A 113,492-nucleotide genomic window follows, 5' to 3' on the forward strand; every position below is an offset into this window, starting at 1 on the left:
ACCGGCACCTGCACCACCTGCCACCGCCCCCTGCCCAGAACATCCACCACCGCCCAAAACCCGAGAGCCAGAGCAACCTAACGGAGTCCTACTAGCGCTGTGACTGGAAAGGTTCACCGGCTCGCGACGCCCGGCACGGCACCTCGCCGCGTTGTCGCATCACCCGAGTACATCCCGTACGCGGGCGATGCTCCGCCTTGCGAGGCTCCCCCACTGCCTGAACGGCGTGGGAGGTGCCCCCAGCACCGGACGCCGCGAGCTTTCCGGCAAACCTTCCCGGTCACAGCACTAGCCCGGCCGGGTCACCGGTCCCCTGCCCGGCCTCGACCAGCACCTGCCCCGCCGCCGTCCGGGTGTACAGCACCGACCGCCCCGCCCGCCACCGCTCCACCAGCCCGGCGTCCCGCAGCACCTTCAGATGCCGCCCCACCGAGCCCAGCCCCTGCCCGGTCACGGCTGTCAGCTGGGTGGTGCTCAGGGGCGAGCCGAGCAGGACCAGCACAGCCGCCCGGCCCGGCCCGAGCAACGCGCTCAGACCGGCCGGCACCGCCCGGTCGCCGTCCCCGGCGAGCACACCGGTGCACGGATAGACCACGGCGTACCGCTCCCGCTCCTCCCAGGCCACCCACCCCACCCGCTGCGGGGTCACCGGAACGAAGACCAGCTCGGCGCCCGAGATCTCGCGCGGCGGATACTCGTGCAGATTGATCTGGAACCGGTTGTCCCCCAGCCACCGCGTCCCGCCCGGCCGCAGCGAGTCCAGCACGCTCACCCAGCCGCCCCGGCTCACCTGCGCGGTCCGCGCCACCACGTCCGCCTCCAGCACCCGCCGACGCCGCTCCCAGTCCGGCCGTACGGTCACCTCCCACACCCACTCCAGCAGTGCGGCCGCCCGCTCGGGCAGGTCGTCCCGGTCCAGTACGGCGGGCAGCGGACCGGCGACGGAGAGGCGCAGATGGGCGCGGGCGTCCGAGGGGCGGGCGGCGCGCACGCGGGCGATCTCGTCGGCGAAGCCCTCCCCGTCGCGAGGCGTGGGGGTGAGGAAGTCGGCGATCCAGTCCCGGCCCAGCCCCGCCCGCACCAGCCGCGCCGTCACCGGGTCGGCTCCGAGCAGCGCCCGGTAGCCCGGCAGATGGGCGCGCAGCCAGGCCCGCTCACCGTCGTGCGTGCCCGCGCCCGCGTGCAGCAGCTTCAGGCCGGCGAAGGTCTCGGCGAGCGGCGAGACCACGAACCGGCTGCGGGCCAGCGTGTCCGCGTTGAGCTGCCACCACCCCACGAGCACCTCCCCGCACGACCTTTCGCGTGACGGCGAAACAATAACGGGGCACTTCCGGACCGGCCGAGACTCCGGGGCATGCCCAGCTACCGATCCCTTTTCCGCACCCCCGAGTTCACCCCGCTGTTCCTCGGCGCGGGCGCCCAGACCGCCGCCCAGACCGTGGGCGGACTCGCCCTCGGCACCCTCGTGTACCGGGCCACCGGCTCCCCGCTGCTGTCGGCGGTGAGCATGTTCGGCCCGTCCCTGGCCCAGGTGCTGGGTGCGACCTTCCTGCTCTCCGGCGCCGACCGCCTGCCCCCGCGCACGGCCCTGTCCGCGATCGCGCTGACCTTCGCGGCCGGTACGGCGGTCCAGGCGCTGCCCGGCCTGCCGACCGGCGCGCTCTTCACCGTCGTACTGCTGCTGGGCCTGGTCGCCGCGCTGGGCGGCGGGGTCCGCTGGGGCCTGCTGAACGAGATCCTCGCCAAGGATCGCTACCTGCCCGGGCGTTCGCTGTTCAACATGATGAACGGGCTGATGCAGATCACCGGCTATGCCACCGGCGGCGCCCTGCTGACCGCGCTCTCCCCGCGGACCTGCCTGCTCCTCTCGGCGGCCCTGTACCTGACCGCCGCGCTGGTCGTGCGCCTGGGCCTGACCGCGCGCCCGCCCCGGGCCGCCGGACGCCCCTCGCCGGCGGCGACCTGGCGCACCAACGCCCTGCTGTGGTCGGCCCGCCCGCGCCGCCTCACCTACCTGGGCCTGTGGCTGCCCAACGGCCTGGTCGTCGGCTGCGAGTCGCTCTACGTGTCCTACGCCCCCGGCGCGGCCGGCACCCTGTTCGCGTGCGGGGCGCTGGGAATGTTCGCCGGTGACGTGACGGTCGGCCGCCTGCTCCCACCGGCCGTACGCGCCCGGCTCGCCACGCCCCTGCTCCTTCTCCTGGCGACGCCGTACCTGCTGTTCTTCACCCATCCGCCGCTGCCCGTGGCGGCGGTGTGCGTGACTGTGGCCTCCGCCGGCTTCGGCGCGGGCCTGGTCCAGCAGGAACGGCTCATGGCCCTGACGCCGGACGAACTCGCCGGTCACGCCCTGGGCTTGGACTCGGCGGGCAGGCTGACCCTGCAGGGCGTGAGCGCGTCGCTGGCCGGAGCGGTGGCCCAACTCACCACTGCGGCCTGGGCGATGACGGCCATGGCGGCGGCCTCGGTGTCCGTGACCGTCTCCCTGGCTACGGCTGGTCGGCGTTCTCCCGCGGCTGCTGAGCCGGCACGCTCTTCGCGCTGAGGTCGGCACCGATGTGCTGTGCGGCCCGGTCGAAGTACCGCAGCAACTCGACCGGGAACGGCATCACGAGCGTGGAGTTCTTCTCGGCAGCGACCTCGACGACGGTCTGCAGGAGACGCAGCTGCATGGCCTCGGGCGTGTCGGACATGATCCGCGAGGCGTTGGCGAGCTGCTGAGCGGCCTGGAACTCACCGTCCGCGGTGATGACCCGGGCCCGCCGCTCCCGCTCGGCCTCGGCCTGCCGGGACATGGACCGCTTCAGCGACTCGGGGAGCTGTACGTCCTTGATCTCGACGCGGTCGATGTGGACGCCCCACCCGGCGGCGGGACTGTCGATCATCAGGGCCAGCCCCTCGTGCAGCCGCTCCCGGTCGCTCAGCAGATCGTCCAGGTCGCTCTTGCCGATGATCGAGCGCAGCGAGGACTGGGCGACCTGGCCGACGGCGAAGACGTAGTCCTGCACCTCGATGGCCGCCCGCAACGGGTCGGTCACCCGGAAGTAGACGACGGCGTCGACCTTCACCGACACGTTGTCCTTGGTGATGCCCTCCTGGGTGGGCACCGGCATGGTCACGATCTGCACGTTCACCTTGCGCATCCGGTCGGCGAACGGGATGAGGAAGGTGATCCCGGGCTGCCGGTGGGTCGGCAGGGCCTTGCCCCAGCGGAACACCACCCCGCGCTCCACCTGGTTGACGACCCGCATGCCGCTCTTCAGCACGAGCAGCAGCAGCGCGGCCACGACCACCACTGCGACGACGGTGCCTTCCATGGCACTCCATTCTCCGACGCGACTTCCGCCTGCCCGGACGTCCTGATCCGGACAAGGGGGAGGACACCACGGCAGGGCGCGACGGATGCGTTCGAAGCGTCAGGGAAGCGTAAAGAAACAGCATCCAGGGGAGAGAAAACCGGAAAGGCCCTCTCACGCGGCCAGGTTCAGTTGCCAGGAGACACCGAACCGGTCGTTGACCCAGCCGAACTTGGGGCTGAACCCATAGTTCCCCAGCGGCATGAGCTCCGTGCCCTGCTCCGCGAGGGCCGCGTAGAGGCGGTCGATCTCGGCCTCGTTCTCGCATTGCACGAAGAGCGAGATTGCGGGTGTGAAGGTGAAGTCGTGTGTCGCGGGGCTGTCGATGCACATGAATTGCTCGCCGGCGAGCGAGAACGTCGCGTGTTGCACGCTCCCCTCCTCGCCGGGACCGTCGGCGCCGTATCGGGTGATGCCGACGACCTCGGCGTCCTCGAAGAGCGAGACGTAGAAGGTCATCGCCTCCTCGGCGTTGCCCTCGAACATCAAGAACGTGGTGATCTTCTGTGACGTCACGATCTCCATGCCGCTTGCTCCTTCGGCGCTGTCAGCCAGTCGACGCGTGGCTACGGTAACGCCGAGACCCTCCGACTCCCGTGATCCACCGCCGCCCCCCTGTGGTGACCGTGCCGAGACCCGTGAGGCGGGAGGAGGGTCGGGGCCAGGCTGCGGCGGAGCGGCTGCCAGGGGATGCGGATGCCCGCGCCGACGCCCCAGCGGCACCGCTGATGCGGACACCCGGGGCCGAATCTAGACTGGCGAAGGCGTAGAAGATCCCGAATTAGGGAGATGTGCACCATGGCCAAGCGAGGGAACAAGCGGCGCGGCCGTAAGAAGAAGAAGGCCAATCACGGCAAGCGTCCCAACGCCTGAGGGCTTCGCCGATGACGGTCACGGACGGGGGCAGCCTCGTGGCTCGCGTCGCTTCAGTCATGGCGGGGGCCTCCGGCTGCGATCTCGCCGGAGCCCCGCTCGATCAGCCGGGTCGGCACCGTGACGGTCCGCGTGGGTGACTGGTCGCCGTCCAGTCTGCGGAAGAGCATCTCGGCGGCTGTCCGGCCCACCTGCTCGACGTCCTGGGCGATGACGGAGATCCCCGGGCTGAGGATGTCGGCCAGGGGGAAGTCGTCGAAGCCCACGTGGGCGACGGTGTCCTGCATCCCGAGGGCGCGCAGCGCTCGAACGGCCCCGATGGTGACCATGTTCTGGCTGGTGAACAGTGCCGTGGGCGGGTTCGGCAGCGCCAGGAGCTGCTCGGTGGCGGCGACGGCGGCCTCCTCGCTGGCCTCCGCGTGGCGGACGATCTCGTCGTCGAACGCGATGTGCGCGACTTCCAGGGCGTGCCGGTAGCCGTCGAAGCGCTGGGCGGCGGTGGGGATGGACGCCCGGTCGCCGAGGTAGGCGATGCGGCGGTGGCCGGCCTTCAGCAGGTGGTTGACGGCGGTGATGGCTCCCTGCCGGTTGTCGGAGACGACGGCGTCCGCGTCGAGCAGGCCGGCCTCGCGGTCGACGAAGACCATGCGGGTGCCGGAGCGTTGCTCGCTGATCAGGTAGCTCTGGTCGCGTCCCGCGGGGACGATCACGAGTCCGTCGACCCGGCGGTCGATGAGTTCCTGGGCCAGTTCCCGTTCGCGGGCCGGGTCCTCGTCCAGGCTGCCGACCAGCACCAGCACCCCGCGCTGCCGGGCCACGTTTTCGACGGTGCGGGTCAGGGCGGCCGAGAAGGGGTTGGCCGCGTCCTCGACGAGCATGCCGATGGTGGCGGTGCGGCCGTCACCGCGGCGCAGACTGCTGGCGGTGAGGTTGGGCCGGTAGCCCAGTTGGTCGGCGGCCTCGCGGACCCTGGCGGCGATCGCCGGATCGACGGTGGGGACGCCGTTGACGACGCGCGAGACCGTCTTGATGGCCACGCCGGCCAGCGCTGCCACCTCACGCATGGTGGGGCGGCTGCGGGTGGACCGGGGCGGCGGCTCGCCCTGAGTCATCGTTGTCTCCCAGCGTTTGCGCGTTACCTACTCGTTGCGGACGCATGTCTATCAGCGTCTTGACGCGCTCGTCCATACGGGCCCAGTATCCCGTCAAGTCAACGTTGTCTCACCGTCGGCCAAGGGACGGCTCCGAAAGGGATCAAGCCATGAACAGCTCCACCAGCCAGGCGTCGAGCCGCCGCAGTCGGCGTATCCGAGCGGCAGCGACAGGCATCTCCGTGTGCCTCGGCGCCACCCTCGCGGCCTGCGGTTCCTCCGACGCAGGCTCCTCCTCGTCCGCCTCCGGCGGCGGTGGGAAGGCCGGTGTCTCGCTGATCCTCAAGACGCTCACCAACCCGTACTTCGTCAGCATGGAGAAGGACGCCAAGACCCAGGCCGCCAAGGACAACGTGAGCCTCACCGTGGCCGCGGGCAACACCGACGGCGACACCCAGACCCAGATCACCGCCATCGACAACGCCATCTCGCGCGGCGACAAGGGCATCCTCATCACCACCAACGGCGACGCGGTGAACGCCGCGCTCAAGCGCGCCAAGCAGGCCGGCCTCTTCGTGATCGCCCTGGACACCGCGCCGAACCCGCCGAGCGTCGCGGACATCACGTACGCCACCGACAACGAGCAGGCGGGCAAGCTCGACGGCCAGTACGCGGCCGCCGCCCTGGACGGCAAGCCGGCGGTCATCGCCATGCTCGACCTGTTCAACAACCAGGTCGTCTCCGTCGACGTCAACCGCGACCACGGCTTCCTGGAGGGCATGGGCATCGGCCCCGGCAGCAAGACCGAGAACGGCAAGGAAGCCAAGAGCGGCAAGTACACCGGCGGCAAGGGCGGCAGCTACACCATCGTCTGCCACCAGCCCACCCAGGGCGCCATCGACGGCGGACGCACCGCGATGGAGAACTGCCTGTCCGCCAACCCGGACATCAACGTCGTTTACGCGATCAACGAGCCCGCGGGCGAGGGCGCCTACAACGCGCTGAAGGCGGCCGGTAAGGAGAAGAGCGTCGCGATCTACGCGATCGACGGCAGCTGCGCCGGCCTGAAGAACGTCACCAGCGGTGAGTTCGCCGCCGACGCCGTGCAGTACCCGGGCAGGATGGCCGCGCTCGGCGTCAGCTCCATCGCGAAGCTGGCCCGCGGCGGCAGCAAGCCCAGCGTGACCAACGGTAAGTCGTTCTACGACACCGGAACCGCGCTGGCCGCCGCCAAGTCCGTCGGGGGCCTGAAGGTCCAGTCCCCGTCGCAGGCCGCGTCCGCCTGCTGGGGCAGCTGACTCGGTGGGCCGGGTGCGACGCCGCGAGCCCGTTGCGGCACCGGCGTCGCACCCGCACCGCACGAGCCCGTAAGCCCGCAATGAAGGCCCGTACGAGGGCACGAGGGAAAGAAGCGGAAGGATCCCCTGTGACCACCCACGTGGACAGTCAAGCCACACCGGCACCGGCGGAGGAGTTCCTCAACCGGCCCGCCACGCCGGCCCAGCGCATCCACTCCGTACTGCACCGTCAGCCGGCGCTCAGCCCGGCCATCGTCCTGGTGCTCGCCGCAATCGTGTTCTCCCTGGTCAACGACCGCTTCTACGCGTTGCAGAACCTCTCGCTGATCGCCCAGCAGGTGGCCGTCATCGGCTCGCTCGCCGTCGGCCAGACCGTCATCATCCTCACGGCCGGCATCGACCTGTCCATCGGCGCGGTCATGGTGCTCGCCTCGCTGCTGATGTCGAAGCTCGTCGCCGACAACCACCTGCCGGGCGTGGTGGCCCTGCTCGCCGGGGCGGCCGTGGCCGTCGCCGCGCAGGCCGTCAACGGACTGCTGGTCACCAAGATCAAACTGCCGCCCTTCATCGTCACCCTCGGCACCCTCAGCGTCTTCACCGCGATCACGCTCATCTACGCCAAGGGCCAGACCATCTCGCTGCAGCCGGGCAACATCCTCATGTGGAGCGGCGAGACCGTCTCCCTGGGGCAGCTGAACCTGACCAACGGCGTCCTGCTCATGATCGCCCTGTACGCGGTGATCGGCTACGCGCTGCGCTACACGGCATGGGGCCGTCACCTGTACGCGGTCGGCGACGACCTCGAAGCCGCCCGCCTGGCCGGCATATCCGTCAACCGGGTTCTGCTGAGCGCCTATGTGGTCGGCGGTTTCGCCATCGCCGTGGGTGCCTGGATCCTGGTCGGCCGGGTCGGCGGCGGTGACCCCAACAGCGGCCTCAACGCCAACCTGCAGTCCATCACCGCCGTCGTCATCGGCGGCACCAGCCTGTTCGGCGGACGCGGCGTGGTGATCGGATCGCTGATCGGCGCGCTGATCGTCCAGGTCTTCGTCAACGGCCTCGCGCTGGCCGGCATCGACCCCAACTACCAAGTCCTCGCAGTCGGCGTCCTGGTGATCGCTGCTGTCTCCGTCGACCAGTGGATCCGGAGTGTGAAGTCGTGACGACCGCCACCGCCCCCGTTCTCGAAGCCAAGGGCCTGGTCAAGGTCTTCGGCAGGGTCGTCGGCCTGAACGACGTCGACCTCACCCTCCACCCCGGCGAGGTCCTCGCCGTCATCGGCGACAACGGCGCCGGCAAGTCCACCCTGATCAAATGCCTCTCCGGAGCCCTCGTCCCGGACCAGGGCAGCATCCTCGTCGATGGGAAGGAGGTGAACTTCAAGCGGCCGCAGGACGCCCGCGACGCCGGCATCGAGACCGTCTACCAGACCCTCGCCGTCGCCCCGGCACTGGACATCGCCAGCAACCTCTTCCTCGCCCGCGAGATCCGCCGCAAGGGCATCCTCGGCTCGGTGTTCCGCATGCTCGACACCGGTGAGATGAAGAAGCAGGCCGCCGACCACATCAAGCGGCTCGGCATCGGCACGCTGCAGAACATCAGCCAGGCGGTGGAGACGCTCTCCGGCGGCCAGCGGCAGTCCGTTGCCGTCGCCCGGACAGCGGCGTTCGGCGGCCGGGTGGTCATCCTCGACGAACCCACCGCCGCCCTCGGCGTCCGCGAGACCGGGCAGGTCCTCAAACTCGTCCGCGACCTGCGCGACCAGGGCCTCGGTGTCATCCTGATCAGCCACAACATGCCCAACGTCTTCGAGGTCGCCGACCGCATCCACATCCAGCGACTCGGCGCCCGCGCCGGGGTCATCACCCCGCAGTCGCACTCCATGGAGGACGCGGTCGCCATCATGACCGGGGCGAAGAAGCTCGTCCCGGAAGCGGGCTGAGTGGCGGGCGGGACGGCCGCCGAGTATCGGATCGCCGAAGGCGGCCTCGGCGGTGAACCCACGGTGACGGTTTCCGCGCCGGACGGTTCCGGGCGCGTCACCGTCGCCCTGCGCGGGGCGACGCTGCTGAGCTGGCAGGCCGGGCGCGGAGCGGACGGGCAGCCGAGGGAGTTGACGGACGGCTACCGCGGCGAGGCGGAGCTGCTGGCACAGGACGGCGTACGGGCCGGCCTGCTGGCCCCGTTCCCCAACCGGGTCGCCGACGGCCGCTACCGCTACGGCGGCCACGACCACGACCTGCTGCCCGGCCACCACTCCGACCGTCTGATCTACCACGGTTTCGCTCGGGAGGCGCCGTTCGAGCTGAGCAGCGCCGCCGTGACGGCCGACTCCGCGCGGCTGCTCCTGCGCAGCACGAGCATCAGACCGGGCAGGTACCCCGGTTACCCGTTCGCCGTGGACCTCGCGGTGGAGTACACCGTCAGCGATCGCGAGGTGGGCATCGAGCTCTGTGCGACGAACGTGGGCGACACCACCGCCCCCTATGCGGCGGGCTGGCACCCCTACTTCACCCTCTCCCGACCCATCGACGACCTGGTCCTGCACATCCCGGCCCACACCCTGATCCGCACCGACGCGTCCCTCGTCCCACTCCGTGGCGGGGACGCCCTCACCTGCCTCGACCGGTGCCCCGGCATGGACTTCCGCGTGCCGAGACGGCTGGGCGACGCCGTCATCGACGCCTGCTTCGCGGGCCTGTCCCCGGGCCCCGGCGGGCGGGCCGAGACGGTGCTGACCGACCCGGCGACCGGTGAGGGGCTGCGGGTGTGGCAGTACGGCGGGTACCTGCACGTCTTCACCGGCGACACCCTGGCACGCGACCGCCGGGCCTCCATCGCGCTGGAACCCGTCGAGGCCACGACCGACGCCTTCAACCGCCCCGGAACACGCCCCCGCCCTGGCCCTGGAATCCGGCCGACAGCGGGCATTCCGCTTCGGCGTCACGTACCTGCCCCCCACGCACTGAGCTCGCCGCCGAACCGGTGCGATGCGATGCGGCGCCCGTTTGCGGCTCGGCCGAGCGCGCGCGATGGCTTGCCTTGCGCGGACCGCCGGTTCTCGTCCTGATCGCCGGTCCCACCGGCACGAGCGGTCTGCCTCCGGTCAGCTCGCAGACCAGCCCTGGCGCCATCGCAGGCGGCTCCGGCGCCCAGTACTTCCTCGGCGACTTCGACGGCACGCACTTCACCGCCGACGACAGCGGCACGTACACCGCCCCGCGCGGCACCGTGCTGCAGGACTTCGAGTAGCGAGGCCCTGCCGGCCTGGTCGGCCGAGTCCACGGAGCAACTGCTGAGCGCACTGCGGGAGGCCCGCCCGGACCGCGGTTGCTGGACCGGGGGTGTCACGGGCCTGCTGCATTGGCATCACCGGCGTCACTGGGTCGGGGGACTGCGCCACCGGCTGCCGAGCCGGATGCCCCGGATAAGTGTGACTATCACTCAAAGGTGACGTGACGGCTCCAGACCGTCACCACGGCTGGCAGGAGGACCAATCGATGCACCTCACTCTCAAGCGCCTTCTCGGCGCTACCGCGGCGGTGGCCACAGGCGCCACGGCCCTGCTCGGCACCGGCGCCGGCCCGGCCGGCGCCGCCGACCGCGTGCACTGCGACCGCGCCGAACGGCCCATATGGAGCGAAGGGCCCAGCCGCAACATGACCGGCCACCGCTGCAGCCTGCCGACCGACGAGCACCGCTGGTACACCGTCGAGATCGACACCCTCGTACAGCCCCACCACAAGACGGACTACCTGAACGGAGAGGTCGACCGGACCGAGACCCTGCACCACAGAACCGTCAGGTGCCTGGGCTACACATCCGAGAACGGCACGGTGAACTGGTTCGGCTGCCCACCCCGCTGACACACCCGCCGAGGGCTCCCGTGCCGACGCCCCACAGACCGGCTTCGGCCTGGTCCCCGCCGGCCCGCGGCGGTCCGAAGGCGGCGGTCGGTTAGCCCGCCTGGCGGGATGCGACTGTGGCGGTCACCCATCCACGGGGTCTCCAGTGCTTCCATCGCGCCAGGAGGCATATGACATGGCTGACGACCGACAGCAGCACACCCGCTCCCCACTCACCGCGTCCCGGCGCCGCGTCCTGACAGCGGCCGCCCTTGCGCCCGTACTCACCGGTGTGCCGACCGGGGCCCGTGCCCTGTCCGCCGGACCGGAGGCCAGGACACGGGCCCTGGTCCAACCGGTGATGACCAAGCTGGCGGACTGGGCGGCCGTGGGCCAGGCTCTCGGCCGGCCCGGTGACATGAGGCGGTTCATGTACCACACCGCCTTCCCGCGCTGGGACCTCAGGGTCTTCTCCCACGGCATCCTGATCGACCCCGCGCTCGCCCTGGGCACGCACGTGTCCTTCGTCCGGTACGCCGACCACAGCACGCTCTTGATGGGCGACGCCGTGGTCAGCGAGCGCGAACTGCAGGGCTTCATCGACGTCTTGCAGGAGCACGGGATCATGCAGACCGCCATCCACAAGCACCTGCTTGCCCACAACCCGGATGTCTGGTGGGTTCATCTGCACGCCCACGGCCACGATCCCGTCACCGTCGCCCGCGGTCTGCGCGCCGCATTCGACCGCACCGGCACCCCGCCCGCCCGACCCGCCACCCCCTCGCCGCCGGTCAACCTGGACACCGCCTCGATCGACGCTGCCATGGGCGTCAAAGGCGCCGCCGACGGCAAGATCTACAAGTCCACCTATGTCCGCCGTGAGACCGTCGCCGACGGCCCTGTGATGCTGCCTCCGGGACTTGGCTCCACCACCTCCGTCAACTTCCAGCCGCTCGGTGGCGGAAGGGCCGCCATCAGCGGTGACCTGGTCATGATCGCGAACGAGGTCCAGCCCGCCCTCGTGGCCCTGCGACGCGGCGGCGTCGAACTCGTCGAGGTGCACCACCACAACCTCACCGACGAGCCACGACTGTTCTTCGTCCACTACTGGGCCGTCGGCGATGCCGTCAGGCTCGCCAAGGCCATTCGCCAGGCCGTGGACACCACCAACGTCGTACCCATGCCCGGAGGAGCCGGCCAGTGACCGCGGACCACGAGACAATCAACTGCCCCTTCGACTACAGCGAAGCCCTAGAGTTCGACCCTGCACTCGCGGACCTGATGCAACGCGATTCCCCCGCACGCATCCGGCTTCCCTACGGTGATGCGGACGCCTGGCTGATCACCGGCTTCGACTCCGTCAAGCAGGTGACCACCGACCAGCGGTTCAGCCGGGCGGGCATCATCGGCCACGACTACCCCCGGATGACGCCGGAGCCCATCGTCTCGCCCGAATCGATCAACGTGATGGACCCGCCGCTCAGCAGCCGCGTCCGGCACCTGGCCTCGCAGGCCTTCACCCAGCAGCAGGTCGACGGCATGCGGCAGCGGATCACCGAGCTCGCGGACCTCCTGCTGGACGACATGGAGAAGAAGGGACCGCCGGCGGATCTGGTCCAGCACCTCTCCAACACGCTTCCCCAGCACACCGTCCTGGACCTCCTCGGCATCGAACGGCAGGAATGGCCCCGGATCGAGGCGTCCTTGCACCAACTGCTCGTCGTCGGTGCGGGCACCAAGGAGGCCGCCGCCGGCGCCAAGGCCGATCTGACGGCCTACTTCGCCAAACTCGTCGAACAGCGCCGCCACTCACCCGGCCCGGACCTCATCAGCGCGATGGCCGCGGCGCGGGAAGGCGAGGAACAGCTCGATGACAGGGAACTGGCGGTCATGGCGCTGATGCTGGCGCTCAGCGGCCAGGACACGGCGACCTGCCAGATCAGCAACATCACATACCTGCTCCTGACACGTCCCGAGCTGATGAAGCATCTGAGGCACCAGCCCGAGAGCCTGACCGACGTCCTGCACGAACTGCTCCGCTGGATCCCGTTCCGCAAGGGGGTCGGGATCCCACGGGTGGCTCTAGAGGACGTGGAACTGGACGGTGCGAGGATCCGGGCAGGCGACTTCGTCCACGTGTCGTACCTGACAGCCAACCGAGACCGGGAGCGCTACCCGGACCCCCACGTCATCGACCTCGACCGCCCCAGCGTCCCGCATATGACCTTCGGCTGGGGCGGACACCGATGCATCGCGATGCCGTTGGCCATGGCGGAGCTCGAAGTGGCCATCGGGTGCCTCGTGGAGAGATTCCCCGACCTGCGGCTCGCGGTGCCACCGGAGGAGGTCCGCTGGGACACGGAGACGATCAGGCGCTTTCCGCTGGAGCTGCCGGTGGCTTGGTAGGAACGCCGGAATCGCGCCGGGCCTCGAGGGGTGGATGAGCCACAGGGGCCGACTGCTCAGGAGGAGGCGCCCCCATCGTGGGTGCCCGCCCGCGCTGATGCCAGAAGGCGGATGGCACAGGTCCCGGACCATGATCGGTCCGAGGCCTGTGCGCTGGTGCCCCCGGCAGGATTCGAACCTGCGACACCCGCTTGAGGAGGGAGGCTGGGGCGTCGGGCCAGTGCCCTGCCCCGCAGCCCCTCACCGCCACACCCGGGCTGTGAGCAACACTCTGCAAACTCACGCGGGGGTCTGGCTTCTTGCGTCGTTTGAAGATGCGCGCCTCGCACAGAAGGCCTTCACCCGGCCGCCGGACGGATTCTGTGGGCCGTCTGCGGGAAAGCGGCCCTCACCTGCTTGTGCCTGTGGTCCGGCTTCCTCACTGTGTTGAACAATCGCCTGGTCATGGCGCACGTACGCGTCTCGGCGGATGGAGGGGAACGACCGATGGCCGCAGCGGAACGCCCGAATCGCAGGGCCCTGCTCGCTGGTGGACTCGCCGTCTCCACGGCCGCGCTTGCGGGGTGCTCATCGACGAGTGCCACCCCATTGACGACCAGTGCTTCGCCGGAAGTGAATCCGACAACGCCCGCCGCAGCATTCGCAAGGCTGATGGATGGCAACAAGCGATGGGTGAGCGGAGACCTTCGACATCCCGATCGGGATCCGAGCCGTCGCCAGTTCGTAGCCCAGGCGCAGAAGCCGTTCGGGTCGATCCTCTCCTGCATCGACTCCCGGGTGCCGCCTGAACTTCTCTTCGACACCGGGCTGGGTGACCTGTACGTGATGCGCACCGGAGGAGAGGCAGTCGAGCCGGTGGTCACAGGTTCCGTGGAGTACGGGCCCATGACGAGTGGCACTCCGCTCATCGTGGTCCTCGGGCATCAGCGGTGCGGAGCCATCGAGGCGGCGTACAAGTCTCTGCATGGTGGCAAGCCGCTGCCGGGCAACCTCGACGCGATCGTCAAGGCTCTGCGCCCGGCGTACGAACAGGCAGTCAAGGAAGGCGGTGCCGACCCGGTCGAGACCATGGCCCGCGCGCAGGCCAAGCTGACCGCCGCCGACCTGCGCTCCAACCAGGACCTGGGCCCACTCGTAAGAAAGGGCAGCCTTGCCGTGGTCGGCGCCTACTACTCCCTCGACACCGGGAAGGTAGAAGTCCTGGATGGCTCGCCTTCCTGACCGGCCGACTGAGCCGGACGTGTATGTGCCAGGCCGTTGATGATCAGCCCGGTCGAGACGGGTTTGATCGCGCAGGCCTCCTTCTTCTCGTCCTGGGTCTTGCCGGGGATCTTGGTGACCTGCGTCGTCCCTGTTCAGGGGCAGTGGGTCCGTGCGACTGGCGGCCATGGTCGGTCGTCGTCGGCCACTGTTGCGCGGCCTCGGACGGCCCAGAGACGGCCCGGCATCGGCGCGCTCGGCTGACGCCGATGCCTTCGGCACGACCCGTGCTGGACCTCGGCCGACGACAGTCAGTCACGCTCGTCCCTGGGACAGGGGAAGGTGTCGGGAGGGGTGCCCCACTTCGCGGGGTTCTGCCGGTCGGGCAGGACTCCGCAGCTGAGCAGTGTGGCCGTGATTCCGCTCGGTTGGGCGATCTCGCGGATGAAGACCGCCTTGTCGGGCGGGTATTTGTTCTTGCCGTCCAGTTGCAGCACGCCCGAAGCGCCGGGGTACTGGGACACCCCATGGGCGGTGAGCCACAGGAAGGTCGTTGGGCTTGACTTCGTGGGTGGTCGGTAGCAGGTCCTCGATGACCTTGCTGACCACACCCACGGTGTCGAAGCCGCCGGCGGCGTCCGCATCCGCGCTGCGTCCGCCGAAGACAGTGGCGAAGTCCTGGGCGAACTGGGCATAGGGATCCCGGGAGTCCGGGGTGGGGGCGTTCGTCGTCTCGTAGAAGAGTGTCATGTACGGGTGGGCGCGCGCCGTCTGTCCGGGATGAAGCTGGAAGTCGATGGGGGAGCTCTCGGTGATCAGCGGGATGGTCGTGCCTTCCGGGGGCTGGCACTGACCGCCCGCACTCTGCATCGCGTTGAGGAGGCTGGGGAGCACACCGGATCGGGCGAGGTAGACGACGATCCCGTGCGTCGCGGCGACCTTGTTGCACACTTCGCTCGCGATGTCCTCCGGCGTGGTCGCCCCGGGCTTCTCGCTGTACTTGATCTCGTCGATACCGCCGTGTCGGCGGTAGGCGGAGACGAACAGGTTCTTGAGGTCCGTGCTGAACGCCGTGTCGGTCGGGTCGTACACCACCACGGCGTGCGGGGTGCCGCTGGTGAGTTCGCGGACCGCGGGAGAGTGGCGGATGAAGTCGGCGAGGACCGAGGCGACTCGCCCGTCGGGCGCCGAGATCTGGAAGTACCGCTGCGGCGAGTCGGGGCCGACCATGGTGCTGCCGGACACACCGTTCGCGATGACCGGGATGCCGGCCTGGTCGAGTTCCCGGACCGCGTTCAGCGACTCGGGACGGCTCTGGGTGATGCCGATGACCGCGGCGATGTGGTCCTGCCGCTGACGGCTGATGATCATCTGTGCGACGTCCGGGTCCGTCGGCGCCGCGGCGCTGTGTGCGCCGTACTGGAAGTACTGGCCGGTGTTGGCGATGAGCAGGCGGATCGGCATCTTGTTCTGGCGGACCTCGGTGTTGAGCCTGTGCTGCTGGGCGATGGCGCCGCGCAGGATCTGCAGGCCGATCGGCGGGTCGTCGTACACGCCCTTCTGCAGACTCAGGGGAGCGAGGAAGACCAGGGTGCGGTAACGCCCGTCCGGGATCTGGGCGTTCTCCTTCGCGACCTGGTGCTCCAGGTCCCGCAGCTCCCTTCCGCGGTCTCCCTGTACGCCCAGATCACATTGGCTGCCGTCGGTGACGCCCACGCGCTCACCGGTCTTGACAGTGACGCATGAGGGAGGTGCGGGGGGCGGAGTGGGCCAGAGGTAGTGCGGGGCCAGGAGGATGCCCGCGGTCGCCGCGGCCATGACGGGCAGAGCGGCCGGACGCAACCAGTCGAGTGGGTGGTCCCGGCGAGCCATGACGCCCCAATGGGTGTCGATCTTCGTCTTGGCCGTGCCCTCCGTGTCGTCCTCGGCCGGCAGCGTGACCAGGCGTACCGGCTCGTCACTGCCCTCGTTGAGGAACGTGAAGACCTTGTCGGCAATGCCATTGGGCCGGTCGGGGTCGGCGCCCAGCGGCGCAGCGTAGTCCGGAGGCGGACCCGCGCAGGCGGCCAGGACGAGCAGCGGCTTGGACGGATGGTCACCGGCGAGCTCCTCGAACGTGCCGAGGAACGCGCGGCCGGGGCCGTCCGCGTCGTCGATCTCGGGAATGAGGACGACGAAGGACCACCGGCGCCGTGCCCACAGATGACTCAGCCAGGTCCTTCTTCGGGTCGCTTTCCGCAGATCGGTGAGCAGCGCGCGCAAGAGGATACGTCGCACGCGCGGATCCTCCCTGTCCAGCTCGCCGTCCTGACAGAAGGCGAGCGCGGCGTCCAGGAAGCAGGTCGCGTTCGCTTCGTCCGCGACCCAGCGCAGGCCCCAGTGCCGCAGGTGGAACCGGTAACAGAGCTTGGGAAAGCCGACGACCAGGGCTGCCACGAGTCCCTGCAGCCAACCGGTCAGGAGATGCTGACCCAGGAAGTCCGCGAGGCGAGCACAGGCACGCAGCGTTTTCCGCCTTTTCAGCAACGCTGCATACAGGTCATCGAGGATCGGCTGCTGCTGGGCCTGGAAGTCGCCCGCGCCGCGTTCGGAGTCCAGTACGGCCCGGCAGGTGTGAAAGGCCGGCAACCGCAGTCTCCCCGACGGCATGGTGAGCTGGAACCGCAGTCCGACTCGGTCGATCGCGGCAAGGAAGCCTCCGCCCAGCTCCGCGTCGTCGACCACGGCGTGCGGTACCTGGAAGTGAGGGTTGCCCCGCCGTCGCGACAGCCGGTGCTCGTACTCCCGGACCATGAAGGCCGGTGCCCGGACATCGCCGCCATCCTGCCTGGTGAGGACCAAGGCAGGCATCTTCTCGGCCCGGGACCGCGTGGCCGCGAAGGTGTCGAGCTGACGTATGAGGCGGTCCGACCACCTGGGGTATCGCGGGGCCGAGTCCGCGGGCGTAGGAAAGTTGGACACGCAGTTCCTCCCTCGGGGAAGCAGGGTGGCCAACATGCCATGAAAGGCAGGTGTGAAAATGCGCTATATCTGCCACTGACGCCTAATGAGTGATTCGGAGCGTTTCCGAGGCGACGGATGGCAGAACCGCGAGGGGGAGGAACGAGCTTCTCGCCGCGGAAGCGAGAAGCGACAGGCGGGCGTTTCAGAGTGGCTGGGGTCGTAGGTCACCTCACCGCCGACGGCGCGGGCCAGGCGTCGTGCGAGCGGAAGCCCCAGGCCCGCGCCGTCGTGTCCGGGCCTCGTTCAGGGGGGTGCCGCAGATGGTGCGACGTCGTCGGTGGTACGCCGCCTCACCCGGACCACGGCCCGGGACCGCCACGTGCCGGGACATCCGCGCGGGTGAGCACCCCTGGCCGTGGTTGTGCCCCGAGCGGCCGGGTACTCGGGTGCACCCACCGTGAGGGGCGCCCCGGAGCCCAGGCCGTCACGGCTCGACGGCAGCGGGGCACCGGTCGTCCCACATCCATCCCTCCTGCGAGGCCTCCGATGAGCCGTCTCTTCTCGCCACTGACCCTCCGCGGCACGACGTTTCCGAACCGGGCCTGGGTGGCCCCCATGTGCCAGTACAGCTCGGTCGACGGCTATCCGCAGGACTGGCATCTGGTCCATCTCGGCTCCCTGGCACGCGGCGGGTCCGGCCTGGTCATGCAGGAGGCCACGGCAGTGGAACCCGAGGGCCGGATCACCCCTTCCGACGCCGGCATCTGGGATGACGGGCAGGCCGCCGCGTACAAGCGGATCACCGACTTCGTCCACGGGCAGGGGGCCATTGCCGGCATCCAGATCTCCCATGCCGGCCGTAAGGCGTCGACGGAACCGCCCTGGGAGGGCGACGGGTACGTCGAACCGGAGGCCGGAGGATGGCAGACGGGTGGCACCGTCACCGCTGCCGTTCGGCGACTGGCCGGCCCCACGGGAGCTCGGCGCGGACGACATCCGCGCTCTGGTCCGGGCCTTCGGCGAGGCCGCCGCGCGGGCGCTGTCCGCCGGCTTCGAGGTCCTGGAGATCCACGCCGCGCACGGCTATCTGCTGCACCAGTTCCTGTCACCGCTGTCCAACCACCGCGGCGACGAGTACGGAGGCGATCTCGACGGGCGCAGCCGTTTCCTCGTCCAGGTCACCGACGCCGTACGGGCGCACTGGCCGGAGGACCACCCGCTGTTCGTACGCTTCTCGGCCACGGACTGGGCCGACGGCGGCTGGACCCCGGAGGAGACGGTCGAGCTGTCGCGGCACCTGGTGGCCCACGGCGTCGATCTGGTGGACATCACCAGCGGCGGGCTCGTCCACAACGCCCGTATCGAAGTGGAGCCCGGCTACCAGGTGCCTTTCGCCCGAGCCGTCCGCGAGGGCGCGGCCCTGCCCGTCTCCGCGGTCGGCCTGATCACCGCACCGGAGCAGGCCGACCAGATCCTCGTGGACCGCTCGGCCGACGCGATCATGCTCGCGCGCGAACTGCTGCGCAACCCGACCTGGCCGCTCCGGGCGGCCTACGTGCTCGGTGACGACGTCCCGTGGCCGAAGCAGTACCAGCGGGGCCGCCTACGTCATCGCTGAGGCCGTCGTCGCCCGAGCACCCGGGAATTCGGCGAAAGGCAAAAAGGTTTCCTCCGATATGAGCGATTCATGCGGCAATGCCGCCTTTTCCGCACCCGAGAGCGAGTCGATGCGTGCGCTGCTCGCGGCCGACCGTGTCGGCACGCTGCGGCAGATATCCGCCCTGAGCCGTGAGTTCGAAGGGATCGTCGAGGCGAACGCACTGGTGGCCATTGACGACGAGCACGACCCGGAGGGGGCGAGCACGGCCTTCGAGCGGGCGCACGTCGCCGCCCTGCTGTCCCAGGCGCGCGAGCATCTGAACGATCTCGATCACGCCTTGGAGCGGTTGGAGAGAGGCGACTATGGGCGCTGCGAGCAATGCGGTGAGCCGATCCCGACGGAGCGCCTCGAAGTTCGCCCGGCGGCGAAAACCTGCGTGCGCTGCGCATCGGTAGCTCGTTGAAGCGTGCACGGTTGAGGACGCGACACGGGCGCGCGCTCTCCGGAGACCGTTCGCGGTCACGGTAAGCGGGTTGCAGGGCGACGTCGGTGGGTCTCAATGGGCGAGTCAAGACCAGTCTTCTTGCCCTCGGTCTTGCCGGGGATCTTGGTCAGCTGCGTTTTGGCTGCTCAGGAGCAGTTTGGTTCATGCGCCTGGTGGTCGTCGTTGGTCGTCATGGGCCGCTGTCGAGCAACTTCGGACGGCCCGGGGACGCCCCGCTCCGGGGTCTGAGTAGGCGGCCCGCCGGTCTCAAGAGGCACTGCGCTGTCCCGCGAGGCGGACCGAGTGCGGGTCTGCCGGTGGGAGGGCCTTCGTAGCGGCACGCACGGCATGCCGAGGTACCCGAGCGCGCCGAGGCACCCGCCTGGGACCGTGTGGTCCGACGAGTCCCAGTTGGCCGGACGGCAACGGTGGGGTTGCATCCAATAGGCTTTTATAACGATAGGGATACGCGCGTGAAGGAGTTGTGCAAGGTGAAAGCGTCGTGTGGATAGTCTTCTGGCGAGACGTCAGTTACATGCGTCTCAAGACGAGGCGTGAGTTATCGGCGGATTGAGGGGGGCCTCGTACCGCCGATACCGGGCAGGGGGCCCGACAGCCTCGGCAGCCAGTGGGGAGCTGGCCAGAAACTCAGGGGAATGGGGACAGTGAAACACTTAGTCGTGGCCGGACAGGGCTACGTCGGGCTTCCACTTGCGGTGGAGGCGGTCAGGTCGGGATACAACGTCGTGGGGTACGACGTCGACGAGCAGAAGATCGCCAGCCTGAAACGCGAAACCTCATACATAGCGGATATCAACTCCGAGACGATTTCGGAAATCCTCCGGACGAACCGCTACACCCCCTCCTCCCACGGCCGGGAGATGAGAGGGTTCGACATCGCAATCATCACGGTTCCGACTCCACTCCGAGATGGCGACCCAGACCTGTCCTGCATAGAGAACGTTGCCGAAACAGTCGGACGGTTCCTCGAAAAGGGTCAGCGCCAGACAGTCGTCCTGGAGTCGACCACATACCCCGGGACCACCAGGGACGTGCTCATCCCGATCCTGGAACGTGTCTCAAAGCTGACCGCCGGCGTCGACTTCCACGTCGGCTTCAGCCCCGAGCGGATCGACCCGGGAAACAAGACCTGGGCCTTCCGCAACACTCCAAAGATTGTCTCGGGGTTGGGTGACGAATGCCTGCGCAAGGTCAGTGAGTTCTACAGCTCGGTGTGCGACAACGTCGTACCCGCCAAGGGGCTGGAAGAGGCTGAGCTGGCGAAGGTCATGGAGAACACCTTCCGTCACGTCAACATCGCACTTGTCCCGACGTCGCTGTGATCGTCACCGATCACAGCGACATCGACTACGAGAAAGTCGTCCGAAGCTCAAAGTCGGTTTTGGACACGCGGAACGTTGGTTGCCTCGCCGACAACGTAGAGCTGCTCTGAACCGAGCAGCCAGGTATACGAGACGGGGTCGCCTTCCGGGGCCAAACCCGTCACATCGTGAGCGCACAATCACCACTTACCCGTCACCACCACTTGGGGGTTTTCGTATGTCTGGACGCGCGCAACTTGCGCAAACCGGTCTGCCCGTGCTCGTCCTGGGCGGCGTCACCATCCCGTTCGGTCTGTACCTGGCCCTTGCCGTCACCGTCGCCGCTCTCGGCGTCATACTCTTCTTGAAGTTCGGCTGGCGCCGTCACCTCACGGCCGGCCAGTTGGCTTCCGCGAAGGGCGTCGCCACCGAGTCTCGTCGGCACGGTAAGTGAGCAGAACACGCCGCCCCTCGGTGCTCACAGCCCATCAGCACCGGTCGGCAACCGTCCTGATGGGCATGATCATCCTCATCATGCTCGCCGGGTGGGCCACGCACCACACCATGGCGGTTCTCGCCACCGACCCAGCGACGCGGAGTCGCGCCACCTTCGTATTCTCTGGCCTGTTCCTGATTTTCGTTATCCAGACGCTGCTGTACCACCTGGAACGAGCCCCGAGAATGACGCCGCGTGTCGCTCGGCGCCTCAACGGGCTGCACGCGGCAGTCCTCGTACCCGCCTACAACGAGGACCCCGGATATCTCAAACTGGGCCTCCAGGCGTTCCTCGCTCAAACCCGTCTTCCGGACTCCGTCCACATTGTCGACGACGGATCCACGAGCACGGACTACGCCGAGGTGCGGACCTGGTGGGAACGTGCTGCTGCGGAGAAGGGCGTCGCCACCACCTGGCAGCGCGTTCCCAACGGGGGCAAGCGCAGCGCCCAAGCCCACGGGGTTCGCGTCAGTCCCGACGCGGACATCTACGTCACGTGTGACTCCGACAGCTGCTTCGCTCCTACCGCCCTGGAGAACCTCCTCACTCCGTTCTCACGGGCCCGGGTGCAGTCCGTTGCCGGAGTCGTGGTCGCCACGAACAACCGAGCGAACTGGTTCGTACGGATCATGGACCTTTGGTTCACCGTCTGCCAGCTCGTCGACCGTTCAGGGCAGTCGGCCGTCGGCGCCGTCATGGTCAACTCCGGCGCTATCGCGGCCTACCGGGCGGGCGTCATCCGGGACAACCTCGAGGGCTACCTGAACGAGACGTTCATGGGGCGCGGGGTTGGTTTCTCGGACGACTCCATGCTCACTCTCTTCGCGCAGGAACGCGGCCTGACGGTGCAGCAGCCCCGCGCGATCTGTTTCACGGCCATGCCGGAGAAATGGTCGCACTTCAACCGCATGTACCTGCGGTGGATGCGGGGCTCGACCATCCGTTCCGTCTGGCGCATGCGCTACCTGTCGGCTCGGCGCCCCGCCTTTTGGCTGCACATCGTGCGCTGGGTGCAGATGATCCTCACCCAGGCCATCACGGCGTGGCTGCTGATTGCGGAGCCGATCGTCACCCGCAGGCCGCCGCCCGTCACGATGCTCGTCATCCCCGTCCTCATCGGCTGGGCGCAGGGGCTGCGGTACCTCAGCATCATCCGCTCCGACGAACGGATTCGCTCGCGCATCCTCACCTGGCTGGCCATGCCCGTCGCCATTGCCATCGCGTGGACGGTACTGCGCTGGCATCGCTGGTACGGGGCTCTGACGTGCCTCAAAACCGGCTGGGGCACCCGCCAGAACGGAGCTGAGGTTTCCCTGGCAACAAGCGACACCTCAGCACCGACAGCGCCAAAGCTCTACGACCCGCTCGACGATTCCACATTGGAGATCAGCCAGTACCGGTCGATGTCCTCGACTTCTTGACCCGCCGCCGCGACATCGCCCGATGTTGTTCGCTTCCTGGTGCTGGTCTCCGCCGGGGTGTTCGCCACCGTGCCGGACGAGCTGGTGGGGCAATGCGAGCACATGCTGCCGCTCCCACCTGCTCGGTCGGCACACGGTTGGACCCGTGCACGACGCCGGCGGCAGGCACGTGACCGCGTCCTCCGCTCGGCGTTGTCGTCCGCCTGCCGCGAGGCATTGATCACGCGCAACGCCGCCAAGCTGGTCGAGCCGCCTCGCGCCGACAACCGGGAACTCAAGCCCTGGACCTTGGACGAGACGCTCGACTTCCTGGCCGCCTCCCGAAAGGACCCGTTGTACGCGGCCTTCGTGCTCGCCATCGCCATGGGCCTGCGACGGGGCGAGACCATCGGGCTCCGCTGGTCGGACCTCGACCTCGACAACCGTGTCCTGTACGTCCGGCAGCAGACCCAGCGCCGCCGGGGCGTCCTTTACGACGAACTATTGCGCTTGTTGGCGAGGAAGCGTGCCTTCTTCTCGCGATTTCCACACGTATTCATGTCGCACCACTTCCGTGTGCCGCCTCGGCTGGTGTCCAAGAAAGCGGCTCGGCACGTGGGCGATGCGCACAAGGAGATCTTTCCCTCGCGCTCTCCCGCAAGGAGACTGATCGCATCGGCGGCGATCACGCTGAGCGCATCTTCCACGGAAGAAGAGCTCAGCCGCCATTTCCGGCCGCCCTCGGACGTCAAGATAGCCGAGGCCAGACCCTGGGTGCTGCAGTCGTTGATGACCTGGACGGCTGAAGAGGGAAGCGGGTCCTGGTTTGCAACGGCCGTGGCAGCTGTATGGATTGATTCCCTTAGCTCTCGAGCCCGGTCGAGCTGGGACTGGGTGCAGGAGTCGACCGCGAGCCCATGGACTGCCAACCAGTCTGCGAGCCGAGAAGGTACAGGAATTCGCTCCAATGTTTCACCGTAACGCTCCGACAGGGTTCCCGTGAAGCTGGTCGCCAGTACTCTGCCCAGGCGAAACTCAGGGAAATAAACAGTAGCCACGGAACCACCTTAGCTGGTTGCCGCTCGAAGCGCAAACATGTTAGAACCGTCATAGGTGGTTCTGTGTCGACTCGGGGATCTCTGAAATCCCCCCAGGTCAGCAGCAGGTGTCCGGCCACCGACTGGGGCGACTCGGCGCGGATCGATCACTGCCGGTGTCGAGGGGCTCCTGGCACGCCACGCCAAAGCCGGAGGTGGTTGACGATGGTGGATTTAGCGGTACTGCCGAGCTACATTGCGGTGATCCTGCTCTTTCTCGCTCCGCCCGGGCCTGATATGGCCTACATGCTCGCAGTGGGCCTTGAAGGTGGTCGCCTGTCCGCGCTGAGAGCCATCCTCGGTATAGGCACAGGTATGAGTGTCTATGCCGCTGCCATCGTTGCCGGGATGGGAGAGATCGCCCGATCGCACCCATCGGTGCTTGATGCGGTGAGAATACTGGGTGCAGCGTATCTGCTGTGGTTGGCGTTCGTGACAATGCGAAGTGCGCGTCGTGCGGTGAACGGACACGGCGATATCGCGACAGGTAGGTGGTATCTGCGCGGAGTGTTAGTCAGTCTGACGAATCCGAAAATTATCCTCTTCTACCTCGCGGTGCTCCCGCAGTTCATAGGGAGTGCAGAGAATCCCGAATTGCAGATGACCGTTCTCGGTGCAATCAACGTCCTGATGGAGATAATTCTTTACGGGTGCATCGGAGTATTGTCGGGATTTTTTCACGCACGACTCACCGGCTCAATAAAAGCGACGGCTGTACTGAATTATGCTGCGTGTGCCGTTTATGTTGTACTGGCAACGGCGATCACTGTCGAGATTCTCCTGGCCTGAGAACTCCCAACGAAATGATCTTCGAGGTGGTGGGATCACTCGAGGAACGGTGATCGGGGGCGGGGTGGTTCGGCCGCTGCGGACCAGGACCAGACCATGACAACGTCGCTGCGGGCCCGGGCAGTCGGGGCGAACCGCTCATCCACAAGCAGGACGTCGGTGTGGGGCCGCCTGCCTGATGTCCTCGCGGGCCCCCGATGCCGGCGGAGCACAATGCACTTCTGGAGAACGGGTCAGGAAGCCGAACCGTCGAGGCCGAGGCGGATCACGGCGAGTGCCTCGGCGATCTCGACGGTCATCTCGTCGTCGGGGCCGAACACCATGCACATGTCCTGGTGGAGCGGTTCGAGGACCTGCCGGGCTTCGGCGGCCCTGCCCTGCGCGAGCAGCAGCATCCCGATGTTGTGCCGTAGCTCCACGGCTTCCTCGCTCACGTCGCTGTCGACGGCCCGCACGACGTTCAGCACGCCCTGGAGCGCGGCGAGCGCGTCGGTGACCTGGCCGAGTTCGGAGCGGCACCGGGCCGCCTGGGCGCGGCAGGCGCGGGCCTGCTCGCCGGTGGGTCCGGCGATGCGGGCGTACGCGTCGGCGAGGGCATCGAACTCGGGCAGGGCGGCCCGGTAGTCGCCGCCGAGGAGCCGGATCGCCGCCCGCTGGCGGCGCAGCGCCAGGACCTGCTTGCTCTCGGAGCCGAGAGCGAGGGCCGCGGGTTCGATGACCTCGCCGAGCACCTCGGCGGCCTGCGCGAACCGCTCCTCCTCCAGCAGGGCGTCGGATTGGGCGTACGCCTCCTTGATGTCCTCGCGCAGCCGGGCGGGGACGGGCACCGGCTGGGCCCCCGGGAGGACGGCTGTCGGCGCCGGACCACCGGGTGCGGGGGCCTGGGCGCGGGCGCGGGCGCGGGGAGCGAAAGGGTGACGGAACACGCCCGTCGGGTCGGGTGCGCCGGCCGGCCCGGCATCGGCCGTGCCGGGCTCCTGGCCAGGCGGCGGAAGGAACGGCAGCAGCCGCGCGTACACCTCCTGCGTGTCGGCGGGCCGCGCCTCGGGCGCCTTGCGCAGCAGGTGCAGGACCAGCTCCTCCAGCGCCTCGGGAACGTCGGGCCGCAGCTGTCGCAGCGGGGTGGGGGCGGCGTTGACGTGCTGGTACATCAGCAGGTACTCGCTCTCCGCCTCGAACGCGAGGCGCCCGCTGAGGAGTTCGTGCAGCACACAGCCCAGCGCGTACAGGTCGGTCCGCGGGGTGATGCGTCCGCCGCGGACCTGCTCGGGCGACATGTACTGGTGGGTGCCGATGGGGCTGCCGGTGGCGGTCAGTTTGGTGACGTCGGTGCGCAGAATCGCCGCGATGCCGAAGTCGAGGACCTTCACGGTGCCGTCACGTGCGACGAGGATGTTGCCCGGCTTGAGGTCCCGGTGGATGACCGGCACGTCGTGCGCGTACGACAGCACGGTCGCGACCTGCGCGGCGACGGCGGCCGCCCAGCTGACCGGCAGCGGCCGGCCGGGGTCGAGGTAGGCGGACAGCGGTACGCCGTCGACGAGCTCCATCACCAGGAACAGCCGCTCGTACGACGCGTCGAGCACCGCGTCGTACACCTGCGGCACGCCGGGGTGCTGGATGCGCGCGGTGATGCGGGCCTCGCGACGGAACCGCTTGGCGAACTCCTCGGCCAGCTCCGGGGAGGTGACCGACGCCTGCCGGATGAGCTTCACGGCGACGGGCCGGTCGAGCACGGCGTCGTAACCGCGCCACACGTCTCCCATGCCGCCGTGGCTGAGCTCCTCCAGGAGTTCGTAACGGTCGGAGATCGCCTCCTGCGGCACCTTGCCCCCGGTGTGCGGATGAACAGTCACTGTCAGGGGTCAAGTGTGACCGCTGCGTCGATCCGCCGTCCAGGGCTCGTGGTGCTACCTGGGCACGGTCGCGGCGGTGGACGACGGGCAGGAGGGTGCGGCGGCCGGTCGGCCTCCCGCCGGCAGGACGTACTCCGCCCAGACCGTCTTGCCGGGGCCGCCCCGGCGCGGGTGCCAGTCCCAGCGGTCGGCGAGGTGCTCCACCAGGAGCAGGCCGCGGCCGGTGTCGCCGAGGTCCGTGGGCGTCGCTACGACCGGTACGCCTTCGGTGCGGGTGTCGGTGACCTCGATCTGTACGGTCGTGGCGTCGCGGGCCAACGCGAGGTGGAAGTCGCGGCCGGGGACCCGGCCGTGCCGGACGGCGTTGGCGGCGAGCTCGGCGACGATCAGCGTCAGCGCGTGGTGCGCGTCGCAGTCGTACGGGATGCCCCAGGCGTCGAGCCGCTGCCCGGCAAGCCGCCGGGCGAGCCGCGCACCGCGCGGGGTGGAGCTGAAGCGCATCGCGAAGTGACCGGTGGGGCCGATGGGTTGACCGTTACGGGAAGGAGCGGCGATCTCGTTGTTCATGCCCTCAACGCTTCCGGCGGTGGCGTAGCGTGACCAGTGGTGACGCGCCGTCGCGTGCCGGTTGTACGTGACGGGGGCGGGAGGTGTACGAGGCGCGCCGCGTGACCGGCTCGGGGCGGGCGCGTTGGGCCGGGGAACGGGGCCGGGGAGGCGGTGGAGCCGATGGAGTCGCTGGAGTCGGTGGGGCAGGGCGAGGCTGAGGGTGCGCGGGATGACGCCGGGCCGAGGCCGGAGGACGAGCCGGGATCGAGCGTGGTGACGGCATTCGGGCGGCAGTTGAAGCTGCTGCGGGTACGGGCGGGCCTGGAGCGGCCGGAGTTCGGGAAGCTCACGGGTTACGCCGGCCAGTCGATCGCTTCCTTCGAGCAGGGGCGGCGGATCCCCTCGCCCAGGTTCATCGACCGCGCGGACGAGGTGCTGGACGCCGGGGGCGTGCTCAAGGCGCTGAAGGAGGAGGTGGGGCGGGCACAGTATCCGGCGTTCTTCCGGGACGCGGCGCGCTTGGAGGCGCGGGCGACGGCGCTGAATGTGTATGCCGTGTACGCCGTGCCCGGGCTATTGCAGACGGAGGACTACGCACGGGCTGTCTTCCAGATGCAGCGCCCACTGCTGGAGGACGACGTAATCGAGCAGCGCTTGGAAGCTCGTATGGTGCGGCAGAGCATCTTCACCCGTCGCCCGGCTCCTCTGATGAGTTTCGTCATCGAGGAAGCGGTGCTACGCAGGCAGCTCGGCGGTCCGAAAACCATGCGCGGGGCCCTGGAACAGATCCTGCTCATTGGGCAATCGAGGAATGTAGAAGTACAGGTCATGCCGATCGGACGGGAGGATCACGCCGCGCTCGGCGGCCCCTTCACCTTGATCGACACCGACAAGGGGCATCGCATCGCGTACGCGGAGGTCCAGGACGACAGTCGTCTCTACACCGATACCTCATACGTACGTACGCTCGAAGCACGCTATGGCATCCTCCGATCACAGGCGCTGACCCCGAGCGAGTCGTCGGCGTTCATCGAGCAACTGATGGGAGAGGCATGAACGTGCAGCGCAGCAGAGCGGCTGTGCCGGAAGCCGCTTGGTTCAAGAGCAGTTACAGCACGGGCAACGGCGGCGAATGCGTCGAGGTCGCCGAGGCTCCCGGAACCGTACACATCCGGGACTCGAAGGTCCGATCCGGACCGGTTCTGACGGTCACCCCCGACGCGTGGGCCGGGCTCGTCCGACTGGCCGCCGACCAGACCATCTGAGCCGTACATTCGTAACCCCCGTGGGTGCCCTGTCGCACAGGCGGCTGGGCCCCCACATCTTGCACGGTCAGCCGAGACAGAAGAACGCCCCCGCTCCGCAGAGCCGGGGGCCGACCGCCGGATCAGATCCAGGTCACCTGGCGAACGTATACGCATTCGTGCCGGGGAACGATGAGGTAGACGAAGAATCCGCTGTCGATATGCGCGGTATCTCCCTTCGGGCCCAGCCCTTCGTACTGTGTTCCGTCGCGGTAGAAGGCCGCAGCAGCCCGCACCAGCTCGTCAGCCTTTTTCTCGACCTCGGCGACGAACGCCGGCGGTGCTCAGCCGATGACGTACGCCTCGCTGGGGTCGTACTCCCACCTCCATGTCACTCGGACACCGCCTGTGCCGCCACGTCCTCGACGGCACGCAGCTCGTCCATGGCGGATCGGAATGCGGGGTCGTCCTTGCATGTCGTGCCGTGGATCGTGGCGAGAGCACGGCTACGGCGTGCGGAGAGATCGGGCCGTCGCTCGATCTCCACCTGAGCGGCCCAGTGGGTCAGCCAGTGCTGAAGGTGCCCGATCTTGCTGGTCCGAATGGCGGCGGCGAGTGCTTCTTCCTTGTGCTTTTCCATCTCGTCCAGGCGGTGAGGAGCGATCCGGGCGAGCGCCACGCGGACCGCGTCGGGGGTACGTTCGGGGCGCGGTACCAGCTCCGTGCCGTGGTCCGGCTGTGTGCTCACGATGTCCTCCAAAGGGTGCCCCGGCCAGCATATCCAGCCGAGGCGTACGCATCAGGCGTCGTCGTCCAGGCCCTCCTCGCGGCGGATCATCCGCCGCGCGGGGTGGAGCTGAAGCGCATCGCGAAGTGGCCTGTGGGGCTGCTGAGGCAGTGGGACGCGGTCGGGGGAGCGATCTCGTTGTTCATGCCCTCAACGCTTCCGGCGGTGGCGTAGCGTGACCAGTGGTGACGCGCCGTCGCGTGCCGGTTGTACGTGGCGGGGCGGGAGGTGTACGAGGCGCGCCGCGTGGCCGGCTCGGGGTGGGCGCGTTGGGCCGGGGAACGGGGCCGGGGAGGCGGTGGAGCCGATGGAGTCGCTGGAGTCGGTGGGGCAGGGCGAGGCCGAGGGTGCGCGGGATGACGCCGGGCCGAGGCCGGAGGACGAGCCGGGATCGGGCGTGGTGACGGCGTTCGGGCGGCAGTTGAAGCTGCTGCGGGTACGGGCGGGCCTGGAGCGGCCGGAGTTCGGGAGGCTCACGGGCTACGCGGGCCAGTCGATCGCTTCCTTCGAGCAGGGGCGGCGGATTCCCCCGCCGAGGTTCATCGACCGCGCGGACGAGGTGCTGGACGCCGGGGGCGTGCTCAAGGCGCTGAAGGAGGAGGTGGGGCGGGCGCAGTATCCGGCGTTCTTCCGGGATATGGCGCGGTTGGAGGCGGAGGCGGTCGACCTGTGCTCCTACGACACCCACGTGGTCAAAGGGCTGTTGCAGACGGAGGAGTACACGCGGGCGTTGCTCGCCATGCGGCGCCCGCTGCTGGACGAGGAGACGATCGAGCTGCGGGTGGCAGCGCGGCTCGCCAGACAGACGATCTTCGAGCGCTGGCCCGCGCCCCTGCTCAGCTTCGTGCTCGAAGAGTCCGTGCTGCGTAAGCCACTCGGTGGAAGGGCAGTACTGCGAGGGCAGCTCGAACAGCTCCTGCTCATCGGCCAGAAGCGCAATGTGGAGATCCAGGTCATGCCGCTCGACCGCGAGGACAACGCCGGCGTGGACGGCCCGTTCACGGTGATCACCCGCAAGGGCGGAGAGCAGTTCACGTACATGGAGGTCCAAGGACGCAGCAGCCTCCTGACGGACCGAGAAGAGGTGCGTCTCGCCGCCGCGCGCTATGGAATCATCCGGTCCCAGGCTCTCACTCCGCGAGAGTCCCTGGGATTCATCGAGAAGTTGCTGGGAGAGCTATGAACACCGCAGACAGCTCGAATGCCGCTCTGGAACTCGCCTGGTTCAAAAGCAGCTACAGCGGCGCTGAGGGGGGCGACTGCGTAGAGATCGCAGCCGCCGTCGAGGGCATACACATCCGCGACTCGAAGGTCCGATCCGGACCGGTTCTGACGGTCGCTCCCGACGCGTGGGCCGGGCTCGTCCGGCTGGCCGCCGACCAGACCGTCTGAGCAGTACATTCACAACCCCCATGGGGCCCAGTCGCACTGGCGGCTGGGCGCCCGCGTCTTGTCGGGGTGAGGGGCGGAAGCTATTTCACATCTTTGGCCAGGACGGCGACGGCAACCTTGCCCACCACCGTCGTCAGAACGTAGTTCGTTGAGCTGCTGAATGCGACACCGATGCCGGCTGGAATCGCCTTGGCCATCGCCTTCTGGGTGAAGGTGATGGACACCCGCTTGAACAACTGCTTGATCGTGACCAGGGCGGGCCCCTTCAGGTACTGGTAGACCAGCTTCTCGGCGATCTTCTGTACGGCGGCCTTGCCGCCCTTTGTCGCCATTTGTTCTGCCGAACCCGCCAACGCGATCGTGAAGGCGAGGTGCTTCTTGTCCTCATTGCTCAGCTCGGTCTCGTACACCTCGACCAGGCACATGCACATGTCGACCTGGAGCTTGAGAGCCACGGCAACGTCAGCGGCACCACCGCCCAGGACTGCGACCGCAGTTCCGATCCCTGGGATCACGCTCGGGGCCGCGGTGGCCGCCCCGGCGGCTGCCGAGATTTTGGAGTACCGGCCTATGATCTTGGCCGCGATCCGGCGCCTGTCCTCGGGGCTCTCGGGCTTCCGCTTGAACTTGTCTTCGAAGGTCGCACGGTAGCCGTCTACGAGCTTTGCGGCCGCCTCCGGTGTGAGGACGATCGTCTCGACGGCCTTCTGGAGCCGAGACTCCTCGAGCTCGCCCGCCGCGTCGTTCATTCTTTCCCCTCCAGATCCGTTGCACCTCACGCAGAGGACAACTTGCACGGCGCACAGGGTTGTACGCAGAAAGTTGGTGCTCAGTCGCACTGACGGCCGGGCACTCACGTCTGAGGGCCGACCGCGACCACCGGCCTTCTTGGCTCGTCGCAATCGAGGGTGTTGCCGGGGGCCAAATCCGTCAACCGAGCCCCATGACTGACGGTCGCCGCCCATCAACCTTCCTCGTGGCGTTACTCGTTGTCCCCGAGCCAACGGAGCGCTCGCTCGGCAACCCCGCTGGAGAGCTCGGCAATCCCGCTGGAAAGCTTGCCCGTCGCCGATCTGGCCTGGCCGAGGGTCTCGCTACCGACGCGCCAGGCGGCATCGACGCTCTCTTCTCCTGCCTCGAGCACCTTGTCCATCGCCTCCGCGGCCGCGTCCGTCCATCGGATCGCCTCCGAGGACTGGCGTCCGGACTCGATGCCGAGCCGTCCGTGGAAGTCATGGACACTGGCCGAGACACGGTTGCTCGACTGGACCACAGCCGGGGACGCGGCCGGGTTCAGCAGCACCTTCGCGTTGGCCGAGTCGGCGGCCGCGTTCATCCGGGCCACCAGGCGCTCGGTGCTGAGCGTGATCCGGTCCAGCCGGTCCTGCCGGGCATCCTTCAGCCCGCTGCGATGCCCGTCCAGCTCCTCCGGAGACGCGTCCAGCACCCGGTCGAGTTCGAGAACGGCGATCGCGTCCTGCAGCTGGAAGCAGCGAGCCAGCACAGCGAGCCACTCCGGAACCGCCGACTCGGCTTCCTTGGCCGTCGCGGCCAGATCGCCCATGTCGGTCTTGCGCTCCATCTTCTCCGCGAGTGCGTCGAGTTGACGCAAGGCGTAGACCTGGGTCTCTGCGATCGTCGTCGGCGCGGTCTGCACCTTCGACCACATGATCTCGTCGACCCTGCCCCTCTTCTCCCGGATGGTCATGGTCTCCTCGATGACCAAGCCCACTCCGATCATGCGGGCCAACGCGGTGTCCTTCTGGGCGCGCAGCACGTCGTCGACCTTCTCGTCGATGGTGGCGAGATAGTCGGTGATCTCGGCCATGCTCTGTTGCATCGCCACCTGCGCCATGATCCCCGCGGCACCGGCCAGAAGAGCCGGGTTGGTCAGAAACGAGCCGGCCCCCTTCTCGACCTGGAGCCACGACTTGATCGAGCCAGGTTTCCCCACCATCGCATGGCGGACGCCTGGCGTCTTGCTTTCCATCAGCCCGTACTTATGGACACTCTGTGCCGACTCCCGCGTCAGCTTCACCCAGCGACCGGAGTTGGCGGCGATCTCCGAACCTGCCTGCGCGACTACGGCCCCGGTACCGACGGCGGACTTGAGCCGTTCCAGTCCGAGGTCCTGGGACACCAGTCCCTCCGAGACGAGGAAGCGATCGACATCCGTCGGATTCCCGATGACCGCGAGTCCGTCACCGTCACTGATCAGCTGAATCTCGTTGTCCATCGCCCGCTCCTGAAGTGGCTTCTCGTGGTCGAGGGGAGGTAGAAGGCCGCGGCAGCCGGCACCAGCTCGTGAGCCTTCTTCTCCGCACGGCTACGGCGTGCGGAGCACAAGGGGTGCCCCGGCCGGCACGTTCAGCCGGGGCGTACGAGTCGGACGTCAGTCGTCCAGGCCCTCCTCGCGGCGGATCATCCGCCAGGCGGCCTTGCGGGCGCTGCGGTCCAAGCTGGACTTGAAGCCCTTGTCGGGGCCGAAGTACTGGCGGCCCATGCCCGCGATGGTGTCGATGTGGTCGGCCATCTTGTCCGCGAAGACGTTGTCGAAGACGAGGCCGAAGTTGTCCTCGTCGTTGACGACGGCCGCCGCCCGCACCTTCGGGTCGGCCTTGGCCTCCTCGAAGGGCCGGATGACGTCCTGCTCGGTGAACTCGGTGCCGAAGCGTTCGTTGAACTTCTCGATCAACTGCGACAGCAGCGACTTCTCCGCTTCCTTCGCACCGCCCGAGCCGTCGCCGAAGCCCTGCATCGTCGTCGGCCCCTCGGAGGTGAGGGAGACGTCGTACTCGCCGGTCTTCTCCACCCGCATATGGCTGAGGTCGACCTCGCCTATGTCCACGCCGCCGTCCGCGCGGCGCGGCAGCCGGTTGAGGAGGTAGCGGCCGTAGAGGTGCAGCCGCTCCAGCTCGGCGTCCCGGTAGGGGACGATCTGCGCGAGGAAGCCGTACTTCCTGACGTAGTCGTTCAGGTCGGCGCGGAAGCCCTCCGCCGTCTCCTGGTCGTCCTCGTCCTCGCTCTCCAGCAGGGGCGTGAAGCGGGCGACGGCGGGGGAGAGCAGCCGGTACAGCTCGGCGTGCAGCTTCTCCCACTTGGACTGCGAGCCCGCCGCCTTCTCCTTGGCGGCGAAGTACGCGGCGGCGAACTCGTCCATCTCCTGCCCGGACAGAATCCCGGCCTGCATGACCCGGCTCTGCGCCGTGTAGAGCAGGTTGGGGTCGGAGGGGAGGGTGTTCGCCTCCTCGAAGTACGGGCGGAAGGCGTCCTGTATGTCGTTCGCGTCGTTGACGAAGTCCAGTACCGCCAGGTCCGCCTGGGTCTTGCGCTCGGCGGTCCGGTTCAGCCGCGAAAGGGTCTGGACGGCGGAGATGCCGGTCAGCGACTTGTTGACGTACATCGTCGTCAGCAGCGGCTGGTCGAACCCGGTCTGGTACTTCTCCGCCACGACCAGGATCCGGTACTCGCGCTGGCCCGCACCGCCGGCCCGGGCGGCCTTGTCGTCGGCACGCGTGTACGCGAACGCCTTAGGTAGCGCGCTCTCCGACAGCCCGCCGTTCTCCTTGGGCTCGGTGGTCTCCTCGCCGTCGATGGTGAGCGAGCCGGAAAAGGCGACGAGGACGCCCAGATCGGGGTACTTGGTGTCGTAGTCCCGGTCCTTGATGTAGCTCTTGATCGCGCGCGCCATCTGCACGGCGGACTGCCGCGAGGCGGTCACCACCATGGACTTGGCCCGACCGCCGAGGCGGCCCCTGCTGTGCGCCACGAAGTGCTCCACGATCACCTGGGCGTGCTGGGCGACCGTCGAGTCATGGGTGAGCGCGTACCGGGCGAGCAGGCCGTTCGCCTTCGACGGGTCGACCTCCCGCTCGTCCGGGTTCTGGTTCACCAGCTTCCAGTACGTGTTGTACGTCACGTAGTTGCGGAGCGGATCGAGGATGAAGCCCTCCTCGATCGCCTGCCGCATGGAGTACGTGTGGAAGGGCCGGTAGGTCGCCTTGCCGTCGATGTCCTGGAGCGTGCCGAAGAGTTCGAGGGTCTTGGCCTTCGGCGTGGCGGTGAACGCGAAGTAGGAGAGGTTCGCGGCGCGGGAACGCTGCTCGGCCCTCTTCTTGAGCTGCTCGTCGAGGCTGGCGGCCTCGGCCTTGACCGTGGTCGCGCCCGCGTCGTCCGAGTCGGAGTCCAGGCCGAGGTCGCGCAGCGCCGACCGTACGGCGGTGGCGGCGTCGCCGGACTGTGAGGAGTGCGCCTCGTCCACGATGATCGCGAAACGGCTGCCCTGGATCTCGGTCGGGTTGCGCTGGAGGTAGTCCAGCAGTGCCGGGAAGGAGTGCAGGGTGACGGTGACGATCTTCCCGGTGTCACGGGAGAGGGCCTTGGCGAGCTGCTCGCCCTTCGCCCCGTGCTTCTCGTCGATCTTCACGACGAGGCCCGCGGTCTGCTCGAAACTGCCGACCGTTTCCCGGAGCTGGGCGTCCAGGTTGCGGCGGTCGGTGATGACGATGACCTTGTCGAAGACCGGCACGCCCGGCTTGAGGCCCTTGGCCACGGCCGCGGCGTCGAGCTCCGACGGGTCGGTGGGGGTGTGCAGGTCGCTGAGGCGGTGCGCGAGCCAGCCGATGGTGTTCGACTTGCCCGAGCCGGCCGAGGCCATGACCAGGTAGTCGTGTCCGGCGCCGTGGGTGGAGGCGTGCGCGGTGAGCTTCTTGACCACGTCCCACTGGTGGAACCTGGGGAAGATCATCGTCTTGGTGCTGCCGCCGGGTGTCTTGCTCTTGTGACGGTGCACGAACCGCTGGAGCAGGTCCAGCCAGTTGTCCGGCTGCCAGACCTGCTCCCAGAGGTAGGAGGTCGCGTACGTGCCGTAGGCGGTCGGGGCCGGGTTGCCCGCGCCGCCCGGCTGACCGGGGCCGTTGGAGCCGGTGTTGAACGGGAGGAAGCGGGTGTTCTTGCCCTTGAGCTGGGTGGCGACGAAGACCAGGTCCGGGTCGACGGCGAAGTTAGCGACGACCCGGCGCGTGAAGATCAGCTCGGTGGGGTCCCGGTCGGTGCGGTACTGCTCCTTGGCCTGCTCGACGCCTTGCTTGGTCAGCGGGTTCTTCAACTCGGCCGTGGCGACGGGGATTCCGTTGAGGAACAGGGCGAGGTCGAGCCGGTTGCCCCAGTCGGCCTGCTTTGTCGCGTACTCGAGTTCGCGGACGACGGTGAGGCGGTTGGCCCGGTAGCCGTCCAGCACGGAGTCGTGGGCCACGAGGTTCGGCTTGAAGTAGGCGACGCGGAGCAGGACACCCCGGTCCTTGACGCCGTTGCGGAGCACATCGAGGAGCCCGTTGATGGCGATGGCTTGGTCGAGGCGGCCGGCGAACCCGCGCTGCGCCTCGTTCGGGTCGCCGCCGTAGACGGTGAGCAACTCGCTCCACTCGTCGGGCTGGGTCGCCCCGATGAACGTGAACAACTCGTTGGTGTCCAGACCGAGATCGGCCCGGTAGTCCTGCGGCCGCGCTTCGCGCCAGCCACGCTCGACCATGGAGGCGACGATGGCATCACCGAAGGCGGACTCCGTGTGGATGGGGCTCATGGCTACGCGCTCACTCCGTCCCTTACGTTGCGTCCGCTGGCAGTGGAGACGTCGAACTGGCCGGTTACGGCGGCGGTGATGAGGGCTTGGCGGCGCTCGGTGAGGAGCTGCTCCTGGTGATCCAGTTTGCGATGCAGCAGGTCTAGAGCACCGACCCTGACGTCAAGCAGGCGAACAATCTCGTCCTGCTCTGTGCGAGGAATAGAGGGGATCGGGATCTGCTTCATGGCGCCCACATTGAAGTGCGCTTGGATACTGCCGACAGAGTGCTCCGCAACCCGTGCACTGGCATAGCCCGAGTTCAAGACGTACTGCAAGTACCTCGGTGCGATCTTCCTGCCGGGACGCACCACGATGAGGTCGATGCAATTCGCCCCATCCAGCTCAGGTGGTACCACAGCTGCTGCACCTGCCTGGCCCGTGCGCACAACGACAACGTCACCGGTACTGAGTCGCGACTTGCGGTTCTCGGCATGTCCCTCAGCACTGATCTGCACGAGGTCGCTGGTGCTGATGGAACCAGGCTTGACGTTTAGGCCCCGCAGTGCGGGAGTTCCGCCCGCTTCTACATACCACTTGGCCGGAGTGATGACGATTCCAACGGTGACATCGGCCACCAGATACTTCAGAGGTACCAAAGCATCAGTCGTCTGCGATCGCTCAAGGCCCAGCGTCGACTCAATGAGCCGTTCCCGCTTGAGCGTCAGCAAACTCCGCATCTGGCGGCGCTTCAACGCCAGCTGGTCGATGCGGGCGGTCTCGGCGTCGAGGAAGTCAGCGATGTCGCGTTGCCGCTCCAGCGGCGGCAATTCGACTTGCAGCCCAAGCAGGTCTTCGTTGGCAAAGTTCATCTGAGATTCCGCCATACCCGTCTTACACGAATCCAGGTATGCCTGAGGTCCAGGGGTGCATAGATTCCAGGCTAGGAAGCGGGGGTCTACGACTGTTGGGTCGGGACGCAGCAAGACCATCTTTCCCGATACCGCGAGCCGCCTGGGTGCCTCATCCACATAGGCGGCCACACCCACGCGATGCCTCGGACCTGCCTTGGTGACTATTACATCTCCGGCCCGTACCTCACTTCCGCGGATTCCCCAGAACTGCTCGGGCAAAACCTTGTGTTCACGCGGGTTCCATCCCGCCCAAGTGATCGCGGTCGTCTTGAGGACTCCCCATTCTTCATCGCCCTCGATGTTCCGGTTTTCGCAGGTTGGGCTCGGACCTGAGGCGACGTGCGTCATCAACCAACGAAGGCGTTGCGTCGATGCTTTGGTCGAGTCGTGGCTCATTCCGTAACCTCACTCAACAGCGCCTGAATCTCCGCCTCGAGCGACTTCAACTCCGCGTCGATCTCCGCCAGCGGCCTCGGCGGCTTGTACACGTAGAAGTGCCGGGTGAACGGGATTTCGTAGCCGATCTTCGTCTTCGTGTGGTCGATCCACGCGTCCGGCACGTGCGGCAGCACCTCGCGCTTGAGGTACTCCTCGACGTCCTCGCCCAGCGGAACGTTCTCGTAGTCCCGCAGGTCCGCGTCCGGCTCCGGCGCGCCCTTGACCTTCTGGACCTCGCCCTCAGGATCTCGGATGCCGATCGTCTCCCGTACCGCCTTCGCGAACGGCGCTCCCGACGGCCAGGTCAGGCCGGCCGCGACCACCGCGTCCTTGAGCGCGACGAAAGCGTCGGACTTCGTCGTCCAGGACGAGCCGAGCAGCGTACGCACCGCCGCGACGAACTCCTCGCTACGCTCCAGCTTTGCCACCGGCTTGGCCTCCGCCAGCGCCGCCAAGGTCTCCTCCGTGACCTCGAAGCGGAGCTTCAACGGCCGCTCCACGGTGATGCGCTGGTAGCCGAAGTCCTCGTTCCAGAAGAACTTGACCTTGCCGTGCAGAGCGTGGTCCGGGTCGCCCGCGACCTGCAGAGCCTCCGCGTACAGCCGGGTGATGTCGCCGATGTGGTCGGGGCGGCCGTTCGTCCCGTCGCCGAGCTCCTTGCGCTTGTCGCCGAGCGACTTGCGCATCTTCTGCCACTGGTCGCGCGCGTCGAGCAGGACGACCTTGCCCTTGTGGTCGGCGTCCTTGCGGTTGGTGAGGATCCAGAAGTACGTGGAGATGCCGGTGTTGTAGAAGAGCTGGTCCGGGAGGGCGACGATGGCCTCCAGCCAGTCGTTCTCCAGGATCCAGCGGCGGATGTTGGACTCGCCGGACTCGGCCGCGCCCGTGAACAGCGGGGAGCCGTTGAAGACGATGGCGATGCGGGAGCCGCCCCCGCCGTTCACGTCCACCGGCTTCATCTTCGAGATCATGTGCTGGAGGAAGAGCAGCGAGCCGTCGTTGATGCGCGGCAGCCCCGCGCCGAAGCGGCCGGCGTCGCCGAGCGACTTGTGCTCGTACTCGACCTCCTCCTTGACCTTCTTCCACTCCACGCCGAACGGCGGGTTGGCGAGGATGTAGTCGAAGGTGCGGCGGGCGTGGCCGTCGTCGGAGAAGGAGTTGCCGAAGCGGATGTTCTCCGGGTCCTGGCCCTTGATCATCAGGTCGGACCGGCAGATCGCCCAGGACTCGGGGTTGAGCTCCTGCCCGTACACCTCGACCGTCGCGTCCGGGTTGAGGGCCTTGATGCGGTCGTCGGCGGCGCTGAGCATGCCGCCCGTGCCGCAGGCCGGGTCCATGACCGTACGGACGACACCGGGCAGGCTGAGGGCGTCCGCGTCGGGCGCCACCAGCAGGTTGACCATCAGCTTGATGACCTCGCGCGGGGTGAAGTGCTCACCTGCGGTCTCGTTCGACTGCTCGGCGAAGCGGCGGATCAACTCCTCGAAGATGTAACCCATGTTGTGGTTGGGCACGACATCGGGGTGCAGGTCGAGGTCGGTGAATTTGCCGATGACCCGGTAGAGCAGGTTCGCGCTGTCGAGCTTCCTGACCTGCTGGTTGAACTCGTACTTGTCGAGGACCTCGCGGGCGTTGTCGGAGAAGGCGCCGACGTAGATCTGCAGGTTCTTCGCCGCGTTCTGCGGGTCGGCCGCGATCTTCCGCAGCGTGAGGTCGCTCTTGTTGTAGAAGGAGTGGCCCGAGGCCTTGCGCAGGAAGTGGTCGGTGTCGATGTCCTGGCCCGCGAACCTGGCGACGGTCTCGACGACCTTCTCGCGCGTCGGCTCCAGGACGCACTCCAGGCGGCGCAGCACGGTGAACGGCAGGATCACCTTGCCGTAGTCGGACTGCTTGTAGTCGCCGCGCAGGAGATCGGCGACGGACCAGGCGTGGTTCGCCAGCTCCGTGTGCTTGCTGCTGTTCAAGAGGTCCCGGCTTCCTTCCGAAGAGCACCGTCCGGGCGGGGGACGGCAGGGATCCAGTGTGGTCGTGTGCGGTGGGACGCGTGGGGCGTTTCAGGCGGAACCGTTGTCCGGGCTGTCCGGGCTGTCCGGTGGCAGGAGTACGCCGGCGGTGAGGCCGGTGGTCAGGGTGGCCGCGGTGTCGGCGGCGAGGTCGGTGGTTCGGCGGACGGCCGCGCGCAACTCGTACACGCGGCGGAAGGCCTCCCCGTAGCGCCGCTGTTCCTCCAGGGGCAGCAGCGGTACGCGCAGCCGGCCCGGTGTGACGTGCACGTGGGTGCTGCCGGTGGACGCGGAGGCGATGTTGTCCTCGGCGCCGAGGAACCCGGCCAGGAACCACGGGTCGAGGCGGGCCGGGTCGGGGCGCAGGAGGTGGATGTGCGGACCGAGCAGGGCTCCGGCGTCCTGGTCGTCCGCGACCCGGGTCATCGAGGCCGCGGCGCCGCCGCCCCCGAGGGCGCGTACGAGGACGTCACCGGCGGCGACGGGTTGCGCGGCGTCCGCGTGGAGGTCGACGGCCCTGATGGACGGGGGGTTCCCGGCGGAGATGTCCGAGGCGGTGAGGACCGGCCGGTCCATGGTGGGGGCGGCGGAGCCCTTGGAGCCTCGGGTGCCGGACGGCGCCGCCCGCAGCACGGTCAGGGCCCCGCCGCGCGCCAGGTCGGAGACGGTCGCCGTACGCCACTCGCGGGCCGAGGCCCCGGACGGCTGCCACCCGCCGGACGCGGAGGCGGCCGCCAAGGCAGCTACCTGGTCGGCCAGTTGCTCGTGCAGGTCGTGGACGCGGCGGGACAGGGCGGCCGGGTCGATGTCGGCCGCGGTCGCCCGCACATGGCGGGCCGGGGTGACGTCGACGACGTCGTCGAGGAGGTCGACGAGCGGCACCGCGCGGGCGACGCCGGGCTCGTCGGCGTAGGTGTCGGGAGCGGTGGTGAACGCGGCCCACTGGGCGAGGACCCGGTCGGTCAGCCCCGCCCAGTCGAAGGAGGAGGCAGAGGCGGAAGAGGCGGGCGCAGAGGAGGAGCCGGATCGGCGGGGGCGTGAGCCGCCACGGGTGCCGGCGCCGGCCGTGGCCGTGTCGGTGGCGGACGGCGTGCCCGTGGCGCCGTCCCGCTGCTCGCCCTCCCCGTCGACGAACAGCACCGTCGTACGGTCCGTGCCGCCCGGCTCGGGGCGTTGGAGCACCCAGATCTGCAGCCCGATGTGGAGCGGATACGCGGCACGCGCCGGAAGTGAGACGACGGCGCGCAGGGCCCCGCTGCGGATGAGTTCCGCGCGGATGCGGCGGCCGGAGGAGCGGAAGGCGAGCGCGGGCGGCAGCAGCATGACCGCGTGGCCGCCGGGCTCCAGGTGCGCCAGGGCGTGTTGCACCCAGGCCAGTTCGGATTCGATGCGCGGTGGGAGTCCGTACGCCCACCTCGGGTCGTAGGCCAGCTCGTCGTGACCCCAATCGCGGTCGGCGAACGGCGGGTTGCACAGGACGGCGTCCACGGTGACGTCGGGGAAGGCGTCGGCGCGCAGGCTGTCGCCGACGCGGATCGCCGTCTCGGCCCCGGGTGCGGCGAGCAGCAGCCGGACCGCGGTGCGTTGGCCCTGGACGGGAAGCGAGTCCTGCCCGAACAGCTCGTGGGCGCCCTGCCGGGCGGCGGCGGCGAGGAGCGTGCCGCTGCCACAGGCGGGGTCGAGGACGCGGGACGTGCCGGCGGGCAGCAGCCGTGCCATGAGGAGGGCCAGGCCCTCCGGGGTCTGGTAGACGCCGCTGGCGGCGCTCTCGTCCAGTTCGCGTTCGGCGAGGACGTCGACGGCGGCCTGTGCCCCAGCCTCACGGACGCAACCCAGCAGGGCGCGGAGGACGCCCGCGTCGTCCGGACCGTAGCGGAACGGCTCGGCCTCGGGCACGGCAACCGGGAGCTCGCCCGCGGACTTCTCCGCTCGGGCGATCAGCTGGTCGTCGGACAGGGCGGCGAGTTCGGCCAGCTCTTCCGGCGTGCGGCGGGACGCGGAAGCCACCAGCGGGAACAGTCGCGCGGCCACACCCGAGCCGGGTCCCAGCAGCCGTAGCGCCGTACGCAGCTCCTCGGTCGGAGAGGCGGTGGAGGTGTGCCCGCGTCCCCGCAGCCATGCCTGGACGGCCGGCAGGTCGTAGAGCGGGCTGGTCTCCGTGCCTGCGCTGGGGGCCGGGAAGTCGTCGTGACGGCGGCGCCAGTTGCTGACGGTGGCGCGCGTGACCCCTGCGATGCGGGAGATCTCGGCGGCCGTCACGTGCGCTGAGGGCGCCGGCTGGGCTGGTGGCTGCTGGGGCATGGCGTGGGGTTCCGCACCTCTCGGGCCAGTCGGACAGGGAACGGTTAACACACTACAACGGCCGTCAAGTCCGTAAAGCTGATTGACGGTGCTTTCAATGCTGTGCTTATCTGTTCCTGCTTCCGAGTGGAAACGGCGGCTGGGGCGCTCTCTTGAGTGCGCGCCGCGCGTCGGACCTCTCCACTCACGGCCATCGCACATCGCGCATAGCAACGGGAGGAACCCAGATGACCACCCAGCCCCCGCAGCAGCCCGGCTTCCCGCAGCAGCCGGGAAACCCGCACCAGCCCGGGCTCCCGCAGCAGCAGCCGGGCTACCCGCAGCAGCCGGGCTACGGGCAGCAGCCGGGCTACGGGCAGCAGCTGGGATATCCGCAGCCTCCCGTGCCGCCGAAGAAACAGTCCAAGGTCAAGCTGGGCTGCCTCGGCGTCCTGGCCGTGATCGTGATCGGCGGTATCGCGTCCGTGGCGGGGTCCGGCTCGGACGACTCCTCGGCCGGCGCCGCGTCCTCCGCCGCGTCTACCGGCTCCTCCAAGGGCGGTCACTCCTCCAAGGCCACCGGCTCCTCCAAGACCGCCACGCCCCAGCAGTCCACCGTCGACGCCTTCAAGGCGTACGTGAAGCGGCACGAGTCCGCGAAGACGCGGGAGGCCGCGACGCACGTCACCAAGGTCCAGGGCGCCGACAAGAACAACGACATCCTGGACACGGCTGACATCTACACGGACTACACCGGGGACCTGGCCAGCGCGGATACCGGCAACGCCAAGCTGCTCGCCTCGGCCTTCGCCGACTTCCAGGCCGGCCGGGGGAAGGCCAGCAAGAACGGCCTTGTCACCGTCTACAACGCTGACGGCGACATCCTCAGCAACGGCAACTACTGAGGTCGTAGCCGGAGCCCGCGCCGAGGCGCTCGGCGGCAGGGCCCACGTCCGCCCACTCGTCCCGGCTGGGCACAACACCCCCACCGCCCGTACCAGTTACCCCGCTCGTGACTTGGAAGGTCACCGTGACGATCGCCACGCACACCGAGCTGGTCCAGCACTACACCGAAGACTTCACCGCGCTGCAGGACGCCGTCCTCGCCCGCATGATCGGCATGGCTTCCCCGGAGACCGTCGCGGCCCTGGCCCACCCTTCGCTCGCCGGGCCCATCGCCGTCGCTCTGGCCCACGCCGATGTCCTCGCCCGTGGGGACATCAGGCGTGCCGAGCTCTCCGGGCTGCCGGCACCTCACCGGCTGCGGCACCTGCGTGAGCACGCACGCAGGGTGCGCCGGGCACGGTCCGAGGCGGATGCCGTGTGCAAGGAGCAGCGTGCGCGCCGCGTCGCCGATCGTCGCAGGCCCCCGCTGGAGCCGCTCGAGCTGCGCGTGGCGCGCGCCGCGGACCCGGAAGCGTACGGCCGGGCCCTGCGGGAGGAACTCCTCGACCGCGGATCGACGGCCGCCGATGTGCGGGAGCCGGACAGCGATCTCGCCCTGTGGGCTTGGCAGCGGGACCCGGCTACCGCCGAACTGCCGGTAGCCGTCCGCGAACTGCTGGAGTGCAACGACGACGCCTTCGTCCAGGTTCTCCTGCGCGACGCCCGGGAAGAGGAGAATCCGCACCTCGCGCACGACGCGCTGGTCGAACGGTGGGGCCGGCATGCCCGTACCGCGCTGGCCTGGGGCCGCTACGCCATCGCCCAGGCCGAACGCCAGGTGCTCGCCCGTCCTCTCACCGCCCGCCGTGCGCAGCTCGACGCGCTCGACGACGCCTATCAGGACGCCGCGATCCTCGCGGCCCGCGCCCGCGAGGCCAAGCACCGGATCGCCGATCTCCATGACCGGATCCGGGACCGTGCGGCCGCTGGGCCCTTCGCGGAGCTCATCGCGCGGTGCCGCGCCGCAGCTCTCCTGCGCTTCGCCGCCGACGAGCCCCAGTTGTGGCAGCGGGCCTGCCGGCTGGCCACCGAGCACCAGGCGGACTGCGAGGCACGGGCCGACGGCTGCCCGCGGTGCCACCGCACCCTCGCCGCCCTCCTCACCGGGAACGCGCCCGCCGACACGTCGCAGGACGGCGGCGGTGACGGCGGCGGCGACGGCGGCGGTTCGGAGGGTTTCGCCCCCGGCTACAAGGAGCGTTACGCCATCCTCGACGACTCCCCCAGCCGCGCCGCGGTGGCCGTCGCCGACGCCGCGGTCGGCGACGAATCCGCACTGTGCGGCTACGGCTGGGCCGCCGAGGACGGAACGACCGGATACGGCGACTCCATGGCCTCGGGCAGCGGCGAGGCCGAGGTCATCGGTATCTGCCAGGCCGCGCTCAGCCTCCTGGGCCGCCACCCGGAAGCCCCCGTAGTCGTCCTGTGCGACAGCACCGAGGCCGTCGAGGCGGTGAACCTGGCCATGACGAGCGCCGATCCGGCAGCTGCCCACCGCACCGTCCTCTACCCCGAGGGCAGGGAACTCCTGGACCGCCTGTTGCCCCATCGCGCCCGCTTCCAGGTCCGCTGGCTCAAGGGCCACATCGGACATGACCTCAACGAAACCGCCGACGCCCTCGCCGGTCTCGCCGTCCGGCGCGCCACCGGCCGCGTCTCCGCCTCCGCCGCCCGCAACGAAGAGGCGCGGATCCTTCGCTCTCTCAGCTCCGACCAGCAGCCGCACAGGGCCGCTGCCTGACCCCGGCCGATCCCGCCTCCGGCCGTCTGACCACTTGTCACCAGATGGCCTCTGCATGTCATTTCACCGGTGTACGGGCGCATGCCCGGCGCAGCACCCTTCGGGGCACTGCAAGGGAGGGGATACACATGGGCACCACCACGCGCGACGAGATCATCGCCATCGAGCAGAAGGCGGTGGACCGCGCCTACGACTGCTACGCCGCGCGGCTGGCCGAACTGACCGGGGGGTCGGTCGCCTCGGCCTCCGCGAGCGGCAAGGACAGCGTCGCCAACCGTCTCGCGGCCGAGGAGCGAGCCGCGGCTTACGGAGGTCTCGGCAACGCATCGCTGGTCATCAGCCGCGTAGACGTGCAGGACGGCCCCGGCGGGGAGCCCGATGTCTGGTACGTCGGCCGGCGTGCCGTTTCCGACGTCCAGACCCGCGATACCGTCGTCGTGGAGTGGACCAACGCGCTCGCGAAGAAGTGGCTCGACGCGCTGCCGGACGCTCCGGGAGAGGTGCTCCTGCGGCGGCGGCTGCACTGCACGCAGCGCGTCGTCGAAGGCTATGCCGACGACATCTCCGTCGCCGTCCCCGCCCCGCGGCCGGCCGCGGACAACGCCGATCCGGAGTCTGCGGCCGCGGACTCCGCCACCGACGTACAGCAGCCGGAAAAGGCACGGCCGCCCGTCCTCACCCCGGCCGACATCGCCCGCCTCCATCGCCAACGGCCCCTGCAGCCCGACGACTTCCTCCTGCGCGAGCTTCAGCGCTCTCGCAGCGGCAGCATGCGGGACATCGTCGAGACGATCCGCCGTGACCAGATGGCTCTGGTCACCGGTTCGCCCTCCGACATCCTCGTCGTGCAGGGCGGCCCGGGTACCGGCAAGTCGGCGGTCGGCCTGCACCGCGTGACCTGGCTCGTCAACAACGGGCACTTCAAGGCCCAGGACGTCCTCGTCGTCGGCCCCCATCAGCGGTTCCTGGACTACGTGAGCCAGGTGCTGCCCACGCTCGGCACCAGGAACGTCAACGCCGTGCAGGTGACCCGCCTGTGGGATGGCGAGATCCTCGGCACCGACACCCTCCAGGCGCGGCTGGTGAAGTCCGATGAGCGTATGGCGGCCGTCCTGCGGCGGCGCGTCGAGGGCGAGTGCCGTCCCGAGGCCGTCGACGAGTTCACCACCACTCCCTCCTACGAGGGGGCCAAGCCGGAGCTCACCGTCACCGTCGGCAGCACGACCCTGCGTGTCCCGCGCTCCGAGGTGCTCGCCCTGCTGGAGGACGTGCGCCAGGGCGATGGCTCCTACCGTGAGCGCCGCGACCGCTTCCGCGGCCTGTTCGTCGACCGCTTGCTGCGGGAACTCGTCGCCGTCGCCCCTCGCCGCAGCCGCGACGACACGATCCGCCGCGACCTGGAACGCAACCGTCAAGTCGAGCGCCTGATCGAACGTGCCTGGCCGTCGCCGGGCGCCAGGGAAGCCCTCCGCACCCTCTACGACTCGGAAGATCTCCTGCGTACCTGCTCCGAGGGCATTCTCGACGCCGCGGAGCGGGCCGCTGTGCACCGCCCCCGGGCTGACAAGGCCGACGCCGATCCCTGGACGCTCGACGACCACGTCTGCCTCGAAGAACTGCGGTACCTCATCACCGGGGAGACCCCGCAACGGTACGGGCACATCGTCGTCGACGAGGCACAGGACCTGACACCCATGCAGGCCCGGTCCCTGCGCCGGCGCTCCGCGGCGCACGGCTCCATGACCATCCTCGGCGACCTCGCCCAGGCCACCGGCCCCCACACCCACACCGACTGGGACCGCCTCGGCACCCTCCTGTCCGACCACGGCGACTGGCGCGTGGCCGAGCTGACCACCAGCTACCGCGTGCCGGCCGAAGTCATGGAGTTCGTCGCCCCCCTGGCCCGTACCATCGCCCCCACACTGCCGTACCCGCAGGCCGTGCGCGCGGCGGGCGAGGGCGCCGTACGGACGGTCGCGACCGACCCGTGGAAACTCCTCGACGACACCGTGGCCCAAGCCACCCGCCTCATCGGCACCAGCGACGGACAGACCCTGCGCTCCGTGGTGGTCATCGTCCCCGACGACTCCGGCTGGCTCGACGAGATCAGCCGCCACCTGGACCTGGCCGACGGCATCACCGAGCAGGAACGCGAGGCGGTGTCCGTGCTGGCTGCCGCCCAGGCCAAGGGCATGGAGTACGACCACGTCCTCGTCGTCGAACCCGCCACCATCGCCGACCGCGGCCCGGCCGGCCTGCGCCAGCTGTACGTCGCGCTCACCCGCAGCACCCAGAGCCTGACCGTCCTGCACACCTCCCCGCTCCCGGCGGCCCTCACGAACACCGACGGCAGCAGCACCGAACCCGCACCCACCGAAGGCGAACCAGCCATGGCAGACGATGACGTCCCCGAGATCGGTACGGACATCCGAGTCCGCGTGATCGGCCGGGCACCTGGTGGCCGGTACCGGGTCAAGGCCCTGTCTCCCGCGATCGACGTCCCCTTGGTCCTGACCGTCCGCCACGGCTCGGTGCCCCCGCGCCCCGGTGAGGAACTGGACTGCTGGGTGTTCGCCCACGAGACGAACCACTGCCTGCTCACCGGAGACCAGCGTGGTCGCCAGCCCATCTCGCCGAGAATGGCGGAACGCTACGTGGCGGCGCTCGGCGTCTTCGACGACCTGACCAACGGTGACGGAACCATTCCGGAGAACGCCCGTGATCGCCTGTCCGAGCTCAAGGGCATGGCCAACCGCGTCCTCCGCCGCGACCAGGCGGATTGGGTGGACGTGCGTCGGGTGCTCGGATGCCCGGACAAGCACCGCCTCAGCCTCCTGCGCGACCTCGCGGCGCACACCAACCGCATGCTCAAGGACAACGACCTGGACGTGAACCGACTCCAGGCGGACCTGGCACGCGCCGGCTGGGCCCAGGCCCTGGACCAAGCCCGGGAGGCGCTCCAGCACCGCCGGGGCGCCATGGGCGAACCCGAAACCGACCACGCACCCGCCTCCGCTGAACAGCAGTCGAAGCAGAAGGAAGCCGAGCCCGTGACCCCCGCCGAAGACATGCCCGTCACGCCGGCGCCCGCAAAGGGGCTTCTGCACTCGCTGGAGACCGCGGCGGCCGCCGACCGCACGTGCAAGAAGCACGAGGCGGTGCGCCATGCCCTCAAGGCGGCCCTGCTCTGGGCGGACCTGCAGCCGACCGACTCCCCGGTCATCGATGTCAGCCGCATCGCGGAAGACGGCCACTTCCTCTACGAGGTTCTCGGTGCCGGCCGCTCCACCTACGCCGACCTCCGCTCGGGAGCCACCCGCCTCCTGGAGATCAACCACACCCTGCCCGCTCCTGCCGACCGCCTCTATCTGGTGCTCTCCGAACCGCCCGCCGAGGACTGGTCGGCCGACACCTTGTACGGCGTCTTCGGGGTCCACGTCCTGTGGCGCACCCCCGACAGCTGGGGCGGCCAGGACGCGGAAACCGCCCTGAGCTCCGGCCAGGCGTAACCCTTCCGACACGGGCGCGATTGTCCCGGGCCCCGGCGGGCTCTGTCCGGGCCTACGGTTCTGGCGCGGGCCGGTTCCTGCCGGCCTGGGAGTCGGTCTCGGCAGCGGGTGCGGGTGCTTCGCGTAGACGGGATCGGCCTGGAAGCGAGGCAGCAGGCGATCGGAGACGACGTTGCGGAGGAGGAGTGCAGGGGCTTGTCGGACTCGAGGGCGCCGATGCGGACGGAGGGCGTGCCACCGGCGGCCGTGCGAGATGGGGACTCCGGGGGAGCCACCCACGGTTCCAACGCGGGATGGTGCCCGAGGGCGCGTTCCCATGTTCGTTCCCATGCAAGGCCAAAAAGCCCCTCGGAGGCGACTCCGAGGGGCTTTTCTATCCATCGTGCCTGTTCAGGCATGGTGCCCCCGGCAGGATTCGAACCTGCGACACCCGCTTTAGGAGCGAGGTTGGGCGATCACCGGCGTGACCTGCGGGTTCCCCGGCTAGGTCAATATCCAGGGCAACTGGCCCCGGTGTACCGCGAGTCACCGTGAGTCCCCGTCCGTTCTGGCACGGGTGTGGCACGGCCCGCGGACCGCGCCACGACTCCTCGATGCGAACTACGGGCATGGCGGTCGCTGAGGTCTCCTGGGCTGGTAAGGCGGGCGGCTGGGGACGCGGACGGTCGCCACTGGCCGGTGAGGTTGCTGTACTTCGCTGCTGTACAGCACCAGTTTGGAAGATCGCGTATGCGGATCCCGCCTGAGCTGGCAAACGCTGACCTGCGCGTTCCTGGGCTGCGCGCCGTGGTTCCCCGCTGTTCCCGCCGTCTCAGTCGGATGAAGGAGAACCCGGGCCCCAAGGCTGACCCCCTGCACCACCGAAGCAACCACCAATACGCGGGGATGGCACGGGCCTTGAGGCTCAGCCCACCGAACCTGTCGGTTGGTTTAGGAACTGCGGCGTGCGGCTCGGTACAGGTGTGCGCAGGCGAACGCTGAGAGGAGCGCGGCGGCGACCATCGTGGTGAGCTCCCAGGCGTACGGGTGCATCGAGCCTGTAGCGGCAGTGAGGCCGGCGAGGGCGATGCAGAGGGGCGCCAGCAGTGTCGTCCCCATCCCGGCCGCCTTGTCCCGGGTCCGCCACCGCGGCGCGATCCATAGCAGCACCGTCCCCGCGATCAGGGCGATGCCGCCGACCAGAGGGGTGACCACCAGCATTGGACCGGCAATCGGCAGAAGGACGAGAGGGGCGATGGTGCGCCATCGGCTCGCAGGCGGCACCGGCGGCTCTTCCCCCTGAGCGGTTGCCACGATCGTGCAGGGGTCACCAAGACGCTCAAGCACTACGCGTATGCCGTCGTCGCCTGGGGTGGTCTCTTCTGCGAGGGCCACGGCGATGTGTTCGGTCAGATCGGCCAGCAGTTCGCTTTTGCGCTCGGGGCTGAGTCCGGTCGCCTCGCGCGCCACGGTGGCCAGGTACGTTGTCACGAGCGGGTGATCGGTGGTCTTCACGCTGAATCTCCTGGTATATCGGCGATGAAACTGTCGACGGCATCACGGAAGTACGGCCAGATGGTGGTGAATTCCTCCAGTGCGGTGCGCCCCGAGGTCGTGAGGGCGTAGTAGCGGCGGGGTGGCCCGCTGGGCGACTCCTGCCAACTGGTGTCCACGAGCCCGTCACGCCGCAGCCGCGCGAGCAGGGGGTAGATCGTGCCCTGACTCGTCGCCATGACACGCACAGCTCCGAGCACGCCCAACAGCTCCACTCCATAGCGGGGGCCGTCTCGCAGCAGAGCCAGAACGCAGTACTCCAGCACCCCTTTTCGGAGTTGACTCTCAGCCTTGCCCGCATCAGTCTTACCTGCAACGCCAGGTTCCATGCATTGCATGATACCAGGAGGCGTGCATGGGAGTGCGGGCCGACCACTTCCTGGCCTTCACCGGCATCACCTGCACCCTCATCTGCTACCGAAGACTCACCAAGGCGTTTTCCATGTGCGGGTCGCACCAGACGAAGCGGTCGGCGTAGCGACTTTGGCCGGGAGCTGCTTTGGCGCGAGTGATCATGGCCCCGTAAGCTTCCGGCGCGTCGGGCAGCCTGTTGACCTGCCCGTTAAAGCACGACGTTGGGGCCATGATCTTCGAGGCTCGCGCCAAAGTGGCTGGCTAAAGTCGCGGAGCCGACCGCCTCAGCCACAGAGGGGTTCCCCTTCTCATGGCTGCGCCCGCCGTCCGGCCGGTGGCCTGGTGCGTGGATCAGCGGGCCGTACGAACGCCCGCGCATCTGGCAGCATCGGCTCGCATGCCGCCGCTACCACGATCCGGCCTCTTGCGGTAACACAAAGCGTCTTTGACCTGCACCGTTGGGGATCACCGCTCGCCCCCGTGCCCGTGTTGGAATGTGGCCGCTGCGTGCGGCGACGGACGGGCGGCGACGTGCGGCCGGTGGCGAAGACAGATGAGGCGGCGCGGCGGCGACCGGCCGGCGCCGCCGCGCTTGGCGCGGCCCCTCGGGTCTTGATCCGATCTACTGGTGTAGGCAACCGGGTGGAAAGGGGTGCGCGGTGCCCCCGGGCGGGTCGTTGGGATCGAGCTGCTGTTGCGTCTTTCTCTTCCTGAGGCCGGATCGTGGTGGCGGTGGCGTGGGGGTCGGGCGCGGCCGTTGATGCGCTTGGGCGGAGGGTGCGGCGGTCGGGTTGGCGATGATCCAAGAGCGCCGTTGGCCGCCGTACCAGCGAGCGAAGCGAGCCTTGATGATCCGAAAAGAGCGGGGTGACGTGGACCCGTAGTGGACGTTGTGGCACGGGTGTGGCACGGCCGTGATCACAGCAAAGGGCCAGTTCCAGAGGATCACCTCTCGGAACTGGCCCTTCATCGTGTGCCCCCGGCAGGATTCGAACCTGCGACACCCGCTTTAGGAGAGCGGTGCTCTATCCCCTGAGCTACGAAGGCGCGGCACTCGGTCCACAGGGTACCGGATCGGGGGCCGGGACGTGAGCGGATGATCTCGGGTCAGGAGGGGGTGACCCGGGGGAAGCGGGATGCGGTGTGCAGGTCCGTCTGGATGGGGTCGGCGGTCGCGCGGAGCGCGGGGAGCAGGTCCTGGACGCAGCCCTCCAGGGTGCGGCGGGCCGCGTGCGTGGCCACGTTCAGCGCGGCGACCGCCCGGCCGGTCCGGTCCCGTACCGGTACGGCGATGGCGCGCAGGCCCGACTCCAGCTCCTCGTCGGTCAGGGCGTAGCCCTGTGCGCGGACCTCGGCGAGGGCGGGGGGCAGGGGCTCGTCGGTGTCCGCCAGGAGGACGCGGCCCGGCGACGACTCCGGCGCGGCCGCCCCCCTGCCGCGTGCCCCGCGTGCGCCACCGCCGACACCCCGCACCTAACCGCGCGTCACCCGTACCCGGTAAGCCCCGGCAGGGTCCCCGCTCAGCACCACGACGGTGATGCTGTGCTGAGGGTCCTTGAAGGTCTCGCCGGGGGTGAACGGGGCGTCGGAGAGTTCGGTGTGGACGTTGGGGCTGCGGGTGCAGCCGCCGCTGTTGCGGTGGGCGTCGTAGACCGTGATGGGGCCGCGTCCGGTGTCCACCGTGGAGTCGACCCGGTAGATGAGGATGCCCGGTTGGCACACCACCTCGTCGTTACCGCCCGGTGCGCGCAGCTCCAGCGCGTACACGCTCCGTGCGTCGATCGGCACGATGACGAGTTTCCCGCCGCCTTCCTTGTACAGCGGTGTCAGCGTGTACTCGACGCTGCCCGGGCCCGCGGCGCAGCCGACCTGGGTGCCGTCCAGCCAGCCCAGCTTCCACTTGTGCCAGCCGAGCAGGTCGTTGTTGGCCCCCCAGTCCTCGCTCATGATGTCCCAGTGCCCGACCGCGCTCCCGCCCTCCTGCGTGTACAGGTCGGGCAGGCCGAAGGTGTGGCCGTTCTCGTGGGGCAGGACGCGGTAGCCGGTGCGGGCGTAGGAGCCGGAGCCGTCGTCCTGGCGGGAGTAGACGAAGGACGCGTTGGCGATGGGGACGCCGTCGGCGATCGGGGCGTCGGAGTTGCCGGCGAAGGTCACGGACAGCACCGTGTCCAGGGCGGAGGGGCCGGCGTTCGGGGTGATCAGCACGTTCAGCAGGTCGTACGAGCGGAAGTCCACGTCGGGATCGGCGGCGGCCACGATGTCCTGGACCAGGTCCCGGTACCCGGGGTCGAAGGGGGCCCCGCGCTCTATGCCGTACGCCTTGAAGGGTTTCGGCATCCGCAGCCAGGAGGTGATGGGGGTCTCGGGGTGGTAGTCGAGACGGCCGTACGACGCCGAGCGGAACCACTCCTGGGTCTGCGGGAAGAACTCGTGGAAGCGGTCGAGCGCGCTGCCCTGCCCCGGCGCGTCGGAGAAGTCGACCATCAGGGTCAGGGCGTGGACCGTGCCGGTGGAGTGGGAGTAACCGGCGGGGGTAGGGAAGCCTTCCGTCATCTGCACGTCAAGGCCGCCGCGGATGATGCAGGGCGAGAGGGCGGAGGAGCGGGCCAGGCCTATGGGCCCGGCGGTGGTGGGCGCCGTCAGATGCCCGGTCCCGGCCGAGGTGCTGACCGCGAGGGTCAGGACGGTCACCGCGGCGAGGGCGGCCACGCGGCGCGGGCGTATGCGGCGGCGGGGCGACTGCGGCATGCATGGACCTTCCGCTCCACGGCAGCCGCCGGTCACCGGCTGCACCTTTGCGATCACCCTGTGTCGAAGGGGTGGAGGGCGCGCGCTGGAGGAGACCGATCGTGGGAAAGCGCGGCGCGGGAGGGTGGCAAGCGCGCTCGACAGGTGTGACCCAGGTCACGGGAATTCTTTCCGGCGGTGGAAATAACCGGGGAACCCTTCCCCGTTTAGACCTGTGTCCGAGCGAAACGGGGAAGGGCTCCCCGGATCACCTCACGGCGATCAAGGGAGTCCTTCCGCGGATCACCCCACGGCGATCACCCCACGGCGATCACCCCACGGCGATCACCTCACGGCGATCGCCCCACCGCCTCGGACGCGCCCATGACCCGATCGACCCAAGGAGTACGCCGTGCAGACCGCAGTCCCCACGCGCAAGGCGCCCCGGCCCCGCGCCGACGCCCTGCGCAACCGGGAGCGGATCGTCACCGCCGCCCGGGAGATGTTCGTCGAGCACGGCCCGGACGTGCCGCTCGACGAGATCGCCCGCCGGGCCGGCGTCGGCAACGCCACGGTGTACCGCAACTTCCCCGACCGTGACGCCCTCGTCCGCGAGGTCGTCTGCTCCGTGATGGACCGCACGGCCGGGGCGGCCGAGCAGGCCCTCGCGGAGACCGGGGACGCCTTCGCCGCACTGGAGCGCTTCGTGCACGCCGCCGCCGACGAGCGGATCAGCGCGCTGTGCCCGATGATCTCCAGCGCCTTCGACCAGAACCACCCCGACCTGGAAGCGTCCCGCGAACGCGTCGAGCAGCTCGTCGAGGAGGTCATGAGCCGCGCCAAGGCGGCCGGGCAGCTCAGGACCGACGTCGGAGTCGGCGATCTGATGATCGCCGTGGCCCAGCTCAGCCGGCCCCCGGCCGGTACGGACTGCCTGTTCAGCGACCGCTTCGTCCACCGTCATCTGCAGCTGTTCCTGGACGGGCTGCGGGCCCCGGCCCGCTCCGCCCTGCCGGGCACGGCGGTGACCATGAAGGAGCTGCGTCAGTCCTGACCCTCTCCCCTACCACTCCCGCGACCGCTTAGTTCCGCACAGCACAGCGGTCCCACCACACGGCAGGCTTCCGGCCTCACGGTCGGCGAGCCGCACCCCACTGTTCCCTTTTTCTGCTTTTTCTGCCCTTTTTCCGTCATCGAAGTCCCGAAGTGGGTATCCCCATGTCCGAAACAGCCCTCAAGGCTCCCGGCGCCGCCGCACGGAGCGGCGACGCCAACCGCTGGAAGGCGCTCGTCTTCATCGCGCTCGCCCAGCTGATGGTCGTCCTCGACGCCACCATCGTGAACATCGCCCTGCCCTCCGCCCAGCAGGACCTCGGCATATCCGACGGCAACCGCCAGTGGGTCGTCACCGCTTATGCCCTCGCCTTCGGCGGCCTGCTGCTCTTCGGCGGCCGCGTGGCCGACCTGTGGGGCCGCAAGCGCGCCTTCGTCATCGGCCTGGTCGGCTTCGCCGGGGCCTCCGCCCTGGGCGGCGCCGCCACCACCGGCGCCATGATGTTCGGCGCCCGCGCCCTGCAGGGCGTCTTCGGCGCCATGCTGGCGCCCGCCGCGCTCTCCCTGCTCGCCGTGATGTTCACGGACGCCAAGGAGCGCGCCAAGGCCTTCGGCATCTACGGCGCGATCGCCGGTGGCGGCGGTGCCGTCGGCTTCATCCTCGGCGGTGTGCTGACCGAGTACCTGGACTGGCGCTGGACGTTCTTCGTGAACATCCCCTTCGCCGCGGTCGCCGCGCTCGGCGCGTACTTCGTCATCCGTGAGCCGGAGGGCGGCCGCAACCGCTCCCCGCTGGACATCCCGGGCGTGGTCCTGTCCACCCTCGGTCTGGTCTCGCTCGTCTACGGCTTCACCCGCGCCGAGTCCGACGGCTGGGGCGACGCCGTGACCGTGAGCCTGTTCATCGCCTCGGCCGTCCTGCTGCTGGCCTTCGTCGTCACCGAGGCCAGGGTCAAGGCTCCGCTGCTGCCCCTGCGCGTGGTCACCGACCGCAACCGCGGCGGCATCTACCTCTCCCTCGGCATCGCGATCATCGCGATGTTCGGTACCTTCCTGTTCCTGACCTACTACCTGCAGGTCGTCAAGGGTTACTCGCCGATCAGGACCGGCTTCGCGTTCCTGCCGATGATCGCGGGCATGATGGCCGGCTCCACCCAGATCGGCACCCGCCTGATGACCCGTGTCCCGGCGCGGGCGCTGATGGGCCCCGGCTTCCTGGTCGCCTCGGTCGGCATGCTCCTGATGACCCAGCTGGAGATCGGCTCGTCGTACGCCTCGACGATCCTGCCGGCGATGCTGCTGCTCGGTCTCGGCATGGGTACGGCGTTCATGCCGGCCATGTCCCTGGCCACCCTGGGCGTCGAGCCCCGGGACGCCGGTGTCGCCTCCGCGATGGTCAACACCTCGCAGCAGGTGGGCGGCGCGATCGGCACGGCCCTGCTGAACACGATCGCCGCCTCCGCGACGACCGCCTACATCAAGGACCACATCGCCGGCGCGACCTCCCGGTCGCAGCAGGAGCTGGTCCAGCTGCAGGGTCAGGTGCACGGCTACACCAACGCCATCTGGTTCGCCGCCGGCATGCTGGTGCTCGCCGCGGTGATCGTCGTGGGCTTCGTCAACGCCGGCCGTCCGGACACCACCCCGACGGCTTCCGGCGAGAGCGTGCAGGACGACGTACCGGTGCCGGTGGTCGCCCACTGAGCGTCCGTACGGTGACTTAGCGGAGCCAGGGCAGGTCCGCACCCGCTTCGTTGGGCTGAAGGCCCTCGGCGACGATCTCCATGATCTCGCCGAGGGTCTTCCGCTGTTCCGGGGTCAGCCGCTCGAACAGCGCCTGCCGCACGGCGGTCACATGGCCGGGCGCGGTCCTGCGCAGCACCTCGGCGCCTTCGTCGGTGAGCACCGCGAACTGGCCGCGCTTGTCGGAGGGGCAGTCCTCGCGGCGGACCCAGCCGCTCTTTTCCAGCCGCGCGATCGCGTGCGACAGCCGGGAGCGGGTGATCTTCGAGTTCCTCGCCAGCTCGGTCATCCGCAGCCGGCGGCGCGGTGCCTCGGCGAGGCCGACGAGCAGGCCGTAGTAGATGTGCGGCATACCCGCGTCGCGCTGCAGCTGCCGGTCGAGGTGGTCCTCCAGCAGGGTGGTGGCATGCAGGTAGGCACGCCAGACGCGCTGCTCCTCGTCGGTGAGCCAGCGGTGCCGGCCGGCGGAGTCCATAGCCGTGTTCATGTGTCCCACTGTACGGGGCATCTCCTTGAAATTTGAACAATTCGGGCGTACGCTGCCGGTAAAGCTTGAGAGTTAAAACATCCGAGTATCAGCATCCGTGTGATGCGCATCGAAGCATTGGGAGCCGCCGCCATGTCCGCCGCCACCCAGGAGCGCATGCCCGCCCTGTACCTCAGTCACGGCGCCCCGCCGCTCGCCGACGACCCGATCTGGCCCGGCCAGCTCGCCGCCTGGTCCGCCGGCCTGCCGCGTCCCAAGGCGATCCTCATCGTCTCCGCCCACTGGGAGGAGGCACCCCTCGCTCTCGGCGCCACGCAGACCCTTCCCCTGGTCTACGACTTCTGGGGCTTCCCCGAGCACTACTACCGGGTCCAGTACGCCGCCCCCGGCGCGCCCGAGCTGGCCGAGTCCGTGCGCAAGCTGCTGCGCGCCCCCGGCATCCCCGTCCAGGACATCCCCGACCGCGGACTCGACCACGGCGCCTACGTCCCCCTGGTCGAGATGTTCCCGGCCGCCGACATCCCGGTCCTGCAGATCTCCATGCCCACCCTCGACCCGGTCCGCCTGATGGACATCGGACGCAAGCTCGCCCCGCTGCGCGACGAGGGGGTGCTGATCGTCGGCTCCGGCTTCTTCACGCACAACCTGGCCGCCCTGCGCCACGCGGGCGGCGTGCCGAGCTGGTCCTCCGAGTTCGACGACTGGGGCAGGCGGGCCCTGGAGGCCCGGGACTGGGACGTCCTGCTGGACTTCCTCCGCAAGGCCCCGGCCGGCCGCTACGCCCACCCGCGCACCGAACACTTCGCCCCGCTGTTCGTGACCATGGGCGCGGCGGAGGCGGGCGGCGAGCTGGACGCCCAGACGTCGGTGATCGACGGGTTCTGGATGGGGCTGGCGAAGCGGTCGGTGCAGTTCGGCTGACCCGGCCGGACTACAGGTCCTTCTCGTACCAGGCCACGTCCCAGTAGCGGCCGAACTTGCGCCCGACCTCCCGGTACGTGCCGACGTGCCGGAAGCCGAAGCGGGCGTGCAGCCGCTCGGAGGCCTCGTTGGGCCGGGCGACACCGGCGTAGGCTCGGTGGACGTCCTCGTCGGCCAGGGCCTTGAAGAGGGCGTCGTAGAGCAGTGTGCCGATCCCGCGGCGGCCGGCGTCCGGGGCGACGTACACCGAGGTCTCCACGGATGTGGCGTACGCGGGCTTCGGCCGGTAAGGGCTGGATGTGGCGTACCCCAGAATCCCCTGAGAGTCCGCGTCCGTGGCAACCATCAGGCGGTACGGACCGTCTTCCGGGTGGGAGAGCAGCCAAGGGCGGCGCTCTTCCGCAGTGAAGACCGCCGTGTCGAATGTGATGGCCGTCTCACGTACGTAGTGGTTGTAGAGGGCCGTGAGGGCGTCGAGGTCGCCCTCGACTCCCGGTCTGACCTGCACCTCTGTACGTCCGGACGACATCAGGCCTCCCCGTGTGGCCGACAGGGTACTGCATGATCAGAAAAATTGGGGGGCGGGTTGGGAATTCTGTCCGGATTCCAGTCGTTGTTTCCCACGGATGCAGGGCACTCGAGGAGAGTCCCAGAGACAGTCCCCGGAGTGCCGAGCGTCCATAAGGACCACCCGCCAGCCCACCATCGCAAGGGAGCACGCATGGCTACCCGTGCCGTCGCCCGTCGTCAGTCCGCCGCCGGCGAGACGGTCGACTCGGCAAGGAGTGTTCGCGCCCGTGGCGGCGAGACCGCCGACCGCGACCTGGTCGGCATGTACCTCGACGAAATCGCGCGTACGCCGCTTCTGGACGCCGCCAAGGAGGTCGAGCTGTCCCAGACCATCGAAGCGGGTGTGTTCGCGCGGCAGGTCCTCGAAGGCGAGGAGGAGTCCGCGACGGACGCCACCCGCGAGGAGCTGCACGCCCTGGTCGCCGCCGGGGAGCGGGCCAAGGAAGTCTTCATCCGTTCCAACCTCCGCCTGGTCGTGGCGGTGGCCCGGCGCTACCCGCGCAGCGGCCTGCCGCTCCTCGACCTGATCCAGGAGGGCAACGCCGGCCTGGTGCGCGCCGTGGAGAAGTTCGACTACCGCAAGGGCTTCAAGTTCTCGACGTACGCCACGTGGTGGATCCGGCAGGCCATCACCCGCTCCATCGCCGACCAGTCCCGCACGATCCGGCTCCCCGTCCACCTGGTGGAGGAGCTGGGCCGTATCCGCCGCGTCCAGCGCGAGTTCAACCGCGAGAACGGGCGCGAGCCGGAGCCCGCGGAGATCGCCGCCGAGCTGGACTCGACGCCGGAGCGCGTGACCGACGTGCTCGACTGGTCCCGTGACCCGGTCTCGCTCAACATGCCGGTGGACGACCAGGGCGAGACGCAGTTCGGCGACCTCCTGGAGGACACCTCCGCGGTCTCCCCGGAGCAGTCGGTCCTCACCCTCCTGCGCAGCGAGGAACTGGACGACCTGATCGGCCGCCTGGACCAGCGCACGGCCTCCATCATCAAGATGCGGTACGGCATCGAGGACGGCCGGGAGCGCACGCTGACCGAGGTCGGCAAGGAGCACGGCCTGACCCGCGAGCGCATCCGCCAGATCGAGAAGCACGCGCTGCTCGAACTGAAGAAGTTGGCCCGCCAGACCGGCTTCGACGCGGCGGCGTAACGGGCGTACGAGCCCGCCGTGCGCGTACGCCCGGTGGCGAAAGACGGCGCAAACATGGCGAGGTACCGCCGCTTCAACTCCGGGGTCCGAGGGAAAAACCCTTCAGGGCCCAGGAGTTGGGCCCCAGGACCGCACTCCCACCCTGCGCACACACCCCACATCCGGCTCGGCCGACACCCGGCCCGGCCGGGCAAGTGAGCCACGTCCCGACGCAATCCCCCCCGGCGCCGGGACCTTCCCAGAGCCGGGCTTCGGCGCCTACCCCCCCCCGGGCGCCGGAGCCCGGCTTTTCGGTGTTGCCGGGGTGGCGCGGAGACGGGACGGTGGGGTCGGTGCAGGTGCCAGGGGTGCTGGAAGCGGCGGACACGCTGGATCCGACGGGCCACCCCGTACCTGAACCCCGGGGCGGCCCACCGGATGGCAGATTCTGCCACATCGGCATAGCCTGCCGGGGTGAGCACCCCCAGCACTACCGGCAACACCCCCCACCAGCCTGTTCCCGCCACCTCCACGGTGTCCCTCACCGAGCGCCGTAAGGCGGAGACCCGCATGGAGATCGCCCGCGCGGCGGCGGCCCTCTTCGTCCGCCAGGGCCTGCGCGCCACCCGCGCCGAGGACATCGCCCAGGCGGCGGGCATCGCCCCGCGCACCTTCTACCGTTACTTCGCCTCCAAGGAGGAGGCGGTGGCACCCCTCTACGCGGCAGGCGCCCAGTGCTGGACGCAGGCGGTGCGCGAGGCCCCGGCCGCCCTCACCGTCCCGGAGGCCCTGCGCCACGCGGTCCACCACACCCTCACTCCCGGCGCCGGTGTGTCGGCATCGTCCTGGGAATGGGTCCGCACCCTGATCCGCCTGGCCGACGCCAGTCCCGCTCTGCGCAAGGTCTGGGCGGAGGTCTGCCAGGCATCGGAGGGAGCGCTCGCGGAGATCCTGGCGGAACGGTTGTCACCGCCCGTGGAAGCGTCCGCCGCTCCCCGCGACAACGTTGCCGACCCGGCCCGGATCCCCCCTCACCTCCGCTTCGCGGCAGCGGTCGCCGGCGCGGCAGTCCGGGTGGCCGTCGAATCCTGGGCCACCACGACCTCTTCGCCGACAGGCCCCGACGGCCCGGCAGCCCTGGCCCTGCACAACTTGGAGGCGCTGGGGGACTTCGGGTGGGGGGAGGAAGGCCAGGCCCTGTCGCCGAACGACAGAACCTAGGGGGCGTGGCGCCCCCCGTCATGGCCTCACGGCCCACCCGGGCTCGGCCCGCTTCCCGCCGCCCGACTCAACCGTCCACCCAACTCGCGTACGCACTCCGCCAGTTCAGTGGGCCACCGCACCTCGAACTCACAGCCCGCCATCGCCAACCGCACCGCCAGCCACTCCACCGGATCCCCGGTGGCCCCCCGCAGCACGCACCCGCCCTCGGCGTCCGCCTCCGGTACCCCGAGCCACTCCGGCACCCGCGAGGACACCGCCTGTGCCGACCCGGCGAACCGCACCTCGAACTCGTACGTCTCCTGCCGTCGTTGGATCGACCGGCGCAGATACTCCGCCGCGCTGCCCTCCGGCAACTCCCGGGCAGCGAACCGCACTCCGGTGGCGAACGGCTCCCGCACCCGGTCGACCCGGAAGGTCCGCCAGTCCTCCCGTCCGAGGTCGTACGCGACGAGGTACCACCGCCGTCCCGTCGACACGAGCCGATGCGGCTCGGTCAGCCGCCGCGACTCACCGCCGTCCTTGTCCCGGTAGGCGAACCGCAGCCGTTCCCGCCCCGCCACCGTCGACGCCATCACGGTCAGCGTCTCCGGCGCGATACTCGGCCCGTCCCCACTGGTCAGCGGTGTCGTCGCGGCCTGCAGCGTAGACACCCGGTGCCGCAGCCGCGCCGGCAGCACCTGCTCCAGCTTCGCCAGCGCCCGCACCGACGCCTCGTCCACCCCCTCCACCGCGTGCCCGGCACCGGCACGCAGCCCGACCGCGATCGCCACCGCCTCCTCGTCGTCGAGCACCAGCGGCGGCATCGCCTTGCCCGCGACCAGCCGGTACCCGCCGTCGGCGCCCTTGGTGGCCTGTACCGGGTAGCCCAGGTCCCGCAGCCGGTCGATGTCCCGCCGCACGGTGCGGCGGGACACCCCGAGCCGGTCGGCCAGCTCGCCGCCGGGCCACTCGCGCGGGGTCTGGAGGAGCGAGAGCAGCTGGAGGAGCCGAGCCGGAGTGTCCGTCGTCATGCGTCCGAGAATGCCGCACATCTAGGACATGATCTGACCTAATGAGGCCCTAGCTTGGACGCATGACCTCCACGGAACAGACCCCCGACGCTCAGCGGACACCGGGCGACCGCCGCCGCTGGTTCGCGCTCGCGATCGTGATGACCGCGGCCTTCATGGACCTCGTCGACGTCACGATCGTCAACATCGCGATCCCCTCGATCAAGAAGGACGCGGGCGCCTCCCTCAGCCAGATCCAGTGGATCACCGCGGGTTACGCCCTGGCCTTCGCCGCCGGTCTGATCACCGGCGGCCGCCTCGGCGACATCCACGGCCGCCGCCGGCTGTTCCTCCTCGGCATCGGCGGCTTCACCCTGGCCTCGGCGCTGTGCGGCTTCGCCGCGAACCCGGAGATGCTGGTCGCTTCCCGCATCCTGCAGGGCGGCATGGCGGCGATGATGGTCCCGCAGGTCCTGTCGATCGTGCACGCCACCTTCCCCGCCCACGAACGCGGCAAGGTCTTCGGGTTGTTCGGCGCGATCGTCGGCCTGGGCGCGGTCTCCGGCCCGCTGCTCGGCGCACTGCTGACGGAGTGGAACCTGTTCGGGCTGGAATGGCGGCCCATCTTCCTGATCAACCTGCCGGTCGGCATCGTCGCCTTCCTGCTCGGCCGCCGCTACATCACCGAGTCCCGCGCGCCGAAGGCACTGAAGCTGGACCTGGTCGGCGTCGCCCTGGTGACCCTCGGCCTGCTGATGCTGCTCTACCCGCTCACCCGCGGCCGCGAGCTGCACTGGCCGCTGTGGGGGTACGTGTGCATGGCCGGCGCGCTCGGCGTGTTCGCGGCGCTGGTGGCCTACGAGCGGCGCAAGGCGGCCCGTGACGGCTCCCCGCTGATCGAGCTGTCGCTGTTCCGGGTGAAGAGCTTCGCCGCCGGTATCGCCGTACAGACCGTCTTCGGTGTCGCGCTCGGCATCTTCTTCCTGGTCTGGACGCTGTACATGCAGATGGGTCTCGGCTGGAGCCCGCTGCGGGCCGGCCTGACCGGCGTGCCGTTCTCGATCGCGGTGTCGACGGCGGCCGGGATGTCGGTGCAGAAGCTGGTCCCGAGGTTCGGCCGCAAGGTGCTCCAGGCGGGCGCGCTGGTGATGGCGGCGGGCGTTCTCCTCTACATCTGGGAGGCGCACCGGTACGGCCTCGCCATCGCCTCCTGGCAGATGGCCCTGCCGCTGGTCGTGATGGGGGCCGGCATGGGGCTGATCGTCGCCCCGCTGACGGACGCGGTGCTCTCGGAGGTGCCGCGCGAGCACGCCGGTTCGGCGTCCGGTCTGATCAACACCGTGCAGCAGATGGGCAACGCGCTCGGTCTCGGACTGGTGTCCGTGGTGTTCTTCGGGGTGATCGGCGACCGGCTGACGGCCGCCCAGGTGGGCCCCGCCTTCGTGCACGGCTTCCAGCACGCGCTGTGGTGGGTCGCCGGGATCATGGGCGTGATCTTCCTGCTGATGTCCGCCCTGCCCAAGCATCCGGCGCAGCATGCGGAGGGGGCGGCGGACGGGGAGCTTCCGGTGGCGGGCAAGGAGTCCGAGCTGGTGGCCTGACCAGGTACGACGAACGGCCCGGTGCCGAGCAGGTACCGGGCCCTTCTGCTGCCCGGACAGAAGCGGAAGTCCGTTCATGCCCGATTCGAACCGGAATCTGTTTACTTTTCGGACATCTCGACATAGTCTCCCAGTGAAACCACACGTTCGGGCATGAGTCGGAGGCGAACGGACATGTACGCACCGGAGCGGCACCAGGAGATCCTCCGGATCGCCCGTGACGGCGGCCGGGTGGACGTGCTGTCGCTGGCCGAGGAGTTCCAGGTGACGGCGGAGACGATCCGCCGGGATCTGAAGGCCCTCGACCGCGCCGGCCTCGTCCGCCGGGTGCACGGTGGCGCCATCCCGGTCGGCCGTCTCGACTTCGAGCCGGACCTCGCCGAACGCGAGTCCACCGCCGCCGGCGAGAAGGACCGCATCGCCAAGGCGGCCCTCGCCGAGCTGCCCGCCGAGGGCACGATGGTCCTCGACGCCGGTACGACGGTGGCGCGGGTGGCCGCGGCCATCCCGCTGGAGGCCTCCCTCACCGTCGTCACGCACAGCCTGCCGATCGCGGCCCGCCTCGCCGACCACCCGGGCATCCAGCTCCACCTGGTCGGCGGGCGCGTACGGCACCGTACGCGCGCCGCTGTGGACGCCTGGGCACTGCGCGCGTACGGCGAGATCCGTGCCGACGTCCTGTTCGTCGCCGCCAACGGCTTCTCCGCCGAGCACGGGCTGACCACCCCCGACCTCGCCGAGGCCGCGGTCAAGCGCGCGGCCATCGCCGCCGCCCGCCGCGTCGTCCTCCTCGCCGACTCCGCCAAGCACGGTCAGGAGCACTTCGCCCGCTTCGGCGCCCTGAGCGACGTGGACCTGCTGATCACCGACAGGGGGCTGAGCCCCGACGACGCCGCCGTCATCGAGCGTGGCGGCACGGAAGTGGTGCGCGCATGATTCTCACCGTCACCCCCAACCCCTCCCTCGACCGCACCTACGAGGTCGTCGCCCTGAAGCGTGGCGAGGTCATCCGCGCCGACACCGAGCGCACGGACCCCGGCGGCAAGGGCGTGAACGTCTCGCGCGCCGTCGCGGCCGCCGGACAGCGCACGGTCGCCGTCCTGCCCCTGGGTGGCGCGCCGGGGGCGCTCGTCGCCGACCTGCTCGACGCGCAGGGCATCGAGGTCGCGCCGGTCCCGATCGCCGGAGCCACCCGCTCCAACATCGCGCTCGCGGAGTCGGACGGGGTGCTCACGAAGATCAACGCGCCGGGCCCCGAGCTGTCACCGGCCGAACAGGAACTCCTCCTGGACACCGTCCGCGCACAGTCCCGGGACGCCGACTGGATCGCGTGCTGCGGGAGCCTGCCCCGGGGGCTCGCGCCCTCCTGGTACGCCGATGTCGTCACACGGGCGCACGCTGGGGGCGCACGCATCGCCCTGGACACCTCGGGGCGCGCGCTCCTTGAGGCGCTGCGCGCGCGGCCCGACGTGGTGAAGCCCAACGTCGAGGAGCTCGCGGAAGCCGTCGGGCGCCCCCTGGCGACCGTGGGCGACGCGGTGAAGGCGGCCGAGGAGTTGCGCGAGTTGGGCGCACGCGCCGTGCTCGCGAGCCTGGGCGCCGTCGGACAGCTGCTGGTGGACGACGCGGGCACCTGGTTCGGCAGCGCCCGCGTGGACGCCGTACGCAGCAACGTGGGCGCCGGCGACTCCTCCCTCGCCGGCTTCCTGATCGCCGGCGGCACCGGCCCCGAGGCCCTCGCCTCCGCCGTCGCGCACGGCGCCGCAGCCGTCCGGCTCCCCGGCAGCGTGATGCCCACGCCGGCCGACCTGGACCCGGCTGCGGTCACCGTCACGGCCGACGTCCCGGTGAACCGCGACCTGACGGGGCCCGTGTCATGAACTCCCTCGCGCTCCATGGCACCCGCCCGGGAACCCGGCATCTGGGCGGACGCCCCACGCCCGCACGCCCGGACGCACCCGGCCGACCGGCCCCCAAGCGGCGGGGCTCCCCGTTGCTCACCGCCGCAGCGGGAGGGCAGGGCACCCTGAGCCGCTCTGCGGTCCCCAGGAGGCGGGGTCTCCCCGGCTCCGCATCCGTCCACCCCGCTGTCCTCTCCCACAGCACCCCCGTCCCCACCCCCGCCCACCCCACCCCCCGGGCGATACGCGTGCATAGGAGCCCGCGATGAGCGACATGATCACCGCGGACCTGGTCGATCTCGACCTGTCCGCCGACACCAAGGAAGCGGCGGCGCGCGCCCTCGCCGAGCGCATGGTGGCCCTGGGCCGGGTGACCGACCTGGAGGGCTTCCTCGCCGACGTGGCCGCCCGCGAGGCGCAGATGCCGACCGGCCTGGACGGCGGCATCGGCATCCCGCACTGCCGCAGCGCCCACGTCACCGAGCCGACGCTCGCCTTCGGCCGCAGCGCCGCCGGGATCGACTTCGGCGCCCCCGACGGACCCGCCGACCTGATCTTCCTGATCGCGGCCCCGGCCGGCGCCGACGACGCCCACCTGACGATCCTTTCGTCACTGGCCCGGCAGCTGATGAACACCGAGTTCACGGACGCACTGCGCTCGGCCCGGGACGCGGCGACGGCGGCCGCGCTGATCCGGGGGGAGGAGGCGCCGGCCGCAGCGGCCGAGGGCGCCCCGGAAGACACCGCTGCGGCGTCGGGGGCGGCCTCCGCCGACGCCGCGGCGGGCAGTACGGCGCGGGACGCGGGAGCGGGTGCGGATGCCGTCGCCCCGGCTCCGGCGCCGGCCGCCGCGGAAGGCGCTCCCGCCGCCGGTGCTGCCGGCACCGGTGAGCGGCCCTTCCGTGTCGTCGTCGTCACCTCCTGCCCGACCGGCATCGCCCACACCTACATGGCGGCCGAGTCCCTGGAGAACGCGGGCCGCGAGGCCGGTGTCGAGGTCGTCGCCGAGACGCAGGGCTCGGCCGGCTTCACCCGGCTCGACCCGGCGGTGATCGCGGCGGCGGACGGCGTGATCTTCGCGCACGACGTCCCCGTACGGGACAAGGACCGCTTCGCGGGCAAGCCGACGGTCGACGTCGGGGTGAAGGCCGGCATCAACCGCCCCGCCGAGCTGATCGGCGAGGTGCGCGGCAAGGCCGAGCGCGGCGAGGTCACCTCGGGTGCCGCATCCGGGACCCCCGTAGAGCGGGGCGGCGACTCCACCGAGGGCTACGGCACCAAGCTGCGCAAGTGGCTGATGAGCGGCGTCAGTTACATGGTCCCGTTCGTCGCCGCCGGCGGTCTGCTGATCGCCCTCGGCTTCGCGATCGGCGGCTACAAGATCAACAAGGCGCCGTCGGTGATGGACCACTTCGTGTGGACCCAGGCCGACAGCTGGGGCGCCCTGCTGTTCCAGATCGGTGTGGTGTCCTTCGGGTTCCTGGTCCCGGTCCTTGCCGGCTACATCGCCTACGGCATGGCCGACCGTCCAGGACTCGTCCCCGGCTTCGTCGGCGGCTCGATAGCCCTCACCATCAACGCCGGCTTCCTGGGGGGCCTGGCGGCCGGTCTGATCGCCGGTGGCGTGGTGATGGCGATTCAGAGGATCAACATCCCGGGGGCCTTGCGCGGCATCATGCCGGTGGTGGTGATCCCGCTGATCTCCTCGGCGATCGTCGGCTTCCTGATGTTCGTCGTGATCGGCAAGCCCATCGCCTCCGCCCAGAAGGGCATGACCGACTGGCTGAACGGCCTCACCGGCACCAACGCCGTCCTGCTGGGTGCCCTGCTCGGCCTGATGATGTGCTTCGACCTGGGCGGCCCGGTCAACAAAGTGGCCTACACCTTCGCCACGGCCGGCATCGCGGTCGCCAGCCCGAGCGACTCGGCGATGAAGATCATGGCCGCGGTGATGGCGGCCGGCATGGTCCCGCCGCTGGCGATGGCCCTGGCCACGACGGTCCGCGGCAGGCTCTTCACCCAGACCGAGCGCGAGAACGGCAAGGCCGCCTGGGTGCTGGGTGCCTCCTTCATCTCCGAGGGCGCCATCCCGTTCGCCGCGGCGGACCCGCTGCGGGTCATCCCGTCCGCCATGGTGGGCGGTGCGGTCACCGGCTCCCTGTCGATGACCTTCGGCGCCACCCTGCGCGCCCCGCACGGCGGCATCTTCGTGGTCCCGCTGATCGGCAACCCGTTCCAGTACCTGATCGCCATCGCGGCCGGCGTGTGCGTCACCACCGCCCTGGTCGTCCTCCTCAAGGGCATGCGCAAGCAGGCCCCGGAGACCACGTCCACCGACCCCGCCGCGGGTCCGGCCTCGGCGGCCAAGGGGGCGAAGCAGCCGGTGGCCGCCTGAGGGCCGCCACCTGTTGTCCCTTTGGCGAGCTGTGAGTTGTTCACGGCACCTGCGAGATACGTCACGGTCCGGGACCACGGTCCCGGACCGTGGTGTCTACTGGGGCCCATGCCTGAGCACGTCCCGACTCTTGAGCTGACCGGCATGGCCGTCCTCACCGTGGCAGCCGTCGCCTGGGCCGTCGTGGTGATGCGACTGCTGCGCCGCGCCCGCGTCGAGGCCGCCGCCGAATGGGATGCCGCCGCCACCCTGCCGGCGCTACTGGACCAGCCGCAGGACGGCCCCCCACGCGAGTCCGTCGAACTGACCCCGGCCGAACAGGACGCCTTCGCGGGCCTGGTACGACAACTCGGCCACCGCTGACGCCAGGACGCCGAAGCCCCGCTCCGCGCCCAGTGCTGTGACCGGAAGGGTTCACCGGCTCGCGACGCCCGGCACGGCACCTCGCCGCGTTGTCGCATCACCCGAGTACATCCAGTTCGCGGGCGATGCTCCGCCTTGCGATGCTCCTCCACTGCCTGAACGGCGTGGGAGGTGCCCCCAGCACCGGACGCCGCGAGCTTTCCGGCAACCCTGCCGGTCACAGCACTAGCTAGCCATGCCGCGCCGCGCGCTGCTCCATGGCGTCGCGGGCCGCGGCCTCCGTCGCGTAGACCTCGCACATGTGCCGCCCGTCGGGTGTCGCCGTGTGCTCGACCTCCCACAGGGAGATCTCCCGGCCGTCGGGCAGCAGGAACGCGTGCTCGTACAGGGCGAAAGTCAGTCCCGCGCGGGCGGCTCGCCCGGGGCGTCCGAACGCCTGGGTGATCTGATGCGCGGACGCCGTCGCCAGCAGGTCCGCCGTCTCCGCGCCCGGACGGTCGGGGTTCTCCGCACGGCGCAGCAGCCGGCGTGCGTGGTCCGCCGAGTCGTCCGGCGCGTAGACGTGCCGGGGCTCGGGGACCGCCCACAGCTGCATCAGCGCCGGCAGCTCGAACTCCGGGGTCTCCGGCGGCAGCGGGAGCCGGGCGGTGGCGGCGTGCAGCTCCTCCTCGTCGACGTACACCTCGTGCTGTGCGTCGCCGCCCGGGGCGGTGTTGTGGACCAGCTCCCACAGCGTCACCGCCGAGCCGTCGGCGAGCAGCCAGGTGTGCCGGTACGTCTCGCGGTGCAGCCCCGCGCTGTGGTGGGCGGAGAACAGGGAGCTGTCGTGCGCCAGCGCGCGGTCGAGCCGCCTTATCACCTCGTCGGGCAGCTCGAAGGAGTTCAGGGCACGGCCGAGGAGTCGCGCGAGATGCTCCTCCGGAGACTCGGGCGACTCGGCTGGTTCGTACGCTGCCGTCTCGTACGGAACGCTCAAGGCTTCTCCCGGCGTTGCTGCATGTCACCTTGTGGGTGCATACCGTAGCCCCTCGGTCGGACATCGTGTCCCGGAACCGAGAAAACGTCTGCCCGGAAAACGCGAGGGCCGCGCGAAAAGTTCCCGCGCGGCCCCGCGGTGCGTCAAAAGCCGCCGCTCAGGCGGCACTTCCCGCGGCCCAGGCGCTCCACGACATGTCCCAGCCGTTGAGCCCGTTGTCCGGGGCGACCGTGGTGTCCGGCGCGTCTTCACGCGAGTTCTTGCCGCCCTTGCCGTCGCCGTCGGTGGGTTGGCGCTGCCGCCGCACGCGGTCAGGGTGAGGGCGCCGACCAGCAGGGCGGCACAGGGCCCCCAGTGCACGCCGCGCCGCGATGTCCGGCGTTGTCACGGGCTGCTCCAGGCTCGTGTGATGTGCGTGAGCCGTTCCAGTGCGTGGACAAAGAGGGACATGGCCCCGGGCACCAGGGCCCCATCGCCGGCCCAGTGCCTACCGTGTCCCGTACAACTCCTCGTACGACGGCCACACTCCACCCGGCCCGTCGACCGATTCGGAGGCGCGCACGGCACGCACGATCGCGCGCGTCACAAGGTCCGCGCCCGCCGCGAGGATGTCGTTGAGCGCCAGCGGGTGTCCATTGCCGAGCGGGCGCCTGCCCGTCGCCAGCGCGAACACCGTGTCGCCGTCGTGCAGCAGGTGCACCGGCCGCACGGCGCGTGCGATGCCGTCGTGCGCCGTGCCCGCCATCTTCTGCGCCTGGGCCTTGGTGATGTCCGCGTCGGTCGCGACCACCGCGAGCGTGGTGTTCAGCGGCGGGGACGGATTCGTGGAGGCGGCCTCGTCCAGGCGCCGACGCGCGGCCCGGTGCACGCGCTCCTCCGGATACGCGACGCGGCCTTGGAGGAACTCCCCGTACAGCGCGCCCGTTTCGGGATCCACCACCGCCCCCGCGGCGTTCACGACCACCAGTGCGGCCACGGTGATGCCCGAATCGAGGACCGTGCTCGCGGTCCCCACTCCGCCCTTGATTCCCCCCGCCACGGTGCCGGTACCCGCGCCCACGCAGCCCTGAGCGACCCGCGCGCCCGGTGCGCTCGCCGCTGCCGCCTCGACCGCCGCGCGGCCGGTCGCCGCGTCCGGGCGGGCGCGGAAGTCGCCGCCCCGCCCCAGGTCGAAGACGCACGCGGCAGGGACCACCGGCACGACGTGCGCCGGATCCGTCCCGACCGGCACCCCGCGTCCGCGCTCCTCGAGCCAGGCCATGACGCCGGACGCCGCGTCGAGCCCGTACGCGCTGCCTCCGGTCAGCACGACGGCGTCGACCTTCTGCACCATGGTGCGCGGGTCGAGGGCGTCGGTCTCCTTGGTGCCGGGGCCGCCTCCGCGGACGTCCACGGCGGCGACGGCGCCGCCCTCCGGTGCGAGCACGACCGTGGTGCCGGTGAGCCAGCCGTCCCCGGTGCGGGTGGCGTGCCCCACCCGCAGTCCGGCGACATCTGTCAATGCGTCAACTGTCATGGGGTCAGTCTCGCCCATCCCGGGGAGGCATCAGCAGTGGTCAGGCGGCGGATGCCGGCGTGTGCGCGTGCCGCTCGCGGAAGGCCGTGCGGGTCGTGAGCGCCGCCCCGGCCGCCCCGGCCGCCGCGGCGGCCGCCGACACGAGGCCTGCCGTGAACACCGCCCACTCACCCAGGAAGGTGCAGCAGACCACCAGCAGTGCCGTGACCGGAAGCACCAGCTGCTGGGTGATGCCGACCTTGAAGTGCCGGGAGTGCAGCGCCCATACGGTCAGCAGGTACAGCGCGGTCGGCAGGGTCACGGACGCCGAGGCGGGCAGCGTCGATATGTGCGCCCTGCCGACCGTCTGCTCCACCGCCACCTCCAGGCCCGCGCCGATCGCGGCGGCCGAGGCGAAGATCAGGTAGTGCCCGTAGCCCCAGAGGAACGCCTGCCCGTTGGAGCGCAGATGGGCACCACGAAGTAGATCCACCACGCGGAGAAGACGATCAGCAGGCCGCCCGCCGCGATCGGCAGCAGCTCGCCCAGCGCGTCGTGCTCGTCCACCGCCGACTTCACGGCGACCGTGGCGGCGGCGATCGTCGTGCGAGCTCTCTGCCGGCCCGCTCGGACCGGGGCCGTACCCTTGAGGCATGAGCACCGCCCCCGAATCCGAGCCGCGCGACCCGAAGGCGGCGCTGGTCTTCGACGACCCGCTGAGCCGGCAGTCCTCGGACGACACCGACCGCGGATGGGGCGAGCGCCCGGTCGGCGACAGCGCCGCCGACCTGAAGCGCTTCCTCGACGAGAAGCCGCCCCACCACCTCTGAGCCGCCCGCGGGGGGCGCCGCCAGCGGGCGTCGTGCCCCGAACCGCGCTGCGCCACCAGCGCGTCGCGGGTCTCCTTGAGGACCTCCAGCTCGGTCACGTCCATGAACCCCCTGCGTGCCCTCGCGCGCCTTCTTGCTGGCCTCCCGCCGGGCCAGGTGCTTCGACATCGGCAGGACCATCAGGAAGTACACGACGCCCGCGGCGATCACGAAAGTGAGCGTGGCGCCGAAATGGCCGCAGCCGGTCACCACAGCGTCACCGCCAGTCGTGCCGTGGCGCTCGCGCCGACGAGCCGTGCCGCCGTGCTGCGCGGCACCGACAGCACGACCAGCGCCCCGCTCTCGGCCGCACCCTCCAGGGGCTCCGGCACCCTCGTCACCCGCACGCCGCGTGCCAGCACCTGGGCAGCGCCCCCGGTCGACGGGTCCTCGGCGGCGATGACGTCAACCCGGTCACCGGGCCGCAGCAGTCGGACGGTGGCGGCGTCGGCGATCCGCACCGGCGCCGTCACCACGTCCACGGCTCGGTGCCGCGGGACGGGTTCCGTGACCGGGTGGCCGCGGGCGCGGTCGGCGTGGGGCGGGTGCGTGGTGGTCCGCGGCCCCGTCGCCACCAGCGCGGCCGCGGTCACGGCGAGGCCTGCGGCGAGGGCCAGCCTGCGATGCCGTACCAGCCGCTGCCACTGATAGCGCCCGCCGCGCACGCGCACCGGCGCGAAGGGCGGGACCTCGCAGGTCGCCGGGGCATCGGTGCCCAGCGGACGCGGGAGGCGCAGGGGATGCGGGACGGGGGAGCGAGGGGGCGGGGAAGAGGGCTGGGAAATGGGCGGGGAAGTGAGTGGGGGAGAGGACGCGGACGGAGTGAGGGACGACGAGCACGACGTGAATGACGCGGGCGACGAGCACGACGCGGGCGACGCGGATGACGAGGTCAAGGGCATGAGGACCACCGGTTGCGACGAGGAATTCGGCTTGCGATGCCACGATGAGGCCTCGCGCCGAATCCCGCCGGAGCCGGTGGACGACGGGCAGGTTGTGGACAACCCGCCCACCCGAACGAGTAGTTCCGCCCGATCAGCCGCCGGGCTCCCCCTCAGCGGCCTCGGCTCGTGCGCCGCCCCCGCGTCTCGCGCTACGGCAGTTCGAAGCCCGGATCCATCCCGCCGAGCGCGTTCACGCACAGGCAGTCCCGCGCCCCTGTCTCCGGCAGCGCCGCCACCGCGTCGAACAGCACACCCCGCAGCCGGTCCACGTTGGCCGCGAACACCCGCAGCACCTCCTCGTGCGAGACGCCCTCGCCGGTCTCCGCGCCGGCGTCCAGGTCGGTGACCAGGGTCAGCGAGGTGTAGCACAGCTCCAGTTCGCGGGCGAGCGCCGCCTCGGGATGGCCGGTCATGCCCACCACCGACCAGCCCTGCGCCTGGTGCCACAACGATTCGGCGCGGGTCGAGAAGCGCGGCCCCTCGACCACGACCAGCGTGCCGCCATCCACCGCTTCCCAGTCCCGTCCGCGCGCCGCCTTCAGCGCGGCGGCCCGCCCGGTGGGGCAGTAGGGGTCGGCCATGGACACGTGCACCACATTGGGCACCGTGCCGTCGGGCAGCGGCAGGCCGTCGAAGTACGTCTGCATCCGGTGCTTCGTCCGGTCCACGAACTGGTCCGGTACGAGCAGGGTGCCCGGACCGTACTCGGGGCGCAGGCCACCCACCGCGCACGGTCCGAGGACCTGCCGGACGCCGACCGAGCGCAGAGCCCAGAGGTTGGCGCGGTAGTTGATGCGGTGCGGTGGCAGGTGGTGGCCGCGGCCGTGCCGGGGCAGGAAGGCGACCCGCCGCCCGGCGATCTCGCCGAGGAAGAGGGAGTCGCTGGGCTGCCCGTAGGGGGTGTCCACCTGGACCTCGGTCACGTCGTCGAGGAACGAGTAGAAGCCCGAGCCCCCGATCACGCCGATCTCTGCGTTCGCCATGACGAGCACACTAGCTGCCCGCTGAACCGCGGGGGAGCCGGTGCCCGGGTATACCTGAGGCCCTGTCGTCGCACGACGGCAGGGCCCGGGGAGCGCGATCTCAGGCTGCGGAGCTGCTGGTGGAGCTCGACGACGAAGACGACGACGAAGCCGTCGAAGACGACGACGAGTCCGACGACGACTTCGAGTCGGACGACGACGAGCCGGAGGACTTCGACGCCGGGCTGCTGCTCGACGTGGAGCCGCGGGAGTCGTTGCGGTAGAAGCCGGAGCCCTTGAAGACGATGCCGACCGCGGAGAACACCTTCTTCAGGCGGCCACCGCAGCTGGGGCACTCGGTCAGGGCGTCGTCGGTGAACTTCTGCACCGCCTCGAGGCCCTCGCCGCACTCGGTGCACTGGTACTGGTAGGTCGGCACTGTCTTCCTCCTGGCACTCTCACTCGATGAGTGCTAACGCACGATCCATAGTGACGTATTCCGGGGGATCAGTCCACCGCCACCGGCACGCGGTGACCGACGCCACGTGCGACGGTGCGGTTCCGGGGCCGGGCGGCCAGCAGCGACCGCAGCGCCACCAGGGTGCCCAGCGCGAGCAGGGTGCCGGCCATCGGCACCAGGAATCCGGCGCCGCCCCACAGGCGGTCCTCCAACTGTCCGGCGACCGTGACGGCGGCCGCCTGGCCGAGCGCGACGGCGCCGGTCAGCCAGGTGAACGCCTCGGTGCGGGCCCCGGCCGGGACCAGGTCCTCCACCAGGGTGTAGCCGGTGATCAGGGCCGGCGCGATGCACATGCCGACCAGCAGGCCGAGGCCGGCCAGCAGCAGGACCGAGTGGGCCGTCCACAGCGCGGAGGCGGTCACGGCGAGCGCGGCGTAGCCGACGACCAGGCGCCGCTGCGGGGCTGCCTTCCAGGCGATCGCGCCGCAGGCGATGCCGGAGAGCATGTTGCCCGCGGCGAAGACGCCGTACAGGACGCCGTTCAGGCCGGGCTCGCCGATCGACTCGGTGAACGCCGCCAGCGACACCTGCATGCCGCCGAAGACCGAGCCGATGCCCAGGAACGTCACGACCAGGACGCGCACGCCCGGGACGCGCAAGGCGGAAGCGTGCTGCACGCGCGCGTGCCCGTTCTCGGAGGTCACGGGCGGCTGCGTGCTCTTCTGCGCGGCGAACAGCAGACCGCCGACGAGCGTCAGCGCGGCCTCCGTCACCAGACCCGCGGACGGGGTCACGGTCGTGCACAGCGCGGTCGCCAGCAGAGGCCCGAAGACGAAGGTCAGCTCGTCCGTCACGGACTCGAAGGCCGCCGCGGTGGCCATCAGGGGCGAACCCTGCAGCCTCACGCCCCAGCGTGCGCGCACCATGGGGCCGACCTGCGGCACGGAGGCGCCGGTCGGTACGGCGGCCGCGAACAGGGCCCACAGGGGCGCGTGTGCCAGCGCGAGCGCGGTCAGGGACAGGCCCGACAGCGTGTGCAGCAGGACACCCGGGATCAGGACGGCGCGCTGCCCGTACCGGTCGGCCAGCCGGCCGCTGTACGGCGCGAAGAGCGCCATGGAGACACCGGTGGCGGCCGCGGCGGCGCCTGCGGCGCCGTACGAGCCGGTGGTGTGCTGCACGAGCAGCACGATGGAGATGGTGAGCATCGCGAACGGCTGGCGCGCCGCGAAGCCGGGGAGCAGGAACGTCCAGGCGCCGCGGGTGCGCAGCAACTGTCCGTATCCGGGGCGGGAGGAGTCCGTCGAGGTCTTCGCCGGTTCGGTGGTGACCGTGGATCCCACGGCCCGTGCCTTTCTGCCGCCTGGTAGCGCGGGCCCGTTGCGGGCCCGGGCGCCGAGAGCTGTCCTCTTGCGCGGACTGCGGTGGATACCGGCGCCCACAGTGGGTGTGGGGAGCGTCCCGGCCGCCATACGGTCGCGCCAGCTCTGCGTCAGGCAGAGTTGGTTCGATCAGGGTGCGCCTTCATCGTACAGGGCGTGCCTGCTCATGAGCCTGTGAAAACGAGCACCAGGGGGTGCGGCCACCTGGGATTATCGGGGGGTGTGAACAGTGCGAAATCCGCACTTAACGAGACCTGCCCGCCCCGGCGCCGTTCGTCCCGAGCCAGCCGGCCAGCTTGCCGCCGTGGGCGACCGCGCGCAGACGTCGTTCCGCGGCGTCGCGCACCGGGTCCGTGGCGACCACGAGGAGTTCGTCCCCGCGCCGCAGCACCGTCGTGGGCAGCGGAACAAACGACTTTCCGTCCCGGACGACGAGGGTGACGGCGGCCCCGGGCGGCAGCCGCAGCTCGTGGACCTCGACGCCGTGCATCCGGGAGCCCTCGGGGATCAGGACGGACAGCAGATGCCCGCGCAGCCGCTCCAGGGGCGCCGACTCGATGCCGAGGTCGGACGCCTCGCCCTCCTCGCCGAGGCGCAGAGTGCGCGCCAGCCAGGGCAGCGTCGGCCCCTGGACGAGGGTGTAGACCACGACCAGCACGAAGACCATGTTGAAGATGCGGCGGCTGCCCTCGACGCCGTTCACCATGGGGATGGTCGCCAGGATGATGGGCACGGCGCCGCGCAGCCCCGCCCACGACATGAGCGCCTGCTCCGGCCACGGCACCCGGAACGGGACGAGGCTGAGCATCACGCTCAGCGGGCGGGCCACCATGGTCAGCACCAGCCCGATGACCAGCGCCGGCAAGATGTCGTCGCCCAGCTCGTGCGGGGTGACGAGCAGGCCGAGCAGGACGAACATGCCGATCTGGGCGATCCAGCCGAGCCCCTCGGCGAACCCGCGGGTGGCGGGCCAGTGCGGGAGTTTGGCGTTGCCGAGCGCCATCGAGGCCAGGTAGACGGCGAGGAAGCCACTGCCGTGCGCCAGCGCGCCGGCGGCGTACGCCGTGACGGCGATCGCCATGACGGCGATCGGGTAGAGGCCGGAGGCGGGCAGGGCGACGTGCTTGAGGCCCCAGGAGCCGAACCAGCCCACCGCGATCCCTATGGCGGCGCCGATGGCCAGTTCCAGGGCTATCCGGCCCAGCAGGACGTACCAGTGCTCGACCGGGCCGGCCGTGCTGAAGGCGACGACCAGGATGACCACCGGGGCGTCGTTGAATCCGGACTCCGCCTCCAGCGTGGCCGCCACGCGCGCGGGGAGCGGAATTCTCCGCAGCACCGAGAAGACGGCCGCCGCGTCCGTCGAGGAGACCACCGCGCCGATGATGAGCGCCTGTCGCCACTCCAGCCCGACCAGATAGTGCGCGCCCGCCGCCGTGATGCCGACGCTGATCGCGACTCCCGCCAGTGCCAGCACGGAGGCCGACGCCAGGACCGGCCGGATCTCCTTCCACTTCGTGCCGAGACCACCCTCGGCGAGGATCACGACCAGGGCCGCGTACCCCATGACCTGGGTCAGTTCGGCGTTGTTGAAGTGGATGTCGCCGATGCCGTCCTGGCCCATGAGGACGCCGATCCCCAGGTACACGAGCAGGCTGGGAAGCCCGCTGCGTGAGGAGATCCGGACGGCCGCGACGGCGACGAGGAGGACGACGGAGCAGACGAGCAGGAGCTGGTTGAGGTGGTGAACAGTCAGCAGCGGTTCCCTTCCTTGACCCGCGCGAGGGACGCGCGAGCTCACGTACCCAAGACCCCAGGCTGCGGCGCACCGCACCCAAGTACTTCGTTACTTTACCTAACTCTTGACGCTTTCTTGACGCTCGCCCGGGCAAGATCGAACGCCCGTGCGCGCTGGATCCCCACTCCGCGTCAAGTGGCTCGGGGCCCTGCGCCTATGGTTGCTCCAGCGCTCATTCAAAGTCACAGCCCGACCTGCCGCTCGCGTTAGGACAGCAAGGACAGCGATGCCCCCCAACACCACCGCCACAACGGGTGACACCGCCACCACGGGTGCCACGGCCGTCAAGTCCGGCAGGAAGAAGGGGCGCAAAGCCCGGCTCATCGTGCTGGTGCTCGTCCTGGCCATCATCGGCGGCGTCGCCTACGGGGCGTACTGGTCGATCAGTATCGTCCGCGCCTCCTTCCCGCAGACCAAGGGCTCGATCACGCTCGACGGCCTCTCGGGCCCCGTCGACGTCAAGCGTGACGGCAACGGCATCCCGCAGATCTACGCCTCGTCCGACGCGGACCTGTTCATGGCGCAGGGCTACGTCCAGGCGCAGGACCGGTTCTACGAGATGGACGTGCGCCGGCACATGACCTCCGGGCGCCTGTCGGAGATGTTCGGCAAGGGCCAGGTCAAGAACGACGAGTTCCTGCGCACCCTCGGCTGGGACCGGATCGCCAAGGAGGAGTACGACACCAAGCTGTCGGCCTCCACCAAGAAGTACCTGCAGGCGTACGCCAAGGGAGTCAACGCCTACCTCCAGGGCAAGGACGGCAAGGACATCTCCCTGGAGTACGCGGCCCTGAGCTTCACCAACGACTACCAGCCGCGGAAGTGGACCCCGGTCGACTCCGTCTCCTGGCTGAAGGCGATGGCCTGGGACCTGCGCGGCAACATGCAGGACGAGATCGACCGGGCGCTGATGACCAGCCGCCTCGGCCCGCAGCAGATCCAGGACCTGTACCCGCAGTACCCGTACAGCCGCAACAAGCCGATCGTCCACGAAGGCCAGTACAGCGAGCTGACCAGTACCTTCCAGCAGGGCGGCGCCACAGGCGCCGCTCAGGGCGGGACGGGCGCCGCTCAGGGCGGGACGGGCGCCGCTCAGGGCGGGACGGGCACCACCGGCTCCTCCACCTCGTCCACGGCCGGTTCGGCCCTGACGAGCCAGCTGGCGGGCCTCTACAAGGTCCTGGACGACGTGCCCACCGCCGTCGGCGTGAACGGCCAGGGCATCGGCTCCAACTCCTGGGTCGTCTCCGGGAAGTACACGATCTCCAAGAAGCCGCTGCTCGCCAACGACCCGCACCTGTCGGCGTCGCTGCCGTCCGTCTGGTACCAGATGGGCCTGCACTGCCGCAGCGTCTCCAGCAAGTGCCAGTACGACGTCACCGGCTACACCTTCGCCGGCATGCCGGGCGTGATCATCGGCCACAACGCGGACATCGCCTGGGGCATGACCAACTCCGGGGTCGACGTCACCGACCTGTACCTGGAGAAGGTGACCGCGAACGGTTACCTGTACGACGGCAAGGTCCGGCCCTTCAAGACCCGCGAGGAGACCATCGACGTCGCCGGCGGCAAGTCCAAGACCATCGTCGTACGCCAGACCGCCGACGGGATGCCGCTGCTGTCCGACCGCGACGACGAACTCGTCCAGGTCGGCAGGAAGGCCACCGTCAACACGGCCGCGCCCGACCGCGGCGACGGCTACGGCATCGCCCTGAGGTGGACGGCGCTCGACCCGGGCACCTCCATGGACGCCGTGTTCGCCCTCGACAGGGCGGCCGGCTGGAACGACTTCCGCTCCGCTGCCGCCCTGTTCGACGTGCCCTCGCAGAACCTCGTCTACGCCGACACCGACAACCACATCGGCTACACCCTGCCCGGCAGGATCCCCACGCGTTCCTCGGCCGACGACGGCTCGATCCCGGCGCCGGGCTGGGAGTCGAAGTACCGCTGGACCGGGTTCATCAAGCAGGACGAGCTGCCCTACGAGTACGACCCCGCGCGCGGCTACATCGTCACCGCCAACCAGGCCGTGGTCGACAAGGACAAGTACCCGTACACGCTCACCACGGACTGGGGCTACGGCACCCGCAGTCAGCGCATCACCGACCTGATCGAGTCCAAGATCAAGGACGGCGGCAAGATCTCCACCGACGACATGCGCCAGATGCAGCTGGACAACAGCAGCGAGATCGCCAAGCTCCTGGTGCCCAAGCTGCTGAAGATCAACCTCGACGACAAGGACGTCCGCGAGGCCCAGAAGCTGCTGGAGGGCTGGGACTACACCCAGGACGCCGACTCCGCCGCTGCCGCCTACTTCAACGCCGTCTGGCGCAACGTCCTCAAGCTCGCCTTCGGCAACAAGCTCCCCAAGGAGCTGCGCGTCAAGGGCCAGTGCCTGTGGGTCGACAAGATCGACAGCACCGGCCCGCTGGACGACGACACGAAGGTGCGCGAGTGCGGCCAGCGCGACGCCGACCAGGCGCAGCCGGACGGCGGTGACCGCTGGTTCGAAGTCGTGCGCAAGCTGATGGACAAGCCGGACAGCGACTGGTGGAAGACGCCCGCGTCGGGCACCCGCCCCAAGGCCGAGAACCGGGACCAGCTGTTCGCCCGCGCCATGATCGACGCCCGCTGGGAGCTGACCGCCAAGCTCGGCAAGGACATCGACACCTGGAGCTGGGGCCGGCTGCACCGCCTGTTCCTGAAGAACCAGACGCTCGGCACCGAGGGCCCCAAGTTCCTGCAGTACGTCCTCAACCGCGGCCCCTGGAAGCTCAGCGGCGGCGAGGCCACCGTCGACGCGACCGGCTGGAACGCCGCCGGCGGCTACGGCGTCGTCTGGGTGCCGTCCATGCGGATGGTGGTCAACCTCGCCGACCTCGACAAGTCCAGGTGGATCAACCTGACCGGAGCCTCCGGGCACGCCTACAGCGCCCACTACATCGACCAGACGGGCAAGTGGGCCAAGGGCGAGTTGCTGCCCTGGTCGTTCTCCGGCGGTGCGGTCGACAAGAGCACGAGCGACAGCCTCGTCCTCGAGCCGTGAGGTGCTGACGGCATGCCGCCGACAGGGCCCTCTCACGCGCGTGGAGGGCCCTGTCGCACGGGGCGGCCCGGTCAGGCGCTCGTGAAGCGGCGCACGCCCGACGGTGTCACCACCGCGTGCACCGGCCGGTCGTGCGGCTCCGCCGGCACGCGGGTGACGACCTCCGTGTCGTACAGGAGCACCACGAGCGCTGGCCGGGCGCCCGCGCGTTCCAGACGCGCGAGCACGCGGTCGTACGACCCTCCGCCGCGTCCCAGGCGCATGCCGCGCGCGTCCACCGCGAGCCCGGGCAGCAGTACGACGTCGGCGCCCGTCACGGCGTCCGGGCCGAGGCGCTCGCCGGAGGGCTCGAACAGGGCCATCTTTGCGCCATGTTGGATCCGCGCGAGCGAGTCGGGGCCGGCGTACTCGCCCCAGTCCAGGTCGTTGTCGAGCAGGAGCGCGGGGAGCAGGACGCGCACGCCCCGCGCGCGCAGCGCGTCCAGCAGCGCGAGGGTGCCGGGCTCGCTCCCGACGGAGACGTACGCCGCCACCGTGCGCGCACGGGCCAGTTCGGGCAGGTCGAGGGCCCGCTCGGCCAGCGTGTCGCCCGTCTCTCGGACGACATCCTCTGTCAACCCGTTCCTCACCGCGAGGAACTCCCGTCGCAACTTTCGCTTGTCAGGCTCGTCCGTGCGTGCGTCGTGTTCCACAGGTCGTTCTCGCGCCTTTCTTAATGTGCTCATATGAGAGCGAATTAACCGGAGCCACAGATTCCGCACAAAGGCACCGGATAAGGTTGCGGGCATGACTCAGTCGCACCCCAGGATCAGCAAGGCTGTCATTCCCGCAGCAGGTCTCGGTACCCGGTTCCTGCCGGCCACCAAGGCCACTCCCAAGGAGATGCTGCCGGTCGTGGACAAGCCTGCGATCCAGTACGTGGTCGAGGAGGCCGTGTCGGCGGGGCTCGACGACATCCTCATGATCACCGGACGCAACAAGCGTCCCCTCGAGGACCATTTCGACCGCAACTACGAGCTGGAATCGGCGCTCGAGAAGAAGGGTGACGCCGAGCGGCTCGCGAAGGTGCAGGAGTCCAGCGACCTGGCCACCATGCACTATGTGCGCCAGGGCGACCCCAGGGGCCTCGGCCACGCCGTCCTGTGCGCCGCCCCGCACGTCGGTCACGAGCCCTTCGCCGTCCTCCTCGGTGACGACCTGATCGACCCCCGCGACCCGCTGCTCCAGCGCATGATCGAGATCCAGGAACAGCACGGTGGCAGCGTGGTCGCCCTCATGGAGGTCGCTCCCGAGCAGGTCCACCTCTACGGCTGTGCCGCCGTGGAGCCCACCGCCGAGGGTGACGTGGTCCGGGTGACCGGCCTGGTCGAGAAGCCCGACCCGGCCGACGCCCCGTCGAACTACGCGATCATCGGCCGTTACGTCCTCGACCCGCACATCTTCGAGATACTCCGCAAGACCGAGCCGGGCCGCGGCGGCGAGATCCAGCTCACCGATGCCCTTCAGCAGCTCGCCGAGGACGAGAAGGTCGGCGGCCCGGTGCACGGCGTCGTCTTCAAGGGCCGCCGCTATGACACCGGCGACCGTGGCGACTACCTGCGTGCCATTGTCAGACTGGCGTGCGAACGTGAAGACCTGGGCCCGGACTTCCGGACCTGGCTTCGCAGTTACGTAGCCGAGGAGATGCAGCAACGTTGAGCAGCGCCGCGACCCGCCCCACCGGCCCGGACCACCTCTGGTCGGTGGACGAGCACCTGGAGGACGTCCTCACCACCGTCCGTCCCCTCGAACCCATCGAGTTGCAGCTGCTCGACGCCCAGGGCTGCGTCCTGGTCGACGACATCACGGTGCCGGTCTCCCTGCCACCGTTCGACAACAGCTCCATGGACGGGTACGCGGTGCGGGTCGCGGACATCGCGGGCGCCAGCGAGGAGTTCCCGGCCGTCCTGGAGGTCGTCGGGGACGTCGCGGCGGGCGCGGCCGGCCTGGTCCGGGTCGGCCCCGGTGAGGCGGCCCGCATCATGACCGGCGCTCCGCTGCCGCCCGGCGCCGAGGCCGTCGTCCCCGTCGAGTGGACCGACGGCGGGCTCGGTGAGGGGCCGGTGAGCGGGATGCGGGCGCGCAGCCTGTCACCCGAGGGCGCCGAGGGGCAGGTACGCGTGCACCGCCCTGCCGAGGCACGGGCGCACGTGCGCGCCAAGGGCAGCGACGTGAAGGCCGGGGACCTCGCCCTGGGGGCCGGGACGGTCCTCGGCCCGCCGCAGATCGCGCTGCTCGCCGCGATCGGCCGGGGCAGCGTACGCGTGCGCCCGCGTCCGCGCGTGGTCGTCCTGTCCACGGGCAGCGAACTCGTCCAGCCCGGCGAGGAGCTGGGCCACGGCCAGATCTACGACTCCAACAGCTTCTCCCTCACCGCGGCGGCGCGGGACGCGGGGGCCATCGCCTACCGGGTGGGCGCCGTCGCCGACGACGCCGAGACCCTCCGGTCCACCATCGAGGACCAGCTCATCCGTGCCGACCTGCTGGTGACCACCGGCGGGGTGAGCGTCGGGGCGTACGACGTCGTCAAGGAGGCGCTGTCGCACGTCGGCGACGAGGACGAGGCGGGCAGTGGCATCGAGTTCCGCAAGCTCGCCATGCAGCCCGGCAAGCCCCAGGGCTTCGGCTCCATCGGCCGCGACCACACGCCCCTGCTGGCCCTGCCCGGCAACCCGGTGTCGTCGTTCGTCTCCTTCGAGCTGTTCGTCCGCCCCGCGATCCGCACGCTGATGGGCCTCGAGGACGTCCACCGGCCCCGCACCCGGGCGACCCTGAGGTCGGACAAGGCGCTCGGCTCGCCCAAGGGGCGCCGGCAGTTCCTGCGCGGGACCTACGCCGACGGCGAGGTGACCCCCGTGGGCGGCTCCGGCTCCCATCTGATCGCGGCGCTGGCGCGCGCCGACGCGCTGATCGTCGTCCCCGAGGACGTGGAGTCCGTCGAGCCGGGCACCGAGGTGGAGGTCGTCCTGCTCGGCTGAGCGCTCGCACAGGGGTCCTGGCCCGGTGCCCGCCCCGACTTGGCGGTACCGTGTCGCGCACAGCAGGCCCGTGCGCCGCACCGCGACGGGCCCGGACCGGGAGCGCCACACACCATGACCGTGCCATCCCGGGGGGAGACCCCCGGAACCTCCGCGCAGGACCGACTGACGCACATCGACGAAGCGGGCGCGGCCCGCATGGTCGACGTGTCCGGCAAGGACGTGACCGCGCGCACCGCCCGCGCCGGCGGCCGCGTCCTCGTCTCACCCCGCGTGGTCGAGCTGCTGCGCGGCGAGGGGGTGCCCAAGGGGGACGCCCTGGCCACCGCGCGCATCGCGGGCATCATGGGCGCCAAGCGCACCCCTGATCTGATCCCGCTCTGTCACCCGTTGTCGGTGTCCGGTGTGAAACTGGACCTGTCGGTCGCGGACGACGCCGTGGAGATCCAGGCCACCGTGAAGACGACGGACCGTACAGGCGTCGAGATGGAGGCCCTCACCGCGGTGACGATCGCCGCGCTCACCGTGATCGACATGGTCAAGGCGGTCGACAAGGGAGCGGTCATCACGGACGTACGGGTGGAGGAGAAGACGGGCGGCAAGTCGGGCGACTGGAGCCGGGCATGAGCGGCGGGCCGTACCGCGCGCTGGTCGTGACCGCGTCCCACCGCGCGGCCGCAGGCGTCTACGAGGACCGGGGCGGACCGCTGATCGCGGAGGGCCTCGAGAGGTTCGGGTTCACCGTCGACGGGCCGCGGGTCGTGCCCGACGGGGACCCGGTGGAGACGGCGCTGCGGGAGGCCGTGGCGGCCGGATTCGATGTCGTCGTCACCACCGGAGGCACCGGCATCTCGCCCACCGACCGCACGCCCGAGGCGACCCGGAAGGTGATCGAGCACGAGGTGCCGGGCATCGCGGAGGCCATCCGGGCGTTCGGTCGGGAGAAGGTGCCGACCGCCGCGCTCTCCCGGGGACTGGCCGGGGTGGCGGGGCGGACGCTCATCGTCAACCTGCCGGGTTCCACCGGCGGGGTGCGGGACGGCCTGGCCGTCCTGGAGCCGCTGCTGGTGCACGCCGTCGACCAGATGCGCGGCGGCGACCACCCCAGACCCGGCGCCACCAGTGGGGGTGCGAGCTGAACAGCCCGTCCTGGCCCGCCGTACTGGTGGACGGCGATGTCGTCCTCCGGCCGATAAAGCTGCGCGACCAGCGGGCATGGCGTGAGGTGAACCGGCGCAACCGGGACTGGCTGCGCCCCTGGGAGGCGACCATTCCGCCGCCCACGCCGAGCGGGCCGATCGTGCACCGGCCGACCTACCGCCAGATGGTCCGGCACCTGCGGTCGGAGGCCAACGCGGGCCGGATGCTGCCGTTCGTCATCGAGTACCAGGGGCGGCTCGTCGGGCAGTTGACGGTCGCCGGGATCACCTGGGGATCGATGTGCTCGGGGCACGTCGGCTACTGGGTGGACGAGGCGGTGGCCGGGCACGGGGTGATGCCGACGGCCGTGGCCCTCGTGGTGGACCACTGTTTCCGCACCGTCGGGCTGCACCGCATCGAGGTGTGCATTCGCCCCGAGAACCGGCCCAGCCGACGCGTCGTGGAGAAACTCGGATTCCGCGAGGAGGGGCTGCGGCCGCGTTATCTCCACATCGACGGAGCCTGGCGCGACCACCTCGTCTTCGCGCTGACGGCGGAAGAAGTGCCCGAGGGGTTGCTCGGACGCTGGCAGCGGGCGCGCTCCGCGCAGGAGCGGCACACACCACACCCGGGGAATCACGCCCAGTCCGGAAATTGAATATGTGTTCGAAATTGATCGGTCGGCGACCGCCTGGAGGCATTCAATTCGCGACTTCGACGGTCCGGTGATCGCATCGGTCGCAAAAAAAGCTGGAAATATCAGCCAGATCGTGCGACACACCGGCCCAATTGGCGGATGGCCTCGCGCAAACCCCTCTACCGTGTGAGACGTGAGCAGCAGCGGCCTCATCTACGCAGTCATCGTCGGGGCCTGGGCCGCCTACTTGGTGCCGATGTGGCTCCGTAGGCAGGACGAGCTGAACGAGGCCCGTCCAACGGAACGCTTCAGCACCGCCATCCGGCTGCTGTCCGGACGGGCGGGAATGGAGCGCCGGTACGCCAAGGACCTGCGGGCGCGCTCCGCCCAGGAGGGGGAGCCGGCCTCCGGCGACCCGGACGCCGTCACCGACTCGGTGGACGTCCGGGCCTTCGCCGTGCCTCCGACCCGCCGTCAGGTACGCGCCGACGCCGAGCCGGAGACGTCCGGACGGACGGAACCGGCACGCGAGCAGTCCGTCATCCCGGCGCCCAAGTCCCCCTCCGCACCTATGTCGGGCACCGTCCCCGCGCAGAAACGTGTACCGGCCCCGCGGCGCACACCCTCGGCGCAGGCGTCCGCGGCGCGCGCTCAGCGCTCGAAGGTGCTCGCGCGACGCCGGCGCACCACCGTGATGCTCTTCCTCGCCTTCACGCTCGGCGCGATCGTCGCCGCCGTCGGCGGCCTCGCCTTCCTGTGGGCGCCCGGCGTGCCCGCGGTACTGCTCAGCGGGTACATCGCCTACCTGCGCTCCCAGGAGCGCCGTCGCTTCGCCTACCAGATGGACCGCCGGAGCGCCGAGATCGCGGCCCAGCGCCTGCGCGAGCGTCAGCCGCGCCGGCGCGCGCCGCTCGACGCGGGGTCCGGCGCCGACGTACCGGACGAGGGGCCACACACCGAGACCGACCCCGGCCTCTCCGCGCTCGCCGCGGACCGTCGCGCCCTCGTCGAGCAGACCGACCACGCCGAGTGGGTGGACCAGCAGCGTGAGCGGCAGCGGCGGCCCGGGCACGGGGACAGCTGGGACCCGGTGCCGGTACCGCTGCCGACGTACGTGACCGCACCGGTCGCGCCGCGGGCCACCTCCGACGTGGACCTGGGCGCGCCCGACACCTGGAGCTCGGCGCGTTCCAGCTCGGTCGCACCGGAGCAGGAGGCCGGCCACGCGCCCGAGGCCGACACGGACCATGCGGTGCCCGAGTCCGAGGACAAGCCGGCGGACGGCCGCAGCGACGCCCGCCGCGCCGCCTCCGCACGACGGGCTCGCGGGCGCGGACGCACGCCCCTCTTCGATCAGTACGAGGACGGTGGCCGCCCCCGCGCGGCCAACGAGTGACGGCCGTCACGCCGCTGGAACCCCGCCCCTGACCAGTCAGGGAACGGATTTCCAAGCACCCCGACGGGGATGCTAGAGTTTCCCTCGTTGCAAGGGCCTGTGGCGCAGTCCGGTAGCGCACCTCGTTCGCATCGAGGGGGCCAGGGGTTCAAATCCCCTCAGGTCCACGCATCGTGAAGCCCCAGTCGGCATTGGCCGACTGGGGCTTCGTCGTGTCTACAGCTGCTTCGCGTAGCAGCGGCTCTCCTCGTAGTGGCGGTAGTAGCCGAACTTGGTGCAGGGCTCGTAACCGCACGACGTGTACAGGGCGATGGCCTCCGGCTGCTTGGTGCCGGTCTCCAGGACCATGCGGACACGGCCGGCTGCCCGGGCGTCCTCCTCCAGGGCCGTGAGCATGCGGCGGGCGAGGCCCAGGCCACGCATCTCCGCGACGACGAACATCCGCTTCAGCTCGGCGTCGCCGTCCTCGTTGCCCTCCCCGTTGCTGTCCTGGCTGCGCCAGCCCCCGGTGGCCACGGGCCGGTCGTGCTCGTCGTAGGCGATCAGGTACACACCGCGGGGCGGGTCGAAGTCGGCGGCGTCCAGGGCCGTGGCGTCGCCGCCGTCGCCGTAGCGCAGGTGGTACTCGGCCTGGACCTCGTCGTTGAGCTTGACGGCGTCGGGGTGATCGAAACGAACGCGACGTATATTCATGCTGGGCATCGTACTTCTATGCAAACGGTGGGAATGCGGTCCTCGACCAGTGTGCCGGTATCGTGCCCTGGTGCTGACTGTGACCTCGGTGAACGTGAACGGGCTGCGGGCTGCCGCGAAGAAGGGCTTCGTGGAGTGGCTCGCCCAGACCTCCGCGGACGTCGTCTGCCTGCAGGAGGTGCGTGCCGAGCCGCACCAGCTGCCCGAGGAGGTCCGGCAGCCCGACGGATGGCACGTCGTGCACGCCCCGGCCGCCGCCAAGGGCCGCGCGGGTGTCTCCCTCTACACACGGCGCGAGCCCGACCGCGTCCGGGTCGGCTTCGGCTCGGCCGAGTTCGACGGCGGCGGCCGCTACGTCGAGGCCGACCTGCCCGGCGTCACCGTCGCCTCCCTCTATCTGCCCTCCGGCGAGGTCGGCACCGAACGCCAGGAGGAGAAGCTCCGCTTCATGGGCGAGTTCCTCGCCCACCTCAAGCAGTTGCGGGAACGGGCCGCCGCCGACGGGCGCCACGTGGTCGTCTGTGGCGACTGGAACATCGCCCACCAGCAGGCCGACCTCAAGAACTGGCGCGGCAACACCAAGAACTCGGGCTTCCTGCCCGAGGAGCGGGAGTGGCTCGGCCGGGTGTACGCCCCGGAGGACGGCGGCTACGTCGACGTCCTACGCGCCCTGCACCCGGAGGTGGAGGGACCGTACACGTGGTGGTCGTACCGGGGGCGGGCGTTCGACAACGATTCGGGATGGAGGATCGACCTCCACGTTTCCACGCCGGGGCTCGCGGCCAGGGCGGTCAAGGGGTACGTCGAGCGCGCGGCCACGCACGCCGAGCGGTGGTCCGACCATGCGCCGGTGACCGTCGTGTACGACCTGTAGGGGCGGACGGGGCCGCGGCTCAGTCCTGTTTCCTCATCCGCCGGTCCAGCGCCAGGGACAGTTCCGCCTCCACCACGCTCCGCGCCAGGGGGCGCAGGCGGTGGAGGTCGTCCTCCGTGGTGTGGCGCAGGATCAGGGCGGTGAAGAGTTCCGCCAGGGCGTCGGCGTGTTCGCGGACGCGCTTGCCCGCCGTCAGGACCTCGGCGAGCGGGATGCCCTCGCGGACCAGGGCGGAGGAGACGTCCAGCAGGCGGCGGCTGATGTGGACGATCTCGTCGCCGTCGGTGCCGAGGTAGCCCAGGTCCATGGCGGCCGCGAGGTTCTCGGGGGTGACCTCGCCCTCGAAGCGGGCGGCGAGTTCCTCGGGGGTGAGGCGGACCGGCTCCTCCTCGGTGGGGGTGCCGACGCCGAGGAGGTCGGCGACGCCGCGGCCCTGGTCGAGGGCCTCCGCGAGTTCCGCGATCCCGGTGAGGGTGTGGCCGCGTTCCAGGAGTGCCGCGATCGTGCGCAGGCGGGCCAGATGGTGGTCGTCGTACCAGGCGATGCGGCCCTCGCGGCGGGGCGGCGGGATCAGCTTGCGCTCGCGGTAGAAGCGCAGGGTGCGCACGGTGATGCCGGCCAGGCGGGCCAGCTCCTCCATGCGGTATTCACGCGGTTCGCCGGTCTGCCCGCCGCCCTGCTCGTCCTTGTGTCCGCCGTCGTCTGCCACGCCCGCAGCCTATGTTGTACCGCCGGTACCCGCGGCGGAGCCGCTGATGCAAACAGCCCTTCCCGCCCCCTACCGCTCGGTACGGAGCTGCTCTACAGTCCCATTGCGCCAGTGTTCACTGGCAGAATCCAAGGTGATGCGTGGAGGCTTCGGGATGGCCGAGCACGAGCATGTTCGAGTGGCGGTGATCGGGTCCGGGTTCGGCGGTCTCGGGGCCGCCGTGCGGCTGCGCCGGGAGGGGATCACCGACTTCGTCGTCCTGGAGCGGGCCGACAGCGTCGGCGGCACCTGGCGGGACAACAGTTACCCCGGGTGCGCCTGTGACGTCCCGTCCCATCTGTACTCCTTCTCCTTCGCGCCCAACCCGGACTGGCCGCGCACCTTCTCCGGGCAGGAGCACATCCGCGCCTATCTGGAGCACGTCACCGACGTCTTCGGGCTGCGCCCGCACATCCGCTTCGGCGCTGAAGTGAAGATGATGAGGTGGGACGGCGAGCAGCTGCGGTGGGAGATCGAGACCGCGCGCGGGACGCTGAGCGCCGATGTCGTCGTGTCCGCGACCGGGCCGCTGTCCGACCCGAAGATCCCCGGGATCCCCGGACTCGAGTCCTTCCCGGGCACGGTGTTCCACTCGGCCCGCTGGGACCACGACTACGACCTGAGCGGTAAGCGCGTGGCCATGGTCGGCACCGGCGCCTCCGCCATCCAGATCGTGCCCGCCATCCAGCGCCGGGTCGGCCGGCTCACCCTCTTCCAGCGCACCCCGGCCTGGGTCATGCCCCGGGTGGACCGGGCCATCAGCGGCGCCGAGCGCCGGCTGCACCGGGCGCTGCCCTTCACCACCCTGCTCCGGCGCGGTCTGCTGTGGGGGATGAGGGAGCTGCAGGTGCAGGCGTTCACCAAGCATCCCGACGAACTCGGCCTGGTCGAGCGGCTCGCCAGGCGCAACATGGCCCGCGCCGTGAAGGATCCGGCCCTGCGCGCCAAGCTCACCCCCGACTACCGCATCGGTTGCAAGCGGATCCTGCTGTCCAGCGAGTACTACCCGGCGCTGGCCCAGCCGAATGTGGACGTCGTCGCGAGCGAGCTCAGCGAGATCCGGGGCTCGACCGTGGTCGCCGCCGACGGCAGCGAGGCCGAGGTCGACGCGATCATCTTCGGTACGGGCTTCCACGTCACGGACATGCCCATCGCCGAGCGCGTGGTCGGCGCGGACGGCGTCACGCTCGCGGAGTCCTGGAAGAACGGCATGCAGGCGCTGCGCGGCGCCTCGGCCGCCGGGTTCCCCAACTGGATGACGATCATCGGGCCCAACACCGGCCTCGGGAACTCCTCCATGATCCTCATGATCGAGTCCCAGCTGAACTACATGGCCGACTACCTGCGCCAGCTCGACGTCCTCGGCGGCCGCAGCGCCCTCGACGCCCGGCCTGCCGCCGTCGACGCGTGGAACCGCGAGGTCCAGGAGCGCATGCGACGCACCGTGTGGAACACCGGCGGCTGCACCAGCTGGTACCTCGACGCGAGCGGCCGCAACACCACCATCTGGCCCGGTACGACATCGGAGTTCCGGCGCGCGACCCGGCGGGTGGACCTCGCGGAGTACGAGGTCATTCGGAAGACCGGCGCGCAGGAGACCGGCGCGGAGGAGGCCCGCGCGGAGGAGGCCCGCGCGAAGGAGACCGGCGCGCCCTCGCGCACCACCTCCGCGCCCGCCGCCGGAACCCAGCAGAGCGAGGCCGCCGTATGAGCCGCATCGCCTCCGTGTCCACCGGACCCTACGCGCCGCCCGCCCCCTCACGCACCCTCACCGTCGTCTCCGCCGACGGCGCGCGTCTGCACGTCGAGGTGCACGGGCCCGAGAATGCGCCCGCTGTCGTCCTCTCCCACGGCTGGACCTGTTCGACCGCCTTCTGGGCGGCGCAGATACGGGAGTTGACGCGCGACCACCGGGTGATCGCGTACGACCAGAGGGGGCACGGGCGCAGTCCGGCGAGCCCCGCGTGCACCACCCAAGTGCTGGCGGACGACCTGGAGGCGGTGCTCGCGCAGACGCTGGAACGCGGGGAGAAGGCACTGGTCGTCGGCCACTCCATGGGTGGGATGACGATCATGGCCGCCGCCGCGAGCCCCCGCTTTCGTGAACACGCCGCCGCCGTCCTGCTGTGCAGCACGGGCAGTTCCCGGCTGGTCGCGGAGTCGCTCGTGCTTCCCTTGCGCGCCGGGCGCGTACGCACCTGGATCACCGGGCACATTCTCGGTTCACGCGCCCCTCTCGGACCGGTCACACCCCTCGCGAAGCGCATCCTCAAGTACGGCACCATGGGCGCCGGTTCCGCCCCGCACATGGTGGAGGCGTGTGCGCGGATCGTGCACGCCTGCCCGCGCGCCGTACGCCACGGCTGGGCCGGTGTGCTCGCGGCGCTCGACCTCGATCACGGCGTACGGGAGTTGCGCGCACCCACCGAGGTGGTGCACGGCGCCTGCGACCGGCTCACGCCCCCCGTGCACGCCCGCACGCTGGTGGCCGCGCTGCCCCACTGCATCGGCCTCACCGAACTGCCCGGCGTCGGCCACATGACCCCGATCGAGGCTCCCGATCTGGTCACCGGCAGGATCCGGGAACTCGTCACCACGTACGTCACGGGGAACCCCCCGGCGGCACAGCCGCAGCCCCACCCCACCCCCGTGCAGCAGATCAAGGAGGGCGCATGAGCAGGGTCAGCCTCGAAGGGCAGGTCGCCGTCGTCACCGGAGCGGCCCGCGGCGTAGGCGAGTTGCTCGCCCGCAAGCTCTCCGCGCGCGGCGCCAAGGTCGCGTTGGTCGGACTGGAGGAGGAGGCGCTCAAGGCGGTCTCCGAGCGTTTGCACAGCGACAGCGCCCACTGGTACGCGGACGTCACCGACCACGAGGCGATGAGCCGGGTGGCGCAGGAGGTCAAGGAGCGCTTCGGCAAGGTCGACATCCTCGTCGCCAACGCCGGTGTGGCGACCGGCGGACCCTTCGCCGACTCCGATCCGCAGGCCTGGCGGCGGGTGATCGAGGTCAATTTGATCGGTTCGGCGGTGACCGCGCGCGCGTTCCTGCCGGTGCTCACCGAGAGCCGTGGCTATCTGCTGCAGATCGCCTCGCTCGCCGCGATCACCCCGGCGCCGATGATGACGGCGTACTGCGCCTCCAAGGCGGGCGTGGAGGCGTACGCGCACAGTCTGCGCGCCGAGGTCGGCTACCAGGGCGTGCGCGTCGGTGTCGCGTACCTGTCCTGGACCGACACCGACATGGTGCGCGGCGCGGACCAGGACGAGGTCATGCGCGAGCTCAGGCAGCGGCTGCCGTGGCCGTCGAACAAGACCTACCCGCTGGGCCCGGCGGTGGACCGGATCGTGGCCGGGATCGAGCGGCGCTCGGCGCACGTGTACGGGCAGTGGTGGCTGCGCGGCATGCAGGGTGTGCGCGGATACCTGCCGGCGCTCATCGGCACGGTCGGCCAGCGCGAGATGCGGCGGTTCGCGCCGCGGCTGCAGGGGATGCGCTCCGGACTCGTCGGCGCAGGTGGAGAGGCCGACGAGGCGGCCCGCGCTACGCACCGTAACTGATCGACGTGCACTCCGTGTTCCCCCGTGTGAATCTGGTCGAGGCCCCACTGAGGGGTCGAACCCCCCACCCCCACCCACTACGGGAGTGAACCCACATGGGTATGAAGGACAAGTCGAACGAGTGGCAGGACCAGGGCAAGCAGAAGCTCGGCGAGACCCGTGAGCGGACCGGCCAGCAGGGCCAGCCGCAGCGTGGCCAGCAGCAGCGCGGCAGCCAGCCGCAGCGTGGCAGCCAGCCGCAGCGTGGCCAGCAGCCCGAGCGCGGTCGCCAGAACTTCCGTGACATCGAGGACACGGAGCAGGAGATGGAGGACCGCTTCGACCAGGACTACGACGCCTAGTCGCTGCGCTCGGCTTTGACCGGGGACGTGGGGTGCCCTTCTTTCGAGGCACCCCACGTTCCTTGTGCTGCCGGTGCGTTGCCGGGTGCGGCGCCGTGGGAGCGGCTCGCGCGGTTCCCCGCGCCCTTTGACGTCGCCATCCTTGACGCGTACCGCTCGTGGTCAGGTGGACCGCGGTGGCAGTTTCGGCCGGGAGCGGTTCGGTACGTCGCTGTAGTCCGGGGGGACCGCCGCCGGGTTGGTCTCCAGGAGCTCCAGGGCCAGTTGGACCGCGTCGTCGAGCTGGGCGTGGCGGCCCTCGGCCCAGTCCAGGGGGGTGCGCTGGATCTCCAGGTCGGGGGCGACGCCGTGGTTCTCCACGGACCATCCGTAGGCGTCGAACCAGGCGGCGTTCATCGGGACCGTGATCACCGTGCCGTCGCCGAGGCGGTGCCTGCCAGTCATGCCGACGACTCCGCCCCAGGTGCGCTGCCCGACGACCGGCCCGAGCTTCAGGAGCTTGAAGGCGGCGGTGATCATGTCGCCGTCGGAGGAGGTCGCCTCGTCCGCCAGGGCCACCACCGGGCCCCGGGGCGCGTTCGAGGTGTACGACACCGGCTGCGCGTTCCGGGTCAGGTCCCAGCCCAGGATTTTCCGGGAGAGCTTCTCGATGACGAGTTCGCTGATGTGCCCGCCCGCGTTGCCGCGCACGTCCACGAGCAGCGCGGGCCGCGACACCTCCATGCGCAGGTCCCGGTTGAACTGGGCCCAGCCCGAGCCGCCCATGTCGGGGATGTGCAGGTAGCCGCACTTGCCGCCGCTCAACTCCCGGACGACCTCCCGGCGCTTGGCGACCCAGTCCTGGTAGCGCAGCGGCCGGTCGTCGATGAGCGGGACGACGGCGACCCGCCGGGGCCGCCCCGCCCCGCCCTCCGGGGTCGCGGCCGGGATGAAGGTCAGCTCCACGGTCGTACCGCCCGAGCCCGCGAGCAGCGGATACGGTCCCGCCACCGGGTCGACCGGACGGCCGTCCACGTGGGTCAGTACGGCGCCCTCGCGGATGCCCGTCCCGGCCAGCGGCGAGCGCGCCTTGGAGTCCGACGAGTCGCCGGGAAGGATGCGCTTGACCATCCAGCCCCCGTCCCGGCGTACGAAGTTGGCGCCGAGCAGGCCCTGCCAGCGCTGGTAGTGGGGCGGGCCCTCGTTGCGGCGGGCGGCGGTGACGTAGGCGTGGGACGTGCCCAGCTCGCCCAGCACTTCGCGCAGCAGGTCGGCGAACTCGTCGGGGGAGGCGACCCGTTCCACCAGCGGCCGGTACTGGTCGAGCACCGCGTCCCAGTCGATGCCGCACATGCCGGGTTCCCAGAAGTAGGCGCGGGTGAGCCGGCCGGCCTCCTCGTACGCCTGGCGCCACTCGGCGGGCGGGTCGACCTCGTGCAGGATGCGGCGCAGGTCGATCCACACGGTCGTGTCAGCGTCGCCGGACTCGGTCGACGGCACCGCCCGCAGATCGCCCTCGTCGACCACCACCAGGCGGGTGCCGTCCCCGCTCACCGCGAACCAGTCGAGGTGGTCGACGAGTTCGGACTTCTTCGCCTTGGCGATGTTGAAGTACTCCAGTGTCGGCCGTCCGCTGATGTCGGCCGGGTTGGCGAAGGTCTCGCCCAGCGCGCCGGAGATGGGCCAGCGCAGCCAGACCAGGCCGCCGCCCGCCACCGGGTACAGCGCAGAGTACTTGGAGGCGATGACCGGGAACGGCGTCACCCGGTTCTCCAGGCCCTCCACCTCCACGGTCACCGTGCCGCCCTCGCCGGTCTCCTCGTCCTCGACGGGGTCGAGCCCGCCCGCGGCCGGCCGGCCCTCGGGGTTCAGGGCGAACGGGGACGGGGTCGCGGAGGACAGCGGGACCAGGTAGGGGCGGCAGCCCAGCGGGAAGGACAGGTCGCCGGTGTGGACGTCGTACACCGGGTCGAAGCCGCGCCAGGACAGGAAGGCGAGGTAGCGGCCGTCGCGCGTGAAGACGGGGTTCTCGTCCTCGAAACGGCCGTTGGTGACGTCCACGATGAGCCGGTCCTTGATGCGGGCCAGCTTGATCTGCCGCAGCGAGCGGCCGATGCCCGGGTGGGACCAGGTGAGCCAGGAGCCGTCCGGGGAGAAGGCGAGGTCGCGGACGGGCCCGTTGATGGACCGGATCAGCTCGGTGACCCGGCCCTCGGAACCGCCCGGGCCCCGGGTGTCCGCGGCGACACCCTCACCGGCGCCTTCCGTGCCTTGCGTGGCCGCCGTGCCTTCCGCGCTCTCCGTGCCTTGCGTGCCCGCCGTGCTCTCCGCGCTTTCCGTGCCCGCCGTGCCCTCCGCGCTCTCTGTGCCCGCCGTGCCTTCCGCGCTCTCCGGGATCTCCGCCTCTTCCGTCGCATCGATCAGCAGCAGCCGTCCGTCGTGCGACGCGATCGCCATCCGCTCGCCCAGCGGGTCGGACACCATCTCCAGGACCCGGCCCAGCTCGCCCGAGGCGAACCGGCGTGGCGGGCGGTCGCCGCTGGCGCGGGGCAACTGGGCGATCTCGAGGGCGTCCTCGCCCTCGGTGTCCGTCACGTACGCCACCTGCCCGGTGGAGCCGAGCATCTCCGGCAGCCGGACCCGCACGCCGGGCGTGTCCGTGATCGTGCGGGCCGGTCCGTCCCGGTGCGTGAGCCAGTACAGGCTGCCGCGTACGACGACGGCGCTGGCGCGCCCGGTCTCGTCCACGGAGATGCCGTCCACGTGCTGGGCGGCCGGCACCTGGTACCTGCGGCGTCCCGGGCGCGGGCCGCTCAGCCGGATGTCGAGCTTGCGCGGCACGGCGTCCGGGGCGAAGTCGTCCACCAGCCACAGGTCGCCCGCGCACTGGTAGACCACCCGGGTGCCGTCGCTGGAGGCGTTGCGGGCGTAGAAGGCGTCGTGGTCGGTGTGGCGGCGCAGGTCGGAGCCGTCGTAGGCGCAGGAGTAGAGGTTGCCGACGCCCTCGTGGTCGGAGAGGAAGGCGATCCGGCCGGCGACGAACATGGGGGCGTCCAGGTGGCCGCCGATGTCCGGCAGCAGCCGCTGCCCGTGCAGCCACAGCCGGCCCATGGCGCCGCCCCGGTACCGCTTCCACGAGGCCGGTTCGTGCGGCGGGGTGCCGGTGAGCAGCAGGGTCTTGTGCTGCCCGTCGAGGTCGGCGACCTGGATGTCGGAGACCGGGCCCCAGGGCAGTTTGCGGCCGGGGTCGCCGTCGGTGGACACCTTGTAGGCCCAGGTGAAGTACGAGAAGGGCTCGCCGTGGGAGGCGACGGCGAGGATGTCGCTCCTCCCGTCCTCCTCCGCGGGCGTCCAGCCGCAGACCTGGGTGTCGACGCTTCCCCAGTAGGTCAGCTGCCGCGCGGGTCCGCCGTCGACGCCGACGAGGTGGATCTCGGGGACGAGGCTGCGCCAGGTCGTGTACGCGATGAGGCGGCCGTCGGGGGAGAAGCGGGGGTGTCCGGCCTTGGCGCGGTCCACGGTGAGCCGCCAGGCGCGGCCCGGGGCGTCGAGTGGGGCCACCCAGAGGTCGTCCTCGGCCACGAAGCACAGCAGGTCGCCGTTGAGGTGGGGAAGGCGCAGACAGCTCACCTCCCCATGCTTTTCCGGCCCAGGTGGCCCGGCAACTTATGCGGAACCGACAGCCGTGAGCCAGGACACGTACGAAACCGTTTCGTTTCGAAAGCTCGCGGAGTATCTTCGTGGGCATACGAAGAAGGCAGGCTACGGAGCGGGAAGGTGAGTGGCATGACCGAGGCTGTCGCAACGGCGCGTCGCAGTCGGATCACGCCCGAGCGCGAGGCCGAGTTGTACGAGGCCGTGCTCGACCTGCTCCGGGAAGTCGGCTACGACGCCCTCACCATGGACGCCGTGGCGGCCCGCACCCGGTCCAGCAAGGCCACGCTCTACCGCCAGTGGGGCGGCAAGGCCGAGCTGGTGGCGAAGGCGGTGCGGCACAACAAGCCGGGCACTTCCGCCGACGAGATCGACACCGGGTCGCTCAAGGGCGATCTGCACGCGCTCACGCTGCGTGCGGACGACTGCGAGATGGAGCAGAACTCCGCACTGATGCGGGGCCTGGCCATGGCGACCCACTCCAACCCGGACCTCCTGCGGGCGTTCCGGGACCATCTGATCGAGCCGGAGATGGCGGAATTCCGCCACGTCCTGCAACGGGCGGTCGACCGGGGCGAGGTCCGTGCGGACAACCCGGCGATCGAGTTCGTGATGCACATGATGATCGGCGGGTTCGCCGCCCGCACGCTGATCGACGAGCAGCCGCCGACCCAGGCCTTCCTTCTGTCGTACATCGACGCCGTGGTCCTCCCCGCCCTCGGCGCCCCCACCGGCTGAACCCTCTCCCCGGCAAGCCCACCACCTGACGTCACCGCTCACGTCGTCGGGCTGATCACCCCTGCCCTGATGAACCCCACGACCTGACCGGGAGTACGCCTCCGTGGCCACGTTCCTCTACAAACTCGGCCGTCTCGCCTTCCGGCGACGGCACTTCGTCGCCCTCATATGGGTCGCGCTGCTCACCCTCGCCGGGGTGGGCGCCGCCTCCGCGCCGGCCGCCGGCAACTCGTCCTTCTCCATTCCCGGAACCGAGGCCCAGAAGGCTTTCGACCTGCTGGAACAGCGCTTCCCCGGCATGATCGCCGACGGCGCGACCGCACGGGTCGTCTTCAAGGCGCCGAGCGGCGAGAAGATGACGGACAAGCACAACAAGGCCACCGTCCGCAGGACGGTGCAGGAGCTTCGGTCCGGCTCCGAGGTCGCCTCCGTCGCCGACCCCTACACCGGACACGCCGTCAGCAAGGACGGCACGATCGCCTACGCCTCGGTGAAGTACGAGGTCTCCGGCATGGAGCTGAGGGACTCCTCCAAGGACGCCCTGAAGGAGACCGCGCGGGACGCGCGGGACGCCGGACTCACGGTCGAGATCGGCGGTGACGCTCTCAGCGCGACCCCCGAGACCGGCTCCAGCGAGGTCATCGGCCTCGCGGTCGCCGCCGTCGTCCTCGTCATCACCTTCGGCTCGCTGCTCGCGGCCGGGTTCCCGCTGCTGACCGCGGTCATCGGCGTCGGCATCGGCGTCTCCACGATCACCGCGCTCGCCGGCGCTCTGGATCTCGGCACGACCACCTCCACCCTGGCGTCGATGATCGGTCTCGCCGTGGGCATCGACTACGCCCTCTTCATCGTCTCCCGCTACCGCTCCGAACTGGCCGAGGGCCGCGAGCGCGAGGAGGCGGCCGGCCGGGCCGTCGGCACGGCGGGCTCGGCGGTGGTGTTCGCGGGCCTGACCGTCGTCATCGCCCTGGTCGGCCTGTCCGTGGTCAACATCCCGATGCTGACCAAGATGGGCGTGGCGGCCGCGGGCACCGTGGCCATCGCGGTTCTCATCGCCCTCACCCTGATCCCCGCGCTGCTCGGCTACGCGGGCCGCAGGATCAAGCCGACCGGCGAGAAGAGCAGGCTGCTCGGCGGCGGCCGCAAGCGCGCGAACGCCGAGAAGCAGGGCCGCCCGAACATGGGCACCCGCTGGGCGAGCTTCGTCGTACGGCGTCCGGTCGCCGTCCTGCTGCTCGGTGTGATCGGCCTCGGCGCGGCGGCGGTCCCGGCCGCCTCCCTCGAACTGGGCCTGCCCGACGACGGCTCGCAGCCGACCTCCACCACCCAGCGCCGCGCCTACGACCTGCTGTCCGAGGGCTTCGGCCCGGGCTTCAACGGCCCCCTGATGGTCGTCGTCGACGCCAAGGACAGCGCTCGTCCCAAGGCGGCCTTCACCAAGGTCGGCGACGAGATCAAGCGTCTGAAGGACGTCGTCACGGTCACCCCGGCCACGCCCAACAAGGCGGGCGACACCGCGACGATCACCGTCATCCCGAACTCCAAGCCGTCCTCGGCCACCACCGAGGACCTGGTGCACGCCATCCGGGACAAGGGTGCGGACATCACGTCGGCGACCGATGCGAACGTGCTGGTCACCGGCTCGACGGCAATGAACATCGACGTCTCGCAGAGGCTGAACGACGCCCTGCTGCCGTACCTCGCCCTCGTGGTCGGCCTGGCCTTCCTCCTGCTGATCGTGGTCTTCCGCTCGATCCTCGTCCCGCTGAAGGCGGCCCTCGGCTTCCTGCTCAGCGTGATGGCGGCCCTCGGCGCCGTGGTCGCGGTCTTCCAGTGGGGCTGGCTGTCCGGCCTGATGAACGTCGAGCAGACCGGCCCCGTCATGTCGATGATGCCGATCTTCATGGTCGGTGTGGTCTTCGGTCTCGCCATGGACTACGAGGTGTTCCTCGTGACCCGCATGCGGGAGGCGTACGTCCACGGGGAGAAGCCCGGCCAGGCCGTCGTGACCGGCTTCCGGCACGGCGCACGGGTCGTCACGGCCGCCGCCGTCATCATGATCGCCGTCTTCTCCGGCTTCATCGGCTCCAGCGAGTCGATGGTCAGGATGATCGGCTTCGGCCTTGCCACCGCCGTCTTCTTCGACGCGTTCATCGTCCGCATGGCCATCGTCCCGGCGGTGCTCGCGCTGCTCGGCAAGAAGGCCTGGTGGCTGCCCGGGTGGCTGGACCGCGCCCTGCCCGACGTCGACGTCGAGGGCGAGGGTCTGCGCACGGCGCGGGACCACAGGGACGCCGACCCCGACGAGGAACGGGAGCTGGTACGCGCCTGAGGTACCGCTTCGGACGCAGACCAGCCGGTGAGGGATCCGTGGGGACGGGGCGCCCTCACCGGCTTCTTTTCCGACCGACCGTAACCCGGTCGCGTGCACCGTTCAGCCGCCGCTAGCGTGCCCCCATGACGACAGCCGCCACTGACGCCGGAGAAACCGGAGCCCACCCCTGTTTCGCCGAAGCCCTCCGCACGCTCGGGCTGGAGGACCTCCTCGCCCGTGTCCGCCGGTTCCCGGAGGCCACCCGTACCGCCGCCGAGGCCGCCGCCGCGATCGGGTGCGAGCTGAGCCAGATCTGCAAGTCGCTGGTCTTCGCGGCGGACGGGGTGCCGGTGCTGGTGCTGATGGACGGCGCCTCGCGCGTGGACGTGGAGCGCGTGCGCGAGGAGCTGGCGGCCGGGAAGGTCACCCGGGCCGACGCCGGTGTCGTACGCGAGACCACGGGGTACGCCATCGGCGGCGTACCGCCCTTCGGGCACCGCACCCGTACCCGTGTCCTCGCCGACCGCTCGCTGTGCGCGCACGACGTGGTGTGGGCGGCGGCCGGGACGCCGCACACGGTGTTCCCCATCGAGCCGAAGGCGCTCGTGGCCCACGCCGGTGCCGCACTGGTGGACGTGCGCGAGCAGACCGCGTGACGCCGCTGGTCACCGCGGCGGTTCTGCTCGCCGCGGTCACGCACGCCAGTTGGAACGCCATCGCGCACCGGATCACCGACAAGCTGGTCGGATTCACGCTGATCCTGGCGGGCGGGGTGCTCATCGGGCTGCTGCTGGCGCCGTTCGCCGCGTTCCCGGCGGCGGGGGCGTGGCCGTACCTGGTCGTCTCGGCGGCCATCCACCTGGTGTACGTCGTGCTGCTGATGACGTCGTTCCGGCTGGGCGACTTCGGGCAGGCCTACCCGATCGCGCGGGGCAGCGCGCCGCTGGTGGTGACCGTGTTCGCGGCCGTGTTCGCGCACGAGGTGCCGGACGGCTGGGCGGTGGCGGGAATCGCCCTGTCGTGTGCCGGCCTGACCGGCGTGGCGCTGTGGGGGCTGCGCGGTCGGCGGCCGAACTGGGCGGCGATCGGGGCCGCGCTCGCGACGGGGCTGTCCATCGCCTCGTACACGGTCGTCGACGGGCTCGGCGTGCGGGCCTCCGGAACCGCCCTCGGGTACACCGCCTGGCTGATGGTGGCGCAGGGCGTGACCATCCCGGCGTACGCCGTCTGCAGGCGCTGGCGGCGCGACACGGTGGCCGTTCTGCGCCCCTTCGCCGCTGTGGGCCTCCTCGGATCCGTCCTGTCCGTCTGCGCCTACGGCCTGGTCCTGTGGGCGCAGACCCGCGCCGAACTCGCCCCCATCGCCGCACTGCGCGAGTCCTCGATCATCGTCGGCGCGGCCATCGGCGCCCTGTTCTTCAAGGAGCGCTTCGGCGCCCCCCGGATCGCGGCGGCGGGCCTGATGGTGGTGGGCATCGGGCTGATGCTGCACGCCGGATAGCGGCCCCCAGCGCACGCCGCCGGGGTGGGCGTCTCGCGGACGGCCCGCGCAGGGTCTGCCGGCGGCGAGCCCGTCGGCGCGCTCGTGAGGGGGCGGCCGTACGAAGATGGGCCGGGACCACGAGGTACACGGGGTACGGGAGGCACACGAGGACCCCGAGGACAGGAACCGTACGACAGGGAGCCGTCAATGACCGACAAGCCGACCGTCAGCGTCCTGGGCACCGGCATCATGGGCGCCGCCATGGCCCGCAACCTCGCCCGCGCCGGACTCGGCGTCCGGGCCTGGAACCGCACCCGTGAGAAGGCCGAGCCGCTGGCCGCCGACGGGATCCGGGTCTCCGACACGCCCGCCGAGGCCGTCGAGGGCGCCGATGTCGTGCTGACCATGCTGTACGACGGCAACACCGCTCTGGACGTCATGCGCGAGGCCGCCCCGGCGCTGCGTCCGGGCGTCGTGTGGGCGCAGTGCACCACCGCCGGGATCGAACTGGTCGCCGATCTGGCCGACTTCGCCCGCGAGCACGGACTGACGTTCTACGACGCCCCCGTCCTCGGCACCCGCCAGCCCGCCGAGGCCGGTCAGCTGACCGTGCTGGCCGCCGGGCCCGAGGAGGGCCGCGCGACGGTCACGCCCGTTTTCGACGCGGTCGGCGCCAAGACGGTGTGGACCGGCGAGGACGGGGCCGCGGGCAGCGCCAGCCGGCTGAAGCTGGTCGCCAACAGCTGGGTCCTCGCGGCCACCGCGGCGGCCGGTGAGGTGCTGGCCCTCTCCAAGGGCCTCGGCGTCGACCCGCGGGACTTCTTCGACCTGATCGAGGGCGGCCCGCTCGACATGGCGTACCTGCGGTCCAAGGCCGCACTGGTGCTCGACGGGAAGCTGACCCCGGCGTCGTTCGCCGTGGCCACCGCCGAGAAGGACGCCCGGCTCATCGTCCAGGCCGGCGAGCGCAGCGGCGTACGGCTCGACGTCGCCGCCGCGACCGCCGAACGGCTCGCCCGGGCCGCCGCCCAGGGGCACGCCGAGGAGGACATGGCCGCCGCCTACTTCGCCAGCTTCGAGGAGGAGACCGACGAGAAGTCCGGCGGCTGAGGGGCCCCCAGGACGGCGAGCAGGCCTCCACGTGACGTTCGGGGCGCGCGGGAGCACCCTGGAATCAGCGGATTCGCGGAGGTGGTCGACATGACGAACAGCGTTGTGGGATGGCACATCGAGCTGGAGTTCCAGGAGGACGAACAGCACACGCGGGCGGTCGCCCTGGTGCGCTTGCCCGACGGCACAGAGGTCCGGGGCCACGGGCACGCCAGCCGTCACCGCGTCGACTCCAACCAGCCCCGGGTCGGCGAGGAGATAGCGGGTGCCCGCGCCCTCAACGAACTGGCCATGCAGCTGCTGACCAAGGCGCACGACGAGATCGACACGGAGTCCGGGCGGACCTCGCATCCGATCAACGTGTGAGGACGGGGGCCCTTACGGCGGAGTCACGCCGAAGTCCTTCACCCGAGCGTCTTGCGCACCGCCCGCACCAGCGCCTGGGCCCTCGGGTCCGCCGTGACGCGCTTCCTGAAGCCGTTGGTGACGTAGCCGAGGGCGATGCCCGTCTCCGGGTCGGCGAACGCGAGAGTGCCGCCCCGGCCCGGGTGCCCGAAGGAGCCGGCGCGGAGCAGCGGCGACGCGCTGCCGTGCAGCATGTACCCGAGGCCGAACCGGGTGCCCACCACGAGGACCCGGTCCGGTCCAGCGGACTGCTCGGCGCGGGCCAGTTCCATGGTCCGCGGGGTGAACAGGCGTGTGCCGCCGTCCACCTCGCCGATGAGTGAGGCGTAGAAGCGGGCCAGGCCGTCGGCGGTGGCGATGCCGTTGGAGGCGGGCAGGGCGGCCGCGCGGTAGGCGGCCGCGTTCTCGTCCGGGAGCGGGGTGATCGCGGCGAAGGCACGCCGGGTGAGGGAGTCGGGGTCGGCATAGGCCTCGGCGACCGCACGCTTGGGGCGGGTCCTGAGCGCGCCGGCCGTCTCGGGTGCCTCCAGGGGGCCGACGCGGCCCACGCGCGCCTGCTCCGCCTGCGGCAGGCCGAGCCACAGGTCGGCGCCGACGGGCGCGGCGATCTCCTCGGCGATCCAGTCGCCGGCCGGTCGCCCGGTGACCCGCCGGACCAGCTCGCCGGTGAGCCAGCTGTAGGTCTGCGCGTGGTAGCCGTGGGCCGTGCCCGGCTCCCATACCGGCGCCTGCGCGGCGACGGCCGCCGCCCCGAGGTCCGGGTCGGCCGCCTCCTCGGGGGGCAGCGGACGGTCCAGGACCGGTACGCCGGCGCGGTGGGCGAGCAGGTGCCGGACGAGTGTGAGCTCCTTGGCGGCCGCCTTGTACTCGGGCCAGTACTCACCCACGGGGGCGTCCAGGTCCAGCTCGCCGCGCTGGTGCAGCAGCAGGAGTGCGGCGGCGGCGACGCCCTTGGTCGCGGAGCGCACGATCTGCGCGGTGCCCGGCTCCCAGGGGGCGGTGGCGGCGGAGCCGTCGACGTCCTTGGCACCCGCCCACAGGTCCACGACCTTGTGCCCGTCGCGGTAGACGGCGACGGCCGCTCCGCGCTCGCCCAGCAGCGCGAAGTTCGCCGCGAACGCCTGACCGGCTCGAAGCCCTCGGCCACCGTGCCGTTCACGCCCACATCCACGACCGGGTCCCTTCACTCGCTTGCGACTACGAGTGAAACACGGGGCTGTGGCCTTGGATTCCTTGGCCGGGTGGTGATATCGGCTACGGCCTGGCGTCCGGGAGCGGGGCTCAGCCCAGAAGTATCGTCACGTCGATGTTCCCGCGCGTCGCGTTCGAGTACGGGCACACCTCGTGTGCCGCGTCCACCAGCTTCGCCGCGATCTCCCGGTCCAGGACCGGGAGGGAGACGCTGAGGGCCACCGCGAGGCCGTAGCCGTGGTGCTTGTTGGGGCCGATGCCGACCTTCGCGGCCACCGTGGAACCGGTCAGGTCGTAGCCCGCGCGGTTGCCGACCAGGATCAGGGCGTTGTGGAAGCAGGAGCTGTAACCGGCCGCGAACAACTGCTCCGGGTTGGTGCCGTTGCCGTCGCCGCCCAGCTCCGGCGGCATCGCGACCTTCAGCTGGATCCGGCCGTCCTGACTGGTGACATAGCCGTCCCTGCCGCCGTGGGCGGTGGCCTCGGCGACGTACATGATCTTCGTCGGACGGGTGTCGACAGTCGGCTCGACACCGGTGTCGACTGCGGTGCCGTCGGTCATGGTTGGTCTCCCCCGGAAACGTGTGGCGCCCAAGTACATCGTGCACAAGGTACCGGCCGGTTGGCCTGCCTGCGCGACTAGGGGGTTGCAACCGTGGGTAACGCCCGATGAGCGCCTTGCAACCGTGGGTAACGTCCGATGGGCGCCACAGGAGTGGGGCGGGACAGGAGCGGCGCGGGACGGGAATGGGGTGCGACCGGAGTGGCGCGGGACCGGGAAGGGGCCGGAGCGGGCCAGGGACCGGGACCGGAGCGGGGCCGAGGGGGGATCAGCGCCGGTCGGCCGCCGCGTCGGCGCGCTCGGTGAGCTTCCACAGCTCCGCGCGCAACCGCTCGACCTCCGGGGCGTCGAGCCCCGTGGTCGTGAGCAGGGCACCGGGCACGCGCGCCGCGCGCTCCCTGAGCTGCTCTCCGCGCCCGGTGCACGCGACGAGCACCGAGCGTTCGTCGTCCGCCGCGCGCTCCCTGCGTACCAGACCTGCCCCCTCCAGCCGCTTCAGCAGCGGCGAGACGGTGCCGTAGTCGAGGCGCAGGGCGCCCGCAAGCTCCTTCACGCTGGTCTCGCCGCGCTCCCAGAGGACCAGCAGCACGAGGTACTGGGGATAGGTGAGCCCCAGGTCGTCGAGGAGCGGGCGGTACGCGGCGGTCACGGCGCGCTGGGCGGCGTACAGCGCGAAGCAGAGCTGGTCGCCCAGCAGCAGCGAACCGGTGGCCCCGTTGTCGTCTCGGTCGTCTTGACGCGTCACGCGCCCATTGTCACGGACTTCGGGTCGAACCCGAACGGCAGCTCCAGACGGTGCGCCCGCATCAGGGCGTCGTCGGAGAGCAGCTCGCCGGTCGGGCCGTCCGCCGCGATCACGCCGTCGCTGAGCACGAGCGAGCGCGGGCACAGCTCCAGGGCGTACGGCAGGTCGTGCGTGACCATGAGGACCGTCACGTCCAGGGAGCGCAGAATGTCGGCGAGTTCACGCCGGGAGGCCGGATCGAGGTTGGAGGAGGGCTCGTCCAGGACCAGGATCTCCGGCTCCATCGCGAGCACGGTCGCGACCGCGACCCGGCGCCGCTGGCCGAAGGACAGGTGGTGCGGGGGCCGGTCGGCGAAGTCCTGCATGCCCACCCGCTCCAGGGCCGTGCGCACCCGCTCCTCCAGCGCGGCCCCCTTGATCCCGGCTGCCGCCGGCCCGAACGCCACGTCCTCGCGCACGCTCGGCATGAACAGCTGGTCGTCGGGGTCCTGGAAGACGATGCCGACCTTCTGCCGGATCTCGGCCATGTGTCGCCCGCCGACCGGCAGCCCGGCCACGGTCACCGTGCCGGTGCCGCCGCCCAGGATGCCGTTCAGGTGCAGTACGAGGGTGGTCTTGCCGGCGCCGTTCGGGCCGAGCAGCGCGACCCGTTCGCCGCGTGCGAGGGAGAAGTCCACCCCGAACAGCGCCTGGTGACCGTCGGGGTAGGCGAAGGCGAGGCCGGAGACCTCCAGAGAAGCAGTACTCACAGGACCCATCCCAGCAGACAGACGACGAGGGCGGCACAGGGGAGCGCGAGAGCGTACGACCACTCGGCCCGGGACGCGGTCACCTCGTCGATGACCGGCATCGAACCGGCGTATCCCCGGCTCACCATGGCCAGGTGCACCCGCTCCCCGCGTTCGTAGGAGCGGATGAACAGCGCGCCGGCGGACTTGGCGAGCACCCCCCAGTGCCGGACGCCCCGGGCCTCGAAGCCGCGCGACTCGCGGGCGATCCGCATCCGGCGCATCTCGTCGGTGATGACGTCCCCGTAGCGGATCATGAACGAGGCGATCTGCACGAGCAGCGGCGGCAGCTTCAGCCGCTGCAGGCCGAGCAGCAGTTCGCGCAGCTCGGTGGTGGCGGCCAGCAGCACGGAGGTGGCGACGCCGAGGGTGCCCTTGGCGAGCACGTTCCAGGCCCCCCACAGGCCGCCCACGCTCAGCGACAGGCCGAGCACCTGCACCCGCTCGCCCTCCGCCACGAACGGCATGAGCACCGCGAAGGCCACGAACGGCACCTCGACCAGCAGCCGTTTGAGCAGGAAACCGGCGGGCACGCGCGCGTGGCGGGCGACATACGCGAGCAGGACGGCGTACACCGCGAACGCCCACATCGCCTCGCGCGGGGTCGACACGACGACCACCACGAACGCGAAGGCGGCGGCGAGTTTGGTGTGCGGCGGCAGGGCGTGCACGGGCGAGTGCCCGTGCCGGTAGAGCCTGTGCGCGTGTCCGGCGCCCACGTCAGGCGCCCGTGTTCACGGGGGAGACGTCATCGGTGCGCCGCCTGCGCACCGTCCAGAACACCGCACTGCCCGCGACGACCGTGACGCCGACGCCGATCACGCCCGCGAGACCGCCGGACAGCCGGGCGTCGGAGACGTCCTTGACGCCGTAGCCGGCGAGCGGGGAGTCGGACGCCGTGTGCTTCTCGGCCTTCTTGTCGATGCCCTTGTCGTGCGCGACCTTCTCCAGGCCGTCGGGGTTGGCGGAGGCGTAGAAACTCACGAACCCGGCGAGCACCAGCGAGGTGACCAGCCCGGTGATCCACAGCGTGCGCCGCGAGGTGCGGGCCGCGACGGGCGCGGTGGGCGCCGGCGCGTCCACCAGCTCGCCGTTCACGCGCAGCCGCAGCCGCTGCCGCAGGCCGCGCGCGCCGTGCACCAGGTCCGGACGCACGGCGATGACCGCGCTCACCGTGAGCGCGGTGATCACGGCCTCGCCGATGCCGATCAGCACATGGACGCCGATCATCGCGGTCGCCACCTTGCCGAGGGCGACGTCGGTGGTGCCGCCGACCGCGTACATGAGCGTGAAGGCGACGGCGGCGGCCGGCACGGAGACCAGCGCGGCGACGAACGAGGCGACGGTGACCGAGCGCCGCTTGCGGGGCAGCACGGCGAGCAACCCGCGGAAGACGGCGTACGCCACGACCGTCGTGACGACGGCCATGTCGGTGATGTTCACGCCGAGCGCGGTCAGCCCGCCGTCCGCGAACAGCACGCCCTGCATGAGCAGCACGACCGACACGCACAGCACGCCGGTGTACGGGCCGACGAGGATGGCGGCGAGGGCGCCGCCCAGCAGATGGCCGCTGGTCCCGGCCGCGACCGGGAAGTTGAGCATCTGGACGGCGAAGATGAACGCCGCCACCAGACCGGCCAGGGGGGCGGTCCGCTCGTCGAGTTCGCGGCGGGCGCCACGCAGGCTCACCGCGAGGGCGCCGGCGGCGACCACCCCGGTGACCGCGGAGGTGGGGGCGTTGATGAATCCGTCGGGTACGTGCACCGTACGATTCTAGAGGCTTGTTGCGAACCATGTGCAAGAGAGACGAAGTCTCGGTGCTCGCCAGGGCGCGAACAGGAAAATGTGCGACATTGGAGGAGAAGCGGATGCACAGCTTTCACATGGGTTACTGAGCGTGAGAGGGCGGTCCGATGTCTGTAGTCGAGCAGTACGCGCGCGCCCATATCTTCACGGACGAGGAGGACCCCGGAGCCGTACCCGTGGTGCTGCGGTACGACCCCGACGCCGATCCCCGGTCGGTCCGGGTCGGCCTGCCCCTGCCCGGACCGCATGAGTGGACGTTCTCCCGCGCGCTGCTCGAACAGGGGCTGCGGGTGCCGGCCGAGAGCGGTGACGTGCGGGTGTGGCCGTGCGGACGGGTCCAGGCCGTGGTGGAGTTCCACTCCGCGCACGGCGTGGAGGTGGTGCAGTTCGAGTCGAAGACGCTGCTCAGATTCCTGCGCCGGACCTACACGGCAGAGCCCGTACGGAGCTGATCAGCTTCCCAGCTTCAGCAGGGTCGCGACGATCGGTCCCGCCGTGTCGCCGCCGTGGCCGCCCGCCTGGACCACACCGGCGGCGGCGAGGTCGCCCCGGTAGGCGGTGAACCAGCCGTTGGGCTTCTTCTGCCCGTCCACCTCGGCCGAGCCGGTCTTGGCGCCGTTGTCCCCGCCCACGCCCGCCATCGCCTTGGCCGCCGTGCCGTACGCGGCCGTGTAGCTCATGACGTCCTTCAGCTGGGCCTGCGTCTTCGACGACATGGTGCGCGCGGCCTTCGCCGGCGTGCGGTTGTCCACCGTGGGGGACACCAGGTACGGCTGGTGGAAGGTGCCCGACTCCACCGTCGCCGCCACCGAGGCCATGTTCAGCGGGTTCATGCGCACCCCGCCCTGGCCGATCAGCGAGGCGCCCATCTGCGCGCCGCTCTGCACCGGCACGGAGCCGTCGAACGAGGGGACGCCGATGGACCAGTTGTCCAGGCCGAGGCCGTAGACCTGCTGGGCCTCCTGCGTCAGATCGCTGTCGGACAGCTTCGGCGCGAAGTTGATGAACGCGTTGTTGCAGGAGGCTCCGAAGCTCTGCTTGAACGTGCCCTTCTTGATCTCTGAGTCCGCGTCGTTGTGGAAGGTCCAGCCGGCGAGCTTGTACGTCTTGGGGCAGGGGTGCGACGCGTCCGGGGTGACGAGTCCCTTCTCGAACAGCATCGTCGACGTCACGATCTTCATCGTGGAGCCGGGGGCGAGGGAGCCCTGGAACGCGGTGTTGAAGCCGTGCCCGCTGTTGGCGACCGCGAGGATCTCACCCGTCGAGGGCCGCAGGACGACCACCGAGGCCCGCGCCTGCTTGCCGACCTGCTGTTCGGCGGCCGCCTGGAGGGTCGGGCTCAGCGTCGTCCGCACCGTGCCCGGCGTGCCCTTGCTCAGCTCCAGGAGCGTCTTGTCGGACAGTTTGGCCGCCTTCGACGCCTTGCCGCGCACGACACGCAGCTCCACGCCCGCCTTGCCGCCCGCCGTCTTGCCGAACTTCTCGCGGAGGCCGTCCAGCACGGTGCCCAGCGACGGGTACTTGGCCGCGGTCAGCTCGGCGCCCGCGCGGTCCAGTGCCTTGATGGGCGGGGTGCCGGACTCGCCGGTGACGAGTGTGTCACCGTCCTTCAGGTCCGGGTGGACCACGGAGGCGTGCCAGTCGACCAGCGGCTTGCCGTCGCTCGCCCGCCGGACCACGGTGAGGCAGCTGCTGTACGCAAGCGGCTTGCTGAGACCGTGGTACGACACCGTCGCCTTGACGGAGAACGGCACCTCGGCGCCGGTGGCCGTGCCGGCGGTGAGTGTGACGTCCTTCAGGTGGGCGTCCTTGGTGTAGCCGGTGAGCAGGGGGCCGGCGGCGGACGGGTCGTCGGTGGCGGCCGCCGCGTCGGCGGCCTTGCCCTGCCGCCACGCGGTGAGGAAGCGCGTGGTCACCGTGCGGACCTCGGCGGCGGTCGGCGGACCGGTCTTGACGGCCTTGTGGTCGGCCGAGGCGGACGCGCGCTCGTCGGCCGCCGCGCCGCCGCCGTACAGCGCGTAGACGCCGAACCCGGCGCCGCCGACGACCACGGCGATCATCCCGCCGAGTACGGCGGGTCTGGTCTTCCGTCGCTCGGCGACGCGCCTTCTCTTGCCCACAGCCTCAGTTCCTCCGCGCCTTCCCCAGGGTCCCCGCAGCCCTCACACTCCCCAACGACGCCAACCACACTAAGGTCCCCACCTGTGCGGGTGATGTCAGCCCGCACTCCGTAGCACTCTTGCGACAATCGGCCCGGCCGCGTCGATGCCGTGCCCGCCGTCCTGGACCATCGCGGCCCCCGCCACATCATTGCGGTAACCGGTGAACCAGCTGTCGGACCTGGCGTTCCCGTCGACCTCCGCCGAGCCGGTCTTCGCGCCGATGTCCCCCCTGAGCCCGGCCATCACGCCCGCGGCGGTGCCGCTGCGGGCGGTGCGGTTCATCATGGCGCGCAGCTGCTGGACCGTGCTGGACGACAGCCCACGCGCGCGTGCCGGTGTCCGGTGGTCCAGGCCCAGCGGCACGATCACCGGCTGCCGGAAGGTGCCGGTCAGCGCGGTCGCCGTCACCGAGGCCATGTTCAACGGGCTCATCTGGACCTGGCCCTGGCCGATCAGGGCGGCCGCCGTGTCGGGGCCGCCGGCGGCGGGCACCCGGCCGTCGAAGGACGGGACGCCGACCTTCCAGTTGTTCCGCCCGAGTCCGAACCGGTCCTGGGCCTCCTTGGTGAGCGAGTCCACCTTCACCTCGTCCGCGAACTTCACGAACGCCGTGTTGCAGGAGCGGGCGAAGCTCTCGGCGAGGGTGGCGTGGCCGTCCGGGGCGAGGTCCTTCAGGTTACGGAAGGTCTGGCTCTCGGAGACGGCGGACGGCGGGCAGGGCGCCGGACCGTTGGCCGTGGTCAGGCCGTTGTCGATGAGGGTCGCCGCGCTGATGATCTTCATGGTGGAGCCGGGGGCGCGTTCGCCGAGGAAGGCCGCGTTGAAGCCGTCCTCGCGGTGGTTGGCCACGGCCAGGACCTCGCCCGTGCTGGGCTTGACGGCCACGACGGACGCGTTGACGTACTTCTGCACGGCTGCCTCGGCCGCCGCCTGCGCGCTCGCGCTGAGCGTCGTCCGCAGCTTGCCCGGCCTGCCCTTGGCGAGGGTGAGCAGGGTGGTGTCGGCCGCGCCCTCCTCCGCCGTGCCGGCGTGGCGTATCACCAGCTCCACGCCCGGCCGGCCGCCGGTCCGGTCGCCGTAGCGCTTGCGCAACTCGTCCAGGACGGGGCCGAGGGAGGGGTACTTGTCCTTCGTCAGCACCTTCCCGTCGCGGTCCACGGCCTCGATGTCCGGAGCCGCCGACTCGCCCGTCCTCAGCGTGTCCCCCTTGCGCAGCTGCGGATGGACGACGGAGGGCTCCCAGTCGACCAGTGCCCGATGCGAGGTCTGTCCGCGCACGACGGTCAGGTGGCTCTCATACGTCAGCGGCCGGGACTTCCCGGAGGACGACACGGTTGCCTTGACCGCGAAGGGCACGGTGGTGCCGGTGGCCGTGCCCGGTGTGATGCGCACGTGTCCGATGTGCGCGTCGCCGCCGTACGCCGTCAGCAACTCCCGGGCCGCCTCGGGGAAGTTGGTGTAGGCCGCCGCGGTCGAGGCGTCCCCCTTCTCCCAGGCGGCGAAGAACTTGCCGGTCGCCTCCTTGACCTCGTCGGCGCTCGGCGGCCCGCTCTTCACGGCAGCGGACCCCCCGCCGGTCCCCCCGTCACCGCTCAGCGCGGACACGATGTTGTAACCCCCGTACCCGGCCCCGCCCAGCATCACCGCACACACGCCGCCTATGACGGCGCCCTTGACTCCCCTGCGCATCGCGCGAATCCTCTCCCCGTTGCCCCGTGGGACACCCGCCGCGCCGCAGTTTCCTGAACGCGTTCAAAAATAGGTGCCTGGGGCACTGTATGCGGTGGTGGGGCTCCTGTGACCGGAGTCGCCGATTGTTGTCCGAACGGAGACGTGGTTGTCCGAATGGAGACGTTGCTGTCCGAACGGAGACGTTGGCGACGGCATCTACACCCGCGGCCCCGGGGGCAGCGGGGTGGAGCAGGGAGCTTCGGCGAGGCAGGCTTGGTGCATGAAGTCGCTCTTGCGCGCACCCCCTCTGCCAGGAGCAGGCAGTCACAGCCGGGTCCTCTTCATGCTGATGCAGTGTGTGCCCTTCCTGACCGCGCTGGCCGTGCTGGTCATCGAGCTCACGCCTGCGCACTTCATCTACACCGGCCCCTTTCTCACCGCGGTCCCGGCGCTGGCGGCAGTGACGATGGGCCCCAAGGGCACCACCACCGCCGCGGCTCTCGCGATTGCGATCAGCATGACCACCGCGACCTATAACGAGGCCTGGGGCACCCTTCAGGTCTACACCAATTTCCTGGCTCTGGCCCTGGTCTCCGTGGCCGGGTTCATCACCAGCAGCGCAGTGCAGGCGCGCAGGCAGAGAGAGCTCGACCAGGTCCGCCGGATCGCCGTGGCGGCCCAGGAGGTCGTGCTGCGGCCCGTACCCCCGAGACTGGGCCCGGTGTCGGCAGGCAGCCTGTGCCTCGCGGCCGGGACGGGGGCGCGGGTGGGCGGTGACCTGTACGAGGCCGTGCAGACGCGGTTCGGCGTCCGGATGATCGTGGGGGATGTGCGCGGCAAGGGGCTGTCCGCGGTGCGAGCCGTCGCGGTGGCGTTGGGCGCGTTCCGGGAAGCCGTGCACTACGAGGACGATCTCGTGGAGGTCATGAACCGCTGCGCGGCTGCGCTGCGACGGGAAGTCGCCGTGCCGGGTGCGTATGGACAGGAAGTTCTGCTGGAAGGGTTCACCACTGCGCTCATCGCTCAGGTGCAGGACGAATCCGTGGTGCAGCTGGTCAACCGTGGGCATCCGCCGCCGCTGCTGCTGCATCAGGGCAGGGTTACGGCACTGATGCCGTCGTCGCCCTTGCCGCCTCTCGGCCTCGAAGACCTCACCACAGACCTCCCCGCAAAGCCTGAGAGCTATCCGTTCGTCCCCGGCGACCGTCTGCTGCTCTATACCGACGGCGTGATCGAGGCCCGCAACGGCGACAGTGAATTCTTCGCCCTGCCGGAGGCCATGGAAGCGATAGGCGCTCGGACCACCACCCCGTCAGAATTCCTGGAACAACTGCACCAGGCGTTGATCCGCCATACCGAGGGCGACCTGGCGGACGATGTGGCGGTGATCCTCGCCGACCGGCTCGACGGCGACCTTGGCGGCCACGGCGGTGCCGGCTCCACGGCGATGCCACCTTCCGGTGGGGCGGACGCGGGGTAGCGGTCGTTGGGCCCCGAGCGCTCGACAACGACCACGACGACACGTCACCCTGTCGGGCCGTCGTGACGCATCCGCCCAGCTACACCCACGTATCCAGCCACATCCGCGACCGCCAGCTGTCGATCGGGATCGCCTGCCCCGTGTACAGCGGCCAGAAGTAGATGAAGTTCCAGGCGATCAGCAGGACCAGGACTCCCGCTGCCGAGGCGCCGATCACGCGGCGGGTGTCGCTGGAGCCCGGTGGGCCGACGACGGCGCCGATCAGCATCGCCACCGCCAGGCACAGGAACGGCAGGAACACGACCGCGTAGAAGAGGAAGATCGTCCGCTCCTGGTACAGGAACCAGGGCAGGTAACCGGCCGCGATGCCGCAGGCGATGGCGCCGGCCCGCCAGTCGCGGCGCAGCAGCCACCGCCACAGCACGTACCCGATGGCGAAGCAGGCCGCCCACCACAGCAGCGGCGTGCCGATGGCCAGCACCTCGCGGGCGCACTTCTGGCCGGCGCCGGCCGGGCAGCCGTCGGCACCCGGGGAGGGGGACTCGTAGAAGTACGACACCGGGCGGCCCAGCACGATCCAGCTCCACGGATTGGACTGGTAGGTGTGCGGGGACGACAGGTGGACGTGGAAGTTGTAGACCTCGTGCTCGTAGTGCCACAGGCTGCGCAGCCAGTCCGGCAGGAAGGCCCAGTGGCCGCCCTTGCCCTCGGTCGCCGCCCAGTTGCGGAAGTAGCCGCCGGTGCCGTCGGCGGGGGAGAGGATCCAGCCGAGCCAGGACGCCAGGTACACGGCGACCGCCACCGGGAACATGACGAAGGCGACGACCGCGTCGACGAGGCTCGCGAGGTAGGGGCGCCGCCCGCCCGCCACCTTGCGGGTGCCGACGTCCCAGAGCACCGACATCACGAAGAACGCGATCAGGAAGTACAGACCGTTCCACTTGGTGCCGACCGCGAGGCCCAGCAGCACACCGGCCACCAGGCGCCAGGGGCGCCAGAGGAGGAAGAAGCTGTCCGTGGTGTGCGCGTCCGGGCGGACGCGGCCGTCCGCGTCCGCGGGCAACGCGGCCGCCAGTCGGGCGCGCGCGTAGTCCCGGTCGAGGACGAGGCAGCCGAACGCGGCCAGCACGAAGAACATCAGCACGCCGTCGAGCAGCGAGGTCCGGCTCATCACGAAGTGCAGGCCGTCCACCGCCATCAGCGCGCCCGCCAGACAGCCGAGGAACGTCGAGCGGAACATGCGGCGGCCGATCCGGCACAGCAGCAGGACCGAGAGGGTCCCCAGCAGTGCCGTCATGAACCGCCAGCCGAACGGGTTGAACCCGAACATCAGCTCGCCCAGGCCGATGACGTACTTGCCCACCGGCGGGTGCACGACGTACGCGGCGTCCGACGGGATCGCGAGATGCCCGTGCGTCTGCAGCACCAGGTCGTTGGCGTTCTTGTCCCAGTTGACCTCGTAACCGCGGTGGACGAGCGCCCAGGCGTCCTTGGCGTAGTACGTCTCGTCGAATATCACCGCGCGCGGGCTGCCCAGGTGCCAGAACCGCATCAGGGCTGCCATCAGCGTCACCAGCAGCGGACCGCCCCAGCCCGACCAGCGCGTGATCCGCGCCGCCAGGACCGGCGGCACGCCCAGCGCCTGCCACAGGCGCGGGCTCGGCTCGGTGTACGGCGGCACCAGCCGGTCGCGTACGTCGCCGGCGGGAGCGTCCGTGGCGGGCGTGTAGCCGAATCGGCGCAGCCGCCGTTGCCACGACGTCCGCTGGTCGTGCGGTGCCTGGCCCTGCCGGAGGTCCGTGGAGGACGCGGTACTGGTCACCGCGCCATCGTAGGGAACCGTGCTGTGTGAGTCCCGTGCATGGCGGTACCGGTCGGGATACGGTCGCCTTCCGCCGGGCCCGAGAGCGCCTGCGAGGATGGGGGGCGTGACTGGAACCCTTGTCCTGGCAGGTACCCCCATCGGCGACATCGCGGACGCGCCGCCCCGGCTGGCCGAGGAGCTGGCGGGCGCCGACGTCGTCGCAGCCGAGGACACGCGGCGGCTGCGCCGGCTCACCCAGGCGCTCGGCGTGTCCCCCAAGGGCCGTGTGCTGTCGTACTTCGAGGGCAACGAGGCCGCCCGCACGCCCGAGCTGGTCGAGGAGCTGCTCGGCGGCGCGCGCGTGCTGCTCGTGACGGACGCGGGCATGCCGTCGGTCTCCGACCCGGGGTACCGGCTGGTCGCGGCCGCCGTGGAGAAGGACATCCGGGTCACCGCCGTGCCCGGGCCGTCGGCCGTGCTCACCGCCCTCGCCTTGTCCGGGCTGCCTGTCGACCGGTTCTGCTTCGAGGGCTTCCTGCCGCGCAAGGCCGGGGAACGGCTGTCCCGGCTGCGGGAGGTCGCCGGTGAGCGACGGACGCTCGTCTACTTCGAGGCCCCGCACCGGCTCGACGACACCCTGGCCGCCATGGCCGAGGTCTTCGGCGCGGACCGGCGGGCCGCCGTCTGCCGCGAGCTGACCAAGACGTACGAGGAGGTGCGGCGGGGCCCGCTCGCGGAGCTGGCGCGGTGGGCCGCCGAGGGGGTGCGCGGGGAGATCACCGTCGTCGTGGAGGGTGCCCCCGAGCCCGGCCCCGAGGAGCTCGACGCCGGGGAGCTGGTGCGGCGGGTGCGCGTCCG

97 protein-coding genes, 2 tRNA genes and 7 pseudogenes (1 of these 106 running past the window's edge) are annotated in these 113,492 nt (G+C 70.4%); 59 read left to right on the forward strand and 47 right to left on the reverse strand.

Annotated elements, in window-relative coordinates:
- Positions 1-280 precede the first annotated feature (280 nt).
- The gene (locus ACFZDC_RS22975; protein WP_391326554.1) at positions 281-1,276 is read right to left on the reverse strand and encodes an ArsR family transcriptional regulator; all 996 of its coding nucleotides are present in this window, start codon (positions 1,274-1,276) and stop codon (positions 281-283) included.
- Between the two features lie 78 nt (positions 1,277-1,354).
- Here ACFZDC_RS22975 and ACFZDC_RS22980 point away from each other — a divergent pair, with 78 nt between their 5' ends.
- Entirely contained in the window at positions 1,355-2,545 is a 1,191-nt protein-coding gene (locus ACFZDC_RS22980; RefSeq protein ID WP_391326556.1) for an MFS transporter, read from the forward strand.
- Here the strand turns inward: ACFZDC_RS22980 and ACFZDC_RS22985 are convergent.
- A pseudogene (locus ACFZDC_RS22985) lies at positions 2,493-3,317 on the reverse strand (slipin family protein); the annotation flags it as partial. The gene ACFZDC_RS22980 and the pseudogene ACFZDC_RS22985 overlap by 53 nt on opposite strands.
- 153 nt (positions 3,318-3,470) lie before the next feature.
- Positions 3,471-3,881 carry a VOC family protein gene (locus tag ACFZDC_RS22990; protein WP_391326558.1) on the reverse strand — a complete coding sequence of 137 codons (411 nt, stop codon included), beginning with the start codon at positions 3,879-3,881 and terminating at the stop codon, positions 3,471-3,473.
- 273 nt (positions 3,882-4,154) lie between these two features.
- Between ACFZDC_RS22990 and ACFZDC_RS22995 the strand changes: the two genes are divergently transcribed.
- Positions 4,155-4,229: a 50S ribosomal protein bL37 gene (locus tag ACFZDC_RS22995; protein ID WP_099504217.1), complete on the forward strand. Its 75-nt coding sequence runs from the start codon at positions 4,155-4,157 to the stop codon at positions 4,227-4,229.
- 53 nt (positions 4,230-4,282) lie between these two features.
- Here the strand turns inward: ACFZDC_RS22995 and ACFZDC_RS23000 are convergent, their stop codons facing one another.
- Positions 4,283-5,341, reverse strand: coding sequence for a substrate-binding domain-containing protein (locus ACFZDC_RS23000; RefSeq protein ID WP_391326560.1), 1,059 nt, complete (start codon positions 5,339-5,341; stop codon positions 4,283-4,285).
- Positions 5,342-5,490: 149 nt separating this feature from the next.
- Here ACFZDC_RS23000 and ACFZDC_RS23005 point away from each other — a divergent pair, with 149 nt between their 5' ends.
- The 9 genes from ACFZDC_RS23005 (at position 5,491) to ACFZDC_RS23045 (ending at position 14,090) form a co-directional block, all read left to right on the forward strand.
- Positions 5,491-6,618: a substrate-binding domain-containing protein gene (locus ACFZDC_RS23005; RefSeq protein WP_391326562.1), complete on the forward strand. Its 1,128-nt coding sequence runs from the start codon at positions 5,491-5,493 to the stop codon at positions 6,616-6,618.
- Between the two features lie 128 nt (positions 6,619-6,746).
- On the forward strand, positions 6,747-7,781 hold the full coding sequence (locus ACFZDC_RS23010; protein ID WP_391326564.1) for an ABC transporter permease: 1,035 nt from the start codon (positions 6,747-6,749) through the stop codon (positions 7,779-7,781).
- On the forward strand, positions 7,778-8,560 hold the full coding sequence (locus ACFZDC_RS23015; protein WP_391326566.1) for an ATP-binding cassette domain-containing protein: 783 nt from the start codon (positions 7,778-7,780) through the stop codon (positions 8,558-8,560). The genes ACFZDC_RS23010 and ACFZDC_RS23015 overlap by 4 nt, the downstream gene beginning before the upstream one ends.
- Positions 8,561-9,688 (forward strand): aldose 1-epimerase, encoded by a 1,128-nt coding sequence (locus ACFZDC_RS23020; protein ID WP_391326567.1) that lies wholly within the window; start codon positions 8,561-8,563, stop codon positions 9,686-9,688.
- Positions 9,661-9,870: a hypothetical protein gene (locus ACFZDC_RS23025; protein WP_391326569.1), complete on the forward strand. Its 210-nt coding sequence runs from the start codon at positions 9,661-9,663 to the stop codon at positions 9,868-9,870. The genes ACFZDC_RS23020 and ACFZDC_RS23025 overlap by 28 nt, the downstream gene beginning before the upstream one ends.
- A 248-nt stretch (positions 9,871-10,118) precedes the next feature.
- Entirely contained in the window at positions 10,119-10,484 is a 366-nt protein-coding gene (locus ACFZDC_RS23030; RefSeq protein WP_391326571.1) for a hypothetical protein, read from the forward strand.
- A gap of 175 nt (positions 10,485-10,659) precedes the next feature.
- Positions 10,660-11,667, forward strand: a complete 1,008-nt coding sequence (locus ACFZDC_RS23035) for a DUF1259 domain-containing protein (RefSeq protein ID WP_391326573.1) — start codon at positions 10,660-10,662, stop codon at positions 11,665-11,667.
- Positions 11,664-12,869 (forward strand): cytochrome P450, encoded by a 1,206-nt coding sequence (locus ACFZDC_RS23040; RefSeq protein ID WP_391326574.1) that lies wholly within the window; start codon positions 11,664-11,666, stop codon positions 12,867-12,869. Before ACFZDC_RS23035 ends, ACFZDC_RS23040 begins: the two co-directional genes overlap by 4 nt.
- A gap of 486 nt (positions 12,870-13,355) precedes the next feature.
- A complete protein-coding gene (locus ACFZDC_RS23045; protein ID WP_391326576.1) occupies positions 13,356-14,090 on the forward strand; it encodes a carbonic anhydrase in 735 nt (244 codons plus the stop codon).
- Positions 14,091-14,384: 294 nt separating this feature from the next.
- On the opposite strand, the gene ACFZDC_RS23050 is transcribed toward ACFZDC_RS23045, so the two are convergent.
- Positions 14,385-16,910: an ABC transporter substrate-binding protein gene (locus ACFZDC_RS23050; protein WP_391326578.1), complete on the reverse strand. Its 2,526-nt coding sequence runs from the start codon at positions 16,908-16,910 to the stop codon at positions 14,385-14,387.
- Positions 16,911-17,189: 279 nt separating this feature from the next.
- Positions 17,190-17,306, reverse strand: a pseudogene (locus ACFZDC_RS23055) (ATP-binding protein); the annotation flags it as partial.
- Positions 17,307-17,558: 252 nt separating this feature from the next.
- Here ACFZDC_RS23055 and ACFZDC_RS23060 point away from each other — a divergent pair.
- The 6 genes and pseudogenes from ACFZDC_RS23060 to xerC all read left to right on the forward strand — a co-directional run.
- Positions 17,559-18,630: pseudogene (locus tag ACFZDC_RS23060) on the forward strand (NADH:flavin oxidoreductase/NADH oxidase).
- A gap of 58 nt (positions 18,631-18,688) precedes the next feature.
- Positions 18,689-19,075 carry a TraR/DksA C4-type zinc finger protein gene (locus tag ACFZDC_RS23065; RefSeq protein WP_391326580.1) on the forward strand — a complete coding sequence of 129 codons (387 nt, stop codon included), beginning with the start codon at positions 18,689-18,691 and terminating at the stop codon, positions 19,073-19,075.
- A gap of 677 nt (positions 19,076-19,752) precedes the next feature.
- Positions 19,753-20,439 carry a nucleotide sugar dehydrogenase gene (locus ACFZDC_RS23070; protein WP_391326582.1) on the forward strand — a complete coding sequence of 229 codons (687 nt, stop codon included), beginning with the start codon at positions 19,753-19,755 and terminating at the stop codon, positions 20,437-20,439.
- Positions 20,440-20,656: 217 nt separating this feature from the next.
- Positions 20,657-20,872, forward strand: coding sequence for a hypothetical protein (locus tag ACFZDC_RS23075; protein WP_391326584.1), 216 nt, complete (start codon positions 20,657-20,659; stop codon positions 20,870-20,872).
- A gap of 65 nt (positions 20,873-20,937) precedes the next feature.
- Complete coding sequence (locus tag ACFZDC_RS23080) at positions 20,938-22,335, forward strand: glycosyltransferase (protein ID WP_391326586.1); 1,398 nt, start codon at positions 20,938-20,940, stop codon at positions 22,333-22,335.
- A gap of 39 nt (positions 22,336-22,374) precedes the next feature.
- A pseudogene (gene xerC / locus ACFZDC_RS23085) lies at positions 22,375-22,815 on the forward strand (tyrosine recombinase XerC); the annotation flags it as partial.
- Here the strand turns inward: xerC and ACFZDC_RS23090 are convergent.
- On the reverse strand, positions 22,806-23,372 hold the full coding sequence (locus ACFZDC_RS23090; protein WP_391326920.1) for an ABATE domain-containing protein: 567 nt from the start codon (positions 23,370-23,372) through the stop codon (positions 22,806-22,808). The pseudogene xerC and the gene ACFZDC_RS23090 overlap by 10 nt on opposite strands.
- A 204-nt stretch (positions 23,373-23,576) precedes the next feature.
- Between ACFZDC_RS23090 and ACFZDC_RS23095 the strand changes: the two genes are divergently transcribed.
- Entirely contained in the window at positions 23,577-24,200 is a 624-nt protein-coding gene (locus ACFZDC_RS23095) for a LysE family transporter (protein ID WP_391326588.1), read from the forward strand.
- A 233-nt stretch (positions 24,201-24,433) separates the two neighbouring features.
- Here the strand turns inward: ACFZDC_RS23095 and ACFZDC_RS23100 are convergent, their stop codons facing one another.
- The gene (locus tag ACFZDC_RS23100) at positions 24,434-26,026 is read right to left on the reverse strand and encodes a protein kinase (RefSeq protein WP_391326922.1); all 1,593 of its coding nucleotides are present in this window, start codon (positions 26,024-26,026) and stop codon (positions 24,434-24,436) included.
- 84 nt (positions 26,027-26,110) lie between these two features.
- Entirely contained in the window at positions 26,111-26,623 is a 513-nt protein-coding gene (locus tag ACFZDC_RS23105) for an ATP-binding protein (protein WP_391326590.1), read from the reverse strand.
- A gap of 162 nt (positions 26,624-26,785) precedes the next feature.
- Between ACFZDC_RS23105 and ACFZDC_RS23110 the strand changes: the two genes are divergently transcribed.
- Together ACFZDC_RS23110 and ACFZDC_RS23115 are read left to right on the forward strand one after the other, a co-directional pair.
- Positions 26,786-27,661: a Scr1 family TA system antitoxin-like transcriptional regulator gene (locus tag ACFZDC_RS23110; RefSeq protein ID WP_391326592.1), complete on the forward strand. Its 876-nt coding sequence runs from the start codon at positions 26,786-26,788 to the stop codon at positions 27,659-27,661.
- Positions 27,658-27,870: a DUF397 domain-containing protein gene (locus ACFZDC_RS23115; RefSeq protein WP_391326594.1), complete on the forward strand. Its 213-nt coding sequence runs from the start codon at positions 27,658-27,660 to the stop codon at positions 27,868-27,870. Before ACFZDC_RS23110 ends, ACFZDC_RS23115 begins: the two co-directional genes overlap by 4 nt.
- A gap of 370 nt (positions 27,871-28,240) precedes the next feature.
- On the opposite strand, the gene ACFZDC_RS23120 is transcribed toward ACFZDC_RS23115, so the two are convergent.
- Positions 28,241-28,597, reverse strand: a complete 357-nt coding sequence (locus ACFZDC_RS23120) for a hypothetical protein (RefSeq protein WP_391326596.1) — start codon at positions 28,595-28,597, stop codon at positions 28,241-28,243.
- A 346-nt stretch (positions 28,598-28,943) separates the two neighbouring features.
- On the opposite strand from ACFZDC_RS23120, the gene ACFZDC_RS23125 reads away from it, so the two are divergent.
- Entirely contained in the window at positions 28,944-29,819 is an 876-nt protein-coding gene (locus ACFZDC_RS23125) for a Scr1 family TA system antitoxin-like transcriptional regulator (RefSeq protein ID WP_391326598.1), read from the forward strand.
- On the forward strand, positions 29,816-30,028 hold the full coding sequence (locus tag ACFZDC_RS23130) for a DUF397 domain-containing protein (protein WP_391326600.1): 213 nt from the start codon (positions 29,816-29,818) through the stop codon (positions 30,026-30,028). The genes ACFZDC_RS23125 and ACFZDC_RS23130 overlap by 4 nt, the downstream gene beginning before the upstream one ends.
- A gap of 80 nt (positions 30,029-30,108) precedes the next feature.
- Here the strand turns inward: ACFZDC_RS23130 and ACFZDC_RS23135 are convergent, their stop codons facing one another.
- The 6 genes from ACFZDC_RS23135 to ACFZDC_RS23160 form a co-directional block, all read right to left on the reverse strand.
- Entirely contained in the window at positions 30,109-30,777 is a 669-nt protein-coding gene (locus ACFZDC_RS23135; protein ID WP_391326602.1) for a hypothetical protein, read from the reverse strand.
- A gap of 233 nt (positions 30,778-31,010) precedes the next feature.
- On the reverse strand, positions 31,011-32,264 hold the full coding sequence (locus tag ACFZDC_RS23140) for a hypothetical protein (RefSeq protein ID WP_391326604.1): 1,254 nt from the start codon (positions 32,262-32,264) through the stop codon (positions 31,011-31,013).
- A gap of 156 nt (positions 32,265-32,420) precedes the next feature.
- The gene (locus ACFZDC_RS23145) at positions 32,421-35,609 is read right to left on the reverse strand and encodes a type I restriction endonuclease (protein WP_391326606.1); all 3,189 of its coding nucleotides are present in this window, start codon (positions 35,607-35,609) and stop codon (positions 32,421-32,423) included.
- Between the two features lie 2 nt (positions 35,610-35,611).
- Positions 35,612-36,460 (reverse strand): hypothetical protein, encoded by an 849-nt coding sequence (locus tag ACFZDC_RS23150; protein ID WP_391326608.1) that lies wholly within the window; start codon positions 36,458-36,460, stop codon positions 35,612-35,614.
- A 434-nt stretch (positions 36,461-36,894) separates the two neighbouring features.
- The gene (locus ACFZDC_RS23155) at positions 36,895-38,904 is read right to left on the reverse strand and encodes an N-6 DNA methylase (protein WP_391326611.1); all 2,010 of its coding nucleotides are present in this window, start codon (positions 38,902-38,904) and stop codon (positions 36,895-36,897) included.
- A 90-nt stretch (positions 38,905-38,994) separates the two neighbouring features.
- On the reverse strand, positions 38,995-41,202 hold the full coding sequence (locus tag ACFZDC_RS23160; protein WP_391326924.1) for an N-6 DNA methylase: 2,208 nt from the start codon (positions 41,200-41,202) through the stop codon (positions 38,995-38,997).
- A 269-nt stretch (positions 41,203-41,471) separates the two neighbouring features.
- Here ACFZDC_RS23160 and ACFZDC_RS23165 point away from each other — a divergent pair, with 269 nt between their 5' ends.
- The 3 genes from ACFZDC_RS23165 (at position 41,472) to ACFZDC_RS23175 (ending at position 47,418) form a co-directional block, all read left to right on the forward strand.
- A complete protein-coding gene (locus ACFZDC_RS23165; RefSeq protein WP_391326613.1) occupies positions 41,472-42,128 on the forward strand; it encodes a hypothetical protein in 657 nt (218 codons plus the stop codon).
- Between the two features lie 125 nt (positions 42,129-42,253).
- Positions 42,254-43,909 carry a ribonuclease HI gene (locus ACFZDC_RS23170; RefSeq protein WP_391326615.1) on the forward strand — a complete coding sequence of 552 codons (1,656 nt, stop codon included), beginning with the start codon at positions 42,254-42,256 and terminating at the stop codon, positions 43,907-43,909.
- 128 nt (positions 43,910-44,037) lie between these two features.
- Positions 44,038-47,418 carry an AAA family ATPase gene (locus ACFZDC_RS23175; RefSeq protein WP_391326617.1) on the forward strand — a complete coding sequence of 1,127 codons (3,381 nt, stop codon included), beginning with the start codon at positions 44,038-44,040 and terminating at the stop codon, positions 47,416-47,418.
- 930 nt (positions 47,419-48,348) lie between these two features.
- Here ACFZDC_RS23175 and ACFZDC_RS23180 read toward each other — a convergent pair.
- Both ACFZDC_RS23180 and ACFZDC_RS23185 read right to left on the reverse strand, forming a co-directional pair.
- Positions 48,349-48,912 carry an HAAS signaling domain-containing protein gene (locus tag ACFZDC_RS23180; RefSeq protein WP_391326618.1) on the reverse strand — a complete coding sequence of 188 codons (564 nt, stop codon included), beginning with the start codon at positions 48,910-48,912 and terminating at the stop codon, positions 48,349-48,351.
- Positions 48,909-49,280 (reverse strand): helix-turn-helix transcriptional regulator, encoded by a 372-nt coding sequence (locus ACFZDC_RS23185; protein ID WP_391326620.1) that lies wholly within the window; start codon positions 49,278-49,280, stop codon positions 48,909-48,911. Before ACFZDC_RS23185 ends, ACFZDC_RS23180 begins: the two co-directional genes overlap by 4 nt.
- Before the next feature lie 26 nt (positions 49,281-49,306).
- Between ACFZDC_RS23185 and ACFZDC_RS23190 the strand changes: the two genes are divergently transcribed.
- Positions 49,307-49,429: a hypothetical protein gene (locus ACFZDC_RS23190; protein ID WP_391326622.1), complete on the forward strand. Its 123-nt coding sequence runs from the start codon at positions 49,307-49,309 to the stop codon at positions 49,427-49,429.
- A gap of 850 nt (positions 49,430-50,279) precedes the next feature.
- On the opposite strand, the gene ACFZDC_RS23195 is transcribed toward ACFZDC_RS23190, so the two are convergent.
- The 3 genes from ACFZDC_RS23195 to ACFZDC_RS23205 form a co-directional block, all read right to left on the reverse strand.
- A tRNA-Arg gene (locus ACFZDC_RS23195) sits at positions 50,280-50,352 on the reverse strand.
- 60 nt (positions 50,353-50,412) lie between these two features.
- Positions 50,413-50,778 carry an IclR family transcriptional regulator C-terminal domain-containing protein gene (locus tag ACFZDC_RS23200; RefSeq protein WP_391326624.1) on the reverse strand — a complete coding sequence of 122 codons (366 nt, stop codon included), beginning with the start codon at positions 50,776-50,778 and terminating at the stop codon, positions 50,413-50,415.
- On the reverse strand, positions 50,779-52,053 hold the full coding sequence (locus ACFZDC_RS23205) for a M6 family metalloprotease domain-containing protein (protein WP_391326626.1): 1,275 nt from the start codon (positions 52,051-52,053) through the stop codon (positions 50,779-50,781).
- Positions 52,054-52,444: 391 nt separating this feature from the next.
- Here ACFZDC_RS23205 and ACFZDC_RS23210 point away from each other — a divergent pair, with 391 nt between their 5' ends.
- Both ACFZDC_RS23210 and ACFZDC_RS23215 read left to right on the forward strand, forming a co-directional pair.
- Complete coding sequence (locus tag ACFZDC_RS23210) at positions 52,445-53,086, forward strand: TetR family transcriptional regulator (protein WP_391326628.1); 642 nt, start codon at positions 52,445-52,447, stop codon at positions 53,084-53,086.
- 164 nt (positions 53,087-53,250) lie between these two features.
- A complete protein-coding gene (locus ACFZDC_RS23215) occupies positions 53,251-54,789 on the forward strand; it encodes a DHA2 family efflux MFS transporter permease subunit (RefSeq protein WP_391326630.1) in 1,539 nt (512 codons plus the stop codon).
- A 16-nt stretch (positions 54,790-54,805) separates the two neighbouring features.
- Here ACFZDC_RS23215 and ACFZDC_RS23220 read toward each other — a convergent pair whose 3' ends face one another.
- Positions 54,806-55,315, reverse strand: coding sequence for a MarR family transcriptional regulator (locus tag ACFZDC_RS23220; RefSeq protein WP_391326632.1), 510 nt, complete (start codon positions 55,313-55,315; stop codon positions 54,806-54,808).
- Positions 55,316-55,447: 132 nt separating this feature from the next.
- Here ACFZDC_RS23220 and ACFZDC_RS23225 point away from each other — a divergent pair, with 132 nt between their 5' ends.
- Positions 55,448-56,236, forward strand: coding sequence for a dioxygenase (locus tag ACFZDC_RS23225; RefSeq protein WP_391326926.1), 789 nt, complete (start codon positions 55,448-55,450; stop codon positions 56,234-56,236).
- Between the two features lie 10 nt (positions 56,237-56,246).
- On the opposite strand, the gene ACFZDC_RS23230 is transcribed toward ACFZDC_RS23225, so the two are convergent.
- Entirely contained in the window at positions 56,247-56,765 is a 519-nt protein-coding gene (locus ACFZDC_RS23230) for a GNAT family N-acetyltransferase (protein ID WP_391326634.1), read from the reverse strand.
- A 192-nt stretch (positions 56,766-56,957) separates the two neighbouring features.
- Here ACFZDC_RS23230 and ACFZDC_RS23235 point away from each other — a divergent pair, with 192 nt between their 5' ends.
- On the forward strand, positions 56,958-57,956 hold the full coding sequence (locus tag ACFZDC_RS23235) for a sigma-70 family RNA polymerase sigma factor (protein WP_391326635.1): 999 nt from the start codon (positions 56,958-56,960) through the stop codon (positions 57,954-57,956).
- A 549-nt stretch (positions 57,957-58,505) separates the two neighbouring features.
- Positions 58,506-59,156, forward strand: a complete 651-nt coding sequence (locus ACFZDC_RS23240; RefSeq protein ID WP_391326928.1) for a TetR family transcriptional regulator — start codon at positions 58,506-58,508, stop codon at positions 59,154-59,156.
- 26 nt (positions 59,157-59,182) lie between these two features.
- Here ACFZDC_RS23240 and ACFZDC_RS23245 read toward each other — a convergent pair whose 3' ends face one another.
- Complete coding sequence (locus ACFZDC_RS23245; RefSeq protein ID WP_391326637.1) at positions 59,183-60,169, reverse strand: WYL domain-containing protein; 987 nt, start codon at positions 60,167-60,169, stop codon at positions 59,183-59,185.
- Between the two features lie 62 nt (positions 60,170-60,231).
- On the opposite strand from ACFZDC_RS23245, the gene ACFZDC_RS23250 reads away from it, so the two are divergent.
- The 5 genes from ACFZDC_RS23250 to ACFZDC_RS23270 all read left to right on the forward strand — a co-directional run bounded on the left by ACFZDC_RS23250 (position 60,232) and on the right by ACFZDC_RS23270 (position 66,408).
- Entirely contained in the window at positions 60,232-61,749 is a 1,518-nt protein-coding gene (locus tag ACFZDC_RS23250; RefSeq protein WP_391326639.1) for a DHA2 family efflux MFS transporter permease subunit, read from the forward strand.
- A 174-nt stretch (positions 61,750-61,923) separates the two neighbouring features.
- Positions 61,924-62,685 carry a DeoR family transcriptional regulator gene (locus ACFZDC_RS23255; RefSeq protein ID WP_391326930.1) on the forward strand — a complete coding sequence of 254 codons (762 nt, stop codon included), beginning with the start codon at positions 61,924-61,926 and terminating at the stop codon, positions 62,683-62,685.
- Positions 62,682-63,629, forward strand: a complete 948-nt coding sequence (gene pfkB, locus ACFZDC_RS23260; protein ID WP_391326640.1) for a 1-phosphofructokinase — start codon at positions 62,682-62,684, stop codon at positions 63,627-63,629. Before ACFZDC_RS23255 ends, pfkB begins: the two co-directional genes overlap by 4 nt.
- 286 nt (positions 63,630-63,915) lie before the next feature.
- Positions 63,916-66,045, forward strand: a complete 2,130-nt coding sequence (locus ACFZDC_RS23265) for a fructose-specific PTS transporter subunit EIIC (protein WP_391326642.1) — start codon at positions 63,916-63,918, stop codon at positions 66,043-66,045.
- Between the two features lie 108 nt (positions 66,046-66,153).
- Entirely contained in the window at positions 66,154-66,408 is a 255-nt protein-coding gene (locus tag ACFZDC_RS23270) for a hypothetical protein (RefSeq protein WP_391326643.1), read from the forward strand.
- Positions 66,409-66,637: 229 nt separating this feature from the next.
- Here ACFZDC_RS23270 and ACFZDC_RS23275 read toward each other — a convergent pair whose 3' ends face one another.
- The 4 genes and pseudogenes from ACFZDC_RS23275 to ACFZDC_RS23290 all read right to left on the reverse strand — a co-directional run.
- The gene (locus ACFZDC_RS23275) at positions 66,638-67,384 is read right to left on the reverse strand and encodes a DUF6227 family protein (protein WP_391326645.1); all 747 of its coding nucleotides are present in this window, start codon (positions 67,382-67,384) and stop codon (positions 66,638-66,640) included.
- Between the two features lie 157 nt (positions 67,385-67,541).
- Positions 67,542-67,691, reverse strand: coding sequence for a hypothetical protein (locus ACFZDC_RS23280; protein ID WP_391326944.1), 150 nt, complete (start codon positions 67,689-67,691; stop codon positions 67,542-67,544).
- Positions 67,692-67,871: 180 nt separating this feature from the next.
- Positions 67,872-68,900, reverse strand: a complete 1,029-nt coding sequence (locus ACFZDC_RS23285) for a P1 family peptidase (protein ID WP_391326647.1) — start codon at positions 68,898-68,900, stop codon at positions 67,872-67,874.
- Between the two features lie 40 nt (positions 68,901-68,940).
- Positions 68,941-69,482 (reverse strand): annotated as a pseudogene (locus ACFZDC_RS23290) (low temperature requirement protein A); the annotation flags it as partial.
- 50 nt (positions 69,483-69,532) lie between these two features.
- On the opposite strand from ACFZDC_RS23290, the gene ACFZDC_RS23295 reads away from it, so the two are divergent.
- Positions 69,533-69,709 carry a hypothetical protein gene (locus ACFZDC_RS23295; protein ID WP_391326649.1) on the forward strand — a complete coding sequence of 59 codons (177 nt, stop codon included), beginning with the start codon at positions 69,533-69,535 and terminating at the stop codon, positions 69,707-69,709.
- Between the two features lie 32 nt (positions 69,710-69,741).
- Here the strand turns inward: ACFZDC_RS23295 and ACFZDC_RS23300 are convergent.
- The 6 genes and pseudogenes from ACFZDC_RS23300 to ACFZDC_RS23325 form a co-directional block, all read right to left on the reverse strand.
- Positions 69,742-69,937: pseudogene (locus ACFZDC_RS23300) on the reverse strand (large conductance mechanosensitive channel protein MscL); the annotation flags it as partial.
- 17 nt (positions 69,938-69,954) lie between these two features.
- Positions 69,955-70,533 carry a hypothetical protein gene (locus tag ACFZDC_RS23305; RefSeq protein WP_391326932.1) on the reverse strand — a complete coding sequence of 193 codons (579 nt, stop codon included), beginning with the start codon at positions 70,531-70,533 and terminating at the stop codon, positions 69,955-69,957.
- Between the two features lie 308 nt (positions 70,534-70,841).
- On the reverse strand, positions 70,842-71,675 hold the full coding sequence (locus tag ACFZDC_RS23310) for an S-methyl-5'-thioadenosine phosphorylase (RefSeq protein WP_391326651.1): 834 nt from the start codon (positions 71,673-71,675) through the stop codon (positions 70,842-70,844).
- 100 nt (positions 71,676-71,775) lie between these two features.
- Complete coding sequence (locus tag ACFZDC_RS23315; protein WP_391326653.1) at positions 71,776-72,093, reverse strand: FmdB family zinc ribbon protein; 318 nt, start codon at positions 72,091-72,093, stop codon at positions 71,776-71,778.
- 68 nt (positions 72,094-72,161) lie between these two features.
- On the reverse strand, positions 72,162-73,457 hold the full coding sequence (locus ACFZDC_RS23320) for an MFS transporter (protein ID WP_391326655.1): 1,296 nt from the start codon (positions 73,455-73,457) through the stop codon (positions 72,162-72,164).
- Positions 73,458-73,740: 283 nt separating this feature from the next.
- Positions 73,741-75,297, reverse strand: a complete 1,557-nt coding sequence (locus tag ACFZDC_RS23325; protein ID WP_391326657.1) for a potassium/proton antiporter — start codon at positions 75,295-75,297, stop codon at positions 73,741-73,743.
- A gap of 223 nt (positions 75,298-75,520) precedes the next feature.
- Here ACFZDC_RS23325 and ACFZDC_RS23330 point away from each other — a divergent pair, with 223 nt between their 5' ends.
- Complete coding sequence (locus ACFZDC_RS23330) at positions 75,521-78,340, forward strand: penicillin acylase family protein (RefSeq protein WP_391326658.1); 2,820 nt, start codon at positions 75,521-75,523, stop codon at positions 78,338-78,340.
- Positions 78,341-78,411: 71 nt separating this feature from the next.
- Here ACFZDC_RS23330 and ACFZDC_RS23335 read toward each other — a convergent pair whose 3' ends face one another.
- The gene (locus tag ACFZDC_RS23335; protein WP_391326660.1) at positions 78,412-79,065 is read right to left on the reverse strand and encodes a 5-formyltetrahydrofolate cyclo-ligase; all 654 of its coding nucleotides are present in this window, start codon (positions 79,063-79,065) and stop codon (positions 78,412-78,414) included.
- Positions 79,066-79,126: 61 nt separating this feature from the next.
- Between ACFZDC_RS23335 and galU the strand changes: the two genes are divergently transcribed.
- The 7 genes from galU to ACFZDC_RS23370 all read left to right on the forward strand — a co-directional run bounded on the left by galU (position 79,127) and on the right by ACFZDC_RS23370 (position 84,697).
- Entirely contained in the window at positions 79,127-80,038 is a 912-nt protein-coding gene (galU, locus tag ACFZDC_RS23340; RefSeq protein WP_391326662.1) for a UTP--glucose-1-phosphate uridylyltransferase GalU, read from the forward strand.
- Positions 80,035-81,357 carry a gephyrin-like molybdotransferase Glp gene (glp, locus tag ACFZDC_RS23345; protein WP_391326664.1) on the forward strand — a complete coding sequence of 441 codons (1,323 nt, stop codon included), beginning with the start codon at positions 80,035-80,037 and terminating at the stop codon, positions 81,355-81,357. Before galU ends, glp begins: the two co-directional genes overlap by 4 nt.
- Before the next feature lie 114 nt (positions 81,358-81,471).
- Entirely contained in the window at positions 81,472-81,984 is a 513-nt protein-coding gene (gene moaC / locus ACFZDC_RS23350; protein WP_391326666.1) for a cyclic pyranopterin monophosphate synthase MoaC, read from the forward strand.
- Positions 81,981-82,496 carry a molybdenum cofactor synthesis domain-containing protein gene (locus ACFZDC_RS23355; protein WP_391326668.1) on the forward strand — a complete coding sequence of 172 codons (516 nt, stop codon included), beginning with the start codon at positions 81,981-81,983 and terminating at the stop codon, positions 82,494-82,496. The genes moaC and ACFZDC_RS23355 overlap by 4 nt, the downstream gene beginning before the upstream one ends.
- Before the next feature lie 26 nt (positions 82,497-82,522).
- Positions 82,523-83,155, forward strand: a complete 633-nt coding sequence (locus ACFZDC_RS23360) for a GNAT family N-acetyltransferase (protein WP_391326670.1) — start codon at positions 82,523-82,525, stop codon at positions 83,153-83,155.
- 172 nt (positions 83,156-83,327) lie between these two features.
- Complete coding sequence (gene glpR, locus ACFZDC_RS23365) at positions 83,328-84,530, forward strand: gephyrin-like molybdotransferase receptor GlpR (RefSeq protein ID WP_391326672.1); 1,203 nt, start codon at positions 83,328-83,330, stop codon at positions 84,528-84,530.
- 93 nt (positions 84,531-84,623) lie between these two features.
- Positions 84,624-84,697 (forward strand) — tRNA-Ala (locus ACFZDC_RS23370).
- A 49-nt stretch (positions 84,698-84,746) separates the two neighbouring features.
- Here the strand turns inward: ACFZDC_RS23370 and ACFZDC_RS23375 are convergent.
- Positions 84,747-85,223: a GNAT family N-acetyltransferase gene (locus ACFZDC_RS23375; RefSeq protein WP_391326673.1), complete on the reverse strand. Its 477-nt coding sequence runs from the start codon at positions 85,221-85,223 to the stop codon at positions 84,747-84,749.
- A 70-nt stretch (positions 85,224-85,293) separates the two neighbouring features.
- Between ACFZDC_RS23375 and ACFZDC_RS23380 the strand changes: the two genes are divergently transcribed.
- Positions 85,294-86,097 carry an exodeoxyribonuclease III gene (locus ACFZDC_RS23380; RefSeq protein ID WP_391326675.1) on the forward strand — a complete coding sequence of 268 codons (804 nt, stop codon included), beginning with the start codon at positions 85,294-85,296 and terminating at the stop codon, positions 86,095-86,097.
- 19 nt (positions 86,098-86,116) lie between these two features.
- On the opposite strand, the gene ACFZDC_RS23385 is transcribed toward ACFZDC_RS23380, so the two are convergent.
- Positions 86,117-86,737: a MerR family transcriptional regulator gene (locus ACFZDC_RS23385; protein WP_391326934.1), complete on the reverse strand. Its 621-nt coding sequence runs from the start codon at positions 86,735-86,737 to the stop codon at positions 86,117-86,119.
- Positions 86,738-86,960: 223 nt separating this feature from the next.
- Here ACFZDC_RS23385 and ACFZDC_RS23390 point away from each other — a divergent pair, with 223 nt between their 5' ends.
- From ACFZDC_RS23390 to ACFZDC_RS23405, 4 genes are all read left to right on the forward strand, one after another.
- Positions 86,961-88,556, forward strand: a complete 1,596-nt coding sequence (locus ACFZDC_RS23390) for an NAD(P)-binding domain-containing protein (RefSeq protein ID WP_391326677.1) — start codon at positions 86,961-86,963, stop codon at positions 88,554-88,556.
- Complete coding sequence (locus tag ACFZDC_RS23395; RefSeq protein WP_391326679.1) at positions 88,553-89,521, forward strand: alpha/beta fold hydrolase; 969 nt, start codon at positions 88,553-88,555, stop codon at positions 89,519-89,521. Before ACFZDC_RS23390 ends, ACFZDC_RS23395 begins: the two co-directional genes overlap by 4 nt.
- Positions 89,518-90,402, forward strand: a complete 885-nt coding sequence (locus ACFZDC_RS23400) for a short-chain dehydrogenase/reductase (RefSeq protein ID WP_391326681.1) — start codon at positions 89,518-89,520, stop codon at positions 90,400-90,402. Before ACFZDC_RS23395 ends, ACFZDC_RS23400 begins: the two co-directional genes overlap by 4 nt.
- A gap of 95 nt (positions 90,403-90,497) precedes the next feature.
- The gene (locus ACFZDC_RS23405) at positions 90,498-90,743 is read left to right on the forward strand and encodes a hypothetical protein (protein WP_391326683.1); all 246 of its coding nucleotides are present in this window, start codon (positions 90,498-90,500) and stop codon (positions 90,741-90,743) included.
- Between the two features lie 162 nt (positions 90,744-90,905).
- On the opposite strand, the gene ACFZDC_RS23410 is transcribed toward ACFZDC_RS23405, so the two are convergent.
- Positions 90,906-94,352, reverse strand: a complete 3,447-nt coding sequence (locus tag ACFZDC_RS23410) for a S41 family peptidase (RefSeq protein WP_391326685.1) — start codon at positions 94,350-94,352, stop codon at positions 90,906-90,908.
- 156 nt (positions 94,353-94,508) lie between these two features.
- Between ACFZDC_RS23410 and ACFZDC_RS23415 the strand changes: the two genes are divergently transcribed.
- The 6 genes from ACFZDC_RS23415 (at position 94,509) to ACFZDC_RS23440 (ending at position 100,387) form a co-directional block, all read left to right on the forward strand.
- Positions 94,509-95,114, forward strand: coding sequence for a TetR/AcrR family transcriptional regulator C-terminal ligand-binding domain-containing protein (locus tag ACFZDC_RS23415; protein WP_391326687.1), 606 nt, complete (start codon positions 94,509-94,511; stop codon positions 95,112-95,114).
- A gap of 103 nt (positions 95,115-95,217) precedes the next feature.
- Complete coding sequence (locus ACFZDC_RS23420) at positions 95,218-97,446, forward strand: MMPL family transporter (protein ID WP_391326689.1); 2,229 nt, start codon at positions 95,218-95,220, stop codon at positions 97,444-97,446.
- Positions 97,447-97,571: 125 nt separating this feature from the next.
- Positions 97,572-98,084: a YbaK/EbsC family protein gene (locus ACFZDC_RS23425; RefSeq protein ID WP_391326691.1), complete on the forward strand. Its 513-nt coding sequence runs from the start codon at positions 97,572-97,574 to the stop codon at positions 98,082-98,084.
- Entirely contained in the window at positions 98,081-98,929 is an 849-nt protein-coding gene (locus ACFZDC_RS23430) for an EamA family transporter (RefSeq protein WP_391326693.1), read from the forward strand. The genes ACFZDC_RS23425 and ACFZDC_RS23430 overlap by 4 nt, the downstream gene beginning before the upstream one ends.
- A 189-nt stretch (positions 98,930-99,118) precedes the next feature.
- A complete protein-coding gene (locus tag ACFZDC_RS23435; RefSeq protein WP_391326695.1) occupies positions 99,119-100,021 on the forward strand; it encodes an NAD(P)-binding domain-containing protein in 903 nt (300 codons plus the stop codon).
- A gap of 90 nt (positions 100,022-100,111) precedes the next feature.
- Complete coding sequence (locus tag ACFZDC_RS23440; protein ID WP_391326697.1) at positions 100,112-100,387, forward strand: dsRBD fold-containing protein; 276 nt, start codon at positions 100,112-100,114, stop codon at positions 100,385-100,387.
- A gap of 38 nt (positions 100,388-100,425) precedes the next feature.
- Here ACFZDC_RS23440 and ACFZDC_RS23445 read toward each other — a convergent pair.
- The 6 genes and pseudogenes from ACFZDC_RS23445 to ACFZDC_RS23470 form a co-directional block, all read right to left on the reverse strand.
- Positions 100,426-101,591: pseudogene (locus tag ACFZDC_RS23445) on the reverse strand (serine hydrolase domain-containing protein).
- A gap of 116 nt (positions 101,592-101,707) precedes the next feature.
- On the reverse strand, positions 101,708-102,178 hold the full coding sequence (locus ACFZDC_RS23450; protein ID WP_391326699.1) for an Ohr family peroxiredoxin: 471 nt from the start codon (positions 102,176-102,178) through the stop codon (positions 101,708-101,710).
- Between the two features lie 268 nt (positions 102,179-102,446).
- The gene (locus ACFZDC_RS23455) at positions 102,447-102,923 is read right to left on the reverse strand and encodes a MarR family transcriptional regulator (protein WP_391326701.1); all 477 of its coding nucleotides are present in this window, start codon (positions 102,921-102,923) and stop codon (positions 102,447-102,449) included.
- Positions 102,920-103,681 (reverse strand): ATP-binding cassette domain-containing protein, encoded by a 762-nt coding sequence (locus ACFZDC_RS23460; RefSeq protein ID WP_391326703.1) that lies wholly within the window; start codon positions 103,679-103,681, stop codon positions 102,920-102,922. Before ACFZDC_RS23460 ends, ACFZDC_RS23455 begins: the two co-directional genes overlap by 4 nt.
- A complete protein-coding gene (gene cbiQ / locus ACFZDC_RS23465) occupies positions 103,669-104,430 on the reverse strand; it encodes a cobalt ECF transporter T component CbiQ (RefSeq protein WP_391326705.1) in 762 nt (253 codons plus the stop codon). The genes ACFZDC_RS23460 and cbiQ overlap by 13 nt, the downstream gene beginning before the upstream one ends.
- 1 nt (position 104,431) lies before the next feature.
- A complete protein-coding gene (locus ACFZDC_RS23470) occupies positions 104,432-105,475 on the reverse strand; it encodes an energy-coupling factor ABC transporter permease (protein WP_391326707.1) in 1,044 nt (347 codons plus the stop codon).
- Between the two features lie 149 nt (positions 105,476-105,624).
- Here ACFZDC_RS23470 and ACFZDC_RS23475 point away from each other — a divergent pair, with 149 nt between their 5' ends.
- Complete coding sequence (locus tag ACFZDC_RS23475) at positions 105,625-105,969, forward strand: SsgA family sporulation/cell division regulator (protein ID WP_391326709.1); 345 nt, start codon at positions 105,625-105,627, stop codon at positions 105,967-105,969.
- Here the strand turns inward: ACFZDC_RS23475 and ACFZDC_RS23480 are convergent, their stop codons facing one another.
- Both ACFZDC_RS23480 and ACFZDC_RS23485 read right to left on the reverse strand, forming a co-directional pair.
- A complete protein-coding gene (locus tag ACFZDC_RS23480; RefSeq protein WP_391326710.1) occupies positions 105,970-107,637 on the reverse strand; it encodes a penicillin-binding transpeptidase domain-containing protein in 1,668 nt (555 codons plus the stop codon). It lies immediately after the preceding gene.
- A 96-nt stretch (positions 107,638-107,733) separates the two neighbouring features.
- Positions 107,734-109,368 carry a penicillin-binding transpeptidase domain-containing protein gene (locus ACFZDC_RS23485; RefSeq protein ID WP_391326712.1) on the reverse strand — a complete coding sequence of 545 codons (1,635 nt, stop codon included), beginning with the start codon at positions 109,366-109,368 and terminating at the stop codon, positions 107,734-107,736.
- Between the two features lie 262 nt (positions 109,369-109,630).
- Between ACFZDC_RS23485 and ACFZDC_RS23490 the strand changes: the two genes are divergently transcribed.
- Positions 109,631-110,830: a SpoIIE family protein phosphatase gene (locus ACFZDC_RS23490; RefSeq protein WP_391326713.1), complete on the forward strand. Its 1,200-nt coding sequence runs from the start codon at positions 109,631-109,633 to the stop codon at positions 110,828-110,830.
- Between the two features lie 79 nt (positions 110,831-110,909).
- On the opposite strand, the gene ACFZDC_RS23495 is transcribed toward ACFZDC_RS23490, so the two are convergent.
- Positions 110,910-112,652 (reverse strand): phospholipid carrier-dependent glycosyltransferase, encoded by a 1,743-nt coding sequence (locus ACFZDC_RS23495; protein WP_391326715.1) that lies wholly within the window; start codon positions 112,650-112,652, stop codon positions 110,910-110,912.
- Positions 112,653-112,758: 106 nt separating this feature from the next.
- On the opposite strand from ACFZDC_RS23495, the gene rsmI reads away from it, so the two are divergent.
- Positions 112,759-113,492: the 5' portion of a 16S rRNA (cytidine(1402)-2'-O)-methyltransferase gene (gene rsmI / locus ACFZDC_RS23500; RefSeq protein ID WP_391326717.1), read on the forward strand. It continues 118 nt past the right edge of the window; only the first 734 of its 852 coding nucleotides appear in the window; the start codon lies at positions 112,759-112,761; its stop codon lies beyond the right edge, outside the window.

This window comes from Streptomyces sp. NPDC007905 (assembly GCF_042959345.1).
Lineage (GTDB): Bacteria > Actinomycetota > Actinomycetes > Streptomycetales > Streptomycetaceae > Streptomyces.

Bases quoted from the DNA above. Each gene is read 5' to 3' on its own strand.
- ACFZDC_RS22980 (WP_391326556.1), top strand. From the start codon at position 1,355: ATGCCCAGCTACCGATCCCTTTTCCGCACCCCCGAGTTCACCCCGCTG.
- ACFZDC_RS22990 (WP_391326558.1), bottom strand. From the start codon at position 3,881: ATGGAGATCGTGACGTCACAGAAGATCACCACGTTCTTGATGTTCGAG.
- ACFZDC_RS23000 (WP_391326560.1), bottom strand. From the start codon at position 5,341: ATGACTCAGGGCGAGCCGCCGCCCCGGTCCACCCGCAGCCGCCCCACC.
- ACFZDC_RS23005 (WP_391326562.1), top strand. From the start codon at position 5,491: ATGAACAGCTCCACCAGCCAGGCGTCGAGCCGCCGCAGTCGGCGTATC.
- ACFZDC_RS23030 (WP_391326571.1), top strand. From the start codon at position 10,119: ATGCACCTCACTCTCAAGCGCCTTCTCGGCGCTACCGCGGCGGTGGCC.
- ACFZDC_RS23035 (WP_391326573.1), top strand. From the start codon at position 10,660: ATGGCTGACGACCGACAGCAGCACACCCGCTCCCCACTCACCGCGTCC.
- ACFZDC_RS23045 (WP_391326576.1), top strand. From the start codon at position 13,356: ATGGCCGCAGCGGAACGCCCGAATCGCAGGGCCCTGCTCGCTGGTGGA.
- ACFZDC_RS23065 (WP_391326580.1), top strand. From the start codon at position 18,689: ATGAGCGATTCATGCGGCAATGCCGCCTTTTCCGCACCCGAGAGCGAG.
- ACFZDC_RS23070 (WP_391326582.1), top strand. From the start codon at position 19,753: ATGGGGACAGTGAAACACTTAGTCGTGGCCGGACAGGGCTACGTCGGG.
- ACFZDC_RS23075 (WP_391326584.1), top strand. From the start codon at position 20,657: ATGTCTGGACGCGCGCAACTTGCGCAAACCGGTCTGCCCGTGCTCGTC.
- ACFZDC_RS23080 (WP_391326586.1), top strand. From the start codon at position 20,938: ATGATCATCCTCATCATGCTCGCCGGGTGGGCCACGCACCACACCATG.
- ACFZDC_RS23095 (WP_391326588.1), top strand. From the start codon at position 23,577: ATGGTGGATTTAGCGGTACTGCCGAGCTACATTGCGGTGATCCTGCTC.
- ACFZDC_RS23105 (WP_391326590.1), bottom strand. From the start codon at position 26,623: ATGAACAACGAGATCGCCGCTCCTTCCCGTAACGGTCAACCCATCGGC.
- ACFZDC_RS23110 (WP_391326592.1), top strand. From the start codon at position 26,786: ATGGAGTCGCTGGAGTCGGTGGGGCAGGGCGAGGCTGAGGGTGCGCGG.
- ACFZDC_RS23115 (WP_391326594.1), top strand. From the start codon at position 27,658: ATGAACGTGCAGCGCAGCAGAGCGGCTGTGCCGGAAGCCGCTTGGTTC.
- ACFZDC_RS23125 (WP_391326598.1), top strand. From the start codon at position 28,944: ATGGAGTCGCTGGAGTCGGTGGGGCAGGGCGAGGCCGAGGGTGCGCGG.
- ACFZDC_RS23130 (WP_391326600.1), top strand. From the start codon at position 29,816: ATGAACACCGCAGACAGCTCGAATGCCGCTCTGGAACTCGCCTGGTTC.
- ACFZDC_RS23135 (WP_391326602.1), bottom strand. From the start codon at position 30,777: ATGAACGACGCGGCGGGCGAGCTCGAGGAGTCTCGGCTCCAGAAGGCC.
- ACFZDC_RS23140 (WP_391326604.1), bottom strand. From the start codon at position 32,264: ATGGACAACGAGATTCAGCTGATCAGTGACGGTGACGGACTCGCGGTC.
- ACFZDC_RS23145 (WP_391326606.1), bottom strand. From the start codon at position 35,609: ATGAGCCCCATCCACACGGAGTCCGCCTTCGGTGATGCCATCGTCGCC.
- ACFZDC_RS23150 (WP_391326608.1), bottom strand. From the start codon at position 36,460: ATGAACTTTGCCAACGAAGACCTGCTTGGGCTGCAAGTCGAATTGCCG.
- ACFZDC_RS23165 (WP_391326613.1), top strand. From the start codon at position 41,472: ATGACCACCCAGCCCCCGCAGCAGCCCGGCTTCCCGCAGCAGCCGGGA.
- ACFZDC_RS23175 (WP_391326617.1), top strand. From the start codon at position 44,038: ATGGGCACCACCACGCGCGACGAGATCATCGCCATCGAGCAGAAGGCG.
- ACFZDC_RS23185 (WP_391326620.1), bottom strand. From the start codon at position 49,280: ATGGAACCTGGCGTTGCAGGTAAGACTGATGCGGGCAAGGCTGAGAGT.
- ACFZDC_RS23190 (WP_391326622.1), top strand. From the start codon at position 49,307: ATGGGAGTGCGGGCCGACCACTTCCTGGCCTTCACCGGCATCACCTGC.
- ACFZDC_RS23205 (WP_391326626.1), bottom strand. From the start codon at position 52,053: ATGCCGCAGTCGCCCCGCCGCCGCATACGCCCGCGCCGCGTGGCCGCC.
- ACFZDC_RS23215 (WP_391326630.1), top strand. From the start codon at position 53,251: ATGTCCGAAACAGCCCTCAAGGCTCCCGGCGCCGCCGCACGGAGCGGC.
- ACFZDC_RS23220 (WP_391326632.1), bottom strand. From the start codon at position 55,315: ATGAACACGGCTATGGACTCCGCCGGCCGGCACCGCTGGCTCACCGAC.
- ACFZDC_RS23225 (WP_391326926.1), top strand. From the start codon at position 55,448: ATGTCCGCCGCCACCCAGGAGCGCATGCCCGCCCTGTACCTCAGTCAC.
- ACFZDC_RS23230 (WP_391326634.1), bottom strand. From the start codon at position 56,765: ATGTCGTCCGGACGTACAGAGGTGCAGGTCAGACCGGGAGTCGAGGGC.
- ACFZDC_RS23235 (WP_391326635.1), top strand. From the start codon at position 56,958: ATGGCTACCCGTGCCGTCGCCCGTCGTCAGTCCGCCGCCGGCGAGACG.
- ACFZDC_RS23240 (WP_391326928.1), top strand. From the start codon at position 58,506: ATGGAGATCGCCCGCGCGGCGGCGGCCCTCTTCGTCCGCCAGGGCCTG.
- ACFZDC_RS23245 (WP_391326637.1), bottom strand. From the start codon at position 60,169: ATGACGACGGACACTCCGGCTCGGCTCCTCCAGCTGCTCTCGCTCCTC.
- ACFZDC_RS23250 (WP_391326639.1), top strand. From the start codon at position 60,232: ATGACCTCCACGGAACAGACCCCCGACGCTCAGCGGACACCGGGCGAC.
- ACFZDC_RS23255 (WP_391326930.1), top strand. From the start codon at position 61,924: ATGTACGCACCGGAGCGGCACCAGGAGATCCTCCGGATCGCCCGTGAC.
- pfkB (WP_391326640.1), top strand. From the start codon at position 62,682: ATGATTCTCACCGTCACCCCCAACCCCTCCCTCGACCGCACCTACGAG.
- ACFZDC_RS23265 (WP_391326642.1), top strand. From the start codon at position 63,916: ATGAGCGACATGATCACCGCGGACCTGGTCGATCTCGACCTGTCCGCC.
- ACFZDC_RS23270 (WP_391326643.1), top strand. From the start codon at position 66,154: ATGCCTGAGCACGTCCCGACTCTTGAGCTGACCGGCATGGCCGTCCTC.
- ACFZDC_RS23285 (WP_391326647.1), bottom strand. From the start codon at position 68,900: ATGACAGTTGACGCATTGACAGATGTCGCCGGACTGCGGGTGGGGCAC.
- ACFZDC_RS23295 (WP_391326649.1), top strand. From the start codon at position 69,533: ATGAGCACCGCCCCCGAATCCGAGCCGCGCGACCCGAAGGCGGCGCTG.
- ACFZDC_RS23310 (WP_391326651.1), bottom strand. From the start codon at position 71,675: ATGGCGAACGCAGAGATCGGCGTGATCGGGGGCTCGGGCTTCTACTCG.
- ACFZDC_RS23330 (WP_391326658.1), top strand. From the start codon at position 75,521: ATGCCCCCCAACACCACCGCCACAACGGGTGACACCGCCACCACGGGT.
- ACFZDC_RS23335 (WP_391326660.1), bottom strand. From the start codon at position 79,065: ATGAGCACATTAAGAAAGGCGCGAGAACGACCTGTGGAACACGACGCA.
- galU (WP_391326662.1), top strand. From the start codon at position 79,127: ATGACTCAGTCGCACCCCAGGATCAGCAAGGCTGTCATTCCCGCAGCA.
- moaC (WP_391326666.1), top strand. From the start codon at position 81,472: ATGACCGTGCCATCCCGGGGGGAGACCCCCGGAACCTCCGCGCAGGAC.
- ACFZDC_RS23355 (WP_391326668.1), top strand. From the start codon at position 81,981: ATGAGCGGCGGGCCGTACCGCGCGCTGGTCGTGACCGCGTCCCACCGC.
- ACFZDC_RS23375 (WP_391326673.1), bottom strand. From the start codon at position 85,223: ATGAATATACGTCGCGTTCGTTTCGATCACCCCGACGCCGTCAAGCTC.
- ACFZDC_RS23385 (WP_391326934.1), bottom strand. From the start codon at position 86,737: ATGGAGGAGCTGGCCCGCCTGGCCGGCATCACCGTGCGCACCCTGCGC.
- ACFZDC_RS23390 (WP_391326677.1), top strand. From the start codon at position 86,961: ATGGCCGAGCACGAGCATGTTCGAGTGGCGGTGATCGGGTCCGGGTTC.
- ACFZDC_RS23395 (WP_391326679.1), top strand. From the start codon at position 88,553: ATGAGCCGCATCGCCTCCGTGTCCACCGGACCCTACGCGCCGCCCGCC.
- ACFZDC_RS23400 (WP_391326681.1), top strand. From the start codon at position 89,518: ATGAGCAGGGTCAGCCTCGAAGGGCAGGTCGCCGTCGTCACCGGAGCG.
- ACFZDC_RS23405 (WP_391326683.1), top strand. From the start codon at position 90,498: ATGGGTATGAAGGACAAGTCGAACGAGTGGCAGGACCAGGGCAAGCAG.
- ACFZDC_RS23415 (WP_391326687.1), top strand. From the start codon at position 94,509: ATGACCGAGGCTGTCGCAACGGCGCGTCGCAGTCGGATCACGCCCGAG.
- ACFZDC_RS23425 (WP_391326691.1), top strand. From the start codon at position 97,572: ATGACGACAGCCGCCACTGACGCCGGAGAAACCGGAGCCCACCCCTGT.
- ACFZDC_RS23435 (WP_391326695.1), top strand. From the start codon at position 99,119: ATGACCGACAAGCCGACCGTCAGCGTCCTGGGCACCGGCATCATGGGC.
- ACFZDC_RS23440 (WP_391326697.1), top strand. From the start codon at position 100,112: ATGACGAACAGCGTTGTGGGATGGCACATCGAGCTGGAGTTCCAGGAG.
- ACFZDC_RS23450 (WP_391326699.1), bottom strand. From the start codon at position 102,178: ATGACCGACGGCACCGCAGTCGACACCGGTGTCGAGCCGACTGTCGAC.
- ACFZDC_RS23460 (WP_391326703.1), bottom strand. From the start codon at position 103,681: ATGGGTCCTGTGAGTACTGCTTCTCTGGAGGTCTCCGGCCTCGCCTTC.
- ACFZDC_RS23475 (WP_391326709.1), top strand. From the start codon at position 105,625: ATGTCTGTAGTCGAGCAGTACGCGCGCGCCCATATCTTCACGGACGAG.
- ACFZDC_RS23485 (WP_391326712.1), bottom strand. From the start codon at position 109,368: ATGCGCAGGGGAGTCAAGGGCGCCGTCATAGGCGGCGTGTGTGCGGTG.
- ACFZDC_RS23490 (WP_391326713.1), top strand. From the start codon at position 109,631: ATGAAGTCGCTCTTGCGCGCACCCCCTCTGCCAGGAGCAGGCAGTCAC.